The sequence below is a fragment of the Leifsonia sp. RAF41 genome, from assembly GCF_052114085.1.
Lineage (GTDB): Bacteria > Actinomycetota > Actinomycetes > Actinomycetales > Microbacteriaceae > Leifsonia.
The window spans coordinates 1520924-1634426 of record NZ_JBFREB010000001.1 but is presented as its reverse complement, the minus strand read 5'-3'; the positions used below and the strand labels follow the sequence as shown (position 1 = coordinate 1634426).

Annotated in this window: 100 protein-coding genes and 3 tRNA genes (2 of these 103 cut by a window edge); 36 read left to right on the top strand and 67 right to left on the bottom strand. The window is 69.0% G+C overall.

The window, feature by feature from the left end; genetic code table 11:
* Together AB4Y74_RS07845 and AB4Y74_RS07840 are read left to right on the top strand one after the other, a co-directional pair.
* Positions 1 to 522, top strand: the 3' portion of a protein-coding gene (locus tag AB4Y74_RS07845; protein ID WP_441798541.1) for a winged helix DNA-binding domain-containing protein. It extends 585 nt beyond the left edge of the window; only the last 522 of its 1107 coding nucleotides appear in the window; its start codon lies beyond the left edge, outside the window; the stop codon is at positions 520 to 522.
* A 9-nt stretch (positions 523 to 531) separates the two neighbouring features.
* Complete coding sequence (locus tag AB4Y74_RS07840) at positions 532 to 1626, top strand: FUSC family protein (protein WP_441798540.1); 1095 nt, start codon at positions 532 to 534, stop codon at positions 1624 to 1626.
* 17 nt (positions 1627 to 1643) lie between these two features.
* Here the strand turns inward: AB4Y74_RS07840 and AB4Y74_RS07835 are convergent, their stop codons facing one another.
* Entirely contained in the window at positions 1644 to 3410 is a 1767-nt protein-coding gene (locus tag AB4Y74_RS07835) for a proline--tRNA ligase (RefSeq protein WP_441798539.1), read from the bottom strand.
* Positions 3411 to 3524: 114 nt separating this feature from the next.
* Between AB4Y74_RS07835 and AB4Y74_RS07830 the strand changes: the two genes are divergently transcribed.
* Positions 3525 to 4958, top strand: a complete 1434-nt coding sequence (locus tag AB4Y74_RS07830; RefSeq protein WP_441798538.1) for an RNB domain-containing ribonuclease — start codon at positions 3525 to 3527, stop codon at positions 4956 to 4958.
* A 78-nt stretch (positions 4959 to 5036) separates the two neighbouring features.
* On the opposite strand, the gene ispG is transcribed toward AB4Y74_RS07830, so the two are convergent.
* The 5 genes from ispG to AB4Y74_RS07805 all read right to left on the bottom strand — a co-directional run bounded on the left by ispG (position 5037) and on the right by AB4Y74_RS07805 (position 10574).
* Positions 5037 to 6170 (bottom strand): flavodoxin-dependent (E)-4-hydroxy-3-methylbut-2-enyl-diphosphate synthase, encoded by a 1134-nt coding sequence (gene ispG / locus AB4Y74_RS07825; RefSeq protein WP_441800414.1) that lies wholly within the window; start codon positions 6168 to 6170, stop codon positions 5037 to 5039.
* 87 nt (positions 6171 to 6257) lie between these two features.
* Positions 6258 to 7589, bottom strand: a complete 1332-nt coding sequence (locus tag AB4Y74_RS07820; protein WP_441798537.1) for a M50 family metallopeptidase — start codon at positions 7587 to 7589, stop codon at positions 6258 to 6260.
* Positions 7590 to 7659: 70 nt separating this feature from the next.
* The gene (locus AB4Y74_RS07815; protein WP_441798536.1) at positions 7660 to 8742 is read right to left on the bottom strand and encodes a 1-deoxy-D-xylulose-5-phosphate reductoisomerase; all 1083 of its coding nucleotides are present in this window, start codon (positions 8740 to 8742) and stop codon (positions 7660 to 7662) included.
* A 45-nt stretch (positions 8743 to 8787) separates the two neighbouring features.
* Entirely contained in the window at positions 8788 to 9408 is a 621-nt protein-coding gene (locus AB4Y74_RS07810; protein ID WP_441798535.1) for a response regulator, read from the bottom strand.
* Complete coding sequence (locus tag AB4Y74_RS07805) at positions 9405 to 10574, bottom strand: sensor histidine kinase (protein WP_441798534.1); 1170 nt, start codon at positions 10572 to 10574, stop codon at positions 9405 to 9407. The genes AB4Y74_RS07810 and AB4Y74_RS07805 overlap by 4 nt, the downstream gene beginning before the upstream one ends.
* Positions 10575 to 10724: 150 nt before the next feature.
* Here AB4Y74_RS07805 and AB4Y74_RS07800 point away from each other — a divergent pair, with 150 nt between their 5' ends.
* Entirely contained in the window at positions 10725 to 11810 is a 1086-nt protein-coding gene (locus AB4Y74_RS07800; protein ID WP_441798533.1) for an ABC transporter permease, read from the top strand.
* Entirely contained in the window at positions 11807 to 12496 is a 690-nt protein-coding gene (locus AB4Y74_RS07795) for an ABC transporter ATP-binding protein (RefSeq protein ID WP_441798532.1), read from the top strand. Before AB4Y74_RS07800 ends, AB4Y74_RS07795 begins: the two co-directional genes overlap by 4 nt.
* A gap of 175 nt (positions 12497 to 12671) precedes the next feature.
* Here the strand turns inward: AB4Y74_RS07795 and AB4Y74_RS07790 are convergent, their stop codons facing one another.
* Positions 12672 to 14018, bottom strand: a complete 1347-nt coding sequence (locus AB4Y74_RS07790) for an aminotransferase class III-fold pyridoxal phosphate-dependent enzyme (RefSeq protein WP_441800413.1) — start codon at positions 14016 to 14018, stop codon at positions 12672 to 12674.
* 76 nt (positions 14019 to 14094) lie between these two features.
* Here AB4Y74_RS07790 and AB4Y74_RS07785 point away from each other — a divergent pair, with 76 nt between their 5' ends.
* From AB4Y74_RS07785 to AB4Y74_RS07775, 3 genes are read left to right on the top strand one after another with little or no spacing between them, the layout of a single operon-like run.
* Positions 14095 to 15075 (top strand): FKBP-type peptidyl-prolyl cis-trans isomerase, encoded by a 981-nt coding sequence (locus AB4Y74_RS07785; RefSeq protein ID WP_441798531.1) that lies wholly within the window; start codon positions 14095 to 14097, stop codon positions 15073 to 15075.
* Between the two features lie 9 nt (positions 15076 to 15084).
* Complete coding sequence (locus AB4Y74_RS07780) at positions 15085 to 15954, top strand: hypothetical protein (protein ID WP_441798530.1); 870 nt, start codon at positions 15085 to 15087, stop codon at positions 15952 to 15954.
* A gap of 42 nt (positions 15955 to 15996) precedes the next feature.
* Positions 15997 to 16758, top strand: a complete 762-nt coding sequence (locus tag AB4Y74_RS07775) for a lysophospholipid acyltransferase family protein (protein ID WP_441798529.1) — start codon at positions 15997 to 15999, stop codon at positions 16756 to 16758.
* Positions 16759 to 16778: 20 nt separating this feature from the next.
* On the opposite strand, the gene AB4Y74_RS07770 is transcribed toward AB4Y74_RS07775, so the two are convergent.
* Complete coding sequence (locus tag AB4Y74_RS07770; RefSeq protein WP_441798528.1) at positions 16779 to 17252, bottom strand: OsmC family protein; 474 nt, start codon at positions 17250 to 17252, stop codon at positions 16779 to 16781.
* A gap of 37 nt (positions 17253 to 17289) precedes the next feature.
* Between AB4Y74_RS07770 and gabT the strand changes: the two genes are divergently transcribed.
* Together gabT and AB4Y74_RS07760 are read left to right on the top strand one after the other, a co-directional pair.
* Entirely contained in the window at positions 17290 to 18651 is a 1362-nt protein-coding gene (gene gabT, locus AB4Y74_RS07765; RefSeq protein WP_441798527.1) for a 4-aminobutyrate--2-oxoglutarate transaminase, read from the top strand.
* Positions 18648 to 19652, top strand: coding sequence for an asparaginase (locus AB4Y74_RS07760; RefSeq protein ID WP_441798526.1), 1005 nt, complete (start codon positions 18648 to 18650; stop codon positions 19650 to 19652). The genes gabT and AB4Y74_RS07760 overlap by 4 nt, the downstream gene beginning before the upstream one ends.
* A gap of 90 nt (positions 19653 to 19742) precedes the next feature.
* Here AB4Y74_RS07760 and AB4Y74_RS07755 read toward each other — a convergent pair whose 3' ends face one another.
* From AB4Y74_RS07755 to AB4Y74_RS07740, 4 genes are read right to left on the bottom strand one after another with little or no spacing between them, the layout of a single operon-like run.
* On the bottom strand, positions 19743 to 20594 hold the full coding sequence (locus AB4Y74_RS07755) for an ABC transporter permease (protein ID WP_441798525.1): 852 nt from the start codon (positions 20592 to 20594) through the stop codon (positions 19743 to 19745).
* A complete protein-coding gene (locus tag AB4Y74_RS07750) occupies positions 20591 to 21511 on the bottom strand; it encodes an ABC transporter permease (protein WP_441798524.1) in 921 nt (306 codons plus the stop codon). The genes AB4Y74_RS07755 and AB4Y74_RS07750 overlap by 4 nt, the downstream gene beginning before the upstream one ends.
* A complete protein-coding gene (locus tag AB4Y74_RS07745) occupies positions 21512 to 22711 on the bottom strand; it encodes an ABC transporter ATP-binding protein (RefSeq protein WP_441798523.1) in 1200 nt (399 codons plus the stop codon).
* Positions 22711 to 23925 (bottom strand): ABC transporter substrate-binding protein, encoded by a 1215-nt coding sequence (locus tag AB4Y74_RS07740; RefSeq protein WP_441798522.1) that lies wholly within the window; start codon positions 23923 to 23925, stop codon positions 22711 to 22713. The genes AB4Y74_RS07745 and AB4Y74_RS07740 overlap by 1 nt, the downstream gene beginning before the upstream one ends.
* 383 nt (positions 23926 to 24308) lie before the next feature.
* Here AB4Y74_RS07740 and ald point away from each other — a divergent pair, with 383 nt between their 5' ends.
* Positions 24309 to 25424, top strand: coding sequence for an alanine dehydrogenase (gene ald, locus AB4Y74_RS07735; protein ID WP_441798521.1), 1116 nt, complete (start codon positions 24309 to 24311; stop codon positions 25422 to 25424).
* Between the two features lie 61 nt (positions 25425 to 25485).
* On the opposite strand, the gene AB4Y74_RS07730 is transcribed toward ald, so the two are convergent.
* The 8 genes from AB4Y74_RS07730 to AB4Y74_RS07695 form a co-directional block, all read right to left on the bottom strand.
* A complete protein-coding gene (locus AB4Y74_RS07730) occupies positions 25486 to 26094 on the bottom strand; it encodes a zinc-ribbon domain-containing protein (protein ID WP_441798520.1) in 609 nt (202 codons plus the stop codon).
* A complete protein-coding gene (locus tag AB4Y74_RS07725; protein ID WP_441798519.1) occupies positions 26091 to 28400 on the bottom strand; it encodes a transglutaminase-like domain-containing protein in 2310 nt (769 codons plus the stop codon). Before AB4Y74_RS07725 ends, AB4Y74_RS07730 begins: the two co-directional genes overlap by 4 nt.
* Complete coding sequence (locus AB4Y74_RS07720) at positions 28400 to 29740, bottom strand: DUF58 domain-containing protein (RefSeq protein ID WP_441798518.1); 1341 nt, start codon at positions 29738 to 29740, stop codon at positions 28400 to 28402. The genes AB4Y74_RS07725 and AB4Y74_RS07720 overlap by 1 nt, the downstream gene beginning before the upstream one ends.
* Positions 29737 to 30708: an AAA family ATPase gene (locus tag AB4Y74_RS07715; protein ID WP_441798517.1), complete on the bottom strand. Its 972-nt coding sequence runs from the start codon at positions 30706 to 30708 to the stop codon at positions 29737 to 29739. The genes AB4Y74_RS07720 and AB4Y74_RS07715 overlap by 4 nt, the downstream gene beginning before the upstream one ends.
* Before the next feature lie 97 nt (positions 30709 to 30805).
* Positions 30806 to 36724 carry an Ig-like domain-containing protein gene (locus tag AB4Y74_RS07710; protein ID WP_441798516.1) on the bottom strand — a complete coding sequence of 1973 codons (5919 nt, stop codon included), beginning with the start codon at positions 36722 to 36724 and terminating at the stop codon, positions 30806 to 30808.
* Positions 36721 to 38151: a serine/threonine-protein kinase gene (locus AB4Y74_RS07705; RefSeq protein ID WP_441798515.1), complete on the bottom strand. Its 1431-nt coding sequence runs from the start codon at positions 38149 to 38151 to the stop codon at positions 36721 to 36723. The genes AB4Y74_RS07710 and AB4Y74_RS07705 overlap by 4 nt, the downstream gene beginning before the upstream one ends.
* 136 nt (positions 38152 to 38287) lie before the next feature.
* Positions 38288 to 39124 (bottom strand): PP2C family protein-serine/threonine phosphatase, encoded by an 837-nt coding sequence (locus AB4Y74_RS07700; RefSeq protein ID WP_441798514.1) that lies wholly within the window; start codon positions 39122 to 39124, stop codon positions 38288 to 38290.
* Positions 39121 to 40284 (bottom strand): FHA domain-containing protein, encoded by a 1164-nt coding sequence (locus tag AB4Y74_RS07695; protein ID WP_441798513.1) that lies wholly within the window; start codon positions 40282 to 40284, stop codon positions 39121 to 39123. The genes AB4Y74_RS07700 and AB4Y74_RS07695 overlap by 4 nt, the downstream gene beginning before the upstream one ends.
* Positions 40285 to 40444: 160 nt before the next feature.
* Here AB4Y74_RS07695 and AB4Y74_RS07690 point away from each other — a divergent pair, with 160 nt between their 5' ends.
* The 3 genes from AB4Y74_RS07690 to AB4Y74_RS07680 all read left to right on the top strand — a co-directional run bounded on the left by AB4Y74_RS07690 (position 40445) and on the right by AB4Y74_RS07680 (position 43817).
* Positions 40445 to 40927 (top strand): Lrp/AsnC family transcriptional regulator, encoded by a 483-nt coding sequence (locus AB4Y74_RS07690; protein WP_310129075.1) that lies wholly within the window; start codon positions 40445 to 40447, stop codon positions 40925 to 40927.
* A gap of 2 nt (positions 40928 to 40929) precedes the next feature.
* Positions 40930 to 42345 carry an aspartate aminotransferase family protein gene (locus AB4Y74_RS07685; protein ID WP_441798512.1) on the top strand — a complete coding sequence of 472 codons (1416 nt, stop codon included), beginning with the start codon at positions 40930 to 40932 and terminating at the stop codon, positions 42343 to 42345.
* A gap of 83 nt (positions 42346 to 42428) precedes the next feature.
* Entirely contained in the window at positions 42429 to 43817 is a 1389-nt protein-coding gene (locus AB4Y74_RS07680) for an NAD(P)/FAD-dependent oxidoreductase (RefSeq protein ID WP_441798511.1), read from the top strand.
* A 133-nt stretch (positions 43818 to 43950) separates the two neighbouring features.
* Here AB4Y74_RS07680 and AB4Y74_RS07675 read toward each other — a convergent pair whose 3' ends face one another.
* The 8 genes from AB4Y74_RS07675 to AB4Y74_RS07640 all read right to left on the bottom strand — a co-directional run bounded on the left by AB4Y74_RS07675 (position 43951) and on the right by AB4Y74_RS07640 (position 52541).
* A complete protein-coding gene (locus AB4Y74_RS07675) occupies positions 43951 to 44502 on the bottom strand; it encodes a YceI family protein (RefSeq protein ID WP_441798510.1) in 552 nt (183 codons plus the stop codon).
* 111 nt (positions 44503 to 44613) lie between these two features.
* Positions 44614 to 45816 (bottom strand): glycoside hydrolase family 3 N-terminal domain-containing protein, encoded by a 1203-nt coding sequence (locus AB4Y74_RS07670; protein ID WP_441798509.1) that lies wholly within the window; start codon positions 45814 to 45816, stop codon positions 44614 to 44616.
* A 23-nt stretch (positions 45817 to 45839) separates the two neighbouring features.
* Positions 45840 to 46835, bottom strand: coding sequence for a carbohydrate ABC transporter permease (locus AB4Y74_RS07665; RefSeq protein ID WP_441798508.1), 996 nt, complete (start codon positions 46833 to 46835; stop codon positions 45840 to 45842).
* On the bottom strand, positions 46832 to 47761 hold the full coding sequence (locus tag AB4Y74_RS07660; protein ID WP_441798507.1) for a carbohydrate ABC transporter permease: 930 nt from the start codon (positions 47759 to 47761) through the stop codon (positions 46832 to 46834). The genes AB4Y74_RS07665 and AB4Y74_RS07660 overlap by 4 nt, the downstream gene beginning before the upstream one ends.
* Positions 47758 to 49134 (bottom strand): ABC transporter substrate-binding protein, encoded by a 1377-nt coding sequence (locus AB4Y74_RS07655; RefSeq protein WP_441798506.1) that lies wholly within the window; start codon positions 49132 to 49134, stop codon positions 47758 to 47760. The genes AB4Y74_RS07660 and AB4Y74_RS07655 overlap by 4 nt, the downstream gene beginning before the upstream one ends.
* 40 nt (positions 49135 to 49174) lie before the next feature.
* Positions 49175 to 50884: a glycoside hydrolase family 13 protein gene (locus AB4Y74_RS07650; protein ID WP_441800412.1), complete on the bottom strand. Its 1710-nt coding sequence runs from the start codon at positions 50882 to 50884 to the stop codon at positions 49175 to 49177.
* Between the two features lie 152 nt (positions 50885 to 51036).
* On the bottom strand, positions 51037 to 52050 hold the full coding sequence (locus AB4Y74_RS07645) for a LacI family DNA-binding transcriptional regulator (protein ID WP_441798505.1): 1014 nt from the start codon (positions 52048 to 52050) through the stop codon (positions 51037 to 51039).
* A gap of 68 nt (positions 52051 to 52118) precedes the next feature.
* Complete coding sequence (locus AB4Y74_RS07640; RefSeq protein ID WP_441798504.1) at positions 52119 to 52541, bottom strand: MarR family winged helix-turn-helix transcriptional regulator; 423 nt, start codon at positions 52539 to 52541, stop codon at positions 52119 to 52121.
* A 52-nt stretch (positions 52542 to 52593) separates the two neighbouring features.
* Between AB4Y74_RS07640 and AB4Y74_RS07635 the strand changes: the two genes are divergently transcribed.
* Positions 52594 to 53370, top strand: a complete 777-nt coding sequence (locus AB4Y74_RS07635) for an alpha/beta fold hydrolase (RefSeq protein ID WP_441798503.1) — start codon at positions 52594 to 52596, stop codon at positions 53368 to 53370.
* A gap of 9 nt (positions 53371 to 53379) precedes the next feature.
* Here the strand turns inward: AB4Y74_RS07635 and AB4Y74_RS07630 are convergent, their stop codons facing one another.
* Both AB4Y74_RS07630 and AB4Y74_RS07625 read right to left on the bottom strand, forming a co-directional pair.
* On the bottom strand, positions 53380 to 53787 hold the full coding sequence (locus AB4Y74_RS07630; RefSeq protein ID WP_441798502.1) for a hypothetical protein: 408 nt from the start codon (positions 53785 to 53787) through the stop codon (positions 53380 to 53382).
* Between the two features lies 1 nt (position 53788).
* A complete protein-coding gene (locus tag AB4Y74_RS07625; RefSeq protein WP_441798501.1) occupies positions 53789 to 54466 on the bottom strand; it encodes a DUF433 domain-containing protein in 678 nt (225 codons plus the stop codon).
* A gap of 38 nt (positions 54467 to 54504) precedes the next feature.
* Between AB4Y74_RS07625 and AB4Y74_RS07620 the strand changes: the two genes are divergently transcribed.
* Positions 54505 to 55338 carry a UbiA family prenyltransferase gene (locus tag AB4Y74_RS07620; RefSeq protein WP_441798500.1) on the top strand — a complete coding sequence of 278 codons (834 nt, stop codon included), beginning with the start codon at positions 54505 to 54507 and terminating at the stop codon, positions 55336 to 55338.
* Here AB4Y74_RS07620 and AB4Y74_RS07615 read toward each other — a convergent pair.
* Together AB4Y74_RS07615 and AB4Y74_RS07610 are read right to left on the bottom strand one after the other, a co-directional pair.
* Positions 55320 to 56717, bottom strand: coding sequence for an MFS transporter (locus tag AB4Y74_RS07615; protein ID WP_441798499.1), 1398 nt, complete (start codon positions 56715 to 56717; stop codon positions 55320 to 55322). The two genes, AB4Y74_RS07620 and AB4Y74_RS07615, sit on opposite strands and share 19 nt — an antisense overlap.
* A gap of 58 nt (positions 56718 to 56775) precedes the next feature.
* Positions 56776 to 58107 carry an LCP family protein gene (locus AB4Y74_RS07610; protein WP_441798498.1) on the bottom strand — a complete coding sequence of 444 codons (1332 nt, stop codon included), beginning with the start codon at positions 58105 to 58107 and terminating at the stop codon, positions 56776 to 56778.
* A gap of 258 nt (positions 58108 to 58365) precedes the next feature.
* Between AB4Y74_RS07610 and AB4Y74_RS07605 the strand changes: the two genes are divergently transcribed.
* From AB4Y74_RS07605 to AB4Y74_RS07595, 3 genes are read left to right on the top strand one after another with little or no spacing between them, the layout of a single operon-like run.
* A complete protein-coding gene (locus AB4Y74_RS07605) occupies positions 58366 to 59580 on the top strand; it encodes an epoxide hydrolase family protein (RefSeq protein WP_441798497.1) in 1215 nt (404 codons plus the stop codon).
* Between the two features lie 13 nt (positions 59581 to 59593).
* The gene (locus AB4Y74_RS07600) at positions 59594 to 60550 is read left to right on the top strand and encodes an alpha/beta hydrolase (protein WP_441800411.1); all 957 of its coding nucleotides are present in this window, start codon (positions 59594 to 59596) and stop codon (positions 60548 to 60550) included.
* Positions 60540 to 61592: a redoxin domain-containing protein gene (locus AB4Y74_RS07595; RefSeq protein WP_441798496.1), complete on the top strand. Its 1053-nt coding sequence runs from the start codon at positions 60540 to 60542 to the stop codon at positions 61590 to 61592. The genes AB4Y74_RS07600 and AB4Y74_RS07595 overlap by 11 nt, the downstream gene beginning before the upstream one ends.
* Positions 61593 to 61619: 27 nt before the next feature.
* Here the strand turns inward: AB4Y74_RS07595 and AB4Y74_RS07590 are convergent, their stop codons facing one another.
* The 12 genes from AB4Y74_RS07590 to rplU form a co-directional block, all read right to left on the bottom strand.
* A complete protein-coding gene (locus AB4Y74_RS07590; protein WP_441798495.1) occupies positions 61620 to 62537 on the bottom strand; it encodes a response regulator transcription factor in 918 nt (305 codons plus the stop codon).
* Positions 62509 to 62901, bottom strand: a complete 393-nt coding sequence (locus tag AB4Y74_RS07585; protein WP_441798494.1) for an MEDS domain-containing protein — start codon at positions 62899 to 62901, stop codon at positions 62509 to 62511. Before AB4Y74_RS07585 ends, AB4Y74_RS07590 begins: the two co-directional genes overlap by 29 nt.
* 272 nt (positions 62902 to 63173) lie before the next feature.
* Positions 63174 to 63249, bottom strand: a tRNA-Ala gene (locus AB4Y74_RS07580).
* Positions 63250 to 63347: 98 nt separating this feature from the next.
* Positions 63348 to 63725: a ribosome silencing factor gene (rsfS, locus tag AB4Y74_RS07575; RefSeq protein WP_441798493.1), complete on the bottom strand. Its 378-nt coding sequence runs from the start codon at positions 63723 to 63725 to the stop codon at positions 63348 to 63350.
* 64 nt (positions 63726 to 63789) lie between these two features.
* Positions 63790 to 65160, bottom strand: a complete 1371-nt coding sequence (locus tag AB4Y74_RS07570) for a hypothetical protein (RefSeq protein ID WP_441798492.1) — start codon at positions 65158 to 65160, stop codon at positions 63790 to 63792.
* Entirely contained in the window at positions 65157 to 65759 is a 603-nt protein-coding gene (gene nadD / locus AB4Y74_RS07565) for a nicotinate-nucleotide adenylyltransferase (RefSeq protein ID WP_441798491.1), read from the bottom strand. The genes AB4Y74_RS07570 and nadD overlap by 4 nt, the downstream gene beginning before the upstream one ends.
* 12 nt (positions 65760 to 65771) lie before the next feature.
* Positions 65772 to 66008: a hypothetical protein gene (locus tag AB4Y74_RS07560; RefSeq protein WP_441798490.1), complete on the bottom strand. Its 237-nt coding sequence runs from the start codon at positions 66006 to 66008 to the stop codon at positions 65772 to 65774.
* 53 nt (positions 66009 to 66061) lie between these two features.
* Positions 66062 to 67342, bottom strand: a complete 1281-nt coding sequence (locus tag AB4Y74_RS07555; protein ID WP_441798489.1) for a glutamate-5-semialdehyde dehydrogenase — start codon at positions 67340 to 67342, stop codon at positions 66062 to 66064.
* Positions 67343 to 67351: 9 nt separating this feature from the next.
* Positions 67352 to 68206, bottom strand: a complete 855-nt coding sequence (gene proB / locus AB4Y74_RS07550) for a glutamate 5-kinase (RefSeq protein WP_441798488.1) — start codon at positions 68204 to 68206, stop codon at positions 67352 to 67354.
* The gene (obgE, locus tag AB4Y74_RS07545) at positions 68203 to 69795 is read right to left on the bottom strand and encodes a GTPase ObgE (protein ID WP_441798487.1); all 1593 of its coding nucleotides are present in this window, start codon (positions 69793 to 69795) and stop codon (positions 68203 to 68205) included. Before obgE ends, proB begins: the two co-directional genes overlap by 4 nt.
* A 101-nt stretch (positions 69796 to 69896) precedes the next feature.
* Positions 69897 to 70154: a 50S ribosomal protein L27 gene (gene rpmA, locus AB4Y74_RS07540; protein WP_021757229.1), complete on the bottom strand. Its 258-nt coding sequence runs from the start codon at positions 70152 to 70154 to the stop codon at positions 69897 to 69899.
* Positions 70155 to 70197: 43 nt separating this feature from the next.
* A complete protein-coding gene (gene rplU / locus AB4Y74_RS07535) occupies positions 70198 to 70506 on the bottom strand; it encodes a 50S ribosomal protein L21 (RefSeq protein WP_441798486.1) in 309 nt (102 codons plus the stop codon).
* A gap of 300 nt (positions 70507 to 70806) precedes the next feature.
* Here rplU and AB4Y74_RS07530 point away from each other — a divergent pair, with 300 nt between their 5' ends.
* Complete coding sequence (locus AB4Y74_RS07530) at positions 70807 to 71082, top strand: DUF4031 domain-containing protein (RefSeq protein ID WP_441798485.1); 276 nt, start codon at positions 70807 to 70809, stop codon at positions 71080 to 71082.
* 68 nt (positions 71083 to 71150) lie between these two features.
* On the opposite strand, the gene AB4Y74_RS07525 is transcribed toward AB4Y74_RS07530, so the two are convergent.
* Complete coding sequence (locus AB4Y74_RS07525) at positions 71151 to 73718, bottom strand: Rne/Rng family ribonuclease (RefSeq protein ID WP_441798484.1); 2568 nt, start codon at positions 73716 to 73718, stop codon at positions 71151 to 71153.
* A gap of 307 nt (positions 73719 to 74025) precedes the next feature.
* Between AB4Y74_RS07525 and AB4Y74_RS07520 the strand changes: the two genes are divergently transcribed.
* Positions 74026 to 74643, top strand: a complete 618-nt coding sequence (locus AB4Y74_RS07520; protein WP_441798483.1) for a vitamin K epoxide reductase family protein — start codon at positions 74026 to 74028, stop codon at positions 74641 to 74643.
* A gap of 78 nt (positions 74644 to 74721) precedes the next feature.
* On the opposite strand, the gene ndk is transcribed toward AB4Y74_RS07520, so the two are convergent.
* From ndk to AB4Y74_RS07495, 5 genes are all read right to left on the bottom strand, one after another.
* A complete protein-coding gene (gene ndk / locus AB4Y74_RS07515) occupies positions 74722 to 75144 on the bottom strand; it encodes a nucleoside-diphosphate kinase (protein WP_441798482.1) in 423 nt (140 codons plus the stop codon).
* Positions 75141 to 75587 (bottom strand): DUF4233 domain-containing protein, encoded by a 447-nt coding sequence (locus AB4Y74_RS07510; RefSeq protein WP_441798481.1) that lies wholly within the window; start codon positions 75585 to 75587, stop codon positions 75141 to 75143. The genes ndk and AB4Y74_RS07510 overlap by 4 nt, the downstream gene beginning before the upstream one ends.
* Positions 75584 to 76951: a bifunctional folylpolyglutamate synthase/dihydrofolate synthase gene (locus AB4Y74_RS07505; protein WP_441798480.1), complete on the bottom strand. Its 1368-nt coding sequence runs from the start codon at positions 76949 to 76951 to the stop codon at positions 75584 to 75586. Before AB4Y74_RS07505 ends, AB4Y74_RS07510 begins: the two co-directional genes overlap by 4 nt.
* Positions 76948 to 80304, bottom strand: coding sequence for an isoleucine--tRNA ligase (gene ileS, locus AB4Y74_RS07500; protein WP_441798479.1), 3357 nt, complete (start codon positions 80302 to 80304; stop codon positions 76948 to 76950). Before ileS ends, AB4Y74_RS07505 begins: the two co-directional genes overlap by 4 nt.
* Before the next feature lie 337 nt (positions 80305 to 80641).
* Positions 80642 to 81277: a TetR/AcrR family transcriptional regulator gene (locus AB4Y74_RS07495; RefSeq protein ID WP_441798478.1), complete on the bottom strand. Its 636-nt coding sequence runs from the start codon at positions 81275 to 81277 to the stop codon at positions 80642 to 80644.
* Between the two features lie 48 nt (positions 81278 to 81325).
* Here AB4Y74_RS07495 and AB4Y74_RS07490 point away from each other — a divergent pair, with 48 nt between their 5' ends.
* The 5 genes from AB4Y74_RS07490 (at position 81326) to AB4Y74_RS07470 (ending at position 86608) form a co-directional block, all read left to right on the top strand.
* A complete protein-coding gene (locus AB4Y74_RS07490) occupies positions 81326 to 82648 on the top strand; it encodes an MFS transporter (RefSeq protein ID WP_441798477.1) in 1323 nt (440 codons plus the stop codon).
* A 94-nt stretch (positions 82649 to 82742) separates the two neighbouring features.
* Complete coding sequence (gene valS, locus AB4Y74_RS07485) at positions 82743 to 85349, top strand: valine--tRNA ligase (protein WP_441798476.1); 2607 nt, start codon at positions 82743 to 82745, stop codon at positions 85347 to 85349.
* Entirely contained in the window at positions 85346 to 85792 is a 447-nt protein-coding gene (locus AB4Y74_RS07480; RefSeq protein WP_441798475.1) for a GNAT family N-acetyltransferase, read from the top strand. The genes valS and AB4Y74_RS07480 overlap by 4 nt, the downstream gene beginning before the upstream one ends.
* 70 nt (positions 85793 to 85862) lie before the next feature.
* Positions 85863 to 86336, top strand: a complete 474-nt coding sequence (locus tag AB4Y74_RS07475; protein WP_441798474.1) for a GNAT family N-acetyltransferase — start codon at positions 85863 to 85865, stop codon at positions 86334 to 86336.
* A complete protein-coding gene (locus tag AB4Y74_RS07470; protein ID WP_441798473.1) occupies positions 86336 to 86608 on the top strand; it encodes a hypothetical protein in 273 nt (90 codons plus the stop codon). The genes AB4Y74_RS07475 and AB4Y74_RS07470 overlap by 1 nt, the downstream gene beginning before the upstream one ends.
* 124 nt (positions 86609 to 86732) lie before the next feature.
* Here AB4Y74_RS07470 and AB4Y74_RS07465 read toward each other — a convergent pair whose 3' ends face one another.
* The 3 genes from AB4Y74_RS07465 to AB4Y74_RS07455 are packed head-to-tail and all read right to left on the bottom strand — an operon-like array spanning position 86733 to position 88860.
* Positions 86733 to 86918, bottom strand: a complete 186-nt coding sequence (locus AB4Y74_RS07465) for a hypothetical protein (RefSeq protein ID WP_441798472.1) — start codon at positions 86916 to 86918, stop codon at positions 86733 to 86735.
* Positions 86915 to 88216 (bottom strand): MFS transporter, encoded by a 1302-nt coding sequence (locus AB4Y74_RS07460; RefSeq protein ID WP_441798471.1) that lies wholly within the window; start codon positions 88214 to 88216, stop codon positions 86915 to 86917. The genes AB4Y74_RS07465 and AB4Y74_RS07460 overlap by 4 nt, the downstream gene beginning before the upstream one ends.
* Positions 88216 to 88860 (bottom strand): ArsR/SmtB family transcription factor, encoded by a 645-nt coding sequence (locus tag AB4Y74_RS07455; protein WP_441798470.1) that lies wholly within the window; start codon positions 88858 to 88860, stop codon positions 88216 to 88218. The genes AB4Y74_RS07460 and AB4Y74_RS07455 overlap by 1 nt, the downstream gene beginning before the upstream one ends.
* A gap of 106 nt (positions 88861 to 88966) precedes the next feature.
* Here AB4Y74_RS07455 and AB4Y74_RS07450 point away from each other — a divergent pair, with 106 nt between their 5' ends.
* Both AB4Y74_RS07450 and AB4Y74_RS07445 read left to right on the top strand, forming a co-directional pair.
* Positions 88967 to 91006 (top strand): M3 family metallopeptidase, encoded by a 2040-nt coding sequence (locus AB4Y74_RS07450; protein WP_441798469.1) that lies wholly within the window; start codon positions 88967 to 88969, stop codon positions 91004 to 91006.
* Between the two features lie 79 nt (positions 91007 to 91085).
* Positions 91086 to 92387, top strand: coding sequence for an ion channel protein (locus AB4Y74_RS07445; protein WP_441798468.1), 1302 nt, complete (start codon positions 91086 to 91088; stop codon positions 92385 to 92387).
* On the opposite strand, the gene clpX is transcribed toward AB4Y74_RS07445, so the two are convergent.
* From clpX to AB4Y74_RS07415, 6 genes are all read right to left on the bottom strand, one after another.
* Positions 92344 to 93618 carry an ATP-dependent Clp protease ATP-binding subunit ClpX gene (gene clpX / locus AB4Y74_RS07440; RefSeq protein WP_441798467.1) on the bottom strand — a complete coding sequence of 425 codons (1275 nt, stop codon included), beginning with the start codon at positions 93616 to 93618 and terminating at the stop codon, positions 92344 to 92346. The genes AB4Y74_RS07445 and clpX overlap by 44 nt on opposite strands.
* A 178-nt stretch (positions 93619 to 93796) precedes the next feature.
* The gene (locus AB4Y74_RS07435; RefSeq protein WP_441798466.1) at positions 93797 to 94465 is read right to left on the bottom strand and encodes an ATP-dependent Clp protease proteolytic subunit; all 669 of its coding nucleotides are present in this window, start codon (positions 94463 to 94465) and stop codon (positions 93797 to 93799) included.
* 30 nt (positions 94466 to 94495) lie between these two features.
* On the bottom strand, positions 94496 to 95089 hold the full coding sequence (locus AB4Y74_RS07430) for an ATP-dependent Clp protease proteolytic subunit (protein ID WP_441787385.1): 594 nt from the start codon (positions 95087 to 95089) through the stop codon (positions 94496 to 94498).
* 111 nt (positions 95090 to 95200) lie between these two features.
* Positions 95201 to 95686, bottom strand: a complete 486-nt coding sequence (locus AB4Y74_RS07425) for a tetratricopeptide repeat protein (RefSeq protein WP_441798465.1) — start codon at positions 95684 to 95686, stop codon at positions 95201 to 95203.
* Positions 95687 to 95767: 81 nt separating this feature from the next.
* On the bottom strand, positions 95768 to 97183 hold the full coding sequence (tig, locus tag AB4Y74_RS07420) for a trigger factor (RefSeq protein ID WP_441798464.1): 1416 nt from the start codon (positions 97181 to 97183) through the stop codon (positions 95768 to 95770).
* A 60-nt stretch (positions 97184 to 97243) separates the two neighbouring features.
* Positions 97244 to 97318 (bottom strand) — tRNA-Pro (locus AB4Y74_RS07415).
* Between the two features lie 118 nt (positions 97319 to 97436).
* Here AB4Y74_RS07415 and AB4Y74_RS07410 point away from each other — a divergent pair.
* Positions 97437 to 97510: transfer RNA gene (locus AB4Y74_RS07410), tRNA-Gly, on the top strand.
* Between the two features lie 153 nt (positions 97511 to 97663).
* Here the strand turns inward: AB4Y74_RS07410 and AB4Y74_RS07405 are convergent.
* The 4 genes from AB4Y74_RS07405 to AB4Y74_RS07390 all read right to left on the bottom strand — a co-directional run bounded on the left by AB4Y74_RS07405 (position 97664) and on the right by AB4Y74_RS07390 (position 101582).
* Positions 97664 to 97876, bottom strand: coding sequence for an antitoxin (locus AB4Y74_RS07405; RefSeq protein WP_441798463.1), 213 nt, complete (start codon positions 97874 to 97876; stop codon positions 97664 to 97666).
* Between the two features lie 15 nt (positions 97877 to 97891).
* Positions 97892 to 98551, bottom strand: a complete 660-nt coding sequence (locus AB4Y74_RS07400; RefSeq protein ID WP_441798462.1) for a response regulator transcription factor — start codon at positions 98549 to 98551, stop codon at positions 97892 to 97894.
* Positions 98552 to 98656: 105 nt separating this feature from the next.
* Positions 98657 to 100030 (bottom strand): sensor histidine kinase, encoded by a 1374-nt coding sequence (locus tag AB4Y74_RS07395; protein ID WP_441798461.1) that lies wholly within the window; start codon positions 100028 to 100030, stop codon positions 98657 to 98659.
* Positions 100020 to 101582, bottom strand: coding sequence for a multicopper oxidase family protein (locus AB4Y74_RS07390; RefSeq protein ID WP_441798460.1), 1563 nt, complete (start codon positions 101580 to 101582; stop codon positions 100020 to 100022). Before AB4Y74_RS07390 ends, AB4Y74_RS07395 begins: the two co-directional genes overlap by 11 nt.
* A 157-nt stretch (positions 101583 to 101739) precedes the next feature.
* Between AB4Y74_RS07390 and AB4Y74_RS07385 the strand changes: the two genes are divergently transcribed.
* Entirely contained in the window at positions 101740 to 102222 is a 483-nt protein-coding gene (locus tag AB4Y74_RS07385; RefSeq protein ID WP_441798459.1) for a Dps family protein, read from the top strand.
* Positions 102223 to 102316: 94 nt separating this feature from the next.
* Positions 102317 to 103594 carry an alpha/beta hydrolase gene (locus tag AB4Y74_RS07380; protein WP_441798458.1) on the top strand — a complete coding sequence of 426 codons (1278 nt, stop codon included), beginning with the start codon at positions 102317 to 102319 and terminating at the stop codon, positions 103592 to 103594.
* A 162-nt stretch (positions 103595 to 103756) separates the two neighbouring features.
* Here AB4Y74_RS07380 and AB4Y74_RS07375 read toward each other — a convergent pair whose 3' ends face one another.
* The 4 genes from AB4Y74_RS07375 to AB4Y74_RS07360 are packed head-to-tail and all read right to left on the bottom strand — an operon-like array spanning position 103757 to position 107338.
* Positions 103757 to 105202: an amidohydrolase gene (locus tag AB4Y74_RS07375; RefSeq protein ID WP_441798457.1), complete on the bottom strand. Its 1446-nt coding sequence runs from the start codon at positions 105200 to 105202 to the stop codon at positions 103757 to 103759.
* A 13-nt stretch (positions 105203 to 105215) separates the two neighbouring features.
* Positions 105216 to 105854, bottom strand: coding sequence for an FMN-binding negative transcriptional regulator (locus AB4Y74_RS07370; protein WP_441798456.1), 639 nt, complete (start codon positions 105852 to 105854; stop codon positions 105216 to 105218).
* A gap of 9 nt (positions 105855 to 105863) precedes the next feature.
* Positions 105864 to 106850, bottom strand: coding sequence for an Fpg/Nei family DNA glycosylase (locus AB4Y74_RS07365; protein ID WP_441798455.1), 987 nt, complete (start codon positions 106848 to 106850; stop codon positions 105864 to 105866).
* Positions 106850 to 107338: a ribose-5-phosphate isomerase gene (locus AB4Y74_RS07360; protein ID WP_441798454.1), complete on the bottom strand. Its 489-nt coding sequence runs from the start codon at positions 107336 to 107338 to the stop codon at positions 106850 to 106852. The genes AB4Y74_RS07365 and AB4Y74_RS07360 overlap by 1 nt, the downstream gene beginning before the upstream one ends.
* Before the next feature lie 99 nt (positions 107339 to 107437).
* Between AB4Y74_RS07360 and pepN the strand changes: the two genes are divergently transcribed.
* The 5 genes from pepN to AB4Y74_RS07335 form a co-directional block, all read left to right on the top strand.
* Positions 107438 to 109984, top strand: coding sequence for an aminopeptidase N (gene pepN, locus AB4Y74_RS07355; protein ID WP_441798453.1), 2547 nt, complete (start codon positions 107438 to 107440; stop codon positions 109982 to 109984).
* Between the two features lie 151 nt (positions 109985 to 110135).
* Complete coding sequence (locus AB4Y74_RS07350) at positions 110136 to 111047, top strand: ATP-binding cassette domain-containing protein (RefSeq protein WP_441798452.1); 912 nt, start codon at positions 110136 to 110138, stop codon at positions 111045 to 111047.
* Positions 111044 to 111910 (top strand): ABC transporter permease subunit, encoded by an 867-nt coding sequence (locus tag AB4Y74_RS07345; RefSeq protein ID WP_441798451.1) that lies wholly within the window; start codon positions 111044 to 111046, stop codon positions 111908 to 111910. Before AB4Y74_RS07350 ends, AB4Y74_RS07345 begins: the two co-directional genes overlap by 4 nt.
* Positions 111911 to 111981: 71 nt before the next feature.
* A complete protein-coding gene (locus tag AB4Y74_RS07340; protein ID WP_441798450.1) occupies positions 111982 to 113223 on the top strand; it encodes a sensor histidine kinase in 1242 nt (413 codons plus the stop codon).
* Positions 113220 to 113503, top strand: partial view of a response regulator gene (locus tag AB4Y74_RS07335; protein WP_441798449.1) — the start only. The gene runs 391 nt beyond the window's last position; 284 of the gene's 675 nt are visible here — the first part of the coding sequence; the start codon lies at positions 113220 to 113222; the stop codon falls past the right edge of the window. The genes AB4Y74_RS07340 and AB4Y74_RS07335 overlap by 4 nt, the downstream gene beginning before the upstream one ends.

Sequence of the window (113503 nt, the reverse complement as noted above, 5' to 3'; positions counted from 1 at the left end):
TGGGCACCCGCTCCCGCAGCTCTCGAACCGGACGAGGCCGTCGCGCAGTTCCTGCTGCGCTACCTGGCCGGCCACGGTCCGGCGACCGTGCGCGATTTCGTGTGGTGGACGAAAGGCACTGTGGCCGGCGCGAAGACCGCGCTGGGCGTGCTCGGCGACACGGTCACGACCCTCGAGTCGGATGGCGTCGAGTACCTCGTCACGCGCGAGCTCGCGGACCGCGGCGCGGCGTCACCCGCGACTCGCAGCGAGAAGGACGCGGTGCACCTGCTGCCCGGCTTCGACGAGTACCTGCTGGGCTACCAGGACCGCTCACCCATCCTCGATGACGAGCACGCGGAGCTGATCGTGCCCGGAAACAACGGCATCTTCCAGCCGATCATCGTCGCGGGCGGACGCATCGTGGGCACCTGGCGCCGGGACGGCTCGAACGTGGTCCCGCTCCCGTTCGCCTCACTGACCGACACGCGGCTGACGCGTCTGCAGAGGGCCGCGAAGGCGTACAGCCGCTACGCCGGGTAGCGTGGAGGGGTGGCACGCAGCAGCTCGACCCGCCGCCGGCTCCCGGCCGGCATCGCGCTCCCCGCCACCATCCGCACGAGCACCAGGGCACCCTTCCTGCAGGTGGTGAAGACCGCAGTCGCGATGATCGCCGCCTGGGGGCTGGCAAGTTTCTTCGTGCACGGAGAGCTGCCGATCTTCGCCACGATCGCCGCGCTTCTCGTGGTGCAACCGAGTGTGAACCAGTCGGTGGGACGAGCGATCGAGCGATCGCTCGGAGTGATCGGCGGCGTGGTGGTCGCCTACCTGATCGGTTTGGCGTTCGGGACGAACAGCTGGATCGTGCTGCTCGCGGTGGTCGTGTCGGTGCTGCTCGCCTGGGCACTCCGGTTGACGCCCGGGACGGCGAACCAGGTGCCGATCACGGCGATGCTCGTCCTCGCCATCGGCGCGTCCGATCCGCAGTACGCGCTCGCCCGGATCATCGAGACCATCCTCGGTGCGGCCGTCGGTGTGGTCGTCAACGTCGCGATCGTCCCACCCGTGCTGACGGGTCCGGCACGGGAGTCGGTGCTCGCCCTGGGAAACGAGATCGCCTCCACCCTGGACCGGCTCGCCGACGCGCTCAGGACGGTGCACACCCGGGCCGAGTTGGATGCGCTGCTCATCGAGGCGCGCCTCCTGCGGCCGATGGAGGCCAAAGCGCAGTCAGCTCTGACTGCGGCCGACGACAGCCTGTCGCTGAACCCGCGACAGCGGAAGCACCGTGTGTACCTCGCGCACGACCAGCGCCTGTTCGACAGCCTGCGACCACTGATCAACCGGACGCTCGGCATGACGCGGGCGTACCACGACCACTACGACGACAGTCTTGCCGCCGAGCCGACCATCCACGCGATCGCCGACGAACTGCACCGCGCCGCTCACGACCTGCGGCTGCTCGCGCGTGACCCGGATCAGCCGGTCGTCGAGCCGGGCACAGAGACGGCGGGCGTGCCGGTGCTCACCGCCCCGCTGACCGTCGCGACGCCCGACCCGCGCCACTGGGTGCTCATCGGATCGCTCGTGGAGGACATGCGTCGCATCCACGTCGAGATCGCCGGCGACGACGCCTCGACGGTCTGAGGATCTCGCCGCGCCCGCTAGGCGGTCAGCTCGGCGACCGCCTGCGCGATGGGCAGCGTCCGCCGGTCGCCGGTGCGCCGGTTCCACAGCTCGACCTCGCCCTCGGCGGCGCCACGGCCGACCACGAGCACACGCGGCACGCCGATCAGTTCGGCGTCGCCGAATTTCACGCCGGGAGACACCTTTGGACGGTCGTCGTAGAGCACGTCGAGGCGTGCATCCTCGAGCTGCGCCACGATCTCCTCCGCGACGTCGTATGCGATGGCGTCGCGGCCAGCGGCCACCACGTGCACGTCGAACGGCGCGACGGATTCGGGCCAGACCAGTCCGCGGTCGTCATTGTTCTCCTCGGCGATGATCGCGAGGATGCGTGTCACACCGATGCCGTACGAGCCCATGGTGACCGTGACGAGCTTGCCGTTCTCGTCGAGCACCTTGAGACCGAGCGCGTCGGCGTACTTGCGACCCAGCTGGAAGACGTGACCGATCTCCATGCCGCGGGCGAGCTCGACAGGACCTGAGCCGTCCGGTGCAGCATCGCCGGGCTTGACCTCCGCGGTCTCGACGACGCCGTCCCAGGCGAAGTCGCGGCCGGCGACCAGGCCGAAGACGTGCTTGCCCTCGATGTTGGCGCCGGTGATCCATCCTGAACCGTCGACCACGCGAGGGTCGACCACATAGCGGATGCCGGTGGCCGACTTCTCGCCGAGCACGGCGCCCTGGGGCGACCACGGGCCGATGTAGCCCTTCACGAGGCCCGGGTGCTTCCGGAAGTCGTCGTCAGTCGCCGCATCGACCTCGGCCGGCGCGAAGGCCACCTCGGCGCGCTTCATGTCGACCTCGCGGTCGCCGGGCAGTCCGACGACGACGAGCTCACGGGTGCCGTCGAGCTGCGTCAGTGCGAGTACGACGTTCTTCAGCGTGTCGGCGGCGGTCCAGGGGCGGCCGTCCGGACGCGGGTGCTTCTCGTTCGCGACCTCGATGAGGGATTGGATCGTCGGCGATCCCGGAGTGTCGAGCACCTCCTGCGGCGTCAGCTTCTCGTACGAGCGCGCGGGCGGGGCCGTCGTCGTGAACGCCTCCACGTTCGCCGCGTAGCCGCCGGGTGAGCGGACGAAGGTATCTTCTCCGACCGGCGTGGGGTGCAGGAACTCCTCCGACCGGGAGCCGCCCATGGCACCGGCGTCGGCCTGCACGATGACGTACGACAGGCCGAGACGCGTGAAGATGCGCTCGTACGCGTCGCGTTGCGCCATGTAGCTCGCGTCGAGCCCCTCGTCGGTGTAATCGAACGAGTAGGCGTCCTTCATCGTGAACTCGCGGCCGCGAAGGAGGCCGGCGCGGGGCCGCGCCTCGTCGCGGTACTTGTCCTGGATCTGGAAGATCGTCAGCGGCAGGTCTTTGTAGGACGAGTACAGGTCTTTGACGAGCAGCGTGAAGACCTCTTCGTGCGTCGGAGCGAGGAGGTAGTCAGCGCCCTTGCGGTCGTGCAGTCGGAACAGGCCGTCGCCGTACTCCTCCCAGCGACCCGTCACTTCGTAGGGCTCGCGCGGCAGCAGTGCGGGGAAATGCACCTCGTGCGCCCCAGCCGCGGCCATCTCCTCGCGGATGATCCGCTCGATCTTCTCTTTCACGCGCAGACCCAGTGGCAGCCACGCGAAGATCCCTGGCGCCTGACGGCGGATGTAACCGGCGCGGACCAGCAGCCGATGGCTGGTGACCTCGGCATCGGAGGGGTCTTCGCGGAGGGTGCGGAGGAAGTAGTTGCTCAAGCGAGTAGGCACCGTTCCATGTTAAGGGGCCGGGGCGGGGTGACCGCGCGAGCCGGACATCTGGGGAGAACCGACGCGATCCACCCGCTGGGGACGGGAACGCGAGCCAGGGCTAGGGTGGGCGGCATGCCCGACCGCCGGACCCGCGTCTTCGACTCCCCCGCCGCAGCGCCCCTGGCCGCCTCGCTGTCGGCCCTCCGCCGTGAGTTGAAGGTCCCGGACGGCTTCCCCGCCGATGTGGAGGCCGAAGCGGCCGCTGTGGCCACCCGCCATCCGCTTCCCGAGGCCGACCTCACCGATGTGCCGTTCCTCACCATCGACCCCGCCGGCTCCACCGACCTCGACCAGGCGATGCACCTGTCGCGCACCACGGACGGTTTCCGGGTCCGCTACGCAATCGCCGATGTGCCCACCCTCGTCGCCCCCGGCGGCGCGGTGGATGCGGAGGCGCGGCGCCGCGGCCAGACGATCTACGCGCCAGACGGCCGCGTCCCGCTGCACCCCGCCCCGATCGGCGAGGACGTCGGATCGCTCCTGCCCGGGGTCGTTCGTGGCGCTTTCGTCTGGGACATCGAGCTCGGTGCCGACGGCCACGAGACCTCGGCACGGGTGTCGCGCGCGCGCATCCGTTCGCGCCGCCAGTGGGCGTACGACGAGGCCCACGCTGCGATCGAGGACGGCAGCGCACCGCCCGAACTGGCGTTGCTGCGCGAGATCGGAGTCGCCCGGATCGCCTGCGAACGACAGCGCGGGGGCGCCAGCCTGAACACCCCCGACGAGGAGGTGGTCGTCCGGGACGGCACGTATGCTCTCCAGCGTCGCGCCCCTCTGCCTGTCGAGGAGTGGAACGCTCAGCTCTCGCTGCTGACCGGGATGGCGGCTGCGGCTCTGATGCTGGAGGCGCGGGTCGGCATCCTGCGCACCATGCCCGCACCGAACGAGGAGGCATTCGCCGCGTTCCGGGCGCAGACCATCGCACTCGGACTGCCGTGGGCCGAAGGGATGCCGTACGGCGAGTACCTGCGCACCCTCGACCCGGCGCACCCGCGTGCCGCCGCCGTCCTGCAGGGCGCGACGGCACTGTTCCGCGGTGCCGGCTACGTGGTGATGGACGGTGAGGCTCCCGCCGACCCGCAGCAGGCCGCGATCGCCGCCCCGTATGCGCACGTCACCGCACCGCTCCGCCGGCTCGCCGACCGCTGGGCGCTCGTCATCTGCGAAGCGCTCTGCGCCGGACGGCCCGTCCCCTCCTGGGCGCGGGACTCGCTCGGCGAGCTGCCGTCGATCATGGGACTGTCATCGCGGCTCGCGGCACAGGTCGAGGCCGGGGCCGTGGACCGGGTCGAGGCTGCTCTGCTCAGCTCGCGGATCGGCACGGAGCTGGATGCGACGGTACTCGCCGTCCGCAACGGAACGGTGCTGGTGCAGCTCGACGACCCTGCCGTGAGTGCATCGGCGCCGCGCGCGGACGGCGTCGCCCCGGGTGACCGGGTGCGGCTCCGCGTGACGGCGGCCGACATCGCGACCGGCCGGGTCACGTTCGAGCCCGTCACCGGCTGACCGGGGCAGACTGAAACGAAGCAACCCGGTCGGCGGCTACATAGCGCCCGCAGCCGAGGCAGCCGAGGGAGCCGACGCTCAGTGAGCGCCGACGGTGACCGACGGCTCGCCGGACGTCGTGTCGCCCATCTCCTCCGCCAGGCGGTTCGCCTCGGCGATCAGGGTTGCGACGATCTCCGACTCCGGGACCGTCTTGATGACCTCACCCTTGACGAAGATCTGACCCTTGCCGTTTCCGCTGGCGACGCCGAGGTCGGCCTCGCGGGCCTCCCCCGGACCGTTCACGACGCAGCCCATGACGGCTACGCGCAGCGGGACGCTCATGCCCTGCAGACCCTCGGTGACGCTGTCGGCCAGCGAGTAGACGTCCACCTGGGCGCGGCCGCAGCTCGGGCAGGAGACGATTTCCAGCTTGCGCTCGCGGAGGTTCAGCGACTGCAGGATCTGGAGTCCGACCTTGACCTCCTCCGCGGGAGGAGCCGAGAGCGAGACGCGGATCGTGTCGCCGATGCCCTCGCCGAGCAGGATGCCGAACGCGGTGGCCGACTTGATGGTGCCCTGGAAGGCCGGACCGGCCTCGGTGACGCCGAGGTGGAGCGGCCAGTCGCCGCGCTCGGCGAGCATCCGGTACGCCTTCACCATGACGATCGGGTCGTTGTGCTTGACCGAGATCTTGAAGTCGTGGAAATCGTGCTCCTCGAACAGGCTCGCCTCCCAGACGGCCGACTCGACGAGTGCCTCCGGGGTGGCCTTGCCGTACTTCTCCAGGATGCGACGGTCGAGCGAGCCCGCGTTCACGCCGATGCGGAGGGACACGTCGGCGGCCTTGGCTCGCCGCGCGATCTCGCCGACCTGGTCGTCGAACTTGCGGATGTTGCCCGGGTTCACGCGAACGGCCGCGCATCCCGCGTCGATGGCCGCGTACACGTAGTTCGGCTGGAAGTGGATGTCCGCGATCACCGGGATCTGGCTCTTCTTCGCGATGATCGGCAGCACCTCGGCGTCATCACGGCTCGGGACGGCGACACGCACGATGTCGCAGCCGGACGCCGTGAGTTCTGCGATCTGCTGGAGCGTGGCGTTGATGTTGGTGGTCGGCGTCGTGGTCATCGACTGGACGCTGACGGGGGCGTCGCCGCCGACCAGCACCTTTCCCACACGGATCTGGCGAGACTTGCGACGGGGGGCGAGGGTTTCGGGGACCTTGGGCATCCCCAGATTGATTGCTGCCACGAGATCAATCCTACGCGGCTGCGTGGGAGGCGGCTGGGTGCGCGCCGAAGGCCGGTCGGACGTGCACTAGCCGAACAGGTTGACCGGCTTGACGATGTCCGCGTACATCAGCAGCACGCTCATCCCGCCGAGCACTATCACGACCGCGAAGGTGAGCGGCATGAGCTTCGCCATGTCCACGGGTCCCGGATCGCGTCGGCGGAAGACCTTCGCGACGGTGCGCCGCAGGCCCTCCCAGAGCGCGCCGGCGATATGCCCGCCGTCGAGCGGCAGCAGCGGAACGAGGTTGAAGACGAACAGCGCGATATTCAGGGACGCCAGCATCCCGATCATCGTGTACACCTTGTCGACGACCGGGACGCCGTCCAGCGCCGTCAGTTCACCAGCGGCGCGGCCGATCCCGACCACGCTGATGGGGCCGTTGGGGTCGCGCTCGGCCGAGCCGAAGGCGGCGTTCCAGACATCGACCATCCGCTGCGGAAGGTGGAGGAACACGTTGAAGACCGCTCCGGTCTGCGCGCCGACCGCCGGAAGGACGGCCGTGGCCGGCTGCGGAACCAGCTTCGCCACCGGGCCGATGCCGACGAATCCGACCGTCAGCGTCTCGACGCCGCCGGCGGCGTTCTTGACGACCGCCCCGTTGGCGTCGGTCTTCGCGACCTTGTTGATCACCGGAGTCAGCTGGACCGTGCGCTGCTCGCCATTGCGGCTGAGCACCACGGTGAGGGTCTGCCCGGCCGACTGCCGGATGATCGCGGTGGACTGAGCCCAGCTCGTGATCGTGGTGCCGTCGATGCTGACGATCGAGTCGCCCGGCTTCAGGCCGGCGGCGGCAGCCGGGCCCTGCGTTGCATCCGTCGGGCACTTCTGGACCGTGCTACCCGCGGGAAGCACGCACTGGCTGACGGTCGCGACCGTGGTCGAGCTCTGCGGCGTGCCGAAGCCCATGAGGAGCACGCCGAACAGCAGCACGCCGATGAGGAGGTTCATGAACGGTCCGCCGAACATGATGACGATCCGCTTCCACACGGGCAGCCGGTAGAAGGTCCGGTCCTCCTCGCCGACGGCGACGGTCTCGGAGCTCGCGGTGCGCGCGTCCTGCGCCATCTGCTGCATGAAACCGGTGGTCGCGTTGCGCCCGCGGCCGCCCTCCTTGCCGGGCGGGAACATCCCGATCATCGAGATATAACCGCCGAGCGGAATGGCCTTCACGCCGTATTCGGTCTCGCCCCGCCGGAAGGAGAACAGCGTCTTGCCGAAGCCGATCATGTACTGCGTCACCTTGACGCCGAAAAGCTTGGCCGGAACGAGGTGGCCGATCTCGTGCAGCGCGATCGACAGGGCGACGCCGATCAGGATGATGACGACGCCGAGGACGAACAGGAGCACGGATTCCACGGCTTCAGAGTAGCCGTGGACGCCTTAGAACAGGCCGCGAAGCGGCCGGATGAACCCTATGCACCGGCTGTCAGCGGGCGGCGATGAGCGCGTCGGCCTTCGCCCGGGCCCAGCGCTCCGCCTCGGCCAGAGACTCGCGCGTCAGCTCGCCCGCCGGCACATGCGCGTCGACGACCCGCTCGACCGTCCCGAGGATGTCCAGGTAGCCGATCGCACCGGCATGGAACGCGGCCACCGCCTGCTCGTTCGCCGCGTTGAAGACCGCCGGGTACGTCCCGGCCGCCAGACCGACTCGCTTGGCGAGGGCGACGGCAGGGAACGCGTCGCCGTCGAGCGGCTCGAAGGTCCACGTGTGGGCCTTCGACCAGTCGAGGGGGGCGCCGACATCCGGGACGCGGTCCGGCCAGCCGAGACCGAGCGAGATCGGCAGACGCATGTCCGGTGGAGAGGCTTGCGCAATTGTCGAGCCGTCGACGAACTCGACCATCGAGTGGATGACGGACTGCGGGTGCACCGTGACGTCGATCCGGTCGTACGGAACGTCGAACAGCAGGTGCGCCTCGATGACCTCGAGCCCCTTGTTGACGAGGGTGGACGAATTCGTGGTGACCACGAGGCCCATGTCCCAGGTGGGATGGGCCAGCGCCTGCTGCGGTGTCACATCCTGGAGCGACTCGCGCGTGCGCCCCCGGAACGGTCCGCCGGACGCGGTGAGGACGAGGCGTCGCACCTCCGACGTTGCACCCGAGCGGAGCGCCTGCGCGATCGCGGAGTGCTCGGAGTCGACCGGCACGATCTGGCCGGGCGCTGCCGCACGCTTGACCAGCGCGCCGCCGACGATCAGCGATTCCTTGTTCGCCAGCGCCAGCATCGCTCCGCTCTCGAGCGCCGCCAGCGTCGGGCCGAGACCGACAGAGCCAGTGATGCCGTTGAGCACCACATCCGCCTCGACCGACCGCACCAGGAGCTCGGAATCGTCCGCTCCGAGGGCGGTGTCGACCACACCGAAGCGTTCGGCTTGCGCGGCGAGCTCGTCGGCGTTGTGGCCGGCGCTCAGGCCGACGACGCGGAAGCGATCGGGGTTCTTCGCGACGACGTCGAGCGCCTGCGTTCCGATGGAACCGGTGGACCCGAGGATGATGACTCTGCGCACGAGCCCATCGTACGCACGGCCCCCTGGGCTGACCGGTGGGGCGGATCAGCGGAGGACGCCGAGAGCCCTGGCCTCGGACACCGCTGCAGTGCGGGAGTTCACGCCGAGCTTGGAGAACACGTGAACGAGGTGCGACTTCACGGTGGCATCGGTAATGTGCAGTCGCGTTGCCACATCGGCGTTCGACGCGCCGTCGGCGACGAGCCCGAGGACTTCGATCTCTCGGGCCGACAGGCTGACATGCGGGGCACGCATGCGCGCCATCAGGCGACCCGCAACCGCTGGAGCGAGGGCGCTCTCACCGGTTGCGGCGGCGCGAACGGCGATGAGCAGTTCGTCCGGTGGCGCATCCTTCAGCAGGTAGCCGCTGGCGCCTGCCTCGACCGCGCTGAGGATGTCGCCGTCGCTGTCGTAGTTGGTGAGTACGAGAACGTAGGGCGCGGCCTTCGCCGACCGGATCTGCCGTGTGGCGTCGGCCCCGGTGCGGTCCTGGCCGAACTGAAGGTCCATGAGCACGAGGTCCGGGTTCATGGTCGCGGCGAGCACGACGGCTTCGTCCGGTGTCGCTGCCTCCCCCACGACGTCGATGTCGTCAGCGGTGGCGAGGAGGGCGCGGAGGCCGGCACGGACGACGGGATGGTCGTCGGCGATGACGACGCGGATCATGAGCGGTCCAGCTCCACCGTCGCGGTGATGGTGGCACCATCACCGAGCGCGCTGACGATGTCGAGCCGGCCGCCGAGCTGGTCGACCCGTTCGGCCATCGCCCGGAGGCCGAAGGAGTCGGATGTTCCGGCCTGCCTGCCGACCAGCGCCGGATCGAATCCGACACCATCGTCGTGCACCGTCAGCGTCGCATGCGTTTCGGTGACGGTGAGGCTGATGTCGACCGTGGTCGCGTCGGCGTGCTGGACGACGTTCGCCACCGCACCTTGGGCTATCCGCAGCAGAGCGGTCTGGACGTCCATCGGCAGGTGGGCGTCCGTCGGCATGACGCCGACATCGATGCGCAGTCCCTCCCTGCGCCATTGCCCGCTGAGACGTTGCAGTGCGGCGGCGAGGCCGGCGTCAAGCGAAGGCGGCGCGAGTTCGCGGATGAAGCGGCGCGTGTCTGCGAGTCCGTCGGCTGCAGTGGAGCGGGCGAGGCGGATGTGTTCCAGGCCCGGTCGGTCGCCGTCCGCGGCCTCGGCTGCGTGGAGCAGCATCTGGATGCTGGACAGTCCTTGCGCGACGGTGTCGTGGATCTCCCGTGCCAGGCGAGAGCGTTCGGTGAGGACGCCCTGTTGGCGTTCGGTCGCGGCGAGCCGGTCGCGGGTGGCGAGCAGCTCGGCGACGAGCTGCTCCCGCTCGGCCGCTTCGCGGGCGATCGCCCGATAGCCGAGGCCGATGAGCAGCGCGACGCCGGCACCGACGAGTGGCCCGATCACACCGCCGACCGTGAAGCCGCCGTGCAACCCGAGGGCGACCACCGCGATCACGGTCGCTGCGATCACGGCCACGGGTCCGCCGGCTCCAGGCAGGACGTGCAGGTAGAGGAAGAACAGCGGGAACACCAGGTACGCCGCTTCCGGCACCACGACGAGGAGCGCCACCCATACGGCTGTCAGCGCGATGATCCACACCAGCCGGGCTGCCGCGCTGCGTCGTTTCCGCACGGTGGCGCCGAGCACGTAGAGCACCGCGAACGCGGATGCGAGGGCGAGCGCGACCCACATCGTGTCATCGCCGACGACGAGAACCCGGACGACGACGAGCGTGAGGAGCGCGGCGAAGAGCACATGCAGTCCGGTGCGAAGCCCGACGAACACGGGCGTGAGGGTGCTGTGTGCCATGTCCTTAGCAGCGTACGGCAGCACGCTGCGCAGGGAATCAATCAGAAGTTGGATCCGAGGAGTCAACCTCCCGCCGATGGCAATCGGACGCACGACCGCGAGGCTGATGACGACGGCAGGGAGAGTCTCTGGTGTCGGGAAGGAACCATCGTGCTCGTCGCTTGGCGCGACCTCCGATTCGCCCGTGGCAGGTTCGTGCTCATCGGATCCGTCGTGGCGCTGATCACCCTCCTCGTCGGGTTCCTGGCGGGTTTGACCGGCGGTCTCGCCGCGCAGAACGTGTCCGCCGTGCTCGGTCTCCCCGGAGACCGCCTCGTGCTCCAGCAGCCCCCGAACGGGCAGCCATCCTTCTCGGAGTCGACGATCGATGAGGAGACTGTGTCCTCGTGGCGGAACACCTCCGGCGTGGATGCGGTCACTCCGGTCGGGATCGTCCAGGGGCGTGCGGCCGTGCCCGGGAACGACCGGCCGGCGGTCGCCGTCGCCTTGTTCGGTGTCCCCGAGGACCAACCGAAATCATTGATCGGCGACCTGGCTCCGGCTACTGACGACACGGTCGGACTGTCCTCGGGAGCGGCCGTCGACTTGGACGTATCCGTCGGCGACGTCATCACGATCACCGGTGTCAACTACCGGGTGGCCAGCATCGGCGGTGACGCCTGGTACAGCCACACTCCCGTCGTCGCGCTCTCACCGAACGCCTGGGCGGAGGCCGACCACCGGCTCGGCGGCAACGGCGAGGCCACCGTGCTCGCCGTGTCCGGATCCCCCGATTGGGACATCGCAGCGAACCAGACCGACACGTGGGCCGTGCCGCCGCTGACCAGTCTCACCGCACTCGACACCTTCAAATCAGAAGTCGGGTCCCTCGGGCTCATGATCGTCATGCTCTTCGGTGTCTCCGCGCTCGTGGTCGGAGCGTTCTTCACCGTGTGGACCATGCAGCGCGCCGGAGACATCGCCGTGCTGAAGGCCCTCGGCGCATCCAACGGGTCGTTGATCCTCGACGCGCTCGGTCAGGCGCTCGTCGTTCTCGTCATCGGGATCGGCGTCGGCATCGGCCTCGTCTCGGGTCTCGGTGCGCTCGCCGGCAGTGTCCTGCCCTTCCTGCTCAGCCCCCTCACCACACTCCTTCCAGCGGCCGTGATGGCTGTGCTCGGACTCGCCGGCGCTGCCGTCGCACTCCGTACCGTCACCAAAGCCGACCCCCTCACAGCCCTCGGGAGCAACCGATGATCACCCTTGACGACGTAACCCTCACCTTCCCCGACGGCGAATCCCGCATCACCGCAGTCGACCGGGTGTCATTGAGCGCGCCGGCAGGGGTCGTCACCGGCATCACCGGACCGTCCGGCTCCGGGAAGTCATCGCTCCTCGCCGTCGCCGCTACCCTGATCCGGCCCGACTCAGGACACGTCTGGATCAACGACGTCGACGCATCCGCCCTCACTCCGAACCAGGCAACCGCGCTGCGCCGGAATGAGATCGGCATCGTGTTCCAGCAGTCCAACCTCGTGCCCTCGCTCACCGCTCGGGAGCAGCTGCTCGTCATGGCCGAGCTCGGCGGCGGACACCGCCGTCGCGAGGCTGTGCGCGCTCGCGCCGATGAGTTGCTGGATGCCGTCGGCCTCGCCACGCATCGGGGGAAGCGTCCCGCCCAGCTCTCAGGCGGTCAGCGGCAACGCGTGTCGATCGCTCGCGCCCTGGTGAACGACCCCTCCGTCCTGCTCGTCGACGAACCCACCAGCGCTCTGGACCAGGAGCGGGGGGCGGAGATCATGGACCTCATCGCTCGACTAACGCATGAACAGCGCACCGCGACCATGCTCGTCACGCATGACCTCATCCACAGCGACGCACTCGACCGCCTCGTCACCGTCATCGACGGCAGGCTCGCGGATGCCACCATGCCCACGGTGTGACGGGCGGTTCTCGCCATCGCACGCGTCACCCCGTCGAAAACGGAGGAGTCGGCGATCCACACGCTGGCGAATCGCGGGAAACGGAGGACTCGACGGGCGGATGGGGCGCAAACTCCTCCGTTTCCCGGCGTCCCGGACGCCGACCGGCTCGCACCGCCAGGCGAGGCGCCCGCGGTCAGCCGAGACGGCCGAGCGCCTCCTCGAGCACCGTGGCCGCGTCGTCGATGAGCTCCTCGCTGATGATGACGGACGGCAGCAGGCGCAGGACGCTGTCCCAACTGCCCGCGTCTAGCGGGATGACGCCGTTGCGGGTGGCGTGAGCGATCACCGACTGCAGAGCCTCCGGGTTGGGGGTCTTCGTGCCCGGCTTGACCAGCTCGATCCCGAACATCGCGCCCTTGCCGCGCACCTCGCCGACGACGGGGAACCGGTCCGCCCAGTCGCCGATCCGCGCCCACAGCGCCTTCTCGACACGGCGCGCCTCGGTGAGGAGGTCTTCGTCCTCGAACGCCTGGAACACCGCGAGGGCCGCGGCGGTCGAGACGGGGTTGCCGCCGAAGGTGCCGCCGATTCCGCCCGGCTGGACGGCATCCATGATCTCGGCGCGGCCCGTGACCGCTGCGAGCGGGAACCCGCCGGCGATGCCCTTCGCGCTGGTGACGAGGTCCGGGACGACTCCGTGGTGCTCGATCGAGTACCAGGTGCCCGTCCGGCCGATGCCGGCCTGGATCTCATCGGCGACGAACACGATGCCGTTCTCGGCGCAGAACTCGGCCAGGCGCGCGAAGTAGCCGGGTGCCGGGATGATGATTCCGCCGTCGCCCTGGATCGGCTCGACGAACAGAGCGGCCAGCTCCGTGGCGCCGATGTGGGTGCGGATGTAGTCGATCGTGCGCTCCGCCGCTTCTTCGCCCGTCATGCCCTCCGGGTCGCGGAACGGGTAGCTGATCGGCAGGCTGTAGATCTCGCCGGGGAACGGGCCCATGCCTGCGCGCTCTGGCCAGGGGCGGTAGGTCATGGCCATGGTGAGGTTGGTCCGGCCGTGGAAGGCGTGGTCGAGGGTCGCGATGGCGCGGCGACCGGTGTACTTCCGCGCGATCTTTACGGCGTTCTCCACCGCCTCCGCACCCGTGTTGACCAGGATGCTGTGCTTCTCGAAGTCGCCGGGGGTGATCTCGGCGAGCTTCTCGGCCACCGCGACGTAGTTCTCGTACGGAGTCACGGTGAAGAGGGTGTGGGTGAGTTTCGACGCCTGCTCGGCGGCCGCGGCGGCAACGGCCGGGTGGGCGTGACCGATCGTGGTGACGCCGATGCCGCAGCCGAGGTCGATCAGGCGGTTGCCGTCGACATCCACCAGGATCGCGCCGGAGCCGGACTCCATGTAGATGTTCGCGAGCGTTCCCGCTCCGCGGCTCACCGCGGCGACGCGCCGCTGCTGCAGCTCGACCGAACGCGGGCCGGGCAGCTCGGTGACGAGGTGACGGGACTGGGGCACGGAGAATTCGCGGGTCATGCCTTCCATCGTAAGCGGCGGCATTCAGCGCACCCATGACCGGCTGTCAGGTTCGACGAAGGCGGATAGGGCAGGATGGTCGATCGTGCGTACCTCTCTCAAGGCCCTGACCGCGTCCGCGACCGCGGCCCTCCTCGTCGCCGGGCTCGCGGCGTGCAGCTCCGCCGAGCCGTCGTCCACCTCGACACCCGCCGCGAACGCCTGCCAGAACGTGAAGTCCGGCGCGACGTCCAAATCGGTGAAGGTGACCGGCGACTACCGGGCCACCCCGAAGGTGACGATCGACGCCCCTCTCAAGACCACCGATGTGGAGCGCACCGTGCTCATCAAGGGCAAGGGCGCCGAGGCCAAGGGCGGCTCGAGCGTCGATATCGCGCTCGCCGCCTACAACGGGACCACCGGCAAGGAGCTCACGGCGGCGCAGGGCTTCGACGGCTCCGCGGCCGCGACCATCCAGGTCAACGACACCGCGTACGTTCCCGGCCTGGTCCGCGCGGTCGAGTGCCTTCCGGTCGGCTCGCGCGTGGTCCTCACCGCTCCGGCGAAGGATGCGTTCGGCAACCAGGACCTCTCCAAGCTGAGCCTCACCGCCAAGGACAGCGTCGTGTTCGTGGCGGACGTCGTCGACCTCCCGCCGACCCGCGCCAACGGTAAGTCGGTCGCCCCCACCGCGGGCTTCCCGACCGTGAAGCTGAACGCCAAGACCGGTGAGCCCACCATCACCATCCCCAAGGCCGACCCGCCGACCGAGACCAAGGTCGCGGTGCTCAAGCAGGGCGACGGCGAGACCGTGCAGCCCGGCGACACCGTGACGGTGCAGTACAAGGGCGTGCTCTGGCGGAACGGCGAGGTGTTCGACGCGAGCTGGACCCGCGGTGCTCCGGCATCGTTCCAGACGACCGGCGTCGTCGCCGGCTTCAAGAAGGCGCTGGAGGGCCAGAAGGTCGGCTCGCAGGTCATCGCGATCGTGCCGCCTGCCGATGGCTACGGCTCCGCCGGATCGGGTGACATCAAGGCCACCGACACGATGGTGTTCGTGGTCGACATCCTGAAGACCTCCCGCTAGGAACCTCCGGTGCGGCTTCCCCGCCTGCGGCTCCCCCGTCTGCGCCTGGTCGCCGCGGTCTCCGCCGTCGCTGCCGGTCTCACGCTGATGCCCGCGGCTGCGGTCGCCGAGTCCCCGACGCCGTTCTACCCGGGTTACATCATCAGCGATGACAGCTTCTTCAACCCGGATGCGATGACGGCCGGACAGATCCAGGGCTTCCTCGACGACCGGTCGTGCCATCCGCAGGACGACTCGCCGTGCCTCGCCGACTTCCGGATGAACTCTCCCGCGCAGCCGGCGTCGGAGCAGCGCTGCACGGCCCTGCCCGCGCGAAAGAACGAGCGGGCCAGCAGCATCATCGCCCGCGTCGCGAAGGCGTGCACGGTCAGCCCGCGCGTGCTGCTGGTGCTGTTGCAGAAGGAGCAATCCCTCCTCACGGCGCCCAGCGCTTCGGGCTATCAGAAGGCCACCGGCTACGCCTGCCCGGATACGGCAGCGTGCGACACCCGCTACTTCGGGTTCTTCAACCAGGTGTACCGGGCTGCGTGGCAGTTCCGCGAGTACACCGTCCACCCCGGTGACTGGCGGTACAAGGTGGGCGGCAACACCATCCAGTACCATCCGGAGGCGGCCTGCGGGGCGAGCACGGTGACGATCCTCAACCAGGCGACCGCGAACCTGTACAACTACACGCCCTACCAGCCCAACGAGGCGACCCTGAAGTCACCGAAAGGCCCGGGCGATGGATGCTCGGCCTTCGGTAACCTCAACTTCTCCCGGCTCTACAGCGCCTGGTTCGGCTCGCCCTTGGCAGTGCGCTACACCGGCTTCGTCGACGGCTGCATGATCTACACCGGCGGATTCGGATGCCGGCAGGGCACCCCGCTGAAGCCCTGACCCCGTATGCCCGATCGAGCATACGAGGCCGCCTACCCTCGTATGGTGAGCGTCGCCGAGCCTGAGGAAGATGCCGCCGAGGTGAAGAAGCCCGGCGCGCTGTACTTCCTCGGTCGCGTTCTCATGGCTCCGCTGCTCAAGCTGGTCTACCGGCCGCGGGTCATCGGTAAGCGCAACGTCCCGAAGCACGGGAAGGTCATCCTGGCCAGCAACCACCTGTCGTTCATCGACTCGGTGGTCATCCCGATGACGGCGCCGCGGCGGGTGCAATTCCTGGCCAAGTCGAGCTACTTCGAGGGCACCGGACTGAAGGGACGCGTCTCCCGCGACTTCTTCACCGCCATCGGCGCGGTCGGCGTCAAGCGCGGCGCCGGCGCAGCAGCTCAGGAGGCGCTCGACCAGTCGCGCAAGATCATCGACACGGGCGCGGCGTTCGCGGTGTACCCGGAGGGCACCCGCTCGCTGGACGGACGTCTGTACAAGGGCCGCACCGGGGTGGGCTGGCTGGCCCTCACGACGGGAGCCGTCGTCGTGCCCGTCGGTCTCGTCGGGACCGATCAGATGCAGCCGGTCGGGGCGAAATTCCCCAAGCCGCACCGCATCACCGTGACCTTCGGCGAGCCGATCGATGTCTCCCGCTTCGGTCCCGCCGAGTCGGGACGGGCCCGCCGTCAGGCGACGGACGCGATCATGACGGCCATCCACGGGCTCACGGGCCAAGAACTGGCGGGCTCGTACAACGAGACCCCGCCGGCGAACACCGTGGAGCGGATGAAGCGCGCGTTCCGGCCCGAGCGGTTGTAGCCCTCAGCCGGGCCTGCACGTCACGCGAGTGTCAGCAGCTCCGGGGCATGGTGGACGGGGAAGTTGACGCTCGCAGCGATGAAGCACTTCTCGGAGGCCGGTCCGTGCAGCGACGCGGCCAGTTCGGCCTGAGCCGGATCGGCGATCGTGACGCGCGGGCGCAGCGTCACCTCGGTGAAGTGCCCGCCGCCATTGCCTGTCTGGACCATCGTGCCGGTCGCCGCGTCCGTGTAGCCCACGACGACGACGCCCGCCGCCGCGGCCTCGGCCAGGTAGCTGAGCAGATGGCACTGCGACAGTGCGGCGAGCAGCAGTTCCTCGGGGTTCCAACGCTCCCGGTCGCCGAAGAAGACCCGGTCGGCGGAACCCTCGATCGGATGCTTGTCCGGCGCACTGACCACATGGTCGCGGCCGTACTCCTTGTAGCCGCTGGTGCCCGTGCCCCGGTTGCCGGTCCACTGCAGGTCGATCGCATACGCGTGCTCGAGCTTCATGCTTCGATTCTCGCACCGCGGCTAGACTCGATTCACCATGACTGACACCGTGAGCACCCCCGCGCCCGTCTACTCCGTTCCACAAGAACGCCGTATCGTCACCGCCATCCCCGGCCCCAAGTCGCAGGAGCTGCACCAACGTCGCCTGGCCGTCGTGCCGACCGGCGTCTCCTCGGCTCTGCCCGTGTACATCGCGCGAGCCAACGGCGCGATCCTGGTGGATGTGGACGGCAACCAGTTCGTCGACTTCGGCGCGGGCATCGGCGTGACGACCGTCGGACACACGGAAGCCGCGGTCGTCGAGGCCGCGGCCGGTCAGCTGCAGGACGTCATCCACACGCTCTTCACCATCACGCCCTACGAGGAGTACGTCCGGGTCGCCGAGCTGCTCGCTCAGCACACCCCCGGCGATCACGCCAAGAAGACCGTGCTCGTGAACTCCGGTGCCGAGGCCGTCGAGAACGGCGTCAAGATCGCCCGCAAGTTCACCGGTCGCCGCGCTGTCGCGGTACTCGACCACGCCTACCACGGGCGCACCAACCTCACGATGGCCATGAACTACAAGGCCATGCCCTACGCGACCGGCTTCGGCCCGTTCGCCGGCGACGTCTACCACGCGCCGAACTCCTACCCGTACCGCGATGGACTCAGCGGCGCTGAGGCTGCGGCACGCACCATCGCCTACCTCGAAAAGGTCGTCGGCGCCTCCGATCTGGCCTGCCTCGTCGCAGAGCCGATCCAGGGCGAGGGCGGCTTCATCGTCCCCGCCGAGGGATACCTCGCAGCGCTCCAGGACTGGTGCACGGCGAACGGCGTCGTCTTCATCGCCGACGAGATCCAGAGCGGGATGGCGCGCACCGGCGCCCTCTACGCCAGCGAGCACTTCGGTGTCGTCCCCGACATGGTGCTCAGCGCCAAGGGCATCGCCGGCGGGCTTCCGCTGGCCGCGGTCACCGGTCGCGCCGAGATCATGGATTCCGCCCAGCCGGGCGGCCTCGGCGGAACCTTCGGTGGCAACCCCGTCGCCGCGGCGGCCGCGATCGCCGTCTTCGAGACCATCGAACGCAACGACCTCCTGGCCCAGGCCCGCCGCATCGAGAACGCGCTCAAGCCGGCGCTCGAGAAGCTGCAGCAGAAGTACGACATCATCGGCGAGGTGCGCGGCGTCGGCGCCATGATCGCGATCGAGCTGGTCAAGCCGGGCACCGGAACCACCACGAAGGAGCCGAACCCGGAGGCGGTCAACGCGATCGTCGCGGCGGCCGCCCAGCAGGGCATCCTGTTCCTCAACGCCGGCACCTGGGGCAACGTCCTGCGCTTCCTGCCCAGCCTGGCCGTGTCCGACGAGCTGATCGCCGACGCCGTCTCGGTGATCGACGACGCCCTCGCCGCGCTGTGACCACGGTGACCGCTGAGGTGTTCTCGGTCGACGAGTCGGTGGAGCTGGCGGTCGTCGAGCGGAGCGGCTTCGTCGAGTCGCGTCACGCCGGCTCGGCCGTGGTGCTGGGCAGCGACGGCACGGTCGTCCGCAGCCTCGGCGCCCCGGATCGTCCGATCTTCCCGCGGTCGAGCATGAAGCCGTTCCAGGCGGTCGCCGTCATGGGCGCGGGCGTTCCGCTCGAGGGCGCGAGTGCCGTCCTCGCCACGGCCAGCCATGCAGGCACGCCGGCGCACCTGTCCGTGGTGCGCAAGCTGCTCGCGCAGGCCCAGCTCACGGAGGACGCCCTCCAGTGCCCGGCCGACTGGCCGCTCGACACGGCCGCTCGCGACGAGCTGGTGCGTGCGGGCGAGCACAAGCACCCGGTCTTCATGAATTGCTCGGGCAAGCACGCCGCGATGCTGCTCGCCTGCCGGGTGAACGGCTGGCCTGTCGAGAGCTACCTCGACCCGACGCATCCCGTGCAGCAGCACATCCGCGACACGATCGAACGGCTGACCGGCGAAAAGGTCGTCGCGACCGGCATCGACGGCTGCGGTGCCCCGGTGCACGCGATGTCTCTCATCGCGCTCGCCCGTGGCATCCAGCGCATCGCGACGGCGTCCGACGGTTCCCCGTTCGCGCTGTTCCGCAACGCCGCGCTGCTGAAGAACGCGGTGCTGGCCGACGGCTGGGCGATCGACGGGCCGGGACGCGCGAACACGGTCGTCATCGACGAACTCGGCGTCTTCGCCAAGGGCGGTGCCGAGGGCGTGATGATCATGGCGGCGCCGGACGGCACCACGGTGACGCTGAAGATGCTCGACGGCAGCCTCCGCGCCGCGTCCATCGTCGCCCTCCGCCTTCTCGCCGACGCCGGCGCCCTCACGCACGACTCCGTCGACCGCGTCGCCCCGCTCCTCGACCTGGTCGTCCTCGGCCGCGGCACCCCCGTCGGCACCGTCCGCGCCTCCTACACCTAACCCCCTCTCCCCTCTCCCCCAAACCATCGCTTCCTCACTTAATCCGCACAGATGGCGTCAAACGGCGGATTAAGTGAGGAAGAGATGAGGTTATTGGCGGGCGAGACGGCGCGCGCGGGCGGCGGAGGTCAGCTGCGAGATCAGCACCACGAGGAGCGTCAGGATGAAGACCGCCGACGCGATCACGTTGGCCTGAGCTGGGATTCCCCGGCTGGCCGCGATGTAGATGTACATCGGGAACGTCGTCACCGCCCCGGCGTTGAAGTTCGTGATGATGAAGTCGTCGAAGCTGAGTGAGAACGACAGCAGCGCTGCCGACAGGATGCCCGGGAGCAGCAGCGGGAACGTGATCCGCCAGAAGACCGCATTCGGAGACCCGTACAGGTCGCGTCCTGCCTCCTCCATCGCCGGGTCGAGGGATGCGACGCGCGCCTTCACCGTGACCACCACGAAGCTGATGCAGAACATGACGTGGGCGATGATGATCGTCAGGAAGCCCTTGTTCACGCCGAGGCTCAGGAACTGGGCGGCGAGGCCCGCGCCGAGCACCACCTCCGGGCTCGCCATCGGCAGGAACAGCAGCAGGCTGGTCTGCGACCGCAACCGGAACCGGTAGCGCATCAGGGCGATCGCGATCATCGTGCCGAGCGTCGTCGCGATGACGGTCGAGATGACGCCGATGATGATGCTCGCCGTGAACGCGTCGCAGATGCCGGCGGCGTCGCACACGTTCGTCCAGTTCCGCAGAGTGAAACCTCGCCAGGCGATGTTGTTCTTGATGGCGTCGTTGAACGAGAAGACGAACGTGTACACGATCGGGATGAGCAGGAAGGCGAGCGCGAGGAACGAGTACACCCCGAGCCCCAGACCCTTGAAGCGTCGCCTGCCTCTGGCCGCGCTCGGCGGTGTGGTGGTGTCGGTGGGCGTAGCCATCGTGGTCACAGCAGTTCCTCCGTCCCACTCCGACGCACGTAGGCGCCGACGATGACGAGGATGACCGCCATCAGGATGACCGACATGGATGCCGCCGTCGGGTAGTTCTGCAGCACCAGGAAGTTGCTCTCGATGACGTTACCCATCATCGAGGTGTCCGCGGCGCCGAGGAAGTCCTGCGACGCGTTGATGTAGTCGCCTGCCGCCGGGATGAACGTCAGCAGCGTCCCCGAGACGATTCCGGGCATCGACAGCGGGATGGTCACCTTGCGGAACGTCGTCCACGGGCTCGCGTACAGGTCTTGTCCCGCCTCCAGGAGCCGCGTGTCCAGCCGCTCCAGGGTCGCGTAGAGCGGAAGGCACATGAAGGGGATGAAGTTGTAGGTCAGACCGAAGATGACCGAGAACGGTGTCCCGGTGATGTGGGCGTCCGGGGGCAGGATGGACACCGCCTTGAGCGAGCTCGCGATCCAGCCGTCGTCGCTCAGGATCGCCTTCCAGGCCAGCGTCCGCAGCAGGAAGCTGATGAAGAACGGCGCGATGACCAGGGTCATCAGCAGGTTCTGGACGAGCGGCCGGCCGCGCATCTTCACGCCGATGAAGTACGCCAGCGGGTAGCTGATCACGAGCGCGGCGGCTGTCGCGATGAGCGCGTAGACGAACGAGCGCAGGATCTGCGGCCAGTACTCGGCGAACGAGTCGACGTAGTTCTGCCACTGGAACGCGGTCTGGTACTGCCCGATGTCCCCGTCGACGACGGGTGCCTGGAACGACGTGATGATCAGCGAGATCAGCGGCGTGAGGAAGAACAGGACGAGGTAGAGGACACCCGGCAGGAGGAGGACGAGCGCGATACCGCTCTTGCGGCGGACCGCGGGCTCCTGATCCTGTGTCGGCGGGGCCCCCGTGAATGCGGCGAGGGCCATCTACGCCTCCTCCAGCTCCGTCAGCATCCGCTCGCGGGCCTGCGCGGCGATCGCCATCGTGTCGGCGTCGTCCGAGAACCGGCCGTCGGCGGGCGGCTCATCCGCCAGCACGAAGCTGTGGTCCGCATCCCACGCCACCCAGACATCGGCGCCGAGCCCGGCGACCGGCCCGCTGGTCGTGTTCTGGGCGAACACCACGATCGTGCCGACTGCGGGCACCTCCACCAGGTATTGCGTGCTCACGCCGCTGAACGACACATCGGTCACGCGCCCGGGGCCGAGCTTGTTGGCACCGGACGGGATGGTCTCCGGAGTCGCGTGCAGCGTCAGCTTCTCCGGGCGGACGCCCACCGTGACGAACCCGCTGGTGCGCTGCGCGCGGGACCGCGGCACCTGGATGCGCTCTCCCCCGACATCGACGCCGAGGGTCTCCGCCCCGGACTCCTGGATCGGCCCGGCGAACAGGTTCGACTGGCCGAGGAAGTTCGCGACGAACACCGTCGACGGAAGCTCGTACAGCACCTCCGGCGAGCCCATCTGCTCGATGCGGCCCTTGTTCATCACGGCGACGGTGTCGGCCATGGTCATGGCCTCCTCCTGGTCGTGCGTGACGTGCACGAAGGTGAGCCCGACCTCCATCTGGATGGACTTCAACTCCAGCTGCATCTGTCGCCGCAGTTTGAGGTCGAGCGCCCCCAGCGGCTCGTCGAGGAGGAGCAGTGCCGGCCGGTTGACGACGGCCCGCGCGAGCGCGACGCGCTGCTGCTGGCCGCCGGACAGCTGCGTCGGGCGCCGCGATGCCAGGTGGTCGAGCTCGACCAACCGCAGCGCCTCGTGCGCTTTGGCGACCGGGTCGCCGATGCGGCGACGGCGGAGCCCGAAGGCGACGTTCTCGAGAACCGTCATGTGCGGGAACAGCGCATAACTCTGGAACACCGTGTTGACGGGACGCTGGAACGGCTTGGTGCGCGTCACATCCTCACCGCCGATCAGGATGCGTCCCTCGGTCGGTTCCTCGAGCCCGGCGACCAGCCGCAGCGTCGTGGTCTTGCCGCAGCCGCTCGGCCCCAGGAGGGCGAAGAAGGACCCGGCGGGGATGGTGAGGTCCAGCTGCTCGATGGCGGTGAACCCGGGGAACCGCTTCTTGATGCCGTCGAGACGCAGATCCGCGCCCGACTCGGCGAATACACCCCTGGCCATCAGGCGCCCAGGATCACTTTCTGGAACGCCGCCTGGTACTTCTGCTCTTCTGCGGGCGAGAGGGTGCGGAAGATCTTCACCGTGCTGAGCGTCTGGTCGTCCGGGAAGATCAGCTGGTTGTCGGCGAGCTGCGGGTCGATCTTGGTAGCCGCCTCCTTCGCACCCTTCACCGGCGTGATGTAGTTCACCCAGGCGGCGACCTCTGCCGCCACTTCGGGCTCGTAGTAGTAGTCGATCAGCTTCTCGGCGTTCGCCTTGCGGGTCGAGCCGATGGGGATGACGAAGTTGTCGCTCCAGATCGTTCCGCCCGCCTCCGGGATGATGAACTGCCAGTTGTCGCCGGCCTCGGCATTCAACTGGGTGATGTCGCCCGACCAGCAGATCGCGGCCAGGGTGTCACCCGACTTCAGGTCGTTGAGGTACGAGTTGCCCTTGATGTTGCGGATCTGGCCGTTGTTCACCTGCTTGGTGATCTCGTCGATGCCCTTGTTGAAGTCGTCGTCGCTGAAGTCCTTCGAGATGTCGACGCCCTGCTGCAGCATGATCAGGCCCATCGTGTCGCGCATCTCGCTGAGCACCCCGACCTTGCCCTTGAGGTCGGGCTTCCACAGGTCGTCGATGCTCTTGAGTCCCTTGGGGAGCTTCTCCTTGTTCCAGGCGATGCCGGCGAACCCGCTCTGCCACGGGAGCGACTTCTTGCGGCCCGGGTCGAAGTCGACGTCCTGGAGGTTCGCGACGAGGTTCTTCTTGTTCGGGATGGCCGACTCGTCGAACGCCTGCACGTAGCCGAGCCGGATCCAGCGGGCGATCATCCAGTCCGTCAGGCAGACGGTGTCGGCGCCGATGTCCTTGCCGAGGGCGAGCTGGTCCTTCACCTTGGCGTAGTAGGTGTTGTTGTCGTCGACGGCGACGTCGTACTTGACCTTCAGGCCGCTCTGCTTCTCGAACGCCTCCAGCGTCGGGTACTTGCCGGCGTCATCCTGGTCGAGGTACGCCTGCCAGTTCGCCCAGGTGAGCGTCTTGTCCGATGCGGACTGATCCTTCGCGGCGGTCGGTTTGCTCGATGCGCCACCGGTGGAGCAGGCGGCAAGGGCCAGTGCTGCGGCGCCGGCTCCCGCCCCGGCGAGGAGACCGCGGCGCGTCAGCTGGGACGCGCGCGCCGACTGGACGAGCTGGCGGATCATCGGGTCTTGCGGGAGGTTGCTCGGTTTCACTGTGGTGCTCCTTGGGGGATCGAACACGGACCACGGGCGACGGCGCATGGGCGGCACACCCTCGTGCCGTCGCGGTGGACCGATCCTGACATAGACCGTCGCGATCCGCATCAGAAAGGGGCCGGATCGTCCATTCGGAAACACAATCTTTACGAAATCCGTGTCAGATCGGTCGAAACGCCCGGGAAACCGCAGACTGTGCGTTCTGCCCAGGGCTCCCACCGCACCGAGGGGCGGTGGTCTCTCGGAGCGCTGCGGAAACCGTCTGCTGGGGCCGCATCCACCAGCGAAATCAGCATTTGGACGGCGAAATTCCTATCGAAAACGTCCGTGAACCTCGCTAGGGTGAGAGCGAACCACATGTCGAGTGTCGAAGGAGCCCCATGAAGGTCGCGATCCCCCGCGAGATCAAGAACAACGAGTTCCGGGTGGCCATCACGCCCGCAGGCGTGCACGACCTGGTCGGCGCGGGACACGAGGTCTTCGTCGAGACCGATGCGGGCGCCGGGTCCAGCATCCCCGACGAGCTGTATGCGGGCGCGGGCGCGACCATCCTCCCGGATGCGGCCGCCACCTGGGCGGCCGGCGATCTGATCCTCAAGGTGAAGGAGCCGATCGAGAGCGAGTACGGCTACTTCCGTCCGGGGCTGGTGCTGTTCACGTACCTCCACCTCGCGGCCGATGAGGCGCTGACCCGCGCGCTGATCGACGGCGGAGTCACCGCCATCGCATACGAGACGGTCCAGCTGCCGACCCGTGCCCTCCCCCTGCTCGCCCCGATGAGCGAGGTCGCCGGGCGCCTGGCCCCGATCGTCGGAGCCAACACCATGCTCAAGCCGAACGGCGGCCCGGGCCTCCTGGTCCCGGGCGTGCCCGGAACGCACCCTGCCGTGGTGACGGTGCTCGGCGGCGGCGTCGCCGGAACCAACGCGATCTCGGTCGCCGTGGGGCTGGGCGCGGAGGTCACCGTGCTGGACACCAACATCCAGCGCCTCCGCGAGCTCGACGCCCTCTACGCCGGACGCATCAAAACGATCGCGTCGAACAGCTTCGAGATCGACAAGGCGGTCGTGGCATCCGACCTCGTCATCGGGTCGGTGCTGGTGCCCGGCGCCAAAGCACCCAAGCTCGTGACGAACGAAATGGTGTCGCGGATGAAGGCGGGCAGCGTCCTCGTCGACATCGCCGTGGACCAGGGCGGCTGCTTCGAGGACTCGCACCCGACCACGCACGCGGACCCCACCTTCACGGTGCACCAGTCGGTGTTCTACTGCGTCGCGAACATGCCGGGTGCGGTCCCCCACACGTCGACGTACGCACTGACCAATGCGACGCTGCCGTACGCGCGCGCCATCGCGAATCGCGGCTGGCAGGAGGCGCTGCGCGCCGACGCCTCCCTGGCCCTGGGCCTCAACGTGCACGACGGCCGCGTCACCAATGAGGGCGTCGCCTCCGCACACGGTCTCGATCCGGTCTCCGTCGCCGACGCCCTGGCCTGACACCCGCGCCTGACACCCGGGCCCCGACTCAGCCCGCGAGCTGCGGGTCAGGTGTGGGAGGTCAGGAGACGTCGAACCACTGGTCGCCGATCTCGACCCGGGTTCCCCGGGTGACGCGGTAGCGGCGACCCGCCTCGCACTGCCGCGCCACACCACCGAGGGGATGCGCGACCGTGCCGTTGCCGGAGTACCGGTCGCAGATCCAGAGTTCGTCGCCCTCGAGGCCGAACTCGAGGTGCGTCTTCGAGACGCTGCGCGTCGGGTCCGAGACGACGACGAAGTGGTCGACGTGCTCCCCCGGCTGCGTGATCGGGCGGCGGCCGACGAGTCCGGACCCGGAAACTTCGACGATGTCGCCGGTCGAGAAGCTCAGCGTGTAGGCACGGTGGGCGATCGGACGCGCGCGCGGCGCCTCATCCACCGACAGGATGGTCATGGCCTGCGTCGGCGGTAGGCCGTCCTCGTCGAGCTCGAACGCATCCGGGAACCGCCCGGCGATGGCGGGCGCGGCAGGACGCTCGGCAACGCGGTCGGAAATGATGGACGTGTCGGACGGACGCGAGTCGGCGAGCTCCGGGGCCCGCAGCCGGGATGAGGTCACCGAGCTGCCGCACATCGGGCAGAACAGCGTCCCCTCGGCCAGCTCCGCACCGCACACCCGACAGTTCATCGGTTCCGCCCCTTTCCGCGTCCCCCTCCACGGTAGCCGAGCGATCGCAGCGAGACCGCCGCGAGCAGTCGCTTCCACCGCGTGTCGCGTTTAGCGAGCTGTCCACGGAGGTCGTCGACCGCTTTCCAGACCGATTGGGCCTCGGCGGGCGTCGGCGCGACCCCGCTGAAGGTGGCCCGGTCGGCGACCTTGGCCAGAGCGTGCGCACGCGACCCGCCGATGGTGTCGGCGAACTCCACCCGGGTCGCCGCCGGCGGCGGGTCGTAGCCGTGGTCCACCGCGGCGTCGGCGAACTCGCGCCAGCCCCCGACGATCCGCTCGCGCGCCGTCGCCGCCGAGCGCCGGAGGACGCGGCGTCTCCACTTCGCCGCGAGCACCGCGAGGAACGGGGATGCGACGAGCGCCAGCACCAGCACCGTCCAGCCGGCGATCACCAGGATGGCGAGCAGGGTCTCCAGCACAACATCCGGTTTGGGCTGGTTCGACGGATCGACCTGCGCCTGCGGCGGTTCGTCGTTGCGCTGGGGATTGTCGTCGACCGGTGGCTGGACGTTGGTCTGCGGGCGGGAGATCTGGGTCGGCTGGTCGGGTTGCTTCGGCGGCACTGGACGCAGGGGCGGCGTCGGGTCGACGGTCACCCATCCGCTGTTCGTCTGCACCTCGATCCAGGCCGAGATGTCCGAGCCCGTGAAGGTGACGGCGGAGGACGTCGTATCCTTCGGCGCGACGAAGCCGACGGTCACTCGAGCGGGGAAACCGAGCTGTCGCGCCATCAGGGCTGCGGTCACCGCGTACTGCTCCTGGTCGCCGAGCATCGGCACGTCGGTGAGGAGTTCGGTGATGCGGTCCGCTCCGTGACCGGATCGGCTGGGCGGCTCGCTGGGGCCGATGCCGTGGCTGATGTAGCCGTCGTTCGCGAGACCGCGGAGCGCAGCGGCGAGTTTGGCTCCCGCACCGGACACGCCGGCGGTGTACTTCTGCAGGACGGATTGCAGCTCGTCGGGGACCACCGAGGGCCGCGGCACCGAATCGGTTCCCGGCTGCACCTTTCCGAGCTGCGACACGGCGAGCAGCGGCTTGACCACCGATTGCATGACGTAGGCGTCACCGCTGTGCAGCGACGTGGTGACCGCGCCCGTTCCCGTCACGTCGTTGTAGAAGAAGGCGCCGGCCAGGTCGCCGGCGTGCTGACCGGAGAACTGCACCTGCTCGAGCTGTCCGCTGCCCGGAAGCCACGGCCCGCGGTAGTCGCGGACCACGACGGTGGTCGTGGTCGCCTTCCCCTTCGTCGCGCCCTGGTCGAGGCGGTACGGGACACGTGTGAACGACCCGGAGGCACTGGTCACGTCGCCGCTGCCCACCGAGTACGTGACGCCGTCGTAGGTGTCGAGGGTTGCGATCCTGAGCCGTCGGTCAGCCGGGAGTCCGTTCACGGTGAGCATGGCCTCGCGCGCTTTCGCAGGCTCCAGGTAGGAGCGGAACCCGCTCAACGGGCTCGGGTACTTCCGTGGGTCGAAGGGTTGCTCCACGGCCGTCCGGACGACCTCGCGGCCCCCGGGTGGTGGCAGCAACGCCGCGGCCGCGACGCCCCCGGCCGCGGCCGCGAGCAGCATCACCGTCGCCCCGGCGGCGGTGAGGAGAGCCGTCGACCGGCGCTCGCTGCGCGACTCCACCAGCTGACCGCTCTGCTCGCGGAGGCTACGGATGGCCGCCGACCGGCGCACCAGCCGGAAGCGGATCAACCACACGAGCAGCACGACGAAGAGGGTGAGCAGGAGCAGCAGCGGCACCGATGCCACCGACGAGCCGAGCAGGATCGCGGCCACCACCAGGAGGACGGGCGGGACGGCCGCGAGTTCGGGCCGGGACGATCGCAGTGCGATCGTGACGGTGAGCACCGTCGCCAGCAGCGTGAGGATGAACGCCGGGACGAGTAGCGCCTGATAGGACCCGACCGGGACGCTGATGGTCACGAGCTGCTTCCAGCTCAGCCACGTGCCCTGCACGAGGTCGACGAATCCCGCGCCGCTGGGCAGCAGCCCTCCGGCGGCGGCCTCGGACGGCACCGCGAGCTGGACGCCGATGCCCAGATAGACCAGGACCATGAGTCCGGCGATCAGGATGCTCGGGAGTCGCCACGCCCACCCCACTACGCCGATCGCGGTGCCCAGCACGAGGGTCCCGACGAGCATCACGACGAATGCTGTCGACTGGTAGACCGGCCAGAACGCCCAGGCCCCCAAGGCGACCGCAGCGACCGCGAAGAGGACATCGACCAGCGCGCGCGGGGAACGACGCGCGGGCATCAGGTCGCCATCCGTTTGGCGAGGCTGCGCTGGAGGTCCTCCAGGTAGCCGATGGTGAGCACGCTGAGATCGGAGACGCGGCGCAGCGACGGGACAGCGCCCTCATCGCAGACGATGGCGACCACATCCACCCCCAGCGGGAAGTGCGCGGCGGCGGCACGTAACTGCGACGCGGTGGGCGTCGAGCCGCAGATCAGGAAGGCGATCGAGATACCCGCGGAGTCGTCGGAGGCCACCTGCGCCAGCTCCGGCAGGCGCAGAGCCGAGTCCGCGGACTGGACGCCGGCGAGGTCGTCGAGGAGGCGTCCGCGGTTGACGGTACTCAACCGGCGGACGTTGAACACCATCCGCTTCGCGAAGTCCGGCGTCTCTGCACTCGCCACCACCGAGACGGTGCGCGAGTCGAGCATCGCCCGCACGCCGAGCGAGCCGGTCGCGCTGACCGCCAGCTCGAACTCCTCGTCCGTTGCGTAGTCTGCCGCGGACAGGCTCAACGCGACCAGCAGGTGGCTGCGCCGGGTCTCCTCGAACTGACGGACCATGTAGCTGCCCGTCTTCGCCGTCGACTTCCAGTGGATGTAGCGGCGATCGTCCCCGGGGACGTACTCGCGGAGCGCATGGAACGCGATGTCGCTCGAGGTCAGATCGCGGGTCGGCGAACCCTCGAGGTCGCGGATGAATCCGGTGCTCATGCTCGGGATGGCGATAGTGCGCGGGTGGACGAACAGGTCGAGGGAGTCGGCCCAGACCACCTCCCGGCGCAGGAGGCCGATCGGGTCGGCGCGCACCGTCCGCACGGGGCCGATCGGAACGATCCCGCGACGGGTCGTCGGGACGACGAACACGTCGGAGTGCTCCTCCGCCGGTGCCAGCGACGGAGCCGCGAACTCGGCGAGTCCGAGACCCACGGGCACCTCGACGCGCACGCCGGGAAGTCTCCTCCGCAGCGGGTTGCGGACCGCCACTTCGCCGGGCGCGCGTTCGCCCACGACCACGCGGTTGGCGGGAAGCGACAGTCCCACGTCGTATGCCGTCCGGCCGATGAGGTATCCGGAGGCGACGACGAGAAGCACGACCGCCGCCCAGCCGGCGACGACGGCTTCGATCCAGCCCCAGACGTAGCCCGCCGTGAGCGCCAGGACGGCGACGAGGAGCATCGACCAGCCGAGCGCGGTCACCACCGCGCTGACGCGGCGCGCGAGCAGGGCGATCGCTCGCCCGGCAGTGGCGGAACTCCGAACGACCCACACGATCGCGTCCGCGAGGAAGCCCTCGCGCTCGCCGACGATTCGGGCGCGCGCGTTGGTCAGCTCGGTCTGCGAACGGGTGACGGTGGTCACACGGCGGCCCGATCGCTCGGCGGCGGAGTCTCGATGAGCAGCTGGCCGATGAGGCTGGACGCGCTGACGCCCTCGAACTCGGCTTCCGGGTCGAGGACGAGCCGGTGCGCGAGCACGGGCTCCGCGAGAGCCTTCACGTCGTCCGGAGTGACGTAATACCGCCCGGAGGCCGCTGCGAGTGTCTTCGCCGCGCGCAACAGCGCGAGCGCTCCGCGCACACTGACACCGAGGCGGATCTCATCGGCCGTCCGACTCGCCTCGACCAGTCGGGACACGTAGTCGTTGATGGTCGGGTCGACATGGACGCCCCGCGCCATCGTGCCCATCTCCACGACAGTCGCGGCGGAGATGACCTCCGGCACGACGACTTCGTGAGCCTTTCGCTCCGAACCCTCGAGGATGCGCAGTGTCGCCTCGTGGTCGGGATAGCCGATGGACGCCTTCATCAGGAAGCGGTCGAGCTGCGCCTCCGGGAGCCGATAGGTGCCCGCCTGCTCGATCGGGTTCTGCGTCGCGATGACCATGAACGGTGCGCCGACGGAGTGGCGGACGCCGTCGACGGTGACCTGTTGCTCCTCCATCACCTCCAGCAGCGCCGACTGGGTCTTCGGGCTGGCGCGGTTGATCTCGTCGGCGAGCACGATGTTGGCGAAGACCGGCCCGCGGTGGAACTCGAAGTCCCCCGACCGCTGGTCGTAGATGTTGACGCCGGTGATGTCTCCGGGCAGGAGGTCTGGAGTGAACTGGACACGGTTGGTCGTGCCACGGACGCTCTCCGCGATGGCGCGCGCGAGCGACGTCTTGCCCGTTCCCGGGAAGTCTTCGAGGAGCAGGTGGCCTTCGCTGAACAGCGCCGTCAGCGCGAGGCGGATCACGTGCGACTTGCCGAGCAGCACGCGGTCGATGTTTCCGACGAGGCGATCGAAGACTCCGGAGAACCATCCGGCCTGCTCAGGGGTCATCGTCATGCTCCGGCCTCTTTCGGTTCGGGGCGCGGCGCGTTCGTCCGCAGGAAGGGGGAGGTGCGCCGCGGGATGCGGCTGAACTCAGTATGGCGTCCGCGGATCATGGGAGCGTCGAACCCGGATAGTCATGGGAGTACGTGTCGCCGTTGGCCGTGACGCGGACGGTCAGCGTCGGCGCGACGTCGTTGGCCGGCGCCGTGCAGGAAGCCGTCCCTCCCGTTGCCGGCATCGGAAGCTGGGTCGTGCCGTCACAGCTGTACGTGACGGCGTCGTACGCGCCCGTCGGCCAGCTGGTCCAGGTGAAGATGTGGCTCGCCGCGTCGTAGCGCGCGTCGCCGATCGAGGTGTCGACGGCGACCCCCAGAGGCTGGGGATCCGATCTCTGGGCGGTGCACAACGAGGATCCGTCCGGATACCCCTCGCAGACGCGGGTGATCTTGACGCTCAGCGGCATTCCGTAATGGTTGCTCCCGGAGCCGGTCAGCACCCCGGTCGCGCTGGTGAGGGTGCCGGAGTCGACCGGCGTGCTGCCGCTGTACAGCTGGTAGTCGAAGGTGGCGTTGGAACCTCCGCCTGCGCGGTACGAGACGGTGACCTGGAAGTCGAAGGTTCGGTCGCCACTCGGCACGACGCCGTCGATCCCGACCGTGGCGTCGTCTCCGGGCGCCTGACGCGGCGTCGCGCTCACGATCGCCGCAGGCGTGCAGCCTTGGCCGTTGTAGGCGTACACGATGAAGTTGTAGGTCTGATTGGGGCTCAGGCCGGTGAAGGTCGTGCTCCCGCCCTGCACGCGCCGGAGACCGCTCGTGGAGAGCGACGGATCGCCCTGGGCGACCCCGCTGACATCGCAACGGGTCGGGTCGCCGCCCTGGAAGGCGGCCACGAAGTAGTCGGTGATGGTCTTGCCGTTGTCGCCGAACACGTTGGACCAGCTCAGCGTCGCGCTCGTACCGGCCGTGGTGTCCGGCATGGCGACCGGCGCGACCCCTGTGCGCGTGGGGGCTCCCGAGGGTACGCCGCTCCCCTGGCTCTGGTTCCACGTCGTCCGGCCCTGGTAGAACTCGTTGCGCGAGGAGACGCTGAAGGCGATGGCCGCGCCGTTCGCGATGCCGGGGTCGGTCACGTTGAGGGCGTACTTCGTCCCCACCGGGTCGGATCCCAGAACCTGGAGGGCGTTCGTGACGCCGCCGAGCGAGACGACGTACGAGGTGATGGGGCTCGAGCCGGGGGCGTCGGACGGCTTCGACCAGGTGATGCGGAGCCCCTGGTCGAGCGGCGTCGACGACAGGGCGGCGGGCGCGTTCGGGATCACGTCCGACCACACCGGCTCCGCGTAAGCCGTCGGGTCGGAGAGTCCGAGCGCGTTCCGCGCACGGACACTCAGCGTCACGGCGTTCGCCGGGCCGTTCCCCGGGGTCGTGATCGCGCAGGTGGTGGTCGTGCACGGGGTTGTGGAGATCACCTGGCCGGTCGCCGCGTTGGCCATGGTCACCTCGAACCCGGTGATCGGCGAGTTGTTGAACGCTCCGGGGATCCAGTTCAGGGTGAGGCTGCGGTCGGCGATGGTGCCGATCTGCACGTTGGAGACGGGAGCAGGTCGATCCTGCACCGACACGGTCACCGTGCCCCAGGTGTAGCGGTCGGCGTCACCCGTGGCATCGGCGACCTCGTACTGCAGGGTCGTGTCGGCCGGCGCAGCGGTCGTCGAGACCGACACTTGCAGTTGCGAGTTGTCGGCGCTGGGCGTGATGCTGAGCCCGTCCGGTAGCCCGCTGCCGAGCCCGCGCACCGCGACGACGCGGAGCGGCTTGCCGGGGAACGGGTTGGTGGCGCCGTCGTTGGCGAGCACGTCGACGGTCGTCGTCTGACCGCGCGGCGCGATCACGCGGTCAGGCTGCGGGCTCGCCAGCGGCCGGGTCGAGGGCACGACCGAGATGTCGATGCGTCCGGCCTGACCGGCGTTGACCGCATCCTTCACCCCGATCGACAGGGAGGGTGTCGAGCCCTTCGGCGTGCCGGTCGCGACGGTGACGGTCAGCTTCTGGCCGTCGAGGGATGCGCTCACGCCATCCGGACGCGGGTTCTGGATGCTGTACACCAGCTCGTTCAGGTCTTTGGCGTAGGGGTACTTGGTCACCTTGGTGAGGTCGATCGTCTTCGTCTGGCCCGGCTCGAACTCGATCAAGGCACCGGTGAACACCGGCGGCTGGTTCTCACGCGGTGTCACCTCGATCGGGAGCACGATGGTCGCGACGTTGCCGTCCGGATCGGTGGCGCTGGAGCCGTCGGTCACCTGGAACGAGATGGAGGCGGGGCCGAAGTAGCGCGACGAGGACGTGAATTGCAGGGTGTCGTTCCCGGAGACCAGGTCGTCCCCGTTTGCGTGCGTCGCACGCACCGTGGCGGCGTCGGTGAGTCGCACTTTCCGATCGCCCACCGCGACGATGTAGTCGTTGAGGTGGATGGTGAGCGTCTTCTCACTGACCACCGAGAGCTTGGGCGCGCCGCGCTTCAGCTGCGGAAGGGCATCGTCGTAGCCGGGGACATGCACGAAGCCATAGGCGACGACCGACGCGTCCTCGGGGTTGGCGACGCGGAACGGCACGATCTGACTCGTGGCACCGATGGCGATCCGCAGCCGCTTCCCGTCCGTCACCTGCGCGCTGTTCCCGTAGCCGGGGACCAGCGAAAGCTTCAGCGTAGAGACGGGCCCGTCCGCGAAGAAGACGTTGGCGAGGACGTTCACGTCGACCCGGTTCTTGCCCAGGATGTCGGAGAGCCCGAGCGTGGTGTCGGAGACCACGGGCCGGGCCGGCGGTGCCTTCTCGTCCACCGTCAACCGGAGGAACGCCTGGCTGGTGCCGCCGCGCTGGTTCTGGATCGTGTAGAGGAACCCGTAGGCGCCCGGCGTCTTCGGCGCCGTGACGGTGACGACGTCACCGCTCACCTTCGCCTTCGCCTTGCCGTCGAGCGACGTGACGGCTGTGACGCTGAGCGGGCTCCCGTCGGGGTCGCTGTCGTTGGCCAGCACCTGCACGCTGAGCGTGCGCCCCGGCCGTGCGGTCACGTCGTCCTCGACGGCGATCGGGTTGCGCGCGCCCTCGACGCGGGCGGCGATGCCGACACGGACGGTGCCGGTGGCCCGCGCGCCGAGCGCATCCACCACCGCGTAGCTGAACGTGTCGGTGCCCGCGGCGTAGTCGCCGGCCTGGAAGTCCATCCAGTCCGGCCCGGAGGCGATGACGGCGCCCTTCTGCGGGTTGGTCTCCTGCCCGATGAACTGCACGGAGTCGCCGTCGGGGTCGATGCCGGAGAGCGGCACGGTGATGCGGACGGTGTCGCCTGCGAGCACACGGGTCGTCACCGTCTTGGGCACCGGCGGGTTGTTCGTCGCGGCATCCCGCTCGCGGACGGCGATGGTCACCTCGGCGGTGGCCCACTGACCGTCGGCGCCGTACACGCGGTACGCCGCCGTGTAGTTGCCCGGTTTCGACGGTGCGAGGTAGCGGAGGTGGTCACCGCTCACGAACAGCAGTCCGGCCCCGTTCGGAAGCTGCGTCGCGAGCGTCGGGTCGAGTGTCAGCTTGTCGCCGTCGGGCTGGACATCGTTGGCGAGGACCGGGATGTCGACCACGTCGTGCACACGCACGGCCACCGTGTCAGGGGCTGCGATGGGCGGCTGGTGGACGGTCAGCGCCGGCAGCTGGACGACCGTCACGGTGCCGACGGTGTCCGCGAGCCCGTTACTGAGCCGGTAGTGGAAATCGACCGGTCCCTCGAGCGGGCGGCTCAGGGTCACCCGCAGGGTGCGCTGCTGCAGCACCTGCACCCGCACGCCGCTGGACGCGCCGGGATCGGTCACCCCGGTCACGAGGAGGACGCCGCCGGACGGATCGATGTCCGTCGACAGCACGTCGACATCCTGAGTGGACTGCTCACGGATGAACGCCGTGTGCGGCACCGCGATCGGGGTGGTCTTCGCCCCGGGCGGCGCCTTGACCTCGACGCGGACCACGCCGGTGGACGTCACGATCCCGTCGGTGACCGAGTACTCGATGTTGTGGGTGCCCGCCTGGTCGGACTCGAACCGGAAGGTTCCGCCCTGGTAATCGGGCGTGATCGTAGCGTCGGCCTTCGTCGGCACGGTGCTCAGGCGCACCGGTCCGTTACCGCCGCGGACGTGATCGAGCGGGGAGACCGTCACCTCCTGACCCTGGTAGGCGAGCACGGCGAACGGATCGGCGATGATCGGCACCTGCCCCGGCGCACGCACCGTGACGGCGAGCAGCCCCGCGGACTCGGCGCGGCCGTCCGACAGGGTGAGCGCCACATCCTTCACCCCGGCACCGTCGCCGTGGTCGGAGTACGCGACCTGGCCCTGCGGCGTGAAGGTCACGGTGTCGGGAGCGGCGATGGAGGCCGCCGAGAGGTAGAAGGAGTCGCCGTCCGGGTCGTAGCAGTCGCCGATCACGGGCGCGGACACCCGGCCGCCGGTCTGCACCACCGCCTTCGCGTTGCGGACGCAGACCGGTGGCGCGTTCTCGGCGGCCGACCGCACCGCGACCGTGACGTGGGCGGTCGCGGTACCACCGCGTCCGTCGGAGATCGTGTAGTCGAACGCGATCGTTCCTGTCGCCGTCTCGGGCAGCGAGATCTGCAGCTGCTGGTCGGCGTTCGTGAGCTCCAGGGCGCCCTGCTCGGCCGAGACCCCGGTGAAGGTGTCGATGGTGAGCACATCGCCGTTCGGGTCGTAGTCGTTCAGCAGCACGGGCAGCGGAGTGACCCGGCCCGGGCGGGCGCCGAAGGCGTCGTTCACGGCGACGGGAGGCTGCTCCTGCTTCTCGTACTGCGGGGCCGTGTCCTGCTTGGTCTGGTTGACGAGCTCCTGGGTGGTCTTCTTCGAGACCAGCTCGTCCCAGTTGTCGATGCGCGTGTTGCCGCTCTGCACGGCCCAGGCCACGCCCGACCGGCCGTCGTTCAGCACGACGCGGTCCCCGTTGGCACGGAACGCCAGGGTGGCGCCGGACGGCACGTCCTTCAGCGTCGACCGCTCCCCCGCGCCGGATGCTCCGCAGGAACGCCACGCGGCCCCGCCGCCCCAGGCGGCGTAGGTGCAGCCGGCCACGGTCACGGGCGCGGCCGCCGTACCGGTGACCTGGCTGACCGGCCGCGTCGGCCGTCCTCCATCGAGCGGCACCCGCACGAGGCCGGTGTCGGTCGCGATCCAGACCGCACTGCCGCCGGCGGACGGCTGCTGCAGGACCGCATTCGCCCCCTCCGGTATGAGGGATGCGAGGCTGACGGCGCGTCCGTCCACCCAGACGGTGCGCTGGTCGGGGTCGAAGAGCGCCCAGTGCCCGCCGACCGAGGTGAGCGACACATTCGCCCCGTCCCCGCGTGTGGCGACTCGTGTGCTCGTGGTCGACGGCTCGGCGGCATTGAGGTCGGCGCGCACCAGGGATCGGGTCGACGGCTGGTACGCGAACAGCACGCCGGAGGGGTCCATGGCGGACACGGCGCGCCCGCCCAGGTCGACTGTCGCGGCGGATCCGGAGTTGAACGATTCGAGCTGCGTCACCGTCGTCAGCCACAACTGCCCGGTCGTCTGGGACAGCAGGGCGACGTGCCCGCCGGCCAGCGACACCTGCGGGGAGCGCGGCGGGAGCGCCACCGACTTGCCGGACTCCGCCTTGGCGGGATCGACGACCGCGATGGTGTTTGCCTCACGGTCGACGAGGAGCACGTCGGTGCCGTCCTGGACGACGTCGAGCGCGTCGCCCGTCCCGGCGACGACGGAGTTGAGTTTGTCGATCTCGGTGTTCGCCCGGCCGAGCGACTTCTTCGCGTCACTGGCGACCCACACCGCCGCGTCATTGAGCTTCAGGTGCTGCGCGCTGTACCCGCCGGAGACGACCGCGAGCGTCGTCACCAGCGCGGCGACGGCGGTTCCGCTGACGGCGGTCGCCGCGACGGACTTGTGCGCGGCGAGCCAGGAACCGATGGCGGCGAGCCGGCTCACGTCCCGTCCGCCCTCTCGACACATTTCTGGCCGCTCGGCGTGCCCGTCTTGCCGTCGCGGTTGACCGTCACGGTCACGCACACGGTCGCGCCGGGCTTCGCATCGACCCGGAACTCGGTCGCGTGCTGGCTGCTCGGCGGCTGATCCTGAACCGCCACCTGGTAGGTGTCACCGTCTTGCAGACCGGGATCGCTCCAGCTGAACACGATGGTGCTGCCGGTGACCCGGCCACTCAGGTCACGGACGGTCGGGATGTCGCTGTTCGCGCCCGCGCGCACGAGCACGAAAGCGGCGGTGACGCCGAGCACCACCACGAGCGCCGCGCAGGCGATGAGCGAGATCACCAGGGCGCGCGGAGTCTTCGACGGCGCGATCTGCTGGGGTGTCTGGGCACTGCCCAGGCTCTCACGGACCACGGTCCGCGTCGGCGCACGCGTGACGGTCGCCGAGGCGGGAGCCGCGCGCCTCCGACGCCGGCGACCTCCCGGATCGACCGCGACGACGCCTTTGACTCTGGTTCGCTCCTCCGGGTCGCCGGCCGTCGCCAGCGCCCAGTCGTCCATCGCCACCTCGATCGGGGTCTGCGGCAGCTCGAGCTCCGCCTCCACGGCCTGCAGTTCGCGGATGAACTCCAGCGCGGTGCGCTGCCGCTGCGACGGCTTGCGCGACATCGAACGCAGCAGCACCTGCTCCAGCCGCGGCGGAACGTCGGCCCGGCCGATGGGCAGAGGGCGGCTCTTGGCGATGCGCTGCATGAGCTCGGCGGCCGTGTTCTCTTTGCCGGGCACCTCGAACGGCGAGCGGCCGGCCAGCAGCGAGTACATCGTCGCGCCGAGCGACCACACCTCGCTCGCGATCGTGCCGCTCGTCTCATCGAGCAGCACCTCCGGCGCGGACCACGGGATGGAGAGGCCGATCGCCTCGGTCACATCGGCCTCGCTCAGCGTCGCGGCGATACCGAAGTCGCTGAGCACCGGATGCCCGTAGGCGGTGCTCAGGATGTTGGACGGCTTGATGTCGCGGTGCAGCACTCCGGCGCGGTGGGCCGTCTCGACGGCGCTGGCGATCCGCACGCCGATGCTCAGCACCTCGGGCACCGACAGCGGCTCGGAGCGGTAGCGCTGCCCGATCGCCGCCGAGCACAACTCCATGACGAGGTACGGCCGGCCGTCGGACGACACGCTCGCCTGGTACACCGTGAGGATCGACGGATGCGTGCTCAGCTGCGCCATCAGGTTGGCCTCGGCCTGGAACATCTGCTTGACCTGGCTGGTGACGACCTCGGCCAGCATCACCTTGACGGCGACCTGACGGCGCGGCATGTTCTGTTCGTAGAGGAACACGTCGGCGAAGCCACCCGAACCGAGCACCCGGACATACGAGAAGCCGGGGAGGTTGGGCGGCTGGGACGGCAAACGCCGGGCCATCGGCTCCTCCCGTCCCTTCGGCGACGTCTTCGCGGGTGCAGAAGCGTCTGCCAATTGTAGGCAGCCGTCCCCGAGCATCAGCCGGGCGGAACCCGCACTGGGGACAAGTCGATTACCCCCAAGTCGGGGGACATCTTCAGTGCCGTCGGGCCGCTCTGCGCGACTCCCCGTCGCGATGCGCGCCCGACTCCGGCGTCGCCAGCACGTCGACCACGACGACGGTCACGTTGTCCCGTCCGCCGTTGCCGAGTGCCGCATCCATCAGCTGCTGGGCCGCATCGAGCGGAGACGAGCCCTCCGCCAGGAAGTAGCGGATCCCGTGCTCGGTGAGCTCCTTGGTCAGGCCGTCCGAGCAGACCAGCAGGCGCGAGCCCGCAACAATCGGCAGGAGGAAGTAGTCGGGGATGGGGTCTTCGTTGAAGCCGACCGCGCGCGTGATGACGTTGCTGTGCGGGTGCACCTCCGCCTCCGCCGGCGTGATCGCCCCCGCGTCCAGAAGCTCCTGCACGATCGAGTGATCCAGGGTGAGCTGCTCCAGGGTGCCGTCGCGGTAGCTGTAGACGCGCGAGTCGCCGATGTTGAAGACCAGCCAGTACGGCGAGCCGTCCACCAGGGTCAGCGCGATCCCCGTCACCGTGGTCCCGGTGCCGAGGTCGGTCTGCCCGACCCCGCGCGTCATGTCGTCGACGGCGGAGCGCAGCGCCTCGGTGAGCGCATCCTCGCCCACGAAGTCGACCTTCACCTTCTCGGCGAGACGGGTGACGACGGCGGTGCTGGCGAAGTCGCCCGCGGTGTGTCCGCCCATGCCGTCGGCCACGGCGAAGATGGGTGAGCGCGCCAGGAGGCTGTCCTCGTTGACGCTGCGCCGGTAGCCCGTGTCGCTGAGCGCCGCCCAGGACAGACTGATGCGCGCGTCGGGATCGCCGGGGACGGCCACCGTGTGGCGTCTGCTGCTGCGACCGATCTGGGTCACTCGCGTCCTTCTTCTCGGCGGGCGGTGATCTCGATGATATTACCGTCGCCGATGTCCACTCTCGCCCCGGCGAGCACGACGACCGACTCCCCCGGGCGGAGTCGCCGGGCGCCGCCCGGCCCGGTGACCACTGTTCCGTTCGTAGAACGAAGGTCGGTGACCACGACGGCGTCCCCCGACTGCTCGATGCGAGCGTGGGTGGATGACACCTCCTGGGTTGGCGAGACCACGGTCACGAGACGCGGAGCGACGCCTCCGTCGACCCGCTGAGGCGTGGGTCGACGTCCCACCAGGAGGGGAGCATCCAGCGCGACGGTGTCCCCCGATGGGATGCGCGCGGCGAAGGCTGCCTGCCGGGGCAGGACGACGACCGGTGCGGTCTCCGGGAAGCCGTCGTCGGCAGGAACCGCCGGCGGCGCACTGTCGGTACTGGGCGTGTCGCGGGTCGCGGGTTCCTCGACGTCGACAGCCCCCGGAAGCTCGTGGGCGGCGGGATGCACGGAGAGCGGCACATCCTCGGAGTCGGGCACCGCTGCCTCGCCGCCGCGCCCGAACAGGCTGGAGCTGCTGCTCCGGTCGCGGATGATCGTCTCCTCGGCGGCGGGACCGGACACCGGTGCCCCCTCGACGGACGCCTCCGGCGCGGCCGTGCGGTCGGTCCGCTCGATCGGCGTGAGCGACCAGGTGAGGAGTTCGCCGTCCGCGACGCCGATCGCCAGCGGCAGCGACCCGATAGCGAGCCGCGCGACCGGTCCGGTCGCCGCATCGTCGCCCTGCAGCACGAGGCCGGTCACCGCCCGGAACTCGGCGAGCACCCACGGCTGGACGCCGGCGGCCGAGAACCGGCGCGCGCCGCCGACCGAGAAGACGTCGATCGCTGCGGAACCGCGGACGACCGCGGTCACGGTGACCTCGCCTGCAGTGTTCGGCTCGGAGAGCTCGGCGACAGCGAACGAGCGGACGCTGTCCGGTCCGGCGAGCGGGAACGCACCGACCACGGATTCGATGGTTGCCAGGTCCGAGTCTGCGAGCCAGAAGAGCTGATCGACGATCTCGTCCGTAACCGTGCTCTCGACCGCGGCGACGAAGCGGCGGCCGGCGACCAGCAGCCAGCGAGACGGACCCGCCGTGGGCGCATACCGGATGAAGCCGCCAGTCATCGTCGGCTCCTCTCAGGGTCGATGCGAGTGTAACCCGCTCGCGGGCCCCTCACCGACCGGGAGACGCTGGCGTGCCTCCTGCAACTGATTTCGTCAGCAGAATGGCCGAATCGGTGCGGAATCGCTTGCCAGGTCCCTGGTCCGCTGACAGAATCGCTCCATGAGTACCCCTCGGGCAACGAACGGCCAGAAGGCTGCGACCATCGACGACGTCTCCAAGGCGATCATCGAGCAGTTGCAGGTGGACGGCCGGAAGTCGTACGCCGAGATCGGCAAGGCCGTCGGTCTCAGCGAGGCGGCTGTGCGCCAGCGCGTGCAGAAGCTGACCGAGTCGGGTGTGATGCAGATCGTGGCGGTGACCGACCCGATGCAACTCGGCTTCTACCGGCAAGCGATGATCGGCGTGCGCTGCACGGGCGACACGCGTGCGGTCGCCGACAAGCTGGCGGCCATGCCGGACGTGGACTACGTGGTGCTGACAGCCGGCACCTTCGACATCCTCGCCGAGGTGGTGTGCGAGAACGACCTCGACCTCATCACGATGCTCAATTCCGAGATCCGGACGCTGGAGGGTGTGCTCTCCACCGAGACGTTCGTGTATCTGAAACTCCACAAACAGTTCTACAACTGGGGAACGCGATAACCATGACGACAAGCGTTGAAACGTTCGGCGAACCGATCACGGCCGATGAGGCTGCACTGCAGGCCAAGGCGCGCGATCACCTCTGGATGCACTTCGCCCGTCAGTCGGTGATGGAGGAGGGACAGGGCGTCCCGATCATCACCCGCGGCGAGGGACACCACATCTGGGACTCCCACGGCAAGCGGTACATCGACGGGCTTTCCGGTCTCTTCGTCGTGAACGCGGGCCACGGTCGCAAGCGCCTGGCCGAGACCGCTGCCAAGCAGGCGGAGCAGCTCGCCTTCTTCCCGATCTGGTCGTACGCGCATCCCAACGCCATCGAACTGGCTGACCGGCTCGCCTCGTACGCTCCGGGCGACCTCAACCGCGTCTTCTTCTCCACAGGCGGCGGCGAGGCCGTCGAGACCGCGTTCAAGCTGGCCAAGTACTACTGGAAGCTCCAGGGCCGACCCACCAAGCACAAGGTCCTCTCCCGCGCCGTCGCCTACCACGGCACGCCGCAGGGAGCGCTCGCGATCACCGGCATCCCGGCCATGAAGGAGATGTTCGAGCCGCTGACCCCCGGCGGGTTCCGCGTCCCGAACACCAACTTCTATCGCGCTGGCGAGATGGGCGCCCCGACCGACGACCTCGAGGCGTTCGGCGTCTGGGCGGCGAACCGGATCGAGGAGATGATCCAGTTCGAGGGTCCGGAGACCGTCGCGGCGATCTTCCTGGAACCGGTGCAGAACTCGGGCGGCTGCTTCCCGCCTCCCCCCGGCTACTTCCAGCGTGTGCGCGAGATCTGCGACAAGTACGACGTGCTCATGGTCAGCGACGAGGTCATCTGCGCCTTCGGCCGCATCGGTCACATGTTCGCCTGCGACCAGTACGGCTACGTGCCCGACATGATCACCTGCGCGAAGGGCATGACGAGCGGCTACTCGCCGATCGGCGCGACGATCATCAGCGACAAGATCTACGAGCCCTTCAAGCACGGCAACACGTCCTTCTACCACGGCTACACGTTCGGCGGTCACCCGGTGTCCGCCGCCGTGGCGCTCGACAACCTCGACATCTTCGAAGAGGAGCGACTCAACGAGCGGGTGCGCGAGAATTCGCCGCTGTTCCGCGCCGAGCTCGAGAAGCTGCTCGACCTGCCGATCGTCGGAGACGTGCGCGGCGACGGGTACTTCTTCGGCATCGAGCTGGTGAAGGACAAGAACACCAAGGAGACCTTCGACGACGACGAGTCGGAGCGTCTGCTCCGCGGGTTCCTCTCGAAGGCGCTGTTCGACGCCGGCCTGTACTGCCGCGCCGACGACCGCGGAGACCCGGTCGTGCAGCTCGCGCCGCCGCTGACGATCGGTCCCGACGAGTTCGTCGAGATCCGGCAGATCCTGGAGTCGGTGCTGACGGAGGCGTCGAACCACCTGTAGACCCCCAAAGGACGAGTCCGGGGCCGCGCGTGCGGCTCCGGACTCGCGCCTTAACCGGCAGCACCGAGCATCCGGAGGAACACATGGACTACCGCACGGTCGGCTTCTGGTTCGACTCCATCGCCGATCAGGAGGACGGCTACCGGCCGCGTCCGGGGCTCGACACGGACATCGAGGCCGATGTCGCCATCGTCGGCGCCGGCCTCACCGGACTGTGGACCGCGTACTACCTGCAGGAGCGCGACCCCGGCCTGCGTATCGTCCTGCTCGAGAAGGAGGTCGCCGGCTTCGGCGCCTCCGGCCGCAACGGCGGCTGGTGCTCGGCCCTGTTCCCCTGGTCTGCGACGAAGCTGGAGAAGCGGTACGGCTTCGACGCGGCGGTCGCGATGCGGAGCGCCATGATCGGCACAGTGGATGAGGTCGGCCGCGTCGCCGAGGCGGAGAACCTCGACATCGACTACGCGCGCGGCGGGACGGTCACCTTCGCCCGGTCGAAGCCCCAGCTGGACGCCGCCCGTGCCGAATTCGAGGAGTCCGAGCGCTACGGCGTCGACCGAGTGACGCTCTGGGGAACCGAGACCGTCCGCGGTCGCTTCGCTGCTGCTGGCGCGGTCGCCGCGACATTCACGCCCGCTTGCGCGCGCATCCACCCGGCGAAACTCGCTCGGGGCCTCGCCCGGGCGGTGGAGCGCCGTGGCGCGACGATCGCGGAGGGCACCGAGGTGCTGTCCTGGGACCGCGGCACGGTCCGCGTCCGATCCGGCGGGGCCGAACGGACCGTCAACGCCGGCATCGTGGTGAACGCCACCGAGGGGTACGGGTCACAGCTGCCGCAGGTCGGCCGCCGCATCCTGCCGCTGTACTCGCTGATGATCGCGACCGAGCCGCTGCCCGACGCGACCTGGGAGCGGATCGGCATCGAGCACGGCCAGACGTTCACCGACTTCCGCAACCTCATCGTGTACGGGCAGCGGACCGCCGACAACCGGTTCGCGTTCGGTGGGCGCGGGGCGCGCTACCACCTGGGCAGCGCCATCCGCCCCGGCTACGACCGGTCGCCTCGGGTGCGCGAGCACCTCATCCACACACTGTTCGATCTGTTCCCGGATGCCTCCGGCGCACGGATCACGCACCACTGGGGCGGCCCGCTCGGCGTCCCACGCGACTGGCACGCCAGCGTCGGCTACGACCGGGAGGCCCGGGAGGCCTGGGCCGGCGGATACGTCGGCGACGGCCTGAGCACCACGAACCTGGCGGGGCGCACTCTCGCGGACCTGCTGACCGACTCCCGGACCGAGCTCACGGCACTCCCCTGGGTCGGTCATCGCTCACCGCGGTGGGAACCCGAGCCGCTGCGGTTCGCCGGCGCGAACGTCGGCCTGGTCGCGATGGAGTCGGCCGACCTCGAGGAGTCGGTCACCCGCCGCCCGTCCCTGGTCTCGCGCGCCGTCGCCCCTCTCATCGGCCACTGACCCGCCCCGACCCAGCCCCCACCGTCGAGTCCGCACAGACTGCACACAAAACCGCCGGATCCGTGCAGTCTTCGCGTACTCGATGGTGGGGAGTGCGCGGCACGGGTCCGGCGGTCGGGAGTTGCGGGGCGGGTTACGCCTGGGCGAGCACAGCCTGCAGCTCGAGGGTGATGGTGACCTCGTCGCCGAGGAGCATGCCACCGGTCTCGAGCGCGGCGTTGTACGTGAGGCCGAACTCTTCGCGGTTGATCTTGGTCTTCGCAGTCGCGCCGGCCTTGTAGTTGCCGTACGGGTCCTGTCCGAAGCCGCCGAAGTCGAACTCGAACGTGACCGGCTTGGTGACGCCCTTGATCGTCAGGTCGCCGTCGACGAGGAAGTCGCCGCCCTCGTGGCGCGCGCCGGTCGACACGAAGTCGATGGTCGGGTGCTCCTCGGCGAGGAAGAAGTCGCCGGTGCGGAGGTGCGCGTCGCGGTTCTTGTCCTTGGTGTTGATGGAGGCGACGTCAGCCTTCGCGGTGACCTTCGAGTCGAGCGGGTTCTCGGCGGTGACGAAGGTGGCGTCGAAGTTCTCGAACACACCCTTCACCTTGCTGATCATCAGGTGGCGGATGCTGAAGCCGACCTCGGAGTGGGCGGGGTCGATGGTCCAGGTGCCTGCCTTGTAACCGGGGATCTCGATGGTCATGGCTCTCTCCTTCAGGAAGTCGTGCGCCGGGCGGTGTGTCCACCGGCGTCGAGTACATGCAAGCGCATCGACCTCCGCTTCATTCCCGAAATCCCAAAAAAAGTTGACGCGTCACTCTTTCGAGGCGAGCGAACGCCGCAGTTCCAGCAGTTTCAGCGCATCCGCATCGACCTGAGCAGCCGGAATGCGCCCGTTGCGCACCGCCGCGACGACGGCGTCGATGAGCGCGCTCGGGTCGCTACCGGCCGGGATGACGTCCAGCACCATCGTGTTGCCCGCGGCGATCGCCTGTACGGCGTTCTCCCCCGGGTCCTGATACTGCGGCAACCCGGTGTCCTGCAGCATCCGCAGATCGTCGGTGATGCTGACGCCGCGGAAGCCGAGCTCGTCCGTGAGGATGCGGTGCCAGGCTGCCGAGAGCGACGCGGGAGCCGCATCCACGTGCGTGTAGGCGAGGTGCCCGAACATCACGAACTCCGCCCCGGCATCGATTCCCGCGCGGAACGGCGGCAGATCCCGCGTGGCCCACCCGGCCTTCGTGACCGCGGTCGACGGGACGGCGTGGTGCGAGTCCGCCTCGCTCTCGCCATGGCCAGGGAAGTGCTTCAACGTGCTGAAGACCGTGCCGCGCTCGCCTGTCACCGAGGCGGCGACGCGCGCCGCAGCTCCTCCGGGTTCGGTGCCGAGCACTCGATCGGCGATGAAGGAGTCCGGGTCGGCGGTGACATCGGCGACCGTTCCGAAGTTGACGGAGATCCCGGCGTCGCGCAGCAACGCGGCGCGCCGGGTGAAGGCCGCCTGGGTGGCCGCTGGGTCCTGGGCGCGGAGCGATCCCGCACCCGGCTGGGCGTCCCACGGCAGACGCGTGACGTCCCCGCCCTCCTCATCCACGCCGATCAGCGGAGGCAGCCCCGGGTCGGACACCTTCATCGCTGCCGTCTCCGCCGCGAGTTCGGCAGGCCCGCCGGGGATGTTATCGCCCATCAGGATCACGCCGCCCAACCCGTACCGGTCGACGAATCCGCGGAGGGCAGCAGGATCGGTGCCCGGCAGGTGGAGCATGAAGAGCCCGGCGACCTTCTGGCGGAGGGTAAGATTCGCGAGCCGCTGGCGGGCGTAGGCCGCAACCGGATCGACCGGGGGCGTCGCGGTGGGAGCGGGCGCGGCCGTGGCGGGCGGGGCCCCCGCTGTGCGCGCTGGGACCGTCGCACCGGGCGCTCCCGCGACGCAGCCGCTCAGCGCTCCCGACAGCAGCAGGGTCGCCGACAGCGCCACGGCGGCCACCGCGGCGCTCCGGCGTCGGGCTGCGCGCATCCCTCGATGTTAACCCCGGGCGCTCATCCCTTCACCGCTCCGCCCAGGCCGGCGCTCCGCAGGAAGAGCCCCTGGAACACGAGGAACAGCGCGATCGGGATGAGCGTCGAAATGGCCAGCGCCGCCAGATACACGTCGAGCTGGATCGCCGCCTGCAACGTCGGCAGCCGCACCGACAGCGGCTGCATCCCCGGGTCGCGCAGCACGAGCAGCGGCCACAGGTAGTCCTTCCACGCCGCGATGATCGCGAACACCGAAACCACGCCGAGGATGGGCTTCGACATCGGAAGAACAATCGACCAGAACAGCCGGAACGGCCCGGCCCCGTCCGTCCGTGCCGCCTCGAACACCTCCCGCGGCAGGTTGTCGAAGAACCGTTTCACCAGCACCACGTTGAACGCGCTCGCACCGGCCGGCAGCCACACCGCCCAGAAGGTGTTGATGAGCGACTGTCCGAGCAGCGGCGGGTTCAGGATGGTGAGGTACAGCGGCACGAGCAGTACCACCGACGGCACGAACAGCGTCGTGAGGATGAGGCCGTACAGCACCTTCCCGTACGCCGGGCGCAGCACGCTCAACGCGTAGCCCGCAGTCGTGGCGACGAGGATCTGCGCCGCCCAAGACCCTGCGGCGACCCAGATCGTGTTGACGAACTGCACGTCGATGTGGACGGTCGACCACGCGGTGGACAGGTTGGCCCAGTCCACGCCGTGCGGGAACAGCGCCATCGGGGTCCGGAGGGTGTCCTCCGTCGGGGTGATCGCCGACTTCGCGAGCCAGAGCAGCGGCCCGAGCCCGACGACGATCAGCACGAGCAGCAGCAGCCCGTGGGTGACGCGCGTGCTCCATCTCACGCCCGGCTTTCGGCGGTCCGAGATCGAGAGGATGCCGCGGTCGCCCCCGTCTTCCGCGGCGCGGCGTCGCCGTCGGCGGCGGGGTGGTTCTGGCGCCCCGCCCTCCTCGATCACATCGGTGAGGACGTTCCGGACTTCGGGAGGGAGGGAGGTCGTGGTCGTCAATTCTGGCTCCAGGACTTGGTGAGGCGGAAGTACACGAGCGACAGCACGGCGAGGAACGCCGCGAGCAGCAGGCTGAGCGCGGTCGCCGCGCCGTAGTCGCCGCCCAGCGAGTTCTGGAACGCGTAGCGGTAGATCAGCAGCAGGATGGTCACGGTCGAGTCGACCGGCCCGCCTCCCGTGAAGAGGAACGGCTCGAGGAACACCTGCGCCGTCCCGATGATCTGCAGGATGAGGGTGATCAGCAGGATGCTGCGCAGCTGCGGCATCGTCACATGCCAGACCTTCTGCCAGATCCCCGCGCCATCGACCTCCGCCGCGTCGTACAACTCGGGTGCCACGCTCGTGATCGCCGCGAGGTAGATGATGATCGTGCCGCCGGCAGCCGCCCACGTCGCCTCGACGACGAGGGAGGGCATCGCCTGCGTCGCCGACTGGATCCACGGCTGCGGCGGGATCCCCACCCAGCCGAGGATGGTGTTGAAGACGCCGTCGGGGCGGGCGTCGTAGAAGAACTTCCACAGCAGCACCGCCACGACCGGCGGCACGACAACCGGCAGGTAGGCGAGCGCGCTGTACAGCCCCTTCGCCCGCTTCACCTCGCTCATCAGGACCGCCGCGATGAGCGGCACCGGATACCCGAGGAGGAGTGCGAGCAGCGCGAACCAGGCTGTGTTGCCGACCGCCGTCCAGAACAGCGGGTCGTTCACCACCTGGACGAAGTTGTCCCAGCCCACCCAGGTGGGAGCGCTGACGAGGTTGGTGTGCTGGAAGCTCATCACCACGCTGCGCACGATCGGCCACCACGAGAAGATGCCGAAGATCAGCAGCATCGGCAGCAGGAAGAGCAGGGCGCTGGCGCCCCCGCCGCGAACCCAGGTGAGGGGTGTGCGGCGAGGGCGCGTCAGCGGACGATCATGTGTCGTCATTTGTCAGCGTCGACGAGCTTCTGGATGTCGCCGTCGACCTTGGTGAGCAGTTGGTCGATGTTCGCGTTCTTGTCGGTCAGCACCGCCTGGACGACCGAGTCGAGCGCACCGTAGAGCTCCTGCGTGTGCTTGTTCGGCTCCGGGACCAGCGTCGCGTCGAAGATCTTGTCCGTGAACGGCGCGACGTTCTCCTGCGGGACGTTGATCTCATCCGTGATCCACTGCATGTTCTGGTCGTAGGTGGCCTTGTCGAAGACCGGCAGCGTTGGCACACCGACCGGCTGGTTCGACTTCACGAGCACCTTCGCGTCGGCGATGGCCTGCTCCTTGTTGAGCAGCTTCTGCATGTAGTAGAAGTCGATCCACTTCACGGCCGCGTCTTTCTGCGCCTGCGACGACTTCGGGCTCACTGCCGCGACGTTGCCGCCGACCAGCACCCCGGCGTCCGAGTTGCTGGAGTCCAGGGGCAGCATCGTGAGTCCGTAGTTCTTCGGGTCCACGTTGTTCTGCTGCACGAGCGAGGTGAGGACGTCGGAGCCCGACGGGTACATCGCGATCTGACCGGCGCCGAATGCCTGGTTGATGCCGCTCCAGTCGAGCAGGAAGTTGCTGCCCGCCGAGTTGTCCGTCCAGCGCACGTCGTGCAGCCACTGCAGCGCGTCCTTGGTGACAGGGTTGTTCGTCGTGACCTTCGTCTTGCCGCCGTCGGTGGTCTCCATCCGGCCGCCGCGCGAGTAGACGGTGGTGGTCAGCTCCCAGCCGCCGGTGTTGCCCTGCGTCATCTGCATGTAGCCGGCGACGCCCGGAACCTTCTCGGAGATGGTCTTGGCGTCCTGACGGACCTCGTCCCACGTGGTCGGCGGCTTGTCCGGGTCGAGCCCGGCCTTCTGGAAGATCTCGCGGTTGTACGACAGGCCCATGGCGTAGGGGCCGTACGGGACGCCGTAGATCTTGTCGCCGTCCTTGGCGACCGCGAGCACGTTCTCGTTGAACTTGTCCGCGTACGGGAGCTTGTTCACCTCGGCCGTGATATCGGCGAGCTGCCCGGCCTGCAGCAGCGACTGCGAGTCGGTGAACGGCACGTTGAAGACGTCCGGGAGGGTGCCGCCGGCGAGCTGCGTCGCGAACGTCGGCCCCGTCCACTGGTACTCCTCGGCCTTGACGTCGATGCTCGGGTTGGCCTTCTCGAACTCCTTGACCCGGTCGTCGAAGGCCTTGAAGGCGGCCTTGTCGCTGCCCGGGATGAGGCTGGCGACAGTGATGTGGACCTTGCCGTCGTTGGAGTCGCCGCCGGATGACGAGCATCCGGCGAGGAGACCCACTCCTGCCATGGTGACCGCGGCGACCGCTGCGACCGTGCGTACTGACTTCATTGTCTGGACCCTTTCGAGTGTGATGCGTGGATGGTGCGTTTCAGGTGGTGAGGTGCCCTCCGGCCGGCCGCTGCGTGCGCAGCCAGACGGTGGAGTCGGGTGGCAGCTGTCCGCCGACGAGGGGGCTGCTGCTGAGGAGGATCGCCTGGTGCTCCGGAAGGGGCACCGGGACGGCGGACAGGTTGGTGGCGCTGACGAAGGCGGCTCCGCGGGCGAACGCGAGCACGCCATCGGGTGCGTCGAGCCAGGTGAGCGAGCCGTCGCCGAGGGCCGGTTCTGCGCGGCGGATGCGCAGCGCCTGACGGTAGAGCCACAGCATCGACGACGGGTCGCTCTGCTGGGCCTGCACGGTCAGCCCCGCCCAGTCGGCCGGCTGCGGCAGCCACGGGGCGGCGGTGGAGTCGTCAGGACCGAAACCGAAGGGCGGTGTGGTGCCCCGCCAGGGCAGCGGCACTCGGCAGCCGTCGCGGCCGGGGTCGACGCCGCCCGAGCGGGCGTGCATCGGGTCCTCGCGGAGTTCGTCCGGCAGGTCTTCGACCTCGGGCAGTCCCAGTTCGTCCCCCTGGTAGATGTAGAGCGAGCCCGGCAGGGCGGCGGTCAGCAGGGCGGCGGCACGGGCTCTTCGCAGGCCGAGCGCGAGGTCGGTGGGGGTGCCCTTGCGCTTCTTCACGAAGGCGAACGATGAGTCCTCCCGGCCGTAGCGGGTGACCGCCCTCGTGACGTCGTGATTGGAGAGCACCCAGGTGCTCGGGGCGTGCACCGGGGCGTGCGCTGCGAGCGTCTCGTCGATGGATGCACGCAGCTCGCGCGCATCCCACGGCCGGGCCAGGAAGTCGAAGTTGAAGGCGGTGTGGAGCTCGTCGGGCCGCAGGTACATGGCGAACCGCTCGATGTCGGGCAGCCAGATCTCCCCCACCAGGACGCGGGTGCCCGGATAGCCGTCGGCGACGGTGCGCCAGGAGCGGTAGATGTCGTGCAGCTCGTCCCGGTCCTGATTGGGGTGCTCCCCCGGTCCCGCCTGCTCGGGGACCTCGGGCAGCGCCGGATCCTTGACCAGCAGGGCCGCCGAGTCGATCCGGACGCCGGCGACGCCGCGATCGAACCAGAAGCGGAGGATGTCTTCGTGCTCACGCCGCACTTCGGGATGGTTCCAGTTGAGGTCCGGCTGCTGCGGGCTGAACAGGTGGAGGTACCACTCGCCGGGCGTTCCGTCCGGGTTCGTGGTGCGCGTCCACGTGTCACCGGAGAAGTTCGAGCGCCAGGACGTGGGCATCTCGTCCCCCGCGGGGCCGCGGCCGGGACGGAACCAGAACCTCTCGCGTTCGGGCGAGCCGGGACCAGCCGCGAGGGCTGCCTGGAACCAGCGGTGCCGGTCGGAGACGTGGTTGGGAACGACGTCGATGATGGTGCGGATGCCGAGAGCGAGGGCGTCGCGGATGAGCGCCTCCGCCTCCCCCAGATCGCCGAAAGCGGGGTGGATGCGGCGGTAGTCCGCCACGTCGTAGCCACCGTCGGCCAGCGGTGAGTCGTACCATGGCGTGAACCAGATGGCGTCGACACCGAGGTCGGCGAGGTACGGCAGGCGCTCGCGGACTCCGGCCAGATCGCCGATCCCGTCGCCGTTCCCGTCGGCGAAACTGCGCGGGTAGATCTGGTAGATGACCGCGCTGCGCCACCACTCGGGGTCGTCGGTGGGCGGCACAGGTCGGGAGGCGCTGTCCGCCGTCTCGAGGCTGCTGTCGCCGTCCATCACGGAGAGGTCCACGCTGAGCCTTTCGGTCGTCTGTCACGACGGACCGTCCGGCGCCGTCGTCGTTCACCGAAATGTAGCTAAGCCGACAAAATGACGCAAGAACTAAACAAATAGCAATTGGTTTGCGCACATTTGCGTGCGCTTGCGTGTCACGCCGCGTGCGGAACGGGCCCGGTGGACCCGCGCACGACCAGCTCCGGCTCGAAGAACAGCTCGTCGCGGATGGCCGAATCGCTCGATATCTGCCGCAGAAGGAGTTCGATGACCGTGCGTCCCATCGGCTCGATCGGCTGCCGGATCGTGGTGAGCGGAGGCTCCGTGCAGTTCATCAGTGCTGAGTCGTCGAAGCCGACGATGGACACATCGCGCGGCACGGAGAGCCCGGCGCGACGCGCGGCGCGGATAGCACCCAACGCCATCGGGTCGCTGGCGCACAGGATCGCGGTGACGCCCGCAGCCAGCAGCCGGGTCGCGGCGGCCTGCCCGGCTTCCAGCGAGTAGAGGGAATGCACCACCAATGACTCGTCGAGTGGAGTACCCCATCCCTCCGCCAGACGTCGCGCGGCTTCGAGCTTGCGCTGGGACGGCACGTGATCGCGTGGGCCGAGCAGCAACCCGATGCGCTCGTGTCCGAGCGAACGCAGGTGAGCCAGCGCCTGGGCAGTCGCCACGGAGTCGTCGCACGAGACCGTGGCGAAGTGAAGCGAGTCGACCGGGGCGTTCACGAGCACGGTCGGGAGGTTGAGCTCGGCGAGACGCCCGTAGTGCGCGTGATCCGCATCCTGCTGGGCGTACGCACCACCGACGAACACCACGCCGGAGACGTGCTGCTGCAGCAGGAGATCGACATAGTCCGACTCGGAGATGCCCCCAGCCGTCTGGGTGCAGAGCACCGGCGTGTACCCGTTCTGGGCGAGAGCCCCACCCAGGATCTCGGCGAAAGCGGGGAAGATCGGGTTCTGCAGCTCGGGGAGCACCAGCCCGACGAGTCGTGCCCGTTCGCCCCGGAGTTTCGTCGGCCGCTCGTACCCCAGCACGTCCAGTGCTGTGAGCACGGCCTGGCGGGTCGCATCCGACACCCCGGGCTTGTCATTGAGCACGCGGCTGACCGTGGCTTCGCTGACTCCGACCTTGCGCGCCACTTCTGCGAGACGTTTCGACATGGCGACAGTGTACGCAAACCGTTGCAGATCGACGCAAGTTTTTTGCAGGCGAGTGGCACGATCGCGGTTCAGACGAAGGACTCGCCCGCCGTGAGGACTCGGAGCGTGTCGAACAGCGCGGCTCGCTGAGCCTCGCCGAGGGGCGCGAAGAGTTCGCGCAACACGTTGGCAGCGATGCGGTGCCCGTCATCGAGAGCCGTGCGGCCGGATGCGGTCAACGCGTGCTCCAGTCGGCGTCCCCGGCCGGAGGTACGAGTGATGAGACCCCGCTCGACGAGCCGGCCGGCGAGGGTGCCGAACGCCTGATCGCTCTGGAAGGTCGCGACCGCGAGGTCGTGCCCGGAGGCCGCGGGCATCCGGTCGATGGCGCGCAGCGCATCCCACTGCACGAGGCTGATGCCGACGTCACGCAGCGCGGCGTCCATCGTGCGGTGGTTCCGATACTGCGCGCGCTTGATCGTGAGCCCGAGCGCCTCCAAGTCCGTCGTCATGGTGCTACTGTATCAACATTCGTATATAAACATGTTGATTTAGGAGAAACCTATGAGCATCACGCTTCCCGCCGACCTCCCCGTCATCGAGGCCGGCGACCCCGCATCGCGCACGGCGCTCGTGCTGCATGGCGGTGGCGGACCGCGGACCGTCGCCCCGATCGTGTTCCACCTGGCCTCCACCCTGCATGCCGTGGCGCCGACGCATCCGGGATGGGACGGCACTCCGCGTCCGGACTCGATCGCCTCGATCGCCGACCTCGCATCCGGCTACCTCACCAGCCTCCTCGACCGGGGAGAGCGTGACGTCGTGCTGATCGGGTCCTCCATCGGCGGGTGGATCGCTCTCGAGATGGTTCTGCAGGCTGCCGCGGAGGAGCGGTACGCCGGGATCATCGGCGCTGTGGTCGACATCGACGGGGTCGGTGCGCTCGTCGAGGATGAGCCGATCGCCGACTTCTTCGCCCTCGACGCACGCGGGCTTGCCGAACTCGCCTGGCACGACCCCGAGCGCGGCTACATCGACCCCGCGGGAATGACCGATGAACAGCGCGCCAACCAGCAGTCGAACGGCCGCACGATGGCCGCCATTGCCGGAGCCGGCATGGCCGACCCTGCGCTGCTGGGCCGGCTCGGCGCCGTGGACGTCCCCACCCTGGTGGTCTGGGGCGAAAGCGATCGCGTCGTCACACCGGCCTACGGGCGTGCTGTCGCTCATGCCATTCCGGGGGCGCAGTTCGTGGAGATTCCGCAGGCGGGGCACCTTCCGCACCTGGAGGCTCCGGAAGCCACCTGGGCGGCGATCGACCCGTTCCTCGCTGCGCGCTGACCGACAAAGTCAGGCCGGTGGCCAGTTCAGCCGCTTCCGCCGAAGCCCGTGCATCGAGAGAGAGAACACGAAGGGCGGCTGTACAGAGGCGAGGCGGTGGATGTGCGTGGCGTACTGCAGACACATCCCGCCCATCTGCTCGGCCGTGAGGTCGCCGCGTGCGAAGGCGACAACGCGGGCGTCGTTGAAGTAGATCGCCATCGCTTCGAGCGGACGAGAGGCGATCATGTGGTCCTTGGTGAGCAGGATGAAGCCTGCCTGAGCACCAGCGCTGATCCACCCCTGATCGAGCATCCGCTGCGACCGCGCGTCGCCGAAGTGCTCGGCCAGCGTCATGACGTCCCACCCTGCAGCGCGTAGCGCGGCCGCCAGCTTCCGCTGCCCGAGCGATCGGTCGAGCAGGATACGCGCCCGCATCTCAAGCGGCCTGGATGATCAGCGACCTGAGTTCCCGAGCGTCAAGCCCGAAGTCTTCGCCGACTTCGGCGATAGCCTCCCCTGCCCGTACACGGCTGAGGACGTCTTCCACCCGAACACCGATCCGCTCGATGGTGGGGTGCCCGGAGTTGCGATTCGGGTCGACGACGACGTCGACTACTTCGAAAGTCGGAAGATGGATGAGGCTGACGTAACCGTTCTCGTACTGGATGCTCTTGAGGAACTCGCTCACCACCTCCTTGAACACCCCTTGATGATTGCGCACGACCACCAGGTCGCCCTCGCCGTTGCGAATGAGGATCTCCGCGCCGTCGGTCATGAGGCGCTGGCTGAGCAGCGCGTTGTCGATGCCGATTTCATCCCGGAGCACGTCGATGGCGGGTCGGATTCGGGCCATCGGGAGGCCTGCGCGTCGGAAGGCCTCGATAATGTAGCCCTCTGCAAGAGCGTTGAAGGGAACAGTGAGCCCCCGACCGGGGCGAACCCCCGTGAGCAGCGGCGTGCTCTCACCCCAGCGACCCTCCTGACGCTGCTTAAATCGCTGCCCGTGTGCCCAGCGGGTGAACGACGTCGGCGGAGCCTGGATGATGCGAGCCGCTTCGGTCTGCGAGTAGAGCGGAGTCGTGTAAGCGAGCTCATCCGAGGCAGCTGTTTGCATGCAAACATTCTAGCGTACGAAGCGATACGATGACGGTCATGGCGAAGAAGGTGGTCTCCCTCCTGCTCGCCAGCCATCCCGGCCCGACGGTCGTCGTCACGGTCATCGTCGCCGGTCTCGGCATCGGCCTCGGTTACCCGCCCGGACGGCTCGCCGTGCTCGCGCTCGCCGTTCTGCTCGGTCAGCTGTCGATCGGCTGGAGCAACGACTGGCTGGATGCCGCCCGCGACGCGGCCGTCCACCGCACCGATAAGCCCGCGGCGCGGGGCGACGTCTCCGTCCCCGTCGTGCGCCTGGCCGCCTTCCTCGCCGTCGCCGCGGCGATCCTCGTCACCCTCCCCCTCGGGCTCGGCGCCCTCGCTGCGCACGTGGTCGTCATCGCGGGCGGCTGGGCCTACAACCTCGGCCTCAAAGCGACCGCCTACTCCTGGGTCCCGTTCGCCGTCTCGTTCGGCACGCTGCCTGCCATCGCGACCCTCGGGCAGGAGCAGCCGGCCCTGCCGCAGTGGTGGGTGTACGCCGCCGGCGCGCTGCTGGGGGTCGCCGCACACGTCACGAACGTCCTCCCCGATCTCGACGACGACGCGCGGACCGGGATCCGCGGGCTGCCGCACCGTCTCGGCGCGCGGGTCAGCGGTCTGCTGGCGTTCGCAGCCCTCGCCCTCGCCACCCTGCTGATCACGTTCGGCCCCGGCCTGCCGGTGCGACCGCTCCTGATCGCCGGGCTGGTCATCGGCCTGGCCGCTGCGGCCACCGGCGTTGTACTGCTGCTGCGGCGCAGCCCCACCCGGCTGCTGATGCAGCTCATCATGACGTGCGCGATCGTCGACGTGGTGATGCTGGCGCTCGCGGGTCAGTCTGTGACGGTCTGAACCTTGGCCGCCGCGGGCTCATGGTTGCGGATGCCGATCGCCGACACGACGCCGCCCACCAGGAGCAGTGCTGCCGCCGCGATCATCGCGCGGTGCAGCCCGGCCTCATCCAGCTTGCCGCCGATGATCATGCCGGCGGCGGCGATCGCGAGGAGGCCGGCGATGCGCGACACCGCGTTGTTGACCGCCGATCCGATGCCCGCCTGCTCCGGGTGGATGGCGCCCAGAATCGCGCTGGTCAGCGGGGCCACGGTGATCGACAGGCCGACACCGAACAGCAGAACGGCGGGAAGCAGGGTCGTCCAGTAGTTCACGGTGTCCCCGACCATCAGCAGCCAGGTGAATCCGGCCGCGGCGATGATCGGCCCGATCGCCATGAAGAGCCGCGGACCGTACCGGCCGGCGAGGCCGCCGAAGAAGCCGGACAGCAGGAGCATGCAGAGGGTCGACGGGATGAACACGAACCCGGCGGCGATCGCCGAGAACCCGGCGACCTGCTGCAGATAGAGCGTGATGATGAGCGGTCCGAAGGACAGCGCGGCGTACACGAAGAACGTCGCGATGTTGCCGACCCAGAAGTTGTGCACGCGGAAAAGCCCGAGAGGGAGCATCGGCTGCTTCACGCGGGTCTCGACGACGAAGAACGCCGCCAGGCTGATGAGCCCGAGGACCAGCGGGATCCACACGCGGGGGTTCTCCCAGCCGTACGTGCCCTGCTCGATCAGGGCGAACACCGTCCCGGCCAGACCGACCGAGCCCAGGATGGCGCCGAGGATGTCGACGCGGCCGCCCATCCCCTTGTCCGTGTCGTGGAGGGTGGCCATGATGAACAGCGTGATGGCAATGGGGATGACGTTGATCACGAACACCCACCGCCACCCGAGCGTGTCGACGAACACGCCGCCGACGACCGGACCGGCGATCATCGCGATACCCGTCCACGCCGTCCAGCGCCCGATCGCCTTCGCCTGCGCCGGACCTTCGAAGCGGGAGATGATGATCGCGAGGGAACTGGGCACCAGCAGCGCCCCGGCGACGCCCTGGAGCGCGCGAGCGAGCACGAGGAACACGCCGGTCGGCGCGAACGCGCACAGCAGCGACGTCACACCGAAACCGATCAGTCCGGCGTAGAGCACCCGCTTGCGGCCGAACACATCCGACAGCGATCCCGCGATGAGGATGAGCGAGCCCAACGTGACGAGATACGCGTCGACCACCCACTGCTGGAGGGGCAGCCCGCCGCCCAGATCGCGGGAGATGGCGGGCAGCGCGACGTTGATCACCGCCCCGTCGAGGAAGGCGACGAAGCTGGACAGGATCGCGATGAGGAGCACTCTCAGCTGGAGCGACGTCATCCGCTCGATCCGCACGTTGGACATGACCTCATTCAACGTGGTGACGGCAGGTAACCGCAACCGGAGCCGCCTGCGGTGACGGCTAGTTGTTGCCCTTGGTGCAGGTCTGCTGCGCGGCCGTCTGGCCGGTGATGGTGGACGGGAGTTCGACCGCCGCGCCGCCCCCGTCGGTGGCCCCAGGGGTCGCCCCCGGAGCAGGCGCAACGGGCGTGGCAGGCGCCGCCGGGACAGCCGGTGACGGTTCCCCGCCCGGATCCGGAGCCGGCGTGGTCGTCGCCGTCGGATCCTCCGCCGCGCGCCCGGTCGAGCCGGTCAGCTTCACGGGCTGGTCGTTCACCAACGCCTCGTTCAGGGCATCCGCCGCAGACTCCTGCGGCACCACGCGATTCGGGTTGTCCGGATCGCTCACCGCCGGGTACTGCACGAACACCATGTTGTCGAGGCCCGTGTCCTTCAGGGCCAGCGCGATCTGCACGAGGGTTGTCGGGTTGGTGAGGGTCTCCGACGGCGTGATGTTGTTGACCGCCGCCTTCGCGAGTCCGTAGAGCTGCACGGGATTCGTGAGCACGCCGCCGCTGACCACCTTGCGTGCCAGCGCCGAGAGGAATACCTGCTGGTTCGAGATGCGGCCAAGGTCGCTGCCGTCTCCCACGCCGTGACGGGAGCGCAGGAACGACAGAGCCACATCGCCCACGATCGTGTTCTCACCGGCCGGGAGGTCGAGCGGCGGGTTCGTGTAGTCGTCGGTGACCGGGCTGGCGAGGCAGACCGCGACACCGCCGACCGCGTTCGACATGGCGCTGACACCGTTGAAGTTGATGACCGCCGCGAAGGGGATCGTCAGGCCGGTCATCTTGGACACGGTCGCCACGACGCAGTTCAGCCCGCCGCGGGACAGCGCTGTGTTGAACTGGGCGTAGGAGCTGCCGTCGATCGTGCCGCCTTTGGGGTCCGGGCAGTCCGGGATGGCGACCATCAAGTCGCGCGGGAAGCTGACGACCATCATGCTCTTGTGGTCCTGTGCGATGTGCAACAGCATCGTCACGTCGTTGTTGCCCGCGCCGCTGCTCGCATCCTGCTCGTCCGAACTGTTGTAGACGCCGCCGAGATCACTGCGGCTGTCCGTTCCGGCCAGCAGGAGGTTCACGCCGCCGGGGATGGCGGAGACGTTGGGGATGTCCTGCGGGATCGCCGACTGCCCGGGAGCGGCCTGCAGGTGGACCCCGGTTTTGATCGAGCGAGCCACATCCCACACCGCGTACGCCGCGACCGAGCCGACACTGACGAACACCACGACCACGACGGCCGCGAGCAGCTTGGTCGCCGCGACGATGCCCCGCCTCCTGGGCAGACGACCGTGCCGCACGCCCTCCGGTCCGCGGGCGCGCTGATGGCGGCGCGGCAGATCGGTCATCGGCATCCCTCGGTCGTCGGTCGTTGACGAAATCCTAGCGGCCGACCCTATCCACCCGCTGCGAGGCGCGCACCACGAATGAGGGCCCTCTCACAAGACAGGACAGGTGAGGGCTTTCCCCCAATTCCTCGTCGGCAGATGGGCCGCGTTGAGGGATCTCCCGGATGCCGCGGCGACGCAGCGGCGTGCATCCTCATCTCACGGCGGCCGTGCGGTCGCCACCAGACCGTCAGAAAGCCAGACCGCCAGGAGGCCACCATGACCATCGCCGAACCGCGCCAGGATGCCGGAAGCTCGCCCGCCGCCGTCCGTCCCTTCACCTACACCGCCTCGGACGAGGAGCTCGCCGACCTCAAGCGCCGCGTGCAGGCGACACGCTGGCCCGAACGGGAGACCGTGGACGACAGCTCGCAGGGCGTCCGCCTCGAGGTCGTCCGTGCGCTCGCCGACTACTGGGCGAACGAGTACGACTGGCGGCCGATCGAAGCGCGTCTCGCCGAGCTGCCCCAGTTCGTGACCGAGATCGACGGTCTCGATATCCACTTCCTCCACATCCGCTCGCCCCACGAGGACGCGCTGCCGATGATCGTCACGCACGGCTGGCCGGGGTCGGTCATCGAGCAGCTGAAGATCGTCGGCCCGCTCACCGACCCCACCGCGCACGGCGCAGACGCGTCCGACGCATTCCATCTGGTCATCCCGTCGCTCCCGGGTCACGGCTTCTCCGGCAAGCCCGACGCGACGGGATGGGACCCCATCCGCATCGCCAAGGCGTGGGCGGAGCTGATGACCCGGCTCGGCTACGACCGCTACGTCGCGCAGGGCGGCGACTGGGGCAACGCCGTCACCGAGCAGCTGGCGCTGCTCACCCCGCCCGGACTGATCGGGATCCACACCAACATGCCTGCGGCGGTCCCCGACGCGATCCAGACCGCGCTCGACAACCACGAGCAACCGCCGGCTGAGCTCACCGACGAGGAACGCTACGCCTGGGATCAGCTCGCCTTCTTCTACGCACACGGTCTCGCCTACGCCCAGGAGATGGGCAACCGGCCCCAGACGCTCTACGGCATCGCGGACTCCCCCGTCGGACTCGCCGCGTGGATGCTCGACCATGATGCTCGCAGCTACGACCTGATCGCTCGGGCCTTCGCCGGTGGGTCGGAGGGTCTCTCGCGCGACGACATCCTCGACAACGTGACCCTGTACTGGCTCACGAACACCGCGGTGTCGTCGGCGCGCCTCTACTGGGAGAGCAAGCTGGCCTTCTTCGCCCCGAAGGGTGTGCCGCTGCCGACCGGCGTGAGCGTGTTCCCGGATGAGATCTACGCCGCACCGCGCACGTGGGCGACGACGGCGTATCCGCACCTCATCCACTTCAACCGCCTCGACCGCGGGGGCCACTTCGCGGCCTGGGAGCAGCCGGAGCTGTTCTCGCAGGAGGTCCGCGCCACCTTCCGCTCGCTCCGCTGAGCCGGTGAGAGGGATGCAGGAACTCGCGCAGGTCGACGCCGGCGACCTGAACGTCGGCTACACCGACGACGGCCGGAAGGACGCGCCGGCGGTGCTGCTGCTGCACGGCTGGCCCTACGACATCCACAGCTTCGAGGAGGTCGTGCCGATGCTCGTCGACGCCGGGTTCCGGGTGGTCGTCCCCTACCTTCGCGGGTACGGGACGACCACGTTCCGTGACCCGGGCACGCTGCGGACCGGTCAGCCAGGAGCCCTGGCGCGAGACGCGATCGCCCTGCTGGATGCGCTGGGCATCGACTCCGCGGTGGTCGCCGGTTCCGACTGGGGCGCCCGGACCACGAACGTCCTGGCAGCACTGTGGCCGGAGCGGGTCCGAGGCCAGGTGACCGCCAGCGGTTATCTCGTGGCCGGTCAGGCCGCCAACGCGAACCCGCTGCCGCCGGAGGCCGAGCTCACCTGGTGGTACCAGTTCTACTTCGCGACCGAGCGCGGCCGGGCGGGATACGACCGCTACCGCGACGACTTCGCCCGCCTGATCTGGCGGATCGCCTCACCCCGCTGGGAGTTCGACGACGCGACCTTCGAGCGCTCCCGCCCGTCGTTCGCCAACCCGGATCACGTCGACATCGTCATCCACAACTACCGCTGGCGGCTCGGCCTCGCGGAGGGCGACCCGAGCCTCGACGACATCGAGGCGCGACTGGCGGCCCGGCCGGCCATCGGCGTTCCGGCGATCACGGTGGAGGGCGACGCGAACGGTGCGTTCCACCTCGACCCGTCCGCCTACCGCGACCGCTTCACGGGACCGTACGAGCACCGGTTGATCTCGGGAGGCATCGGTCACAATCTGGCCCAGGAGGCTCCGCGGGAGTTCGCCGACGCGGTGATCGACGTGGCGCGGATGGCCGACGAGGCTGCCGGGATGTCGCCCGGCGCCGCCTCCGGATCGGAGGCGACCGATGTCCGATGATCGGGTGGACGACGACCGCGCGCGCGGTCTGTTCCGCAGTCTTTCGCACCGCTTGGCCGGAGACGTGGAGCAGCTCCCCGACGAGGGCCGCCTCCCGTCGTTCGAGCGGGCGACCGGCTGGCTCAACACAGAGCCGCTGACGCCCGAGGGGCTCCGCGGCCGCGTCGTACTCATCGACTTCTGGACGTACACCTGCGTCAACTGGCTGCGCACGGCCCCCTACCTGCGTGCCTGGCACCGGAAGTACGCCGACGCGGGGCTCACCGTCGTCGGCGTGCACACTCCCGAGTTCGGCTTCGAGCACGACCGCGACAACGTCACCGCCCGCACGCGGGCACTCGGCGTCGAGTACCCGGTCGCGGTGGACGACGACTACGGCGTCTGGAACGACTTCGCCAACCATTACTGGCCGGCGGTGTACCTGGCCGACGCCGCAGGCCGGCTGCGCTACCACCACTTCGGCGAGGGCGAATACGCGCGGACCGAGATGATGATCCAGCGGCTGCTGATGGATGCGGGAGCCCGCGACCTCGACATGGACCTCGTCATGGTCGACCCCGACGGGCTGGAGGTCGCCGCGGACTGGCGCGACCTCCGCTCCCCCGAGACCTACCTCGGCTACGGCCAGAGCAGCGGCTTCGTCTCCGAGTCCGCCGACCGCTACGACCAGTCGGAGCAGTACCACGGCACCCCGTCCCTCCCCCTGAACGGCTGGGCGCTCGACGGTCGCTGGACCCACGCGCAACATGCCGCCGTGCTCGACGAGGCGGGCGGGAGCGTCTCGTTCGCGTTCCACGCCCGCGACGCGAACCTGGTGATGGGACCGACGCCCGCCGGGGCGAGCATCCCCTTCCAGGTGCTGCTCGATGGGCGGCCGCCGGGCGACGCTCACGGAACCGATGTGGATGCGGACGGCCGTGGGGTCGTGGACCGCCAGGACACCTACCAGCTGATCCGGCAGCGCGACGGCATCGACGAACGGGTGGTGACGCTGCGCTTCGACCGGCCCGGCTTGGAGGCGTACTGCTTCACCTTCGGATGAGCGCCTGAAGACCCGTCAGTCGACTCTTCAGGCGATGCCGTGCCGAAGCGCGAACGCGGTCGCCTCGCTGCGCCGGGCCACGCCGATCTTCCGGTAGAGGCTCGTGATGTGCCGTTCCACCGTGCGGTCGCTCAGCCACATGACGCTGGCCATCTCCTTGTTGCTGAGACCCTGCGCCAGTAGCCCGAGCACCTCCAGCTCCCGGCGGGTCAGCATCTGAGTCACGGACGGCGAGGGTGCGACCGCCGCGACAGGTGCCAGGGCGTCCCGCCCCTCCGGCTGGTCCGCCTCCCAGGACGCCTGCTGTACGCGGCGGGACGCCGCCGACAGGGCGGGACCGACCTCGTCGAGCAGGGTGCGGAGCACCCGGCGCTGCCGCTCGAGTTCGCGCTCGGCCCTCCGGCGCGCGCCCTGCTCGCCCGCTAGCCGCCGTGCGGTGTGCAACGCGATCGCAGCCTGTCCGACGGCCACACGCAGCAGGTGCGTCTCTCGCTCGGTGGGGAAGTCGGCGCGCTGCGCGGAGACCGCGACGAGTCCCGTCCCCCACGGCAACGTGAGCGCAAGGCTGGCCACACGCGTGATGGTCCGCGCGGCGGCGGCGCCCTCGGTCGCGCGCACGGCCGCCGTGGTCACCCCCGGCTCGGTCTCCGGGAGCCCCGAGTCGTTCGCCGGTCCGATCGCGGCCAGCAGATCGGGCGGGGCTGCCGGGCCATACGGACGCCACGCTTCGAGCGGTGCTCCCGCGCCGGGAGTGCGGAAGCGTGCGAACGCGGAATCCAGGCGCAGCATCCCGATCAGGACACTGAGCAGGCCGTCTGCGATCTCCGTCGGCGAGTGGTCGACCCACAGGGACGGCAACGCCAGCAGCGCGCCCAGGTCGCGCATCCAACTCCGGTCGTCGCCGTCCATCGGCCGCTCAGCCGTCGCCCTGGACGCTGCGGTCATCGAAGGCGCCGTCGAATCGGGAGGTGTCGTAGGAGCAGATGACGACATGGCGGTGGCGTGCGTGCAGGAAGTTCGCGCGGAGGTACGTCTCCGCCCAGGTGTGCACTTCGCAACGACGGTCGTCCAGGAGGGCCGTGGTGTCGTAGCCCAGCCGGCGCAACCGGGTCAGCGGGGCGGCCGGTTCAGCCGGGTCGACGAGGTACAGAAGGCGGTCGCCGCGATCGACGCCGTCCTGCACGAACGGATCGAGCACGGTGTCGGCCTCCGTCTGACCCTTCACGAAGGCGCAGACGTGGCGGTAATGGTCGAGCACCCCGCCCGCGAAAGTGACGGGGTCTGCAACATCGGGCTTTCCTGCTGGCATGGTCGACATCCGCTCCGGTGTGGAGGCTAACTCAGCCCACGAGCCCCGCACAATGCCCGACCGACCGTTCCGGTCACCGCTGCGGCGCGGCTACGCTCGCAGCATGACGAACAAGACGCCGCGCGAAGAAGAGATCCAGAAGGAGCAGGAGGCGAAGGACGCCGAGAAGGAGCGCCTGGAGCAGGAGGAGGAGAACCGCCTCCGCTGACCGGCACCGAGCGAAACAAAAAGAGCCCCTGGCAGCAGACGAATTCGTTTGCTACCAGGGGCTTTGGTGGATCTGAGGGGACTCGAACCCCTGACCCCCTGCATGCCATGCAGGTGCGCTACCAGCTGCGCCACAGACCCAGAATGTGAACCGGTCGGGCCTTTCGGACCTCCCGGAACAACTCATTCAGACTACTACATCGCGACCGCCAGAAAAAACTGAGGCCGGCTCGCGTCGGCTACTCGGCCGTTTCGTGGACGGGCAGCTCGATGGGAACGACCGGGCAGTCCTTCCAGAGTCGCTCGAGCGCGTAGTACATGCGGTCCTCCTCGTGGAAGACGTGCACGACCAGGTCGCCGAAGTCGAGCAGCACCCAGCGTCCTTCCGACTTGCCCTCGCGGCGGAGGGTCTTGACCCCGGCCTCGTTGAGCGTGTCTTCGACCTCGGAGGCGATCGCCAGGACGTTGCGCTCGACCCGGCCGCTGGCCAGGAGGAACACGTCGGTGAGGGGCAGCGGTCCGGAGACGTCGAGGGCGACCAGGTCTTGGGCGCCCTTCGAATCGGCGGCTGCTGCCGCCAGCTGCAGAATGTCCCGGGCGTGCTGGGATGCGGTCACAGGCGGTCCTCCGGACGCTGTCGATGCGAGGATGTCGCGGTAGTGGATGCGGACGCGCGGATGATCAGAACACCTTCAGGACGTAGGCCGCAACGAGCAGGCCGATGACGCCGACGGCGAGGACACCCGCGGTGACCATGAGGATCACCGGCAACGTGTTGCCGCGCTTCTTGGGCGGCGCGATGACGCCGCGGGTCGAGGTATGCGTGCTGATGGCGCGGGACGCGCGAACCGGCTGCACCTCGGACGTGTTGAATTCGTTCTCTTCCGCGTCGAGCAGGCGGTCGATGTCAGACGAATCGATGCGGTCGGGGTGCGCGCCGGTGGCGCCCATCCCACGAGGCAGGTCGATGGAGCCGGTGACGAGGATCTCGCCCGTGCTCGTCAACGGCGCCTTGGTGTCGGGCTGAGGGATCACCGGCAGGATCAGCGCGTTGGTCGTGGTGGCTGCGGTGGACTGACCGACGTTGCGCGTGGTGATCGGCTGGTTCTGGTCGTCGAACTCGGCGGCGGTCGACCAGTGCCCGGTCGGCGGGGTGAAGGGGCGGCGTTCCTGCGCGGCCGTCTCGCCCTCGGAGCCGGTCGTTGCCGGAACAGCGGTGGCCGGCGCTGGCGCGTCGGCCTTCGGTGCTGAAGTCGCGCCGAAGGCGGCGAACGGCGACGCCGTGCTCTGCGTCACCGTGGTCTCCGGCTGGGCGGTGCGCGACGCGGCGGGTGAGGACGACGGTGTCAACGGGGCGAAGGGCCACGCAGACTTCTCGCTCGCGGCGGCTCCATCAGCGGAGTCGATCGATGCGGTCGAGTCGGCGGAAGCGGCAGAGTCCTGCGCGCGATCGGTATCGGACAGCGCATCATCGTCGTCGTCGGAGTCCGGATCGGCGGTGAACGAGACCGGGAACACGGGCTCGCCCAGCGCAGCGGGGTGGTTCGCCTGGGCGTTGGCCTCCTGCGCTTGGAGCATCGCGCGCAGTTCGCGGCGGGTGAGGGTCCGCTCGGGCGCGGGGTTCGGCGGCTGCAGGATCGCCATGGGCTGGGTCACCGGTTCGGGCTGGGAGTGATCGGGTGCCTGACGGAAGAGGTCGAACGCGTTGCCCGACGGTGACGACACACCGGGTTCTGCGAACGCGCTGGCCGGAATGGCCGGGCGCTCGTCGCTCTGGACGGCCGCATCCGACGCGCCGCCTTCCGGAGCCGCGACACTCTGGCCGTCGGCGGCCGCCTGCTCGTCGTTCGCTGCGTCCTGACCACCCTCGATGACGGGGGTTTCGGCCTCGACTGCCTCGCGTGCGGGCGCGGTCGTCGTCATCTCGGGGATCTGGCCCGCGGGGGTCGAGCCTGCAGTGCCCGCACGACGCGAGCGCTCGAACTCCCTCGCCTGTCGCCGCGTCTGCGCCTGCGGCTGGCCCGTCGGCGGCTGTTCAGGCCACGATGTCATGCCACGCTCCGATACAGATGGTGTTTGGAGATGTACTGAACGACCCCGTCCGGTACGAGATACCAGACCGGGAATCCCCTGCTCACCCGGCTCCGGCAATCGGTCGACGAGATCGCCAGGGCCGGAACTTCCAACAAGCTTACGTCTTGCTCCGGTAATCCAGAAATACTCAAGTCATGTCCCGGGCGACTCACAGCGACGAAGTGGGCGAGCTCCCACAGCTCCGTGACGTCGCGCCAGCTGAGGATCTGCGCGATGGCGTCCGCGCCGGTGATGAAGAACAGTTCGGCGTCCGGGCGCTCCTTGTGCAGGTCGCGCAACGTGTCGATCGTGTAGGTGGGGCCCTCGCGGTCGACGTCTACCCGGCTGACGGTGAACTGAGGGTTGGATGCCGTCGCGATGACGGTCATCAGGTAGCGATGCTCGGCCTCGGTGACCGCGCCCTTCTGCCAGGGCTCGCCGGTCGGCACGAAGATGACCTCGTCGAGGTCGAACGACTGCGCTACCTCGCTGGCGGCGACCAGGTGACCGTGGTGGATGGGGTCGAACGTGCCGCCCATCACGCCGATCCGCGGTCGGCCCGTCTGCGTCAGCTCCATGCCGGAAGGTGGCTAGTGCCCCTGCGTCGGGTGGCCGCTGCCGTGGTGGGTCGCACCCGGCGCGCCCGCGTGGGCGGCGGCGTCGGGAGCCGAGCGGTGGCTATGCCGGTTGGCGACGTCTTTGAAGCTCCAGATCACGAACGCGAGAGCGATGAAGATGACGATCGCGATGGTGCCGTACGCCCAGGTGGGCATGGGCAGCTCGACGTGGGTCTCCGCCTCGGCGAGGACAGTCGTCAGGAATGACATCGTGCGTGATCCTTTCTCCGGGCCAGCGGCCCGCCTACGAGTCTAGCGGTCGCCTACGCCCGGATCTGGCCGGACCCGCGGACGATCCATTTCGTGCTGGTCAGCTCGGGCAGCCCCATCGGGCCGCGCGCGTGCAGCTTCTGCGTCGAGATGCCGACCTCTGCCCCGAAACCGAACTCGCCCCCGTCGGTGAAGCGGGTGGAGGCGTTCACCATCACCACGGCGGAGTCGACCTCGGCGAGGAAGCGCTCCGCGTTCTCGAGGTCGCTCGTCACGATCGACTCGGTGTGCTGCGTCGAGTAGCGCCGAATGTGGTCGATCGCCTCGTCGAGGTCGTCGACCACCTTCACCGACAGGTCGAGGCTCATGTGCTCGGTGGCGTAGTCGTCGTCGGTGACCGGCACGCCGTCGGGCGCGAACGGCAGGGCGCGCTCATCCGCATGGATGGTCACGCCGGCATCGCGAAGCGCGCCGAGGACCGGAGGGAGCAACCGCTCTGCTGCACCGCTGTGGACGAGGAGTGTCTCGACCGCGTTGCAGACGCTGGGGCGCTGAACCTTGGAGTTGCGGACGATGTCGACGGCCCAGTCTTCGCGGGCCGACTCGTCGAGCACGACGTGCACCACTCCAGCGCCAGTCTCGATGACGGGCACGGTGGACTGCGTGACGACCGTTCGGATGAGGTCCGCGCTCCCCCGCGGGATCAGCACGTCGACGAGGCCGCGGGCAGTCATCAGCTCTGCGGCGCCCTCCCGGCCGAAGTCGTCGATGGTCTGCACGGCGTCGGCAGGCAGCTCGGCCGAGGCCAGCGCATCCTGGATCACCCGCACGAGGACCCGGTTCGTCTCGATGGCCGCGCTGCCGCCGCGCAAGACCGCGGCGTTTCCGCTCTTGATGGCCAGCGCCGCGATGTCGATGGTCACGTTCGGCCGCGCCTCGTAAATCGCGCCCACCACCCCGAACGGGACCCGGACCTGCGTGATCTTCACTCCGTTGGGGAGCGCGCTGCCGCGCACCGCCTGCCCGACCGGGTCGGTGAGGGCGACGATCTCGAGCACGGCGTCGGCCAGGCCCTGCAGCCGTGCCGGGCTCAGCGTCAGCCGATCGAGCAAGCCGGTCGACAGTCCGTTCTCGCGCCCATTGGCGAGATCGAGCTCATTGGCCGCCAGCACGTCAGCGGATGCCGCGATCACGCCCTCTGCGATGGCGCGGAGCGCGCGGTTCTTCCGGTCCGTTGTGGCCGTCGCCAGCGCACGCGACGCGGTCTTCGCGGCGGCGAGCCGATCCTGCAGCGAGAGCGTGGCGGCGGGCGCCGCGAGGGGGAACGAGGACATGCGTCGATTCTAGGACGCGGCGGCGTCCGCGGTGGCGGGATCGGACGAACCTGTGGAGAGGGTTCGGCTGGGGACGGATTCGGTCGGCGCCGGCGCGAACCACGTCCCGACCTGCTCCCCGCGGAGCGCCCGCGACACCAGCGACGTCGCGGTCAGCACGACCGCGGTGCCCCTCTCGGCGGCCTGGCGTGCCGCGGAGACCTTGGTCACCGCTCCCCCGCTGCCGACGCCCGAGAGCCCAGTGGAGCCGATCTCGACGTCCGCGAGCTCGTCATCCCAGCCCACGTACTCGATGCGCTCGGCGCCCGGCTCGTGCGGCGGCCGGGTGTACAGCGCGTCCACATCGGAGAGCAGCACGAGCAGGTCGGCGTCGATGAGTAAAGCGACCAGCGCTGCAAGCCGGTCGTTGTCGCCGAAGCGGATCTCGTGCGTCGCCACCGTGTCGTTCTCGTTGACGATCGGCAGGATGCGCAGGTCGAGCAGTCGCTCCATCGCCCGCTGAGCGTTGACCCGGTGTGTCGGGTTCTCCATGTCGCCCGCAGTGAGCAGCACCTGCCCGGCGACGATGTCGTAGCGGTCGAGGCTGTCCTGGTAGCGATAGATCAGCACGTTCTGCCCCACGGCCGCCGCCGCCTGCTGGGTCGCGAGGTCCGTCGGGCGCTCCGACAGCGACAGGTACGGGATCCCGGTCGCGATCGCACCGGACGAGACGAGGATCACCTGTGTGCCGCGTCCGTGTGCCTCGGCCAGGGCATCGACGAGCGGCGCGATCTGTCCCGCGTTCTCACCGCTGATGGATGAGGACCCGACTTTGACGACGATGCGTCGGGCGGACGGGATCTGGCTGCGCTCGTCGATCGTCATCGGCCGGTGCTCTCCTCGTCTCCACTCACGCCACTGTCGGCCGAGTCGACGGAAGCGCCCTCGCCTGCGTCGATGTTGTCGTCGTAGCTGTCGTCCTGCCAGAGGCCCGCCGCACGCTCCCGCAGAAGCTCTTCGCGCGCCTCCGCCTTGGCGTCCATCCGCTCGAAGTAGCTCTCGCGCCGCTGCCCGCGGGTCGGACGCTGGTTCATGTCGAGGCGGGTGTCGGTGCCGCGGGGGGCCGTCATCAATTCGGCGGTCGAGCTCAGCGTGGGCTCCCAGTCGAAGACGACGCCGTTGTTCCGGCCGATGACGACCGTCGAACCGGGCACGGCGCCGGCACGGACCAGTTGGTCTTCGACGCCCAGTTTCGCCAGCCGGTCGGCCAGGTAGCCGACGGCCTCGTCGTTGGCGAAGTCGGTCTGGGCGACCCAGCGTTCCGGCTTGGCACCCAGGATCCGGTACACCGGGCCGTCCGTGCCGCCCTCGACCTTGACGACGAATCCGGAGTCGTCGACGGCCTTCGGACGGATCACGATACGCGGGCGAGCCTCCTCCAACGCCGTCTGCTCGGCGCGGGCTTGCTCGACGATCTCCGCAAGCGCGAAGGACAGCGGGCGCAGGCCCTCATGACTGACGCTCGAGATCTCGAACACGCGGTAGCCGCGCTGCTCGAGTTCCGGGCGGACGAAGTCGGCGAGCTCGCGCGCATCCGGGACATCGATCTTGTTGAGCGCGATCAGCTGCGGGCGCTCCAGGAGCGGCGTCTGCCCCTCCGGGACCGGGTAGGCGCCGAGTTCGCCGAGGATGACGTCGAGATCGGTGAGCGGGTCGCGTCCGGGGTCCAGCGTCGCGCAGTCGAGCACGTGCAGCAGAGCGGAGCAGCGCTCGACGTGACGAAGGAACTCGAGGCCGAGACCGCGTCCCTCGCTCGCGCCCTCGATGAGGCCGGGGACGTCGGCGACGGTGTAGCGAACGTCGCCCGCCTGCACGACGCCCAGGTTCGGGTGCAGCGTCGTGAACGGATAATCGGCGATCTTCGGCTTCGCCGCCGACAGCGCCGCGATGAGGCTCGACTTGCCGGCCGACGGGTAGCCGACCAAAGCGATGTCGGCGACGGTCTTCAGCTCGAGGAAGACGTCGCCCTCTTCGCCGGGCGTGCCGAGCAGGGCGAAGCCGGGCGCTTTGCGCTTCGGGTTCGAGAGGGCGGCGTTGCCGAGGCCGCCGATGCCGCCGGCAGCCGCGACGAAACGCATCCCCGGCTCGTTCAGATCGACGAGCTCTACGCCGTCGGCGTCCTTGACGACCGTGCCGACGGGCACGGGAAGCTCGAGGTCTTCGCCGGTGTGACCGCTGCGGTGGTCGCCCATCCCGAAGCCGCCGTTGTCGCTGGAGCGGTGCGGCGCGCGGTGGTAGCCGAGCAGGGTCGTGACCTGGGGATCGGCGACCAGGACGATGTCGCCGCCGTTGCCGCCGTTCCCGCCGTCGGGGCCTGCGAGGGGCTTGAACTTCTCACGCCGGACCGAGACGCACCCGTTGCCGCCGTTGCCGGCGCGCAGATGCAACGTCACGCGATCAACGAACGTCGCCATGGTGCTCTCCTCATGTGTTGCTGCTGAAGCTGTATTGCTGCTGAAACGCGGATGGGCGGGCCGAAGCCCGCCCATCCGGAAGTGCTGCTCGTGGTCGAGGCTCAGGCCCCGACGGCCACGATGTTGACGACCTTGCGGCCGCCCTTGTTGCCGAACTCGACCGCACCGGCGGCGAGGGCGAAGAGGGTGTCGTCGCCGCCACGGCCGACGTTCACGCCGGGGTGGAAGTGGGTGCCGCGCTGGCGGACCAGGATCTCACCCGCGTTGACGGTCTGGCCGCCGAAGCGCTTAACGCCGAGGCGCTGTGCGTTGGAGTCGCGGCCGTTGCGAGTGGAGCTCGCTCCCTTTTTGTGTGCCATGGTGTCTTCTCCTCGAGTCTCTGAGCTACGTAGCGGTCGTCGGCTACTTGATGCCGGTGATCTTGACGCGCGTGAGCTCCTGACGGTGGCCCTGGCGCTTCTTGTAGCCGGTCTTGTTCTTGAACTTCTGGATGTGGATCTTCGGGCCGCGGAGGTCTTCGAGGATCTCGGCGGTCACGACGACCTTGGCCAGCGACTCGGCATCGGAGGTGATCGTGTCACCGTCGACGAGCAGCACCGGCGCGAGCTCGACCTTGCCGTCCTTGCGGGTCTTGACGCGGTCCATCGTCACGATGGTCCCGACCTCGACCTTTTCCTGGCGGCCACCGGCGCGCACAACTGCGTAAACCACTTGTCAGTACCTTTTCGTCGGGGAACAGGTCCCGGCGCCGCCGTGGATCTGGTCCTACTGTTCAACTGTTCTGGAAATAACTGGCGAGTCCCGCCGAATGCTGTTGCACCCGGCCGCTCTCAGAAAACCATGATGGCGGCCACGCCACGCCCGAACACGGACAAGCCCGACACACACCAACGGTCAACTTTACCCGACAGCCCGGACACCGTCAATTCGGTGCCGTCTCCAGCGGGAGACTCTCAGGGGTGGTCGGGACCGCCCGGCTCCGCCAGCGGAACCGGTTCCTAGAATCATTGTATGACCGTCCTGATCGATCCCCCGGCATGGCCCGCCCACGGCATGTTGTGGTCGCACCTGGTCAGCGACACATCGCTCGATGAACTGCACGCGTTCGCCGCGGCCAACGGCATCCAGCGGAGGGCGTTCGACCTCGATCACTACGACGTGCCCGACCGCCGTCACGACGAGCTGATCGCCGCGGGGGCGCATCCCGTCTCCGGTCGCGAGCTGGTCAGGCGGCTGATCGGGAGCGGCCTGCGGGTTCCTGCCCGCGACCGCGCGCCTCGGCACTGAGACACATCGACAGGACGCAACACGCCGCTCACCTGTGCGGAGAACGGCGTGTCGCGTGCGATCGATGACTACTCGGACTTGGGGGCGAGCTCTCCGCCGGCGATGACCGCCGTGCTTGCGCGGCGACTGCGTCCGCGGCCCTGACCCGGCTCCTTCGGCTGGGGAAGCGCGTCCAGCACCGAATCGAGCAGCAGCTCGGTCTCGTGCTGCGACGGGCGAGTCGAGGCGGGAACCTCGGCGGGCTCGGGCAGTTCGATCAGCGGGATGACCGACTCGGCCTGCTCGTCCGCGACTTCAGCCGCTGGGGCGGCGGTTGTGGCTGCATCCGACTCGTCGGTATCCGTTGCGCGTGCGGAATCAGCGGGTGCCGCATCCGGTACCGTCGCAGCAGGCGCAGCGGGCTCGATGGCCTCGGCAGCAGGCTGCTGGCGGTCCGCGCCGCCCTTGCCCTTGCGGCGCCGCTTCTTCGTGGCCGTGACCTCGGTCACGGTCACCTCGGAGACGGTGATCTCAGAGACCTCCGCCGGCGACGACTCGGGCTTCGCCTCGTCCTCGTGGTGGTGGATGGTCGACGCCGCGATCTGCGCGAGAGCGTTCTTGGCGTCGTCCGTGATGGCGTGGGTGCCACCGTGGCCGTTGCCGTTCGCCGGCGCGTTCCCTCCGCCGTTGGCGTTGCCCGGGCCCGTGCTGCCACCGCGACCGCGACGACGCTCGTTCGGCTGCTGCTGGCCCTGCGGCGCGCGGTGCTTGACCACCGGGTCGTGGTGCACGACCACGCCACGGCCGGCGCAGACCTCGCACGCCTCGCTGAAGGTCTCCAGGAGGCCCAGGCCGAGCTTCTTACGCGTCATCTGGACGAGACCGAGCGAGGTCACCTCGGCGACCTGGTGCTTCGTGCGGTCGCGGCTGAGGCACTCCACCAGGCGGCGCAGCACGAGGTCGCGGTTCGTCTCGAGCACCATGTCGATGAAGTCGACGACGATGATGCCGCCGATGTCGCGGAGGCGCAGCTGGCGGACGATCTCCTCCGCGGCCTCCAGGTTATTCTTGGTGACCGTCTCTTCGAGGTTGCCGCCGGAGCCGACGAACTTGCCGGTGTTGACATCGACCACCGTCATCGCCTCAGTGCGGTCGATGACCAGCGAGCCGCCCGAGGGCAGCCACACCTTGCGCTCCAGCGCCTTCTCGATCTGCTCCGTGATGCGGAACTCGTCGAAGGCGTCGCGCTCACCCGTGTAGGCCTCGACGCGGTCGAGCAGGTCGGGCGCGACCTGACGCAGGTAGTTCTCGATGGTCTGGCGGGCGTCATCGCCCGCGATCACGAGCTTCTGGAAGTCCTCGTTGAAGACGTCGCGGATGATCTTGATCAGGAGGTCGGGCTCGCTGTGCAGGAGTGCGGGCGCCTGTTGCGACTCGACCCGGCTGCTGATGTCGGCCCACTGCGCGGTGAGCCGGTTGACGTCGAGCGTCAGCTGCTCTTCGGTCGCCCCCTCGGCGGCGGTGCGCACGATCACTCCGGCGCTCTCGGGCAGGACCTCTTTGAGGATCTTCTTCAGGCGCGAACGCTCCGTGTCCGGAAGCTTGCGGCTGATGCCGTTCATGGAGCCGTTTGGCACGTACACGAGGTAGCGGCCGGGCAGCGAGATCTGGCTGGTGAGGCGGGCTCCCTTGTGTCCGACCGGGTCCTTGGTCACCTGGACGAGGACGCGGTCCCCGGCCTTCAACGCCAGCTCGATGCGCCGCGGCTGGTTGCCGGTCTCCACCGCATCCCAGTCGACCTCGCCCGAGTAGAGGACGGCATTGCGGCCACGACCGATGTCGACGAATGCCGCTTCCATGCTGGGCAGCACGTTCTGCACGCGGCCGAGGTAGACGTTGCCGATGAGCGACGCCTCCTGCGAGCGGGTGACGTAGTGCTCGACGAGCACCTTGTCTTCCAGCACGCCGATCTGGATGCGACCGCTCTTCGAGCGGACGATCATCTGCCGGTCGACGGACTCGCGGCGGGCGAGGAACTCGGCCTCCGTGATGACCGGGCGGCGACGCCCGGCGTCGCGACCGTCGCGGCGGCGCTGCTTCTTCGCCTCGAGCCGAGTGGATCCCTTGACCTTCTGAGGCTCGGTGATCAGCTCGGGCTCGCGCGGCGTGCGCACCTTGACGACAGTGTTGGCCGGGTCATTGGCGCCCTCGCGGCCGGTCTCGCCGGCGCGGCGGCGGGAGCGTCGGCGGACGCCGGAGGCCTGCTCCTCGTCGCCCTCGGGCAGCGGCGGCAGCGGCAGGATGTCGGGCGCCTGGAAGAGCAGGGTGGTCGACGGTAGGCCCGGTGCTGCTGCGGCGGCCGGCACCTCGGGCTCGCCGTGCTTCTCAGGGAGCGCGGGCGGCTCGAGGCCGGAGGCCAGCGCCGGGGCGTCGGTCGGCTGCTCGGGCGCGGCCTCGGAGGCCTGCGGTGCGGCCGCCGCAGTGGGGTCGTTCGGCGGGACGTCCTCCAACTGCTGGTCCGGTTCGGCGGAAGCCTCGGCGAATGCCGTCGGAGCCTTCCTCACCACGCGTCGCGTGCCGAAGAGGCTCTTGCGCTTCCGTCCTCCCGTCTCCGTCTCGTTGCTGTCCGTGTTGTCGATGTTCTCGTTATCCACCATCGCTGGTGCACTCCTCGACCGGCGCGGTTCCCCGCTCACCGGGTGCTCTCCGTCGGGAGGCGGCGCGTGCGGCGCTCCCCGAAATCCTGTTCGGATGCCGCCGGGCTCGTGGCGCGGCCTGCATCCGGCTTTGTGTTCTTCGCCGGCCTTCACGGCCGGCATTCAACGGACGCACTGGGCGTCCTCAAGCCTTCTGTCGGTGCTCCCGGCCTCGGCCGGGACGACTGCTGCAACGATTATCGCACGCGCCGGGCGTTCGGCAGTCGCCTCTCAGGACGACACGCTGGGGGCATGCCATAATCCGAAGGTGTCAGCCAGTCCCGCCGAGGCCGCCTATCGCCGCCCGACCGCTCTCGCCGTCTTCCTGATCATCGCCGGACTCATCGGCTTCTCCGCGGCGTTCGCCCTGACGCTGGACAAGATCCACCTGCTTCAGGACCCGAACGCGCAGCTCTCCTGCAACTTCAGCGTGCTGGTGGGATGCGCGAAGAATCTGAACTCCTGGCAGGGCGAGCTTCTCGGCTTCCCCAACCCGCTGCTGGGGCTGGCGGGATGGACGGCCACGATCGCTGTCGGCGTCGGCCTGCTGGCCACCCGGGCGCGTTTCGCCCGCTGGTACTGGATCGCCTTCAATGTCGGCGTTCTGCTCGCACTGGTGCTGGTGATCTTCTTGATCACCGAATCGATCACCGTGCTGAACGTGCTGTGCCCCTGGTGCATGGTCACCTGGCTCGTCACCATCCCCACCTTCTGGGTCGTGACGCTGTACAACCTCAAGGAGGGCAACATCCCACTGCCGGAGCGCGCCCGCGGAGTCTTCCGCACGCTCTACGGCTGGGTGCCCCTCATCACGATCGTCTGCTACGCGATCGTCGCCATCCTCGCGCAGATCCAGCTGGACTGGATCCACAGAGCCTTCGTCTGAGCCGTCCCGCTTACGATTTGCGCCAAATGTCGGTTCTCGCGACCGCGAAACCGACATTTGGCACAAATCGTGCGGGGGTCAGCCGAACCAGAGCGCGAGCTCGCGCTGCGCAGACTCGGGCGAATCGGAGCCGTGCACGAGGTTCTGCTGCACCTTCAGGCCCCAGTCGCGGGCCAGGTCGCCGCGGATCGTGCCCGGCGCGGCTGTGGTCGGGTCGGTCGTGCCCGCGAGTGAGCGGAAGCCCTCGATTACGCGGTTTCCCGCTACGCGGATAGCGACGATCGGCCCCGACTCCATGAACTCCACCAGCGGCTCGTAGAACGGCTTGCCCTCGTGCTCGGCGTAGTGCTGGGCGAGCAGTTCGCGGTCGGCCTGCAGCATCCGCAGGTCGACGAGCGAGTAGCCCTTCGCCTCGATGCGGCGCAGGATCTCGCCGGTCAGGCTGCGTGCGACGCCATCCGGCTTGATGAGGACGAGGGTCTCTTCGACGGCACTGGTCATGGGTTCTCCGTTCCGTTGTCGGCCGCACGGGCGGCCGCCTGATTGTTTCGGTCGATGCGTGCGGCGGCGATCATGCAGTAAGCCCACATGGCGGTGAAGATCGCGCCGACGATGAAGAAGGCGGGGACGAGCAGTCCGGCGGCGACGAGGACGAGCTGCACGAGCCAGCCGAGGACCACGCCGGCGGTGTTCCGCAGAAGGCCGATCGCGAGGATCATCAGCACGATCAGCGCCGCTCCCCCGCCGAGAGCGAGCCAGGCCGGCAACGCGTGCAGGCCGAACAGCACCAGCGCCCCGAGAAAGACCACCAGCAGCTCGAAGCCGAGGACGATGGAGCCGAGCAGCTCGCGGAGGGAGCGCTGACGGCGAGGGCGGCCCAACGGCTGCGCCTCTCCTGCGCCCTCCTCGGGTGCGGGCCCCTCGGGCACGGGGGCGTCCGTCACGACGCCGCCTGCTTCCACTGCTGTGCCTCCGCGTACGCCATGGCCTGGCCGACCAGCACGATGCTGCCGGCGACGACGACCGCACGGCGCGCCTCCTCGCCGGCCCAGTCGCGAGCGGCCTCGAGGGCGTCGATGACGTCCGAGTAGACGATCGTCGCTTCGTCGCCGACCTCCTCGCGGACGAGGTCGCCCAGGTCGTCCGCGTCACGTGCCCGCTCGGAGTCGGGCCGCGTCACGAAGAACTGCGTCGCGACCGGGGCGAGTGCGCGGATGACGCCCCGCGCATCCTTGTCGCCCAGGATTCCCACGACGAACGTGATCTCGTCGAAGTCGAAGTAACTGCGCAGCGCTTCCGTGAGCGTCGCAGCCCCGGCCGGATTGTGCGCGGCGTCGACCAGGATGCTCGGCTCGATACCGATCAGCTGCAGCCGGCCGGGCGAGGTGGCCGTTGCGAACCCCTCCTCGACGAGGTCCGCCTTGAGCGGTTGCGTGCCCCGCCCGAGGAACGTCTCGACCGCCGCGACCGCGACCGCGGCGTTCTGCGCCTGGTGGTCGCCGTAGAGCGGAAGGAAGACGTCCTCGTAGGTGGCCGCGCGCCCGCGGACGGTAACGAGCTGGCCGCCGACAGCGACCCGGGTCGCGGCGACGTCGAACTCGCGCGGCTGCTCAGCGAAGGTCGACTCGGTGAGCCCGGACGCCTCCCGCAGCACGCGGTCGACCTCCGGGCTCTGCGCGGACGACACCACGTCGGCCGACGGCTTGATGATCCCGGACTTGGTGCGCGCGATCTCCTCCACCGTGTCGCCGAGCGCCTTGGTGTGATCGAGGGCGATCGGCGTGAAGACGGCGACCTGCCCGTCGCCGACGTTCGTGGAGTCCCACTCGCCGCCCATGCCGACCTCGACCACCGCGACATCGACCGGAGCGTCCGCGAACGCCGCGAAGGCGAGCGCCGTCAGCGCCTCGAAGAACGTCAGCGGCGCTTTCCCCGCCTCCGTCAGCTCCGAATCGACGATGTCGAGGTACGGGCTGATGTCGTCCCAGTTGTGCACGAGTGCTTCGTCGGAGATCGGCTCGCCGTCGATGACGATGCGCTCGTTGAAGCGCACCAGGTGCGGGCTGGTCAACAACCCGGTGCGGAGCCCGTAGGCACGCAGCAGGCTCTCCGCGATCCGGCTGGTGGACGTCTTCCCGTTCGTGCCGGTCACGTGGATGATCGGGTACGCGCGCTGCGGATCGCCCAGCAGCTCCACGGCCCGCCGGGTGGCGTCGAGCCGCCGCTCGGGAGCGCCCTCTCCGACGCGTGCGAGCAGTGCCTGGTAGACCTCGTCGGCCCGCTCGCGGTAGTCGTCCTCGTCCGTCATGACGCCTCCCCAACCTTGGTCACGCCGACGGTGAATGCGCCGGCGTTCGCGAACTGACCCGCGTCGAACGCCTTCTCGTACGCGGGTCGATCCCCCGAGGGTCCCGCAACGAGCAGCTCGACGGCTAGCGCCAGCGTCTCCGTCGCGATGTCCACGTCGGCGGCGAGGCCGAGCGCGCGAGCGTCGTCCTCGTGCTCGAAGTGCAGGCTGAGCCGGATGCGGTCGCTCACGTCGAGTCCGGCCGCCTTACGGGTGTCCTGGACCGCCCGGATGATGTCACGCGCCAGGCCCTCCGCCTCCAGCTCCGGAGTGGTCGCCGTGTCGAGCAGCGCGAAGCCGCCGCCGCCGAGCAGCGCGAGCGCGGTGTGCGCCTCGCCACCCGTCTGCACGGTCTCCAGCACCAGGTCGTACTCGCCCTCGGCCAGTTCGATGCCACCGACCGTGACGACGCCGTCCGCCTCCGTCCAGTCGCCCGCGCGAGCGGCTTGGATGACCTGCTGCACCTGCTTGCCGAGACGCGGACCGGCCGCGCGGGCGTTCACCGTCAGCTTGCTGGTGATGCCGTAGCGGGTGGCACTGTCAGCCTGCAGCTCGACGAACTCCACCGACTTGACGTTGAGTTCGTCGCGCAGGATGCCCTCGAAGGGGCGCAGCGCCTCCGCATTCTGCGCGACCACGGTCAGGGACGCGAGCGGCAACCGGACGCGACGGCCGGCCTGCTTGCGCAGCGACAGCGCGGTCGAGCTGATCGCACGGATGCGGTCCATCGCATCCACCAGCGCGTCGTCCGCCGGGAACTCACCGGCCTCGGGCCAGTCCGTGAGGTGCACGGAGCGGCCGCCGGTGAGGTCCTTCCAGATCCGCTCGCTGACGAGCGGGAGAAGCGGCGCGGCAACACGCGTCAGGGTCTCGAGCACCGTGTACAGCGTGTCAAAAGCCTCGGATCCGTTACCGGACTCGTCCACGCCCTCCCAGAACCGGTCGCGCGATCGACGCACGTACCAGTTGGTGAGCACGTCGGCGAAGTCGCGCAGCTTGGCCGCGGCGAGCGTCGAATCCAGTCCCTCGAGGTCGGCTGTGACCGCCTCCACGAGGTCGCGCGTCTTGGCGAGGAGGTAGCGGTCGAGCACGTCGGTGGACGCGGTGGAGCGCTTCGCCTCGTAGCCGCTCGCATTGGCGTACAGCGAGAAGAAGTACCAGGTGTTCCAGAGCGGGAGGAGGACCTGGCGGACACCCTCACGGATCCCCTCCTCCGTGACGACGAGGTTGCCGCCGCGGAGCACCGGGCTCGACATCAGGAACCAGCGCATCGCATCCGAGCCGTCGCGGTCGAAGACCTCGTTCACGTCCGGGTAGTTGCGCAGCGACTTCGACATCTTCTGCCCATCGCTGCCGAGCACGATGCCGTGGCTGATGACGTTCGTGAACGCCGGCCGGTCGAACAGCGCGGTCGCGAGCGTGTGCAGCAGGTAGAACCAGCCGCGGGTCTGCCCGATGTACTCGACGATGAAGTCGGCCGGGTTGTGCGTGTCGAACCAGTCGCGGTTCTCGAACGGATAGTGCACCTGCGCGAACGGCATCGACCCGGAGTCGAACCACACGTCGAGCACGTCCGGGATGCGGCGCATCATGGAGCGCCCCGTCGGGTCGTCCGGATTCGGGCGGGTCAGCTCGTCGATGAAGGGACGGTGCAGGTCGGGCTCGCCTGCGGCGTTCAGCGGGAGGCGGCCGAAGTCGCGCTCCAGCTCTTCGAGTGAGCCGTACACATCCATGCGCGGGTAGGCGGGGTCGTCGCTCTTCCACACCGGGATCGGCGAGCCGAAGTAGCGGTTGCGTGACACCGACCAGTCGCGGGCGCCGGCCAGCCACTTGCCGAACTGGCCGTCCTTGACGTTCTCCGGCACCCAGGTGATCTCCTGGTTGAGCTCGCCCATCCGGTCACGGAAGTCGGTGACCCGGACGAACCAGCTGGAGACCGCCTTGTAGATGAGCGGGTTCCGGCACCGCCAGCAGTGCGGGTACGAGTGCTCGTAGCTCGCCTGGCGCAGCAGCCGGCCCTGCTCCTTGAGGAGCCGGGTGAGCGGCTTGTTGGCGTCGAAGACCTGCAGGCCCACCACATCCGGAACATCGGGCAGGAAACGGCCGCCGTCGTCCACCGAGATGATGACCGGGATACCGGCCTTCTCCGTGACGCGCTGGTCGTCCTCACCGTAGGCGGGTGCCTGGTGGACGATGCCGGTGCCGTCCTCGACGGTGACGTAGTCGTCGACGAGGATGCGCCACGCGTTCTGCGTGCCCCACTTCTCGGTGTCGGCGTAGTAGTCCCACAGGCGGTCGTACTCGACGTCGGCGAGCTCGGAGCCCCGCACCGTCCCGCTGATCGCGGCGATGGCGTCGGCGGGCGTCTCGTAGCCGAGGTCCTTCGCGTAATTGCCGACGAGATCCTTCGCCAGCAGGTAGCGGCCGCTCAGGACCTGGCTCTGTCCATCGTCGTCGGCGGGGTCACCGGACGAGTCGGCGGCACCGTTCGGACCGGACGGCAGCACGGCGTACTCGATGTCGGGGCCGACCGCGAGAGCGAAGTTCGTCGGGAGCGTCCACGGCGTTGTCGTCCAGGCCAGCGCGCGGGTGCCCGTGAGGCCGAGGACCTCCGCCTTCTCGCCGACCAGCGGGAACGTGACGGTGACCGTCTGGTCTTGCCGCATCTTGTAGACGTCGTCGTCCATGCGCAGCTCATGGTTCGACAGCGGGGTCTGGTCGCGCCAGCAGTACGGGAGCACGCGGTAGCCCTCGTAGGCGAGACCCTTCTCGTGCAGCTGCTTGAACGCCCAGATCACCGACTCCATGTAGCTCGTGTCGAGCGTCTTGTAGTCGTTGTCGAAGTCGACCCAGCGCGCCTGGCGGGTGACGTACTCGCGCCATTCCCGCGTGTAGCGCAGCACGGAGTCCTTCGCGGCCTGGTTGAAGGCGGCGAGCCCCATCTCCTCGATCTGGCTCTTGTCGGTGATGCCGAGCTGCCGCTCGGCCTCCAGCTCGGCGGGCAGCCCGTGGGTGTCCCAGCCGAAGCGTCGCTCCACCTTCTTGCCGCGCATGGTCTGGAATCGCGGGAAGACGTCCTTGGCGTAGCCGGTCAGCAGGTGGCCGTAGTGCGGCAGGCCGTTCGCGAAGGGCGGCCCGTCGTAGAACACCCACTCGTCGGCGCCATCACGGTTGTCGATGGAGGCGCGGAACGTCCCGTCCCGGTCCCAGAACTTCAGGACGTCGGTCTCGATGTCCGGGAAGACGGGGCTCGGGGCGACCTCGGGACGCGGTTCGGACTCGTGCGAATCCGGCGCGGACTTGGGGTACGGCATCTCTCTCCTGGCAGTTTCACGTGCTGCACGAGGACGCCGGGCGCTCGCACGCCCGTCGCGGTACCACCCCGCTTGCCCGCTCCGCCGCCGTCGCCGGGGAGGGCCTCTCATCGTTCGGCTGTGACGGGCCGGTCCCGTTCGGTTCTACTGGGCGCCGCTCGCGCGGCAGCCGTTCTTCCGAAGACTCCCCGGTGATGGCCGGCTCAACGTCTGTGCGTCCATTCTACCGGTTCTCGCGCGCCTCCGGGCGGCGGCGGCGCGTCTGCTGCCGTTTGTCACGTCTGCCGCTGCTCGCGCAGCCGCACACGTTCCCAACGGCAGCAGTCGCCCGAATCGGTCAGAGGACCAGGGCGAAGCCGGCGCAGACGGGAGCCACGGCGGAGCGGACAAGCGGGGTGAGCGGCCCGCGGCCCACACCCGCCCGCGCCCAAGCGGCGGCAGCGGAGACCGCCGCGCCGACCACAGCTGTGGCAGCGGCCCGCGGCAGCAGGTCGTCGGGCGAGGCGCCGGTCCGCTGCGCAATGAAGGCCTGCAGTCGACGCACCAGCGCCAGGAAGCGCGGGAGGGCGGAGGCCTGCAGCTCCGCATCCGTCCCCATCAGCTCCACCTGGGTGACGGCGAGCGGCAGCCGGCCGGGGCCGAACGCGTCGGCGAGGCGGGTGACCGCAGCGAGCACCGCATCCATCGGCGCCAGGTCGTCCGCCACGGAAGCCGCCGTCGCGTCGAAGGCGGCGAGCGCCTCATCCACCTCCAGCCACAACAGGTCGCTCTTCGAGCCGAAGTAGTTGAAGAAGGTGGCCCGGCTCACCCCGGAACGGCGGGCGATGTCGTCGACGGTCGTGCCGGTGTAGGTCTGCTCGAGGAACAGTTCGGCGGCCGCCTCGGCGATCATTCCGCGTGAGGAGGAGCGCGGCCGGCCCGAGCCGGACGGGCGGCTGGAATGCCCGAGCGCCATCGTGCGTTCCCCTCTCATGCCATTATTGGACCCGGTCCACATATTAACTTGTTCCGAAGGACACCCGTGACTACCACCACCAGCCCCGTCCGCAGCGAGACCGACCGCCCGGGCATCACGCCGGGCACCGCGAGACGCGTCACCATCGCGTCGTTCGTCGGCACGGCGCTCGAGTCGTATGACTTCTACCTCTACGCCTACTTCGCCGCGTTCTTCGTCGGGCCCCTCTTCTTCGCGCCGCTCGGCGCTTTCGGCGGCGCTCTCGCCGGCTTCCTCGCCATCGCGGCGGGCTTCCTCATCCGTCCGATCGGCGCGATCGTCTTCGGCAATCTGGGCGACCGGATCGGACGCCGACCGACCCTGCTCATCACGATCCTGATCATGGGACTCAGCACGGGCCTCGTCGGTCTGCTGCCGACGTACGCGGCCGCGGGATGGTTCGGTGCGATCGCCATCGTCCTGCTGCGCCTGCTGCAGGGCTTCTCGGTCGGCGGCGAGTGGGGCGGCGCGATCGCGCTGGCCACCGAGTACTCCAACCCGAAGCGTCGCGGTTTCTACGCGTCGCTCCCCCAGCTGGGCTCGCCGGTCGGATCCATCCTGAGCGCGGTCGTCTTCATCGTGCTCACCCTCACCATGTCGACGGCCGACATCGCCGCGTGGGGCTGGCGCATCCCGTTCCTCACGGCCTTCCCGCTCCTGCTCGTCTCCCTCTACCTGCGCCGGTCGATCGACGAGACTCCCGTTTTCCGGAAGCTGCTCGAGACCGGGACGCGCGACCGCTTCCCCGTCCTCGACGTCTTCCGCAAGGCGCCGAGCGGTTTCGTCATCGGCATCGGTGCCGCGATCCTCGGCATCGGCTCCTACTCGCTGATGAACACGTACATGGTCGACTACGGCACGGCCGTCCTGGGCTTCAAGTACCAGGACCTCCTCATCGCCACAACGATCGGCGGCCTGCTGCAGCTGGTCACCATCCCGCTGTTCGGGCTCTGGGCGAACAGGATCGGCTCGGCTCGCGTCGTCGCGATCGGCGCGATCGGGACGCTGCTGGTCGCGTTCCCGATGTACTTCGTGCTGCAGTCGGCCACCTTCGGGGTGCTCGTAGCCAGCATGATCATCGGCGGCATCCTGCCCACCCTGTCGTGGGCGGGGCTCGGCGGCCTGATGTCCGACCTGTTCCCGAGCGAGGTCCGCTACAGCGGCCTGTCGGTGGCGTACAGCATCGCCGCGCTGCTCACCTCCTTCGTGCCCGCCCTGACCCTGATCTACGGCCAGGCGACCGGTAACGCGTGGTGGCACCCGGGCATCGTGCTGGCCGTCATGTCGGCGATCACCCTGGTCGCGGCGCTCTTCGCCGCACGCAGGAAGCCCATCGTCGACGAGGTCTGACGCGTTCGTTCGCCAAGGTTCGGTACTCTGGAGGTAACCCACACTCAGGCACCCCGACGACACGGTGCCGCACATATCGAACCGGAGGACCCTCATGAGCGCCCACAACGTGCCCGAAAAGCCCGCACTGGAGGGTCTCGAAGCCAAGTGGGGTGACCACTGGCAGAGCGACGGCACCTTCCGGTTCGACCGGAATGCCGCGCTCGCCTCCGGACGCGACGGGGTCTACTCCATCGACACGCCGCCGCCGACCGCCTCCGGCTCGCTGCACATCGGTCACGTCTTCAGCTACACGCACACCGATGTGATCGCCCGCTTCCACCGCATGCGCGGACAGAACGTGTTCTACCCGATGGGCTGGGACGACAACGGCCTGCCCACGGAGCGCCGCGTCCAGAACTACTACGGCGTGCGCTGCGACCCGTCGCTCCCCTACGACGACAGCTTCGAGCCTCCCTTCGAAGGCGGCGACAACAAGAGCACGAAGGCGGCCGACCAGAAGCCGATCTCGCGCCGCAACTTCATCGAGCTGTGCGAGCGGCTGACTCAGGAGGACGAGAAGCAGTTCGAGGCGCTCTGGCGCTCGCTCGGGCTGTCCGTGGACTGGTCGCAGACCTACCGCACCATCGGCCGGGAGTCGATCCACACCTCCCAGCTGGCGTTCCTCCGCAACATCCAGCGCGGCGAGGCGTACCAGGCGCTCGCTCCCACTCTGTGGGACATCACCTTCCGCACCGCAGTGGCACAGGCCGAGCTGGAGGATCGCGAGCAGCCGAGCGCCTACCACCGCGTGGCGTTCCACGGCGCAGACGGCCCCATCTTCATCGAGACGACCCGGCCGGAGCTGCTGCCCGCCTGCGTGGCGCTTGTCGCGCATCCCGACGACGAGCGGTATCAGCCGCTGTTCGGCACCACGGTCCGCACCCCGCTCTTCGACGTCGAGGTTCCCGTCGTCGCGCACCACCTGGCGCAGCCGGACAAGGGATCGGGCATCGCCATGATCTGCACCTTCGGCGACATCACCGATGTGGTCTGGTGGCGGGAGCTCGACCTCCCGAACCGCGCCATCATCGGTTTCGACGGCCGCATCCTCCCCGAACCGCCGGAGGCCATAACCTCCGAGGCCGGCCGTGCGGCGTACGCCCAACTCGCCGGCAAGACGGTGTTCTCGGCGAAGCAGACCGTCGTCGAGCTCCTGCGCGAGTCCGGCGACCTCGAGGGCGAGCCCAAGCCCATCCAGCACCCGGTGAAGTTCTTCGAGAAGGGCGATCGTCCGCTCGAGATCGTTTCCACCCGGCAGTGGTACGTGAAGAACGGCGCGCGCGACGAGGAGCTGCGGCAGCGCCTGATCGAGCTCGGCCGCGAGATCGACTGGCACCCCGACTTCATGCGGATCCGCTACGAGAACTGGGTGAACGGCCTCACCGGCGACTGGCTCATCTCGCGCCAGCGGTTCTTCGGCGTTCCGATCCCGGTCTGGTATCCGCTCGATGCTGACGGGAACCCGGTGTTCGACCAGCCGATCCTTCCGACGGAAGACCTCCTCCCCGTCGACCCGTCGTCCGACACCGCCCCCGGTTTCGCCGAGGAGCAGCGTGGCCAGGCCGGCGGCTTCGTGGGCGAGCACGACGTGATGGACACGTGGATGACGTCCTCCCTCACCCCGCAGCTCGCGGGCGGATGGATGCGCGACGACGAGCTCTTCGACGCGGTCTTCCCGTTCGACCTGCGCCCTCAGGGTCAGGACATCATCCGCACCTGGCTGTTCTCGACCCTGCTGCGGGCCAAGCTCGAGGCCGACGTCACGCCGTGGCGCCACGCCGCCCTGTCGGGCTTCATCGTCGACCCCGACCGCAAGAAGATGTCGAAGTCGAAGGGCAACGTCGTGACGCCGGCGGACATCCTCGAGAAGCACGGCTCGGACGCGGTCCGCTACTGGGCGGCCTCCAGCCGGCTCGGCACCGACGCATCCTTCGACCCGCAGAACCCGACGCAGATCAAGATCGGTCGTCGTCTGGCGATCAAGCTGCTCAACGCTGCCAAGTTCATCCTCGGCTTCGACGCTCCCGCATCGCTCGACCTCGCCCAGGTGACCAGCCCGCTCGACCGGAGCATGCTGCAGAACCTCGCTGGGGTCGTGGCCGACGCCACCGCCGCCCTCGAGAACTACGACCACGCCCGGGCGCTGGAGATCGCCGAGACGTTCTTCTGGACGTTCTGCGACGACTACCTGGAGCTGGTGAAGGAGCGCGCCTACGGCGACGACTCGCCGGAGAAGACCTCCGCTATTGTCGCCCTGCGTGTCGCGCTTACGACGTTCCTCCGCCTGTTTGCACCGGTGCTGCCGTTCGCGGCCGAGGAGGCATGGAGCTGGTTCGAGGAGGGGTCGGTCCACGTCGCCGCCTGGCCTGCCGCCACCGAGGTGGCTGAGGACTGGAGCGCCGACCGCGCCGTGCTCGCCATCGTCGGCCGCGCCCTGACGGGCATCCGCGGGGCGAAGACAGCCGCGAAGGCGTCTCAGCGCACGGCTGTCGAGTCAACGGTCATCGCCGGTCCTGACGCCGAGATCGAGGCCGTGAAGTCGGCGGCCGGCGATCTGGCTTCGGTGGGCAGAATCGGCGACCTGCGGTTCGCCTCCGCCGATGAGCTGGCGGTCACCGATATTCTGCTCGCCGCAACCCCGAGCGAGGAGGAACGATGACGACAACCGTCAGACGTGTCCAGGACAACGAGTTCTTCACCTGGCTCGACCTGTATGTCGGCTATGGCGAGTTCTACGACAACCCGGTCACCGACGAGAAGGCGCTCCTGGTCTGGAGCTGGATCACGGACCCGGAGAACGAGCTGGAGGCGTACTTCGCCGTCGACGAGGAGGGCACTCCGATCGGCCTCGCGCACGTGCGCGAGTTCGCGCGTCCCCTCGACGGCAGCAAGGGGCTCTACCTCGATGACCTGTTCGTGTCTCCGGATGCGCGCGGCGCCGGGGCCGGCTCGGCCCTGCTCGAGTCGCTGCGCGACGCGGCGCGTGAGCGTGGGCTCTCGGTCGTCCGCTGGATCACGGCGAAGGACAACGAGACCGCGCGGCGCCTCTACGACAGGTTCGCTGAGAAGACCAAGTGGGTCACCTACGACCTCGTCCCCTGAACAGGTCCGCGATATGGTCGGTTTACGCACCGAAGTCACAGCCCGGGGCGCAACGCGAACGGAGGAATCCATGTCGATCGAGGTTCGACCGGTCAAGGACGGCGATTTCTTCGCCTGGCTCGACGTGTACGCCAAGTACGCCGAGTTCTACGACACCGAGCTGACCGACCAGAAGGCACTCGTGCTCTGGTCGTGGCTCACCGCTCCCGAGCATGAGGAGAACGGCTACGTCGCCGTCGATGGCGACCGGATCGTCGGACTCGCCCACGTGCGCGAGTTCGCCCGCCCACTGGAAGGCGACCGCGGCCTGTTCCTCGACGACCTGTTCGTCATCGAAGAGGAGCGCGGCAAGGGCGTCGGTGGCGCGCTGCTCCAGCACGTGCGATCGCTCGCGGAGGAACGCGGGCTCGGCGTCGTGCAGTGGATCACCGCGCACGACAACTCCGACGCTCAGAAGCTGTACGACTCGGTTGCGAACCGCACCGCCTGGGTCACGTACGAGATCGATCTGGCGGAAGCCTCGACCTCGGCGGGACGCGCCTGATGCAGCTCGGGACCCGCTGGGCCGTCAGCGAGCAGCCTCCCGCCTCCCTGCCCGAGGTCGTCGCCTACGCCGTGAAGACGGTCGAGGAGGAGCTGGTCGCGACGGACGTCGAGACCACCGGCTGGAACTGGACGCTGACCTGGCTGGAAGCGAAGCCTGTCGTCACGCTCGACGACGGCACCGAGATCCGCTACAACCCCAGCGAAGACTCGGCCACGATCACGCAGCCGGTCGAGGTTGACGCATCGGACTACGACGAGGACGAGGCTTAGAGACCGATCGGTGGCACGAAGGCGTTCGGGCGTCGAATCTCCTTCGTTGAGCAGTCGCGCGGGAGATTCGAACGATTCCCGCGGGATTCTCCTGCGCTTGGCGTCCGGAGTGAACGTCTCCGGCTCAGCGGGGCAGCTGCGGGAGGGTGCGGGCGGCGGAATCGCGCGCGCTCTCGATTCGCGCGACGCGCTCGGCGTCGTGAGGGGCGCGCGCGGTGGGGCGGTCGGCCCAGGCGGTCAGGGCCCGGCCGAGACGCAGTGCGACCCGGTGGGTCAGCGGGCGGTAGGTGGAGACCAGGACGGCGGTCATGACAGTTGTCCTTCCGGGACGGGTACGGCAGCGGGCGTCTGCACGGACGCCGACAGGATGAGGCGGGACGCGACGAGCGTAAGGACGACCACCAGCCCGCCGCCGATGACGAACGGCAACCGGAGGTCGATGCGGGCGACGAAGCCGCCCAGGACGGTGGCGATGGGGGTGAGCCCCCAGCCGATGGTGCGGACGATGCCGAGCGCGCGGCCCAGCATCCCGCTCGGGATGATGGCCTGCCGGAGGGCGCCCCACGGGACGTTCCAGACCGCGACGCCGAACGCGCCGATGGCGTAGGCGCCGATCGCGACGAACACGTTCGCGGTCACGCCGACGCCGAGGATGCCGACGCCGCTGACGAGGATCGCCCAGAACATCACCCGCCCGCGCCCGAAGCGGGCCACGAAGCGGCTCGAGAGCAGCGCGCCGACGAGAGCTCCGACTCCCACCGCCGCGGTGACCACGCCGATGAGCGCGGCCGGCACGCCGAACGTTTGCAGCAGGAGGAGCACGACGCTCCCCTGGGCGAACGCCAGAGCGGAGGCGGTGATCGAGGTGAGCACGATCATCCAGCGCAGGAAGCGGTTCTGCCAGAGGAAGCGGACGACGCCCGAGAGCGGCGGCTGTTCCTCCGACGGGTTGTCGGGATCAGCGGCGTCACGGGCGCTGTGCGCGTGAGCGGCCGCGGCCGGGATGCTGAGGGCCAGGAGGCCTGCGACCAGGAAACCGGCGCCGGTCATCCAGATGGGCAGCACGATCGCGACCGCGAACAGGAAGCCCGCGACCGGGGTGGCGATGAAGTTCTGGATGGTGATCTCGGCCGACTGCATCCGCCCGTTCGCACGGTCGAGCTGATCGCGCGTCACCAGGGCGGGAACGACGGTGGAGGTGGCGTTGTCGAAGACCGTCTCCCCCAGTCCGAACGCCAGGACGCAGGCGTACAGCAGCCAGATCGTGAGCGTGTCGGTCGTGATCAGCAGAGCAAGCGCAGTCGCCACGACGAAGCGGAGCGAATTGGCGACGGCCATGGCGATGCGGCGATCCACCCGGTCGAGCAGCATCCCGGCAGGGATACCGAACAAGAGCCAGGGCAGGTACGTCACGGCCGCCACCCCGGCGATGAGTGCCGGGTCGCGGGTGAGCGTCGTGGCGATCAGCGGGACGGCGGTACGGCCGAGACCGTCGGCGAGATTGCTCGCGATCGCCGACGTCCACAGACGAGTGAACCCCGCGCCCAGCGGTCGCCGCGCGGTCAGGGTCGCGGTCGCGGTCGACGCACTATCCGAGCCGCTCGACATCAGCGGTCCTCCTGCTCCACCAATGGGAACGCGTTGAACTGGATCTGCACCCGCTTGCTCTCGACGGCCGGGTCTTCCCCAGCGTCCTTCCACTTCTCCTTCAGCCGCTCCTGCAGTGCGTAGTACTCGCGTCCCAGCTCGGCGAGCTGCTCGCGGGTCAGCTCCTGGTGGGACGTGGAGAGGGTGCTCGACTCCATCCACTCGAACCCGAAGGTATCGAGTCCGCGACGGAGGAACGCGGAGAGGCGGCGCTCGTTGTTCTGCTGCCAGCCGAGGGAGATCAGCTCGTTGGCCTCGCGGCCGGCGGGAGTATCGAGCGTCTCGGGCGAGCCGATGGTCACGCCGCCCGGGGCCATCCGCCACCAGCGCTCACGACCGGAGCCGCGCTCGGTGTCTTCGACGATGATCTCGTGCTTGGCGAGCTGGCGCAGGTGGTAGCTGGTCGCCCCGCTCGACTCCCCCAACCGCTCGGCGAGCATGCTGGCCGTCGCCGGTCCGAAGTCAGAGAGCTCGTTCATGATCTCGACGCGGAGGGGATGCGCGAGTGCACGCAGGGCGGCCATGCCCAGGGCGTCTTCCCACGGCAGGCGGCCGCCGGCGACACCTGCGGTCTCGGGCTGCACGGGCTGATCGTCGTTCGTCATGGCTACAGATTATCGATGCAAAGACTTCTTTGCAACACTTTGTTTGCATTGATTTGTTTGCAACCATTTCTTTGCGAGCCGCCTCGCGGTTGTCTAGGCTGGAGCAATGGCCGATACCGCGAATCCCTTCCTCTCGCCCAGCACGCTCCCCTATGGACTCCCGCCGTTCGCCGACATCCGCGACGAGCACTACCGGCCGGCCTTCGAGCGCGGGATGGAGGAGCAGCTCGCGGAGGTCGCTGCGGTCGTTGCGAGCACCGACTCCCCCACCTTCGCGAACACGATGCTGCCTCTGGAGCGCAGCGGTCAGACGCTGCAGCGCGTAGCCGAGGTGTTCTTCAACAAGAGCTCCTCCGACAGCACCGACTTCACGAACGCCCTGGAAGAGGAGATCGCACCGCGGCTCGCCGCGCACAGCGACGCCATCCGACTCAACCCCGACCTCTACGCGCGCATCGCCGACCTGCACGGGCGTCTCGACGAGCTCGACCTCGACGCGGAGTCGCGCTACCTCGTGGAGCGGTACTACGCGGAGTTCACGCTCGCCGGCGCGGGCCTCGACGACGCCGGGAAGGACCGACTGCGCGAGTACAATCAGCGACTCTCGACTCTCACCACCCGATTCGAGAAGAACCTCCTCTCGGACACGAACGAACTCGCCGTGGTGTTCGACACCGCGGACGAGCTCGACGGTCTCGGCGACGGAGAACGGTCCGCCGCCGCACAGGCCGCCGCCGAGCGCGGTCTCGACGGCAAGTTCGTCGTCACGCTCGTCCTGCCGACCGGCCACCCGTGGCTCGCCGACCTCACGCCGCGCTCGTCGCGCGAGCGGATCATGGAGGCCTCCCGCGCCCGCGGCATCCGCGGCGGCGAGAACGACAATCGCGAGCTCGTGCTCGAGATCACCCGGCTGCGTGCCGAGCGCGCGCGCCTCCTCGGGTTCGACACGCACGCCGCCTACGTCACCGCTGACCAGACGGCCCGCACCCCCGAGGCGGTCGCCGACATGCTCGGCCGGCTCGCTCCTGCGGCCGCTCGCAACGCGCGCACCGAACAGGCCGACCTTCAGCCCCTGCTGGGCGACGGCGAGACGGTCGAGGCGTGGGACTGGGCTCACCTGACCGGCAAGGTCCGCGCTGAGAAGTACGACGTCGACTTCGCTGCCATGCGCCCGTACTTCGAAGCCGAGCGGGTGCTGCACGACGGCGTCTTCTTCGCGGCGAACCGCCTCTACGGCATCAGCTTCTCCGAGCGCCCCGACCTCGTCGCCTACCACCCGGACGCCCGTGTCTTCGAGGTGCGCAATGAAGACGGTTCTGAACTCGGCCTCTACATCCTCGACCTGTACACGCGCGATTCGAAGCGTGGCGGCGCCTGGATGAACCCGCTGATCTCGCAGTCCGAGTTGCTCGGCACGCCCACGGTCGTGGTGAACAATCTCAACGTGCCCAAGCCCGCAGCCGGCGAGCCGACGCTGCTCACCTACGACGAGACGAACACCCTCTTCCACGAGTTCGGCCACGCGCTGCACGGGCTGTTCGCGCGGGTGACCTATCCCAAGTTCGCCGGCACCAATGTGTTCCGCGACTTCGTCGAATTCCCGAGCCAGGTGAATGAGATGTGGATGCTGTGGCCGGAGGTTCTGGCGAACTACGCCGTGCACCACCGCACCGGCGAGCGGATGCCGCAGGACCTCGTCGACCGCCTGCATGCCGCAGAGGGCTTCAACGAGGGCTTCCTCACCAGCGAGTACCTGGCCGCCGCATTGCTCGATCAGGCGTGGCACCGGATCACGGCCGACGACGCCGTCACGGACGTCGCGACCTTCGAGGCCGAAGCTCTCGCAGCGGTCGGACTGGACAACCCTGCCGTCCCGCCGCGCTACGCGAGCACCTACTTCGCCCACACGTTCTCGGGCGGCTACGACGCTGGCTACTACTCCTACATCTGGAGCGAGGTGCTGGACGCCGACACCGTCGAGTGGTTCCGCGAGAACGGCGGTCTGCTGCGCGAGAACGGCGACCGATTCCGGAAGCGGCTGCTGGGCGTCGGCGGGTCCAAAGATCCTCTGGAGGCGTACCGCGACTTCCGCGGACGCGACGCCGAGATCGAGCCGTTGCTGAAACGTCGGCGCCTCGATGGGTGATGCTGTGGCGTCGCCGGCTGCTCGCTAGCCGAGCACCGGGACCGCCCCCTACTCTGAGCGCAACGCGGAGGGAGAGGGCATGACGACGAGCCAGCCGGAACTGGCGGCACCGAGCGTGCGGCAACTACTGCTGCTCAGCATCCCGGCGGTAGTCATCGGGGTGATCAGCGGCCTCGCCCTGTGGGTGGTGGACGAACTCGGCGACCTGCTGGCGAAGGGATACTGGACGGCCCTGCCGGATGCGCTGGGCATCGATCCCTCGTCCGGATGGTGGATCTTCGCCGTGCTGACCTTCACCGGGTTGGTGGTCGGCCTCACGATCTGGCTTGTTCCGGGCCACGGCGGACCGGACTCGGCGACGACGGAGCTGATCGCTCCCCCGATCCGGCCGATGGCGGTGCCGTCGCTGGCGCTCGCGGCGATCCTCGGTCTCGGCGGTGGTGTCAGCCTGGGTCCGGAGAACCCGATCATCGCCATCAACATCAGTCTGCTCGTCGCGCTGGTCGGGCGGCTGTGGAAGGCGGTTCCGGGCCAGCTGGTCATGATGATGGCGGCTTCTGCGACGCTCGGCGCCCTGTTCGGCACGCCGGTGGCGGCGGCTCTCGCCTTCACCGGAGTCGTCGCCTCGGTGAAGGGCGGCGGCGCCCTCTGGGACAAACTCTTCCTTCCGCTGGTGGCCGCGGCGGCCGGGTCGATCACCATGACCCTGCTCGCGCATCCTAGTTTCGCCGTGCCGATGCCCGCGTACACCGCGATCACCGGGTGGGATGTGGTGGCGGCGCTGGTCGTCGGCGCGATCGCCACGGCGGTCGGACTCGTCGCGGTCTACCTGTTTCCGGTGGTGCACCGGCTGTTTCACGCGATCGGTCACCCCGTGCTCATGACCCTGGCGGGTGCCGTCGTCCTCGGCGCGCTCGGGGCGCTGGGCGGCCCGATCACCCTGTTCAAGGGGCTGTCGCAGATGGGTGAGCTCGTCGTGAACCGTGCCGACTACAGCGCCGGACAGTTGGCCCTCATCGTGGTCGTCAAGCTGGCCGCGTTGCTCATCGCGGCCAGCGCCGGGTTCCGCGGTGGACGCGTGTTCCCCGCGGTGTTCATCGGGGCAGCGGTCGGTACACTCGCGGCGGCCCTCGTGCCGGCAGTCCCGGTGCAGGTCGCGGTCGCGGCTGGTGTCATGGGCATGACGCTGGCGGCAGCCCGAGACGGCTGGATCGCCATCTTCGTCGGCGTGGCAGTGACTCAGAACCTGCTCATCTTGCCGCTGCTCGCCCTGGCGATCTTGCCCGCGTGGCTGATGGTGACCAAAGCGCCGGAACTGCTCATCCCGACGGCGGCTGTTACGCCGACTTCTCCTCGCGCCGCGGACGGTGCGGGACGATAGTCGGCGCTGCGTTCTCGAGCACAGCCTCCTTCGTCACGACCACCCGTGCCACCTCGGAGCTGGACGGCACCTCGAACATGATCGGGCCGAGCACCTCCTCCATGATGGCGCGGAGCCCGCGGGCGCCCGTCTTGCGGAGAACCGCCAGGTCGGCGATGGCCTCGAGCGCCGCGTGGTCGAACTCGAGCTGGACGCCGTCGATCTCGAACATCCGCTGGTACTGACGCACCAGCGCGTTCTTCGGCTCGGTGAGGATCTGCATCAGAGCCACCTGATCGAGCTGCGTCACCGTCGTCACGACCGGAAGGCGGCCGATGAACTCCGGGATCAGCCCGAACTTGTGCAGGTCTTCCGGCAGCACCTCGCTGAAGAGGTTGATGTCGTCGCCCTTGGAGTGCAGCGGGGCTCCGAAGCCGATGCCCTTCTTGCCCGCACGCGACGAGATGATCTCTTCGAGTCCGGCGAACGCGCCCGCCACGATGAACAGCACGTTCGTCGTGTCGATCTGGATGAACTCCTGGTGCGGATGCTTGCGACCGCCCTGCGGCGGAACGGAGGCGACCGTGCCCTCGAGGATCTTCAGCAGCGCCTGCTGCACGCCCTCACCGGAGACGTCACGCGTGATCGACGGGTTCTCGGCCTTGCGGGCGATCTTGTCGACCTCGTCGATGTAGATGATGCCCGTCTCGGCCCGCTTGACGTCGTAGTCGGCAGCCTGGATGAGCTTCAGGAGGATGTTCTCGACGTCTTCGCCGACATACCCTGCCTCGGTGAGCGCTGTGGCGTCGGCGACCGCGAACGGCACGTTGAGCCGGCGGGCCAGCGTCTGCGCCAGGTAGGTCTTGCCGCAGCCGGTCGGGCCGATCAGGAGGATGTTCGACTTCGCGATCTCGACGTCGTCGAGCGAGTCGGCGGACGTGATGGTCTGCTTGGCGCGCACGCGCTTGTAGTGGTTGTACACCGCGACTGCGAGCGAGCGCTTGGCCTGCTCCTGGCCGATGACGTACTCCTCGAGGAAGCCGAAGATCTCCTTCGGCTTCGGGAGGTCGAATTCGCTCGACGTCTCTTCGCCCGCCTCGGCGAGCCGCTCCTCGATGATCTCGTTGCACAGCTCGACGCATTCGTCGCAGATGTACACGCCTGGACCGGCGATGAGCTGCTGAACCTGCTTCTGGCTCTTGCCGCAGAAGGAACACTTCAGCAGATCGGCGCTTTCCCCGATGCGTGCCATCCCTCGACCCTCCTTCTTCGGGTTACTTTCGTCGAGCCTAACCCGTGCGGACGACATTGGGGCGCAGGTCGGCCGTTTTGCTTAACGCGGCGGTTCTGCCCTCAGCAGATGCGGTCTCCGCCCACGAAAAAGCGGGGTGGTCGTCCCGAGGGACGACCACCCCGCCGGGGTGTCGCGGTTACTTGACCAGTGCCGGCACTGCCTTGCGGCTGGTCAGCACCTGGTCGATCAGGCCGTACTCGAGGGCCTCGGCACCGGACAGGATCTTGTCACGGTCGATGTCCTTGTTGACCTGCTCGACCGAGCGGTTGGAGTGCTTCGAGAGCGTCTCCTCCAGCCAGGTGCGCATGCGCAGGATCTCGGCGGCCTGGATCTCGATGTCGGACGCCTGCCCCTGACCGGCCTCGCCGACGGCGGGCTGGTGGATGAGGATGCGCGCGTTCGGCAGCGCCAGGCGCTTGCCCGGGGAGCCTGCGGCGGTGAGCACGGCGGCGGCCGACGCGGCCTGGCCGAGCACGACCGTCTGGATCTGCGGGCGGATGTACTGCATCGTGTCGTAGATCGCCGTCATCGCGGTGAACGAACCACCGGGCGAGTTGATGTACATGACGATGTCGCGGTCCGGGTCCTGGCTCTCGAGCACGAGGAGCTGGGCCATGATGTCGTCCGCCGAGGCGTCGTCCACCTGCACGCCGAGGAAGATGATGCGGTCCTCGAAGAGCTTCGCGTACGGGTCCTGGCGCTTGTAGCCGTAGGCCGTGCGCTCCTCGAAGCTGGGCAGGATGTAGCGGGAGCCGGGCGCCTGGACGCCCTGGAAAGCCTGACCGCCGAGCATGGGGGTGTTCATTCTTGTGTCCTTATCCTTGTCAGCGGCCTGCTACTTGGTGTCCGCGCCGGTTCCGCCGCCACCGGCGACGTCGAGGGCGGACTCGCGGATGTGGTCGACGAAGCCGTACTCCAGCGCCTGCTGCGCAGTGAACCAGCGGTCGCGGTCGCCATCGGCGTTGATCTGCTCGACCGACTTGCCGGTCGCCTCAGCGGTGATCTCGGCTAGGCGGTTCTTCATGTCGATGATGAGCTGCGCCTGCGTCTGGATGTCGCTCGCGGTTCCACCGAACCCGCCGTGCGGCTGGTGCAGCAGCACCCGCGCGTTCGGCGTGATGTAGCGCTTGCCCTTGGTGCCCGCGGTCAGCAGCAGCTGACCCATCGAGGCGGCCATGCCGATACCGACGGTGACGATGTCGTTCGGGACGAACTGCATCGTGTCGTAGATGGCCATACCGGCGGTGATCGAACCACCGGGAGAGTTGATGTAGAGGTAGATGTCCCGCTTCGGGTCTTCCGCAGCCAGGAGCAGCAGCTTCGCGGCGATCTCGTTCGCGTTCTCGTCTCGCACCTCGGAGCCGAGCCAGATGATCCGGTCCTTCAGCAGTCGGTCGAAAACGTTGGGCTGGATACCCATGTCGGCCATGTTCGCTCCATTTCCTTTGTCGCTTGGCATTGAATCTATCGGAGGGCCGCGCGCATTTCGGCGCTGTTCGCCCTCGGCAGAGAGCGGTGTCGCGGGGGCGGTACCGGCGGCTCAGTAGTCTTCGAGCGCAGCGGCGTACGCCGTCACGGCACGGCCGTACCGCGGGAGGTGCGGCGCGAGCGCGGCGAGGGCCTCCCGGAGCGCGTCGGCGCGCATCCCATCGTCGAAGAGCGCCAGCGCGGCGAACGCCCGGGCGGCATCGGCCAGGGGATGCTCGGGCTCCGCGGCCAGGAAGTCACGGAGCAGGCTCAACGCCTCCGCGGACCGATCGAGGTTGCGGAGCGTGCTGGCGAGCTGCACGATCGCCTGGCCGCGGTACGGCTCCACCAGTCCGTGGGCGAGCGCCGCGCGGTAGAAAGGCTCGGCGTCCACTTCGCGTCCGGCGAAGTCCCGTGCGCCTGCGGCCTCGAAGAGCGCCTCGGCGTCGGTGGCGGGGCGCTCGGCGACGAGCTCGTCGATCGCGGCGAGGGTCGCGTCCTCCCCCGCGTCGTCGGCGGCGGCCCAGGCCGCATCCACTCGCTGTCGCCAGTCGTCCATCTGTACTCCCTCATCCACATGACACAACACGCCGTCTCGTAACAGTACGAGACGGCGTGTCGGGTCAACCAGACAGAAGGCTTACTTGTCGTCGGCCTTCTTCTTCGTGGAGCGCTTCTTCGGCTTCTCCTCGGCGGCGGGGGCCTCGTCGGCCGGAGCCGCTTCGGTCGCAGCGTCGGTGTCGGTCGCGGCCGCGTCGTCCGCGTCGGCGTCCGCGTCGTCGGCGATGGCGGTGAACTCGGCCAGGTCGACCGGCTTGCCGTTGCTGTCGACGACCTTCACCTTGCCGAGGATGATCGCGAGGGCCTTGTTGCGGGCGACCTCACCGACCATCGACGGGATCTGGCCGTTCTCGGACAGGATCTTGACGAACTCGTTCGGGTCCATGCCGTACTGGCCGGCGCCCTGGATGAGGTACTGGGTGAGCTCGTCCTGGCTGACCTTGACGTCATTCTCCTGAGCGACCTCGTCGAGGAGGATCTGCGTGCGGAAGGTCTTCTCGCTGGACTCCGTCACCTCTGCGCGGTGGACGTCGTCCTCGAGGCGGTTCTCCTGCTCCAGGTGGCGGTGCACCTCATCCTCGACGAGCTGCGCCGGGACGGGGATCTCGACCAGCTCGAGGAGCTTGTCGACCAGCTGGTCGCGAGCGGCCGTGCCCTGGCCGAACACCTTGGCGCGCTCGACCTGCGTGCGCAGGCTCTGGCGCAGCTCGCCGATGGTGTCGAACTCGCTGGCGATCTGCGCGAAGTCGTCGTCGGCCTCGGGGAGCTCGCGCTCCTTGACGGCGTTTACGGTGACGGTGATCTGCGCGTTCTCGCCCTCGTGGTCGCCGCCCATGAGCGGTGCCTCGAAGGTCGTGGTCTCGCCGGCGGTGAGGGTGTCGAGGGCCTCGTCGATGCCCTCGATGAGCTCGCCGGAGCCGATCTCGTAGGAGATGTTGGCGGCGGTGTCGACCTCTTCGCCGCCGATCATGGCGACCAGGTCGATCTGCGCGAAGTCGCCGGCCTTGGCCGGACGGTCGACCGTCACGAGCGTGCCGAAGCGGCTGCGGAGGCGGTCGAGCTCCTCCTCGACGTCATCGACGCTGACCTCGGCCGCATCGACCGTGATGGTGATGTCGTCGAACGACGGCAGTGCCACCTCGGGGCGCACATCCACCTCGATGGTGAGCAGCAGGTCGCCCGAGAAGTCCTTCTCGTTCGGCCACTCGGTGATGTCCGCCTCCGGACGGCCGAGCGGGCGCACGTCGTTCTCTTCGACGGCCTGACGGTAGAACCCGTCGAGGCCCTCGTTGACCGCGTGCTCGAGAACGGCGGCCTTGCCGACGCGCTGGTCGATGATCGGCGCCGGCACCTTGCCCTTACGGAAACCGGGAATGGTCACCTGCTCGGCAATGTGCTCGTAGGCGTGCTTGATGGACGGCTGCAGCTCCTCCGGCGTCACCGAGATGACGAGCTTCGTGCGGGTGGGGCTCAGTTTTTCGACCGTGGTCTTCACGATGTCTGGGTTCTCCTGAATGTTCGAACGATGGTCTTCTCGCAAGGAACGAGGTCCTCGTCGGGGCGACAGGATTCGAACCTGCGACCTCCCGCTCCCAAAGCGGGCGCTCTAGCCAAGCTGAGCTACGCCCCGGGCAAAACGGTGCGAAAGACCGCCACCGAGTCTACTGCACGCCCGCAGGTGCCGCGTGTACTACGATGGTTTCCGGCCGTCACGCAGAGGGCGGCCACGGTGTCGCAGTTGCGGCCCCGGGGATGTAGCTCAATGGTAGAGCCTCAGTCTTCCAAACTGATTACGCGGGTTCGATTCCCGTCATCCCCTCCAAATCCCCCATCCGCGCCGCGAATGACGCCGTTTGAAACGTTTGCGGGTGCTCGCGCAGGCGCAGTCGTACCCAGACGCAGCATTCGCCGGTGCCCCACCGACGCGCAGCGTGCGATCGCGTCGCTGCAGCCGATCCGGCCCAGTCGCTGACCGCTATTCGTTGCCGACGCGCTTGTCGGCCTCGTCGCGGGCGCCATCGATCTTGTCGCCGAACTTGCCTCCCGTCGCCTTCTTCGCGGCACCGGCCACCCCGTCCAACAGCGTGTCGCTGACGCCCTCCGCCTGCTCGGAACTGAGCGCGTCCTTGACCTTCGGGTCGTTCAGGAACTCTTGCGCCTTCTTCGTGATGTCGTCGAAACCAGCCATGCGGCCATCCAACACTCAGCGCTGCAGGAAGGCCAGTACCGCGAGCACCCGGCGGTGGTCGTCGCCCGAGTCCTCCAGGCCGAGCTTCTGGAAGATCGACGTCACGTTCTTCTCGACCGCGCCGACTCCGACGACCATGCGGGCGGCGATCGCCGCGTTTGTGCGTCCCTCGGCCATCAGCTCCAGCACCTCCCGCTCGCGCGGGGTCAGCGTCGCCAGCGGGTCGGTGCGACGGGTCAGGAGTTCGCGAACCACCTGCGGATCGAGCACGGTGCCGCCGGCGGCGACGCGGGTGACCGCATCCTGCAGCTCGTCCAGCGAAGCGATGCGGTCCTTCAGCAGGTAGCCGGTGCCACCCTCGCCGCCGGCCAGCAGCTCCTGCGCGTAGGTGACCTCGACGTACTGCGACAGCAGCAGTACGGCGATGTCGGGATGCTCGCGCCGGATGCGGAGGGCGGCACGAACGCCCTCGTCGCGGAAGGTCGGCGGCATCCGCACATCCAGCACCACCACGTCCGGCATCAGGTCGGGAAGCGACTCGAGCAGGGTGTCGGCATCCCCGAACGCGCCGACCGTGTCGAGGCCGGCCTCGTCGAACAGGCGGATGAGGCCCTCCCGCAGGAGGACGGAGTCGTCCGCGACGACAACACGCAGGGGTCGGTCTCCACTCGGCACGCACCCAGCCTATTGGCCTCAAGCAGCCAACCGTTCCTCGAAAAGTCCGATCGACACGCCGGCGAAGCGCACACTTTTCGAGGAACCGATGGGGGCTGGGGCGGGTCAGGCGAGCGGGATGCGCGCGCCGATTCGGGTGGGGCCGCCGAGCGGGCTTTCTACGGTCAGCTCGCCGCGCAGTCCGCGGACGCGCTCCTCCAGACCGCGCAAGCCGTGGCCGTCGACCATCGACGCTCCCCCGTGGCCGTTGTCGGTCAGCCAGACGTTCAGCCAGGCCGCACCCGCTGCATCCACCGACCGGTCGATGAAGAGGCGGGCGCCCGTCGCGCCGGAGTGCTTCGCCAGGTTGGCGGCCAGTTCGGCGAGCACGTAGTACGCGTTGCGCTCGATCTCCGGGCTGAACCGCTCCCCCGCGGCGAGGGACGACTCCACGGTGATCGGGATGGGGCTGCGGGCGGCCAGCGAATCGGCGGCGGCGACCAGGCCGCGGTCCTGCAGGATGGGCGGGGCGAAGCCGCGCGAGAGGGCGCGCAGCTCCTCCAGGGTGTCGCCGGCCTGCTGCCGCGCCTCGGCGAGCAGTGTCGCGGCGGCCTCAGGGTCGTCGGCGAGCTTGCGCTCGGCGGCGGCGATATCCATCTGCAGGCGGATCAGCCGCTGCTGCGGGCCGTCGTGCAGGTCCCGTTCCAGACGGCGGAGCGCCTGGTCCTCGGCGGCCACCGCCGCGCCGCGGGAAGCGGACAGGTCCGCGACCTCGCGCTGCAGCGCCTCCGACGGCCAGCGGCCGAGCAGCCCGCGGGCGACGGCGTCGTGCGCCAGGGTCAGTCCGCGCGTCACGAACGGCAGAGTCACGGCGAACAGCACACCGGCGATGACGTACAGGATGCGGTCGCCCACGATCGGGTCGAAGGTCGACTGGGTGCGGAACACCCAGTCGACGATGGTCTGCGACAGGAAGAAGTCGCGGTCGCCCTGCGGGATGAACGGCTCCCAGATCCACCCGGTCAGGCCTCCGAGAGCCACCGACAGCCAGACGATGGTCAGCGTCCACGTGACGACGCTGACGATCGGGTTGATCACGATCCCGTGCAGCAGGTACAGCCAGTAGTGACCGTTGGCGAAAGGACCGAAGATCGTCCGCCAGAAGGTGCGCGGGGTGCCCGGCTTCTCCCAGACCGGCCGCGGGATGGCTGGACGACCCGCCCAGTCGAGGCGGGTCAACTCCACGATCCCGAAACCGCGCGCGGTGTAGAAGGTCGCGACCACGATGAAGATGCCGACGTAGATGACGATGGTGCCGACGCCCGTCCAGAACAGCGACATGAGCACGGACAGCCCGATGATCGCGATCGGCATGGTGAGCAGCAGGAAGCCGAGCTCCCGGGGCACCCCGCGCCACAGCGACCCGTAGCGGGCGCGCGACGCGGGGGCGGTGGATGCGGTCACAGTGTCCAGGTTGGCAGAAGCGTTCTCAGTGGTCATGACTGGTGTCCTTTCGTGGGCCGCTGCCGCCATGCGGAGCGGTGGTGTCTTCCGGAACGGTGCCCGCGTGCTCACCGCGACGGACGACCACGAACTGGCCCATCATCCCGGCGTCCTCGTGAGCGAGCAGGTGGCAGTGGTACATGTACGGCGCGTTGCGGTCGGTGAAGTCGGTGAAACGGAGCAACAGCCGGAACTCACTCTGCGGAGGGAGGTAGATGGTGTCCTTCCAGCCGCCGAGCTCGGGTGGCGGCGGGTCGCCGTCGATCGAGGCGATCTGGAACTGCACGTCGTGCACGTGAAAGCTGTGCGGCAGGTCCATCGTGTTGGTGACGACCCACTCCTCCAGCGTGTCGACCGTGACGGTCTCGTCGACCCGGCCCGACTCCATGCTGCGGCCGTTGATCTCGTGGCCGTCCAGCCGGAAGCTTCGGGTCACCGCCGCGGAAGCGGCATCCCACCGCTCGATCGGGGCGAGGACGGGAGGGACGTCGGGTCCGTGAGTGAGCGAGGCTGCGGCACGCAGCTCCAGCACGTCGAGAGTGTCCGAGCCGGCGTTCATGCCCGGCAGGGGTCCCTCCAGGCCGAGGGCGGGAGGGAAGGAACGCAGCACCGCCCGCTCGCGGGGACGCACGGTGACCACGATCTCGGCGCGCTCTCCCGGCGAGAGGCGGATGTGGTCGAGCGGGACCGGCGCGGGCAGCAGTCCGCCGTCGGTCGCGACGAGCGCGACCGTCCGCCGGTCGGCGAATCCGAAGTCGTAGGTGCGTGCAGCCGACGCGTTCAGCAACCGCAGGCGGACCCGGTCAGAGGAGACGTCGACGTAGGGGCCGACCACGCCGTTCACCACCAGGGTGTCGCCGATCGGGCCGATGAAGCCAGACACCCCGTCGGTGAACTGGCCATCGGACGCGAACCGCTTGTCCTGCACGATGACCGGGAGGTCGTCGACCCCGTACGTGCGCGGAAGCGCCAGCGCCTCCTCCTGCGGGTCGTGGATGAGGAACATTCCGGCCATGCCCAGCTGGACCTGCTCCTCCGTCCGGCCATGCAGGTGCGGGTGATACCAGAGGGTCGCGGCGGGCTGGTCCACACGCCAGGTCGGCTGCCACACCTCGCCCGGAGACACCATCTGGTGGGGACCGCCGTCCATGCGTGCCGGGAGGTGCATCCCATGCCAGTGGACGCTGGTCTCTTCAGTGAGGTGATTGGTCACGCGGACGCGCACCGTGTCGCCGCGCTCGGCCACGAGCGTCGGTCCGAGGTAGGCGCCGTCGAAACCCCAGGTCGTGGTCTGCTTGCCCGGCAGGAACTCGGTGGTGCCGGCTCGGGCATCCAACTCGAAGCTCTTCGTGCCATCCGGGGCGACCGTCGGTGTCGCCAACGGCGGCACCGGCAGGGCGGTCGCGAAGTCGACTTTTCCCACGGTATCGATCGTGCCTGCACCCTGTCCGCTGCACGCGGCGAGAGAGACCGCAGCGGCCACCGCAGTCGAAACCGCCAGAGCGAGGGCGATGGCGGATGCACGGGGGCGGCGGAGTCTCGAAGTCACGATTCGAGCCTGGTCGAGCTCGGCGGGCGGACCCATCCCACCGCCCTCCCAAATGGTCCGGGGGTTAACCCGACCTTAGTTAGCGGAGCCTTCGCTTCGTTGCGGAATTCCGCGGCCTGAGTAGCGTTGAGCCAGGCAGAAGAAAGGACGCCCACCCATGACGGACATCGCTGCAACCCAGAGTGTCTCCAACCCGGACATCGCGGCCGGGGTCGCCCAGTTCCTCACCCCCGTGGTGATCGACCTCACGGCGATCGTGGTGAACGGTAAGCAGGCGCACTGGCACGTGCGCGGCGCCAACTTCATCGGCGTGCACGAGCTGCTCGACACGATCGTCGACCACGCGCAGGAGTGGGCCGACCTGGCCGCGGAGCGCATCGTCGCCCTCGGCCTGCCCGTGGATGCGCGCCTCGGCACGGTTGCGGCGAAGACGACGACCGGCGAACTCACCGCGGGCTTCCGCCCGTCGAACGAGACCATCGCCGAGGTCATCGCGCAGCTCGACGCGGCCCTCGCCGGCGTGAACACGGCCGTCCGCGAGCTCGCCGAGCTCGACCAGACCAGCCAGGACGTCGCCATCGAAATCGCTCGCGGCCTCGACAAGGACCGCTGGTTCCTGTTCGCGCACATCAGCGAGTAGGCGCACACTCACTCGAAGGGCCGTCCGCGAACGCGGGCGGCCCTTCGTCGTTCCGCCGTGGACACTCCCGGCGTCGCCCCACTACGCTCTGGCCATGGTCCGCCGGGTGATCGTCGCGTTCGCGCTGGGCGTGGTCGCGGTGGTCGGGCTGCTGGTGGCACCCGCGGCGGGGGCTGCGCCGATCACGACCTTCGACGTGCTGAAGGCGATGAACGACGAGGAGCAGGACAAGTACCTCGCGGAGCATCCCGAGCTGGACATCCAGCTCGCGAACACCGACCCGGACGCCGTCCACGACGAGTGGGTCTCCCTCGACGCGGAGACGCGGAGAGATGCGATCGAGACACTCCCGGAGATCGTCGGGAACCTGGACGGGATCGACTACCGCGACCGCGAGAAGGCGAATCGCCGAGCACTGACGCACGCGCTCGCGACGGAGAAGCGCGCGCTGGAGAAGCATCCGGACGACGCCCAGGCGCAGCGGGTGCTCGTCTCGCTCATGGCCGTCCAGAAGGCCCTGAAGGGCAAGCGGACGCCGGCGCGGCACCTGATCGGGCTGAGTCTCGACCGGCCGCCGCTCGCGGCGATCGCCCTCGGCGACCTCGACTCGGCGTCCGACATCACCTTCGTCGTGCCCGGCATGGGCACCTACACCGACGACATGCAGCTGTGGACGCAGTCCGCCCAGAACCTGTGGGACGAGCAGGGCGAGGTGGGCGCGCCGACCCGGCGGGCCGTGGTGTCGTGGATCGGATACGTGACTCCCCCGCCCGGTGTGGACGCAGCCCTCGGCGACTATGCAGCCCGCGGCGCGCCGCTGCTCACGGCCGACCTGCGCGGCGTGAACGCGGTGCGGGTGGATGCGCTCCCCCGCGCCCTGAACGTCGTGGCGCACTCGTACGGCACGACGACGAGTGCGAATGCGCTGTCGGACGCACGCGACCTCGGTGTCTACGCCTTCGTGATGCTGGGCTCGGCCGGGATCGAGGAGCGCATCCCGAACGCGAGCGCGCTGCACACGCAGCACGTGTACGCGGGTGAGGCCGAGGCGGACGGCGAAGCTCGATTCGGCCGTTTCACCCGACGGGACCCGCGGTCGCCGTCCTTCGGGGCGACGGTGATCAGCGTCGACGGGGACACGGCGGCCGACCTCCTGCCGGTCACCGGGCACGCGCCCGTGCTGCACTCGCCGTGGAACGACGACCCGCTGTCGAGCGCCTGGTCGCACATCACGAACACCGCGCTGTTCGAGCAGAAGTACGCCGAGCACCTCGCCCATTACGGGTATCTGGATGCGTACACCGAGTCGCTGCGGAACGCTGCGATCGCGACGGTGCCCGGCCCCGACCGTCTCCTGCTGCGCGGGCACTGAGCAGAGCCCCCGCCCACATTCGTGACGAATGTCCCGAATACGGCGGCCAAAGCGGACATTCGTGACGAATGTTGCGATGCAGCCAAAGCGGAAATTCGTGACGAATGTCCGAAATACGCCGGCCAAAGCGGACATTCGTGACGAATCCGCGCCGCAGGGACGTCAGTGGAGGGCGTCGTGGGTGAAGCGGCCGGCGAGGAGGGTTGCCGCGACGGGGATCGTGCGCAGGTCGTCGGGCGCGCACGCGAAGGGGTCGCGATCGACCACGACGAGGTCGGCCGGCTGCCCCGGCGCGACCGCGGAGCGAACGGATGCCCTCAGCGCCACCTCGGCGGAGACCGACTGCTCAGGATGCCACGGCTCGCGGCCGTCGCGGGTGCGGCCGACGGCCGACGCGATCGCCGCCCACGGGTCGAGTGGCGCGACCGGCGCGTCGGAGCCGAAGGCGAGCCGGGCGCCGGACGCGTGCAGCGCGGCGAGCGGGAAGGCGAGGTCGGTACGCCCTTCCCACAGCCGGTCGGCCACGTCCCGATCGTCCATCGCGTGCTCGGGTTGCACACTGGCGGTCACCCCGAGGCGGCCGAAGCGGGGGATGTCGGACTCGGCGATCAGCTGCGCGTGCTCGATGCGGCCGCCGGCGCCGACCTGCTCGAAGGCGTCGAGCGCGCGACGGTTCGCCTCGTCGCCGATGGCGTGGACCGCGGGCTCCAGACCGTGTGAGACGGCGAACCGCATCCGCTCCACCAGTTCGGCCGGCGTGAGGTTCGCGACTCCGTGGCCGCCGTCGGGGTAGGCGTGGGAGCACAGAGCGGTCCGGGTGTTGAGGGAGCCGTCCGAGATGACCTTGAACGGGCCGACGGTGAGGAGGCCCGCTGTTCCTGGTATCGAGTCGCCGGTACGCAGTCCGAGGTCTGCGGCGCGCGACAGATGGTCGCCGTAGATTCCGAACTCGACACGGAGGCTGTCCGCACCCGCGGCCATGCGCCGCGTCCAGACGTCCAGGTTCCACCCGTACTCGAGGTCGACGATGCCGACGACCCCGCGCGCCGCTGCGGCACGCGCGGCGTCGTCCGCCCAGCGGTCGAGCGTCGCGTCGTCCGCGGCGGCGAGCAGGCTGGTCACGGCGAAGCTGGCGTCTTCGCGCAGCACCGCGTCCGTCGAGTCCGGCGCGAACCGCTGGGCCGCTGCAGTGTTGAGCCACGAGCAGTGCAGGTCACCCGCGATCAGCACCACGGGACGGGCGGCCGCCGCATCCAGCAGCTCGCGGGTCGGGAGGTCGGGCCAGAGCGCGTCGTGGAAGCCGAAGCCGACGATGAGGTCGTCACCCGGTTCGGCTGCGGCGCGCCGGGCGACGAGCTCAGCGGCGTCGGCGGCGGAAGCGGCACGGGACACGTCGAGGCGACGCGCCGTCTGCGCCCACTGCGTGAAGTGCACGTGGTGGTCCCAGAGACCCGGGATCAGCCAGCGACCCTCGAGCGGGATGCGCTCGCCGCCGCCGACCGCGGTGTGCCCCGCGGGCGAAACCGCCGCGATCCGGGCGCCATCGAGCACCACATCCACCGGCGCGTCACGGCCGGGAAGCCGCACTCCGGCGAGGACCAGCGTCATCGGACGACGACCGTCATCGGGCGGCGCGGCGCCGGTCGTGGACCAGCTGCATCTCGCGGAGCAGGCCGGGGCTCGCGTAGGGGCCGTCGCCGTCGAGCTCGGACATGATCGCGTCGACGATGTGGTCGGGACGGTTCTGGCTCATCTTCTGCTTCGCGACCACCCGCGTCGGCGTCAGCCGCAGGCCGACCGTTCCGGAGGCGATCCGCTCGGCGTACCGCGCATCCTGAAGCGTTCCGCGCATGCGGCGAGGCGACGGCAGCGGGTCCTCGAAGTGGTCGACCAGCCGCGCGAGCACCTCGAGGTTCTCTTCGTCGCTCAGAATCTCCGGAATACCGGAGAAGTGCGCGGTGACGAAGTTCCACGTCGGCACCGCGGGGTTCTCGTCGTACCACCCCGACGAGATGTAGCCGTGCGGGCCCTGCACCACGATGAGGAGCTCGTGCTCCCCCAGCTCGTGCAGCTGCTCGTCCGGGCGGCCGACGTGGGCCAGGAGGCTCAGCTCCTCCCGCGTCTCATCGAGGATCACGGGGTAGTGGGATGCGACCAGCCCGGTCGACGCGGAGCTGACGAAGGTCGCCCACGGGTTCTCGCGAACGAGTCGTTTGAGCTCGTCGGGGTCGCCGAGGGTGAAGCTGGGATTCTGTCGCACGGGTTCCTCCTAGGCCTGATCCACCGGGCACCAGTACAGCTTGCGGCCGCCCAGCTCCTCCATGACGATGTTCGTGCCGCAGACCCGGCACGGCAGACCCTCGCGCTTGTAGACCCAGTGGCGGTCGTCACGGCTGGCCATCGCGCGGCGAAACGAGTCGTCGTCGAGGTCGTCCATCGTCATCATCTGTCCGGTCTCGACACCGATGCGCAGCAGGTGCACCCAGTCGCGCCAGAGCGCGCGGACCGTGTCTTCGGCGACCTTCTTGCCGGGCGTGTGCGGGTTCTGCCGAGCCCGGAAGAGAAGTTCGGCGCGATAGACGTTGCCGATCCCGCTGACGACGCTCTGGTCCATGAGTAGGAGGGCGATCGAGGTGGGCTTCCGCTTCACGATCGAGACGAAGCGGTCCTCCGCCTCCTGGCTGTCGTCGACCTGGGGATCGGGCCCCAGCTTCGCGATCACCGCATCCACCTGGGCCGGGTCGAGCACCTCGCAGGCCGTCGGGCCACGCAGGTCGGCGACCGCCGTGTCCGTCAGCAGCCGCACCCGGACCTGGCCGATCGGGTCGGGCGGAAAGGTCGTGATCTCGTCACCGACCTTCTCGGACTCGGCCATGCGCAAGCGGGTGCGGCGGGGTGCGCCGATCGAGTGGAGGGAGTTCTCGCCTTCAGCGTCGAGGATCGGGTCGAGCTCGGTCCCCCGCTGGTTGGTCTGCCCCATCCGCCCGTTCGCACTCGCGATGGTCGGATCGATACTGATTTCTCCCGCGAAATCCCACGCACCGTACAGCCCCAGGTGGACGCGCAACCAGAGCCCGTTGTCGAACTCGAGGAACATCTGCTTGCCGACCGCTTTGGCGTCGGTCATGACGTGCCCGTCGATGCGGGTCGCGTCTGACGCGAACCGGCCTTGCGGCGAGGAGACGGCCACCCGATGGCCGACGAAGTTGACTGCGAACTGCTTCGCGATGCGGTGGACGGAGTGACCCTCGGGCATCAGCGGTCCACGTTCTTACCCGCGATGTCGCCCGTGGCCTCGTACTCTGCCAGCTGGGCGATGCGTCGCACGTGCCTCTCCTCGAACGAGAACGGCTCGGCGATGAAGGCGTCGATGAATCCGGTGGCCTCCTCGACCGTGTGCTGACGGGCGCCGATCGCGATCACGTTCGCGTCGTTGTGCTGCCGGGCGAGGAGCGCCGTCGAGGTGCTCCAGACGAGTGCCGCCCGCACGCCACGCACCTTGTTCGCGGCGATCTGCTCGCCGTTGCCGGACCCGCCGAAGACGATCCCGAGCGCCTCGACGCCCGCCTGCTGATCGCGCACCACGGCGGCGGCCGCGTTGATGCAGAACGCCGGGTAGTCGTCGATGGGGTCGTACTCCGTCGGCCCGTGGTCGATCACCTCGTGACCGGCGGCCGCCAGGTGCTCCTGCAGGTGCGTGCTGAAGTCGAGGCCGGCGTGATCGGTGGCGATGTGGATGCGCATATCCACAGTTTAGGGACGACCACTGACCGCGCCTGCGGCGGTGGCTAAGGTGGGTCCGGTGGACACGATCCACACCCCAGATCCGCGAAGGAGTCAGCGTTGCCCGGAGAAAACCTCACCCGCATCGAAGCGCAGGAGCGCGCGTCGCTCGTCCGCACCCACAGCTACGACGTCACGCTCGACCTGACGACGGGGCCGGAGACGTTCCGCAGCACGACGACCGTGCGCTTCTCCGCTCAGGCGGGCGCGTCCACGTTCATCGATGCCATCACGCGCACGGTCCACTCGGTCACGCTCAACGGGGTCGAGCTCGACCCGGCCACCGTGAGCGACGGGGTGCGCATCCAGCTCGATGGGCTGAAGGACGAGAACGAGCTGACCGTCGACGCCGACGCGATCTACACCAACACCGGTGAGGGCCTGCACCGGTTCGTCGACCCGGTCGACGGTGAGGTCTATCTGTACAGCCAGTTCGAGGTTCCGGACTCGCGCCGCATGTTCGCCGTCTTCGAGCAGCCGGACCTCAAGGCCGAGTTCACGTTCACGGTCACGGCTCCCGAGCACTGGGCGGTCGTCAGCAACTCCCCCACGCCCGAGCCGCAGGACGCCGGCGACGGCAAGAAGGTGTGGGCGTTCCCGGCGACTCCCGTCATCTCCTCCTACATCACCGCGCTCGTCGCAGGGCCGTACGAGTCGGTCCACAGCGAGCTCACCAGCCGCGACGGCCGCACCATCCCGCTCGGCGTCTACACGCGCAAGAGCCTCGCCGAGTACCTCGACGCGGACTACATCTTCGACAAGACCCGCGAGGGCTTCGCGTTCTACGAGGAGCGCTTCGACTACGCGTACCCGTTCGAGAAGTACGACCAGCTGTTCGTACCGGAGTTCAACGCGGGCGCGATGGAGAACGCCGGCGCTGTCACCTTCACCGAGACGTACGTCTTCCGTTCCAAAGTGACCGACGCGATCAAGGAGCGCCGGGTCGTCACGATCCTGCACGAGCTCGCCCACATGTGGTTCGGCGACCTCGTGACGATGAAGTGGTGGAACGACCTCTGGCTGAACGAGTCGTTCGCCGAGTACGCCTCCACGCTCGCCACCGCCGAAGCCACCGAGTGGACCGAGGCCTGGACGACCTTCGCCGCGATGGAGAAGAGCTGGGCCTACCGCCAGGACCAGCTGCCGTCGACGCACCCCATCGTCGCCACGATCAACGACCTGGAGGACGTGCAGGTCAACTTCGACGGCATCACCTATGCGAAGGGCGCATCGGTGCTCAAGCAGCTGGTGGCCTGGGTCGGGCAGGACGACTTCCTCGCCGGTGTCGCGCAGTACTTCAAGAAGCACGCGCACGGGAACACCGAGCTCAAGGACCTCCTGGTCGAGCTGGAGGCGACCAGCGGCCGCGACCTGACCGACTGGTCGAAGAAGTGGCTGGAGACCGCGGGCGTCAACACGCTGCGCCCGGAGCTCGAGGTGGATGCCGACGGCACCATCACGTCGTTCGCCGTGATGCAGTCGGCAGCGGCCGACTACCCGACCATCCGTCCGCACCGGCTGGCGATCGGCCTCTACAGCCTCCAGGAAGGCAAACTCGTGCGCGATCAGCGCATCGAGCTGGATGTGGACGGCGAGCGGACCGAGGTCACCGACCTTGTCGGCACTCGTCGCCCCGACCTCATCCTGATCAACGACGACGACCTCGCCTACGCGAAGATCCGCCTCGACGAGGAGTCGCTGAAGGTCGCGATCGAGCACCTCTCCGACATCGAGAGCCCGCTCGCGCGGTCCCTGGTCTGGGGCGCGGTGTGGGATGCGACCCGCGACGCCGAGACCGGCGCTGGCGACTACGTGCGCCTGGTGCTCGGCAACATCGCGTCGGAGACCGAGTCGACCACGATCCGGACGACCCTCAACCAGCTGGTCCTCGCGGCGACGGCCTACGTCGCGCCCGAGCGGCAGGCGGAGACGGCGCAGGATGCCGCCGACGCGCTGTGGGAGCTGGCGAAGGGGGCCGAGGCGGGAAGCGACGCGCAGTTCCAGTTCGTGAAGTTCTTCGCCGCGCTCGCCTCGACCGACGAGCAGCTGTCAGTGATCGCGGGCCTCCGCGACGGCTCCATCACGCTCGACGGCCTGACGATCGACACCGACCTCTCCTGGGAGCTGCTGGTCGCTCTCGTCGCGGGAGGGGCGGCCGGGACCGCCGAGATCGACGCGGCCCTCGCCGCGGACAACACCGCGAACGGCGGCCAGTTCGCCGCCCAGGCACGCGCCAGCATCCCGACGCTCGAGGGCAAGCAGGCGGCGTGGGATTCGGTGTTCGGCTCGGACAACCTGCCGAACACGATCGTCCGGTACACGGGGATCGGGTTCCAGCGCGCGAAGGACAAGAGCGTGCTGGCCCAGTTCGTCGAGCCGTACTTCGCGGCCTTGCAGGGCGTCTGGACCTCGCGCACCTACAAGATCGCCGAGTACCTGGTCGAGGGCATGTACCCGGCTCCGCTCGCCAACGAGGAGCTGCGGGACGCGACGCGGGCATGGCTCGACGCCAACGCGGAGCCGGCCGCGCTGCGCCGCATGGTCGTCGAGAACCTGGCCGGAGTCGAGCGCGCGCTCGCCGCGCAGAAGCGCGACGCGCTGGCCTGAATACGGCCGCGTCGAGCGGCACTGACAACCTCCGCTCCCCGGGATCCCGCCGATTCCGCGGGAGCGGAGGTTCGTCGTTTCCGGCCGTCCGCCTCGCCGTAGTACCGCGGGTGGATGTTGCCGCCGACTTCGCGCCCCTAGTCTCGGAGTCATGATCCAACTCGATCACCTCACGAAACGGTTCGGCGCGAAAACCGCCGTCGACGACATCACCGTGACCATCCAGCCGGGCAAGGTCACCGGCTTTCTGGGCCCCAACGGCGCAGGCAAGTCCACGACCATGCGGATGATCATGGGCCTCGACCGCCCGACCAGCGGCAGCGCTCTCATCAACGGGAAGCGCTACGCGGAGTTCCGCTCCCCTCTCACCGAGGTGGGTGCCCTGCTCGACGCCAAGGCCATCCACACCGGGCGCACCGCCTATGCGCACCTGCTCTCGCTCGCGGCGACCCACGGCATCCCGAAGGCCCGCGTCCACGAGGTCATCGGCATGACCGGCCTGGAGTCGGTCGCCAGCAAGCGCGTCGGCGGCTTCTCGCTCGGGATGGGGCAGCGCCTCGGGATCGCCGCCGCCATGCTCGGCGATCCAGCGACCCTCATCCTCGACGAGCCGGTCAACGGTCTCGACCCCGAGGGCGTGCTCTGGGTGCGCCAGTTCGCGCGCCACCTCGCCGGGCAGGGCCGCACGGTCTTCCTGTCGTCGCACCTGATGAGCGAGATGGCACAGACCGCCGACCACATCGTCGTACTGGGCCGCGGCCGCGTGCTGGCCGACGCGCCCGTGGACCGCATCCTCGCCGGAGCGACCCGGCACGCCGTGCGTGTCCGCACCCCTCAGCCCGAGCAGCTCGCCCGGGCCGTGGCCGGTGCCGACGTCGCCGTCACGGGCGTCGAGGCCGAGCTGCTCGAGATCACCGGGCTGACCGCACCACAGATCGGCGAGGCCGCCGCCCGCGACGGGATCGTGCTGCACGAGCTCACGCCGATCAGCGCCTCCCTCGAAGAGGCGTACCTCGAACTCACCCAGGACGACGTCGAGTACCGCACGGAGGTCAGCCGATGAGCACCGCCACCGCATCCACCCCGGGTGCCACCCACCCGCACACCTCGCTCGGCCGACTCAGCTTCCCGCGGGTCGTCCGTTCCGAGTGGATCAAACTCCGCACGCTGCGTTCCACGTTCTGGACGCTCATCAGTGTGGTCGTGCTCGTGGTGGGCATCGCCTCGCTCGTCGCGTTCGTCATCCCGGACAAGACGACTTTCGTCGACCGCGTCTCCGCGGCCCAGCGAGTTGCGGTGGAGGCTCAGGCGGCGCACTTCGCGTCGACTGCCGCAACCGCGGGGCTAACGTTCGCATCGCTCGTGATCGCGGTGCTTGGCGTGCTGGTGATGAGCGGCGAGTTCTCGACCGGGATGATCCGCTCCTCGTTCACCGCGGTGCCGCGCCGGTTCCCGGTGTTCGCGGCCAAGGCCCTCGTCCTCTTCGTGGTCGCGTTCATCGCGGGCCTCGTCAGCTCGGCGGCGTCGTGGGGGGTGGCGGTGCCCATCCTGACCGCAAAGGGCTACACGGGCGATCTGTACTCGTCCGACACCCTGTGGGCGGTACTCGGCGCTGCCACCTACCTCGCTCTCGTGGCCGTATTCGCGCTCGGAGTCGGCGCCATCCTGAAGTCGACGGCGGGCGGCGTCGCCGGTGCCCTCGGGGTGCTCCTGGTGCTGCCGATCATCGCCAGCGTGGTGAGTGGCCGGACCCAGACGCAGTGGGTGGCCGACGCCGAGCACTACCTGATCAGCAACGCGGGTTCGGGGATGTCGGGACTCGCCAACGGCACGCTCGAGCCGTGGGCGAACGTCGTGACGGTCCTCGTCTGGGCGGCCGTGTCCTTCGTCGTCGGCGCAGTCCTGCTACAGCGCAGGGACGCCTGACCGGAAGCGTGACCTCCGAAGCGACACCACCGGAAACCCCGGGCGGACTCGGACTGCCGAGACCGCCCGGGGTGATCCGCGGGTACCTGACGGCCCATCCGGTCGTCGTGGACATCGTCGTCGCGGCGCTGTACCTGGTGCCGTCGATCGCGGGGGCCCTCATCGTCTCCGCCCGGGAACCGAGTGTTCCGGAGACGGTGCACCTGTTCCTGTCCGCCGTGGCGGGTGTCGCGTTGCTCGCCCGGCGCCAGCGGCCCGCGGTCGTCTTCGCCATCGCGACGGTGGTGCTCGGAGCGAGCGTCTTCCTGGGACGCGACGTGGATGTGCTCCCCACCCTCTTCGCGCTGTACGCGCTGGCGGTGTACCGCTCCATCCGCTCCGCCTGGATCGCGTTCGCCGTCACCTCCGCCGTGACGGTCGCCACGCTCACCGCCGAGGTGCTGCTCGCCCAGGCCAAGGTGTTCACGCCCCTGCAGACAGCGGCGCTGCCGTCCGGAATCCTGGTGCTCGCCTTCTCGGTCGTGGCGGTGCTGATCGGGAGCAATGTCGGTAACCGGCGGCGGTACCTGGATGCGCTCATCGACCGCGCCCGCCAGCTCGCGCGCGAGCGCGACCAGCAGGCCGTGATCGCCGCGGCGGCCGAGCGCAGCCGCATCGCGGGCGAGCTGCACGACATCGTGTCGCACAGCCTGACCGTGATGATCACGCTGGCCGACGGCTCGGCGCGGCTGGCCGGGACGGCGCCCGAACGGTCGGCCGAGACGATGGAACTCGTCGCGGAGACAGGCCGCGGAGCGCTCGCCGACATGCGAAGGCTGTTGGGCGTGCTGCGCGACGGCGACGGAGATGCGGCGCGCGAGCCGCAACCGGGTGTGGCCGACCTCGGCGGCCTCGTCGAGACCTTCCGTGCCGCCGGCCTGCCGGTGCGGATCACCGTGTCGGGTGTTCCTCCGGAGGACGCGGGCCAGCAACTGACGATCTTCCGGGTCGTGCAGGAAGGCCTCACCAACGCCCTGCGGTACGCGGCCACGGCAACCTCGGTCCGGGTCGTCCTGGTCTTCCAACCGGGAAGCGTCATCATCACCGTCGACGACGACGCGACCGTGCACGGAGCGCCGGGACAGGGCTCGGGGCGCGGCCTGATCGGGTTGCGCGAGCGAGTCGGGCTGTATGGCGGGACGTTGGAGGCCGGTCCGCGCTCGGGCGGCGGCTGGCGCGTACGCGCGGTGTTCGTCGCGGTGCGAGGTGCGCAGACCGCTACCGGCACAGCCACATCATCCCGCTCCCCCGAACCCCGTGAGGAAACCCTGTGACAGCCGGTCCCATCCGCATCCTGCTCGTCGACGACCAGCAGCTCGTCCGTCTGGGCTTTCGCATGGTGCTCGAAGCGGAGCCGGACCTCGTCGTGGTCGGCGAGGCGGCCGACGGCGCGGAGGCCGTTCGCCTCAGCGCCCTGCTCCGGCCGGATGTCGTGCTGATGGACGTGCGGATGCCCGTCCTCGACGGAATCGAGGCGACCCGCCGGATCGTCGAAGCCGACCAGGACGCGCGCATCATCGTGCTCACCACCTTCGACCTCGACGAGTACGCCTT

Excerpts from the sequence above, each read along its gene's own strand:
- AB4Y74_RS07830 (WP_441798538.1), top strand. The coding sequence starts at position 3,525 with ATGCCCGACCGCCGGACCCGCGTCTTCGACTCCCCCGCCGCAGCGCCC.
- ispG (WP_441800414.1), bottom strand. The coding sequence starts at position 6,170 with ATGCCCAAGGTCCCCGAAACCCTCGCCCCCCGTCGCAAGTCTCGCCAG.
- AB4Y74_RS07810 (WP_441798535.1), bottom strand. The coding sequence starts at position 9,408 with ATGATCCGCGTCGTCATCGCCGACGACCATCCCGTCGTCCGTGCCGGC.
- AB4Y74_RS07805 (WP_441798534.1), bottom strand. The coding sequence starts at position 10,574 with ATGGCACACAGCACCCTCACGCCCGTGTTCGTCGGGCTTCGCACCGGA.
- AB4Y74_RS07795 (WP_441798532.1), top strand. The coding sequence starts at position 11,807 with ATGATCACCCTTGACGACGTAACCCTCACCTTCCCCGACGGCGAATCC.
- AB4Y74_RS07790 (WP_441800413.1), bottom strand. The coding sequence starts at position 14,018 with ATGGAAGGCATGACCCGCGAATTCTCCGTGCCCCAGTCCCGTCACCTC.
- AB4Y74_RS07775 (WP_441798529.1), top strand. The coding sequence starts at position 15,997 with ATGGTGAGCGTCGCCGAGCCTGAGGAAGATGCCGCCGAGGTGAAGAAG.
- AB4Y74_RS07770 (WP_441798528.1), bottom strand. The coding sequence starts at position 17,252 with ATGAAGCTCGAGCACGCGTATGCGATCGACCTGCAGTGGACCGGCAAC.
- gabT (WP_441798527.1), top strand. The coding sequence starts at position 17,290 with ATGACTGACACCGTGAGCACCCCCGCGCCCGTCTACTCCGTTCCACAA.
- AB4Y74_RS07750 (WP_441798524.1), bottom strand. The coding sequence starts at position 21,511 with ATGGCCCTCGCCGCATTCACGGGGGCCCCGCCGACACAGGATCAGGAG.
- AB4Y74_RS07745 (WP_441798523.1), bottom strand. The coding sequence starts at position 22,711 with ATGGCCAGGGGTGTATTCGCCGAGTCGGGCGCGGATCTGCGTCTCGAC.
- ald (WP_441798521.1), top strand. The coding sequence starts at position 24,309 with ATGAAGGTCGCGATCCCCCGCGAGATCAAGAACAACGAGTTCCGGGTG.
- AB4Y74_RS07730 (WP_441798520.1), bottom strand. The coding sequence starts at position 26,094 with ATGAACTGTCGGGTGTGCGGTGCGGAGCTGGCCGAGGGGACGCTGTTC.
- AB4Y74_RS07725 (WP_441798519.1), bottom strand. The coding sequence starts at position 28,400 with ATGCCCGCGCGTCGTTCCCCGCGCGCGCTGGTCGATGTCCTCTTCGCG.
- AB4Y74_RS07715 (WP_441798517.1), bottom strand. The coding sequence starts at position 30,708 with ATGACGATGACCCCTGAGCAGGCCGGATGGTTCTCCGGAGTCTTCGAT.
- AB4Y74_RS07705 (WP_441798515.1), bottom strand. The coding sequence starts at position 38,151 with ATGGCCCGGCGTTTGCCGTCCCAGCCGCCCAACCTCCCCGGCTTCTCG.
- AB4Y74_RS07695 (WP_441798513.1), bottom strand. The coding sequence starts at position 40,284 with ATGACTGGCGGCTTCATCCGGTATGCGCCCACGGCGGGTCCGTCTCGC.
- AB4Y74_RS07690 (WP_310129075.1), top strand. The coding sequence starts at position 40,445 with ATGAGTACCCCTCGGGCAACGAACGGCCAGAAGGCTGCGACCATCGAC.
- AB4Y74_RS07685 (WP_441798512.1), top strand. The coding sequence starts at position 40,930 with ATGACGACAAGCGTTGAAACGTTCGGCGAACCGATCACGGCCGATGAG.
- AB4Y74_RS07680 (WP_441798511.1), top strand. The coding sequence starts at position 42,429 with ATGGACTACCGCACGGTCGGCTTCTGGTTCGACTCCATCGCCGATCAG.
- AB4Y74_RS07675 (WP_441798510.1), bottom strand. The coding sequence starts at position 44,502 with ATGACCATCGAGATCCCCGGTTACAAGGCAGGCACCTGGACCATCGAC.
- AB4Y74_RS07670 (WP_441798509.1), bottom strand. The coding sequence starts at position 45,816 with ATGCGCGCAGCCCGACGCCGGAGCGCCGCGGTGGCCGCCGTGGCGCTG.
- AB4Y74_RS07660 (WP_441798507.1), bottom strand. The coding sequence starts at position 47,761 with ATGACGACACATGATCGTCCGCTGACGCGCCCTCGCCGCACACCCCTC.
- AB4Y74_RS07655 (WP_441798506.1), bottom strand. The coding sequence starts at position 49,134 with ATGAAGTCAGTACGCACGGTCGCAGCGGTCGCCGCGGTCACCATGGCA.
- AB4Y74_RS07650 (WP_441800412.1), bottom strand. The coding sequence starts at position 50,884 with ATGGACGGCGACAGCAGCCTCGAGACGGCGGACAGCGCCTCCCGACCT.
- AB4Y74_RS07645 (WP_441798505.1), bottom strand. The coding sequence starts at position 52,050 with ATGTCGAAACGTCTCGCAGAAGTGGCGCGCAAGGTCGGAGTCAGCGAA.
- AB4Y74_RS07640 (WP_441798504.1), bottom strand. The coding sequence starts at position 52,541 with ATGACGACGGACTTGGAGGCGCTCGGGCTCACGATCAAGCGCGCGCAG.
- AB4Y74_RS07635 (WP_441798503.1), top strand. The coding sequence starts at position 52,594 with ATGAGCATCACGCTTCCCGCCGACCTCCCCGTCATCGAGGCCGGCGAC.
- AB4Y74_RS07630 (WP_441798502.1), bottom strand. The coding sequence starts at position 53,787 with ATGCGGGCGCGTATCCTGCTCGACCGATCGCTCGGGCAGCGGAAGCTG.
- AB4Y74_RS07625 (WP_441798501.1), bottom strand. The coding sequence starts at position 54,466 with ATGCAAACAGCTGCCTCGGATGAGCTCGCTTACACGACTCCGCTCTAC.
- AB4Y74_RS07620 (WP_441798500.1), top strand. The coding sequence starts at position 54,505 with ATGGCGAAGAAGGTGGTCTCCCTCCTGCTCGCCAGCCATCCCGGCCCG.
- AB4Y74_RS07615 (WP_441798499.1), bottom strand. The coding sequence starts at position 56,717 with ATGTCCAACGTGCGGATCGAGCGGATGACGTCGCTCCAGCTGAGAGTG.
- AB4Y74_RS07610 (WP_441798498.1), bottom strand. The coding sequence starts at position 58,107 with ATGACCGATCTGCCGCGCCGCCATCAGCGCGCCCGCGGACCGGAGGGC.
- AB4Y74_RS07605 (WP_441798497.1), top strand. The coding sequence starts at position 58,366 with ATGACCATCGCCGAACCGCGCCAGGATGCCGGAAGCTCGCCCGCCGCC.
- AB4Y74_RS07600 (WP_441800411.1), top strand. The coding sequence starts at position 59,594 with ATGCAGGAACTCGCGCAGGTCGACGCCGGCGACCTGAACGTCGGCTAC.
- AB4Y74_RS07595 (WP_441798496.1), top strand. The coding sequence starts at position 60,540 with ATGTCCGATGATCGGGTGGACGACGACCGCGCGCGCGGTCTGTTCCGC.
- AB4Y74_RS07590 (WP_441798495.1), bottom strand. The coding sequence starts at position 62,537 with ATGACCGCAGCGTCCAGGGCGACGGCTGAGCGGCCGATGGACGGCGAC.
- AB4Y74_RS07585 (WP_441798494.1), bottom strand. The coding sequence starts at position 62,901 with ATGCCAGCAGGAAAGCCCGATGTTGCAGACCCCGTCACTTTCGCGGGC.
- AB4Y74_RS07570 (WP_441798492.1), bottom strand. The coding sequence starts at position 65,160 with ATGACATCGTGGCCTGAACAGCCGCCGACGGGCCAGCCGCAGGCGCAG.
- nadD (WP_441798491.1), bottom strand. The coding sequence starts at position 65,759 with ATGGAGCTGACGCAGACGGGCCGACCGCGGATCGGCGTGATGGGCGGC.
- AB4Y74_RS07560 (WP_441798490.1), bottom strand. The coding sequence starts at position 66,008 with ATGTCATTCCTGACGACTGTCCTCGCCGAGGCGGAGACCCACGTCGAG.
- AB4Y74_RS07555 (WP_441798489.1), bottom strand. The coding sequence starts at position 67,342 with ATGTCCTCGTTCCCCCTCGCGGCGCCCGCCGCCACGCTCTCGCTGCAG.
- proB (WP_441798488.1), bottom strand. The coding sequence starts at position 68,206 with ATGACGATCGACGAGCGCAGCCAGATCCCGTCCGCCCGACGCATCGTC.
- obgE (WP_441798487.1), bottom strand. The coding sequence starts at position 69,795 with ATGGCGACGTTCGTTGATCGCGTGACGTTGCATCTGCGCGCCGGCAAC.
- rpmA (WP_021757229.1), bottom strand. The coding sequence starts at position 70,154 with ATGGCACACAAAAAGGGAGCGAGCTCCACTCGCAACGGCCGCGACTCC.
- AB4Y74_RS07530 (WP_441798485.1), top strand. The coding sequence starts at position 70,807 with ATGACCGTCCTGATCGATCCCCCGGCATGGCCCGCCCACGGCATGTTG.
- AB4Y74_RS07525 (WP_441798484.1), bottom strand. The coding sequence starts at position 73,718 with ATGGTGGATAACGAGAACATCGACAACACGGACAGCAACGAGACGGAG.
- ndk (WP_441798482.1), bottom strand. The coding sequence starts at position 75,144 with ATGACCAGTGCCGTCGAAGAGACCCTCGTCCTCATCAAGCCGGATGGC.
- AB4Y74_RS07505 (WP_441798480.1), bottom strand. The coding sequence starts at position 76,951 with ATGACGGACGAGGACGACTACCGCGAGCGGGCCGACGAGGTCTACCAG.
- ileS (WP_441798479.1), bottom strand. The coding sequence starts at position 80,304 with ATGCCGTACCCCAAGTCCGCGCCGGATTCGCACGAGTCCGAACCGCGT.
- AB4Y74_RS07495 (WP_441798478.1), bottom strand. The coding sequence starts at position 81,277 with ATGAGAGGGGAACGCACGATGGCGCTCGGGCATTCCAGCCGCCCGTCC.
- valS (WP_441798476.1), top strand. The coding sequence starts at position 82,743 with ATGAGCGCCCACAACGTGCCCGAAAAGCCCGCACTGGAGGGTCTCGAA.
- AB4Y74_RS07480 (WP_441798475.1), top strand. The coding sequence starts at position 85,346 with ATGACGACAACCGTCAGACGTGTCCAGGACAACGAGTTCTTCACCTGG.
- AB4Y74_RS07475 (WP_441798474.1), top strand. The coding sequence starts at position 85,863 with ATGTCGATCGAGGTTCGACCGGTCAAGGACGGCGATTTCTTCGCCTGG.
- AB4Y74_RS07470 (WP_441798473.1), top strand. The coding sequence starts at position 86,336 with ATGCAGCTCGGGACCCGCTGGGCCGTCAGCGAGCAGCCTCCCGCCTCC.
- AB4Y74_RS07465 (WP_441798472.1), bottom strand. The coding sequence starts at position 86,918 with ATGACCGCCGTCCTGGTCTCCACCTACCGCCCGCTGACCCACCGGGTC.
- AB4Y74_RS07460 (WP_441798471.1), bottom strand. The coding sequence starts at position 88,216 with ATGTCGAGCGGCTCGGATAGTGCGTCGACCGCGACCGCGACCCTGACC.
- AB4Y74_RS07455 (WP_441798470.1), bottom strand. The coding sequence starts at position 88,860 with ATGACGAACGACGATCAGCCCGTGCAGCCCGAGACCGCAGGTGTCGCC.
- AB4Y74_RS07450 (WP_441798469.1), top strand. The coding sequence starts at position 88,967 with ATGGCCGATACCGCGAATCCCTTCCTCTCGCCCAGCACGCTCCCCTAT.
- AB4Y74_RS07445 (WP_441798468.1), top strand. The coding sequence starts at position 91,086 with ATGACGACGAGCCAGCCGGAACTGGCGGCACCGAGCGTGCGGCAACTA.
- clpX (WP_441798467.1), bottom strand. The coding sequence starts at position 93,618 with ATGGCACGCATCGGGGAAAGCGCCGATCTGCTGAAGTGTTCCTTCTGC.
- AB4Y74_RS07435 (WP_441798466.1), bottom strand. The coding sequence starts at position 94,465 with ATGAACACCCCCATGCTCGGCGGTCAGGCTTTCCAGGGCGTCCAGGCG.
- AB4Y74_RS07430 (WP_441787385.1), bottom strand. The coding sequence starts at position 95,089 with ATGGCCGACATGGGTATCCAGCCCAACGTTTTCGACCGACTGCTGAAG.
- AB4Y74_RS07425 (WP_441798465.1), bottom strand. The coding sequence starts at position 95,686 with ATGGACGACTGGCGACAGCGAGTGGATGCGGCCTGGGCCGCCGCCGAC.
- AB4Y74_RS07405 (WP_441798463.1), bottom strand. The coding sequence starts at position 97,876 with ATGGCTGGTTTCGACGACATCACGAAGAAGGCGCAAGAGTTCCTGAAC.
- AB4Y74_RS07395 (WP_441798461.1), bottom strand. The coding sequence starts at position 100,030 with ATGACCACTGAGAACGCTTCTGCCAACCTGGACACTGTGACCGCATCC.
- AB4Y74_RS07385 (WP_441798459.1), top strand. The coding sequence starts at position 101,740 with ATGACGGACATCGCTGCAACCCAGAGTGTCTCCAACCCGGACATCGCG.
- AB4Y74_RS07380 (WP_441798458.1), top strand. The coding sequence starts at position 102,317 with ATGGTCCGCCGGGTGATCGTCGCGTTCGCGCTGGGCGTGGTCGCGGTG.
- AB4Y74_RS07375 (WP_441798457.1), bottom strand. The coding sequence starts at position 105,202 with ATGACGCTGGTCCTCGCCGGAGTGCGGCTTCCCGGCCGTGACGCGCCG.
- AB4Y74_RS07365 (WP_441798455.1), bottom strand. The coding sequence starts at position 106,850 with ATGCCCGAGGGTCACTCCGTCCACCGCATCGCGAAGCAGTTCGCAGTC.
- AB4Y74_RS07360 (WP_441798454.1), bottom strand. The coding sequence starts at position 107,338 with ATGCGCATCCACATCGCCACCGATCACGCCGGCCTCGACTTCAGCACG.
- AB4Y74_RS07350 (WP_441798452.1), top strand. The coding sequence starts at position 110,136 with ATGATCCAACTCGATCACCTCACGAAACGGTTCGGCGCGAAAACCGCC.
- AB4Y74_RS07345 (WP_441798451.1), top strand. The coding sequence starts at position 111,044 with ATGAGCACCGCCACCGCATCCACCCCGGGTGCCACCCACCCGCACACC.